Annotated in this window: 89 protein-coding genes and 2 tRNA genes (2 of these 91 cut by a window edge); 39 read left to right on the top strand and 52 right to left on the bottom strand. The window is 71.4% G+C overall.

The features are described from left to right. On the bottom strand, positions 1-323 hold the start of the coding sequence (locus CcI49_RS23900; protein WP_054565214.1) for a nucleoside monophosphate kinase. The gene continues 424 nt to the left of window position 1, outside the view; only the first 323 of its 747 coding nucleotides appear in the window; it begins with the start codon at positions 321-323; its stop codon lies off the left edge, out of view. A gap of 456 nt (positions 324-779) precedes the next feature. On the opposite strand from CcI49_RS23900, the gene CcI49_RS23905 reads away from it, so the two are divergent. Continuing rightward, positions 780-2,231, top strand: coding sequence for a hypothetical protein (locus CcI49_RS23905; RefSeq protein ID WP_054565215.1), 1,452 nt, complete (start codon positions 780-782; stop codon positions 2,229-2,231). A 12-nt stretch (positions 2,232-2,243) separates the two neighbouring features. Here the strand turns inward: CcI49_RS23905 and CcI49_RS23910 are convergent, their stop codons facing one another. Together CcI49_RS23910 and CcI49_RS23915 are read right to left on the bottom strand one after the other, a co-directional pair. Continuing rightward, entirely contained in the window at positions 2,244-2,984 is a 741-nt protein-coding gene (locus CcI49_RS23910; RefSeq protein ID WP_054565216.1) for a maleylpyruvate isomerase N-terminal domain-containing protein, read from the bottom strand. Positions 2,985-3,026: 42 nt separating this feature from the next. After that, on the bottom strand, positions 3,027-3,641 hold the full coding sequence (locus CcI49_RS23915) for a hypothetical protein (RefSeq protein WP_054565217.1): 615 nt from the start codon (positions 3,639-3,641) through the stop codon (positions 3,027-3,029). A gap of 198 nt (positions 3,642-3,839) precedes the next feature. On the opposite strand from CcI49_RS23915, the gene radC reads away from it, so the two are divergent. Together radC and CcI49_RS23925 are read left to right on the top strand one after the other, a co-directional pair. Then, positions 3,840-4,511, top strand: a complete 672-nt coding sequence (gene radC, locus CcI49_RS23920) for a DNA repair protein RadC (RefSeq protein ID WP_054565497.1) — start codon at positions 3,840-3,842, stop codon at positions 4,509-4,511. 48 nt (positions 4,512-4,559) lie between these two features. Next, positions 4,560-5,006 (top strand): HIT family protein, encoded by a 447-nt coding sequence (locus CcI49_RS23925; RefSeq protein ID WP_076829487.1) that lies wholly within the window; start codon positions 4,560-4,562, stop codon positions 5,004-5,006. Between the two features lie 158 nt (positions 5,007-5,164). On the opposite strand, the gene CcI49_RS23930 is transcribed toward CcI49_RS23925, so the two are convergent. The 4 genes from CcI49_RS23930 to CcI49_RS23945 form a co-directional block, all read right to left on the bottom strand. Then, on the bottom strand, positions 5,165-5,539 hold the full coding sequence (locus CcI49_RS23930; protein ID WP_241840208.1) for a hypothetical protein: 375 nt from the start codon (positions 5,537-5,539) through the stop codon (positions 5,165-5,167). 187 nt (positions 5,540-5,726) lie between these two features. After that, positions 5,727-6,416, bottom strand: coding sequence for a peptide-methionine (S)-S-oxide reductase MsrA (gene msrA, locus CcI49_RS23935; protein ID WP_076829491.1), 690 nt, complete (start codon positions 6,414-6,416; stop codon positions 5,727-5,729). Positions 6,417-6,599: 183 nt separating this feature from the next. Continuing rightward, positions 6,600-7,892, bottom strand: a complete 1,293-nt coding sequence (locus tag CcI49_RS23940) for a PhoH family protein (protein WP_006539887.1) — start codon at positions 7,890-7,892, stop codon at positions 6,600-6,602. Between the two features lie 815 nt (positions 7,893-8,707). Then, positions 8,708-10,531, bottom strand: a complete 1,824-nt coding sequence (locus tag CcI49_RS23945) for a phosphoenolpyruvate carboxykinase (GTP) (RefSeq protein ID WP_054565221.1) — start codon at positions 10,529-10,531, stop codon at positions 8,708-8,710. Positions 10,532-10,906: 375 nt separating this feature from the next. Here CcI49_RS23945 and CcI49_RS23950 point away from each other — a divergent pair, with 375 nt between their 5' ends. Beyond that, the gene (locus CcI49_RS23950; protein ID WP_054565498.1) at positions 10,907-11,524 is read left to right on the top strand and encodes a hemolysin III family protein; all 618 of its coding nucleotides are present in this window, start codon (positions 10,907-10,909) and stop codon (positions 11,522-11,524) included. 508 nt (positions 11,525-12,032) lie between these two features. On the opposite strand, the gene CcI49_RS23955 is transcribed toward CcI49_RS23950, so the two are convergent. Both CcI49_RS23955 and CcI49_RS23960 read right to left on the bottom strand, forming a co-directional pair. Beyond that, entirely contained in the window at positions 12,033-12,644 is a 612-nt protein-coding gene (locus CcI49_RS23955) for a hypothetical protein (protein ID WP_054565222.1), read from the bottom strand. Positions 12,645-12,915: 271 nt separating this feature from the next. Then, positions 12,916-14,925: a thioredoxin domain-containing protein gene (locus tag CcI49_RS23960; RefSeq protein WP_076829495.1), complete on the bottom strand. Its 2,010-nt coding sequence runs from the start codon at positions 14,923-14,925 to the stop codon at positions 12,916-12,918. Positions 14,926-15,215: 290 nt separating this feature from the next. On the opposite strand from CcI49_RS23960, the gene CcI49_RS23965 reads away from it, so the two are divergent. Beyond that, a complete protein-coding gene (locus tag CcI49_RS23965) occupies positions 15,216-18,269 on the top strand; it encodes a class I tRNA ligase family protein (RefSeq protein WP_054565227.1) in 3,054 nt (1,017 codons plus the stop codon). Between the two features lie 170 nt (positions 18,270-18,439). Further along, positions 18,440-18,862 carry an alternative ribosome rescue aminoacyl-tRNA hydrolase ArfB gene (arfB, locus tag CcI49_RS23970; protein WP_054565500.1) on the top strand — a complete coding sequence of 141 codons (423 nt, stop codon included), beginning with the start codon at positions 18,440-18,442 and terminating at the stop codon, positions 18,860-18,862. A 104-nt stretch (positions 18,863-18,966) separates the two neighbouring features. Here the strand turns inward: arfB and CcI49_RS23975 are convergent, their stop codons facing one another. Together CcI49_RS23975 and mca are read right to left on the bottom strand one after the other, a co-directional pair. After that, positions 18,967-19,344, bottom strand: a complete 378-nt coding sequence (locus CcI49_RS23975; RefSeq protein WP_054565228.1) for a hypothetical protein — start codon at positions 19,342-19,344, stop codon at positions 18,967-18,969. An 89-nt stretch (positions 19,345-19,433) separates the two neighbouring features. After that, positions 19,434-20,339: a mycothiol conjugate amidase Mca gene (gene mca / locus CcI49_RS23980; RefSeq protein WP_054565229.1), complete on the bottom strand. Its 906-nt coding sequence runs from the start codon at positions 20,337-20,339 to the stop codon at positions 19,434-19,436. 584 nt (positions 20,340-20,923) lie between these two features. On the opposite strand from mca, the gene greA reads away from it, so the two are divergent. The 5 genes from greA (at position 20,924) to CcI49_RS24005 (ending at position 27,176) form a co-directional block, all read left to right on the top strand. Further along, on the top strand, positions 20,924-21,409 hold the full coding sequence (gene greA / locus CcI49_RS23985) for a transcription elongation factor GreA (RefSeq protein WP_054565230.1): 486 nt from the start codon (positions 20,924-20,926) through the stop codon (positions 21,407-21,409). Between the two features lie 184 nt (positions 21,410-21,593). After that, a complete protein-coding gene (locus tag CcI49_RS23990) occupies positions 21,594-23,105 on the top strand; it encodes a hypothetical protein (RefSeq protein WP_054565501.1) in 1,512 nt (503 codons plus the stop codon). A 114-nt stretch (positions 23,106-23,219) separates the two neighbouring features. After that, positions 23,220-25,223 carry a VWA domain-containing protein gene (locus CcI49_RS23995; RefSeq protein WP_054565231.1) on the top strand — a complete coding sequence of 668 codons (2,004 nt, stop codon included), beginning with the start codon at positions 23,220-23,222 and terminating at the stop codon, positions 25,221-25,223. Positions 25,224-25,514: 291 nt separating this feature from the next. After that, complete coding sequence (locus CcI49_RS24000) at positions 25,515-26,576, top strand: hypothetical protein (protein ID WP_235497716.1); 1,062 nt, start codon at positions 25,515-25,517, stop codon at positions 26,574-26,576. Positions 26,577-26,714: 138 nt separating this feature from the next. Continuing rightward, on the top strand, positions 26,715-27,176 hold the full coding sequence (locus CcI49_RS24005; RefSeq protein WP_054565502.1) for a hypothetical protein: 462 nt from the start codon (positions 26,715-26,717) through the stop codon (positions 27,174-27,176). 63 nt (positions 27,177-27,239) lie between these two features. On the opposite strand, the gene CcI49_RS24010 is transcribed toward CcI49_RS24005, so the two are convergent. Further along, positions 27,240-28,130, bottom strand: a complete 891-nt coding sequence (locus CcI49_RS24010; RefSeq protein ID WP_054565233.1) for an alpha/beta fold hydrolase — start codon at positions 28,128-28,130, stop codon at positions 27,240-27,242. A gap of 282 nt (positions 28,131-28,412) precedes the next feature. Here CcI49_RS24010 and CcI49_RS24015 point away from each other — a divergent pair, with 282 nt between their 5' ends. After that, entirely contained in the window at positions 28,413-30,125 is a 1,713-nt protein-coding gene (locus CcI49_RS24015; RefSeq protein ID WP_076829503.1) for an MBOAT family O-acyltransferase, read from the top strand. 68 nt (positions 30,126-30,193) lie between these two features. On the opposite strand, the gene CcI49_RS24020 is transcribed toward CcI49_RS24015, so the two are convergent. After that, a complete protein-coding gene (locus CcI49_RS24020; RefSeq protein WP_076829507.1) occupies positions 30,194-32,209 on the bottom strand; it encodes a phospholipase C, phosphocholine-specific in 2,016 nt (671 codons plus the stop codon). A 284-nt stretch (positions 32,210-32,493) separates the two neighbouring features. On the opposite strand from CcI49_RS24020, the gene CcI49_RS24025 reads away from it, so the two are divergent. Both CcI49_RS24025 and CcI49_RS24030 read left to right on the top strand, forming a co-directional pair. Continuing rightward, positions 32,494-32,928: a hypothetical protein gene (locus CcI49_RS24025; RefSeq protein WP_076829511.1), complete on the top strand. Its 435-nt coding sequence runs from the start codon at positions 32,494-32,496 to the stop codon at positions 32,926-32,928. Positions 32,929-32,974: 46 nt separating this feature from the next. Beyond that, the gene (locus CcI49_RS24030) at positions 32,975-33,961 is read left to right on the top strand and encodes a DUF459 domain-containing protein (RefSeq protein WP_076829516.1); all 987 of its coding nucleotides are present in this window, start codon (positions 32,975-32,977) and stop codon (positions 33,959-33,961) included. Positions 33,962-34,024: 63 nt separating this feature from the next. Here the strand turns inward: CcI49_RS24030 and CcI49_RS24035 are convergent, their stop codons facing one another. Then, entirely contained in the window at positions 34,025-34,423 is a 399-nt protein-coding gene (locus tag CcI49_RS24035; protein ID WP_054565238.1) for a hypothetical protein, read from the bottom strand. A gap of 109 nt (positions 34,424-34,532) precedes the next feature. On the opposite strand from CcI49_RS24035, the gene CcI49_RS24040 reads away from it, so the two are divergent. Together CcI49_RS24040 and CcI49_RS24045 are read left to right on the top strand one after the other, a co-directional pair. Continuing rightward, positions 34,533-34,775, top strand: coding sequence for a DUF4287 domain-containing protein (locus CcI49_RS24040; RefSeq protein WP_054565239.1), 243 nt, complete (start codon positions 34,533-34,535; stop codon positions 34,773-34,775). A 15-nt stretch (positions 34,776-34,790) separates the two neighbouring features. Then, positions 34,791-35,201, top strand: coding sequence for a PPOX class F420-dependent oxidoreductase (locus CcI49_RS24045; protein ID WP_054565240.1), 411 nt, complete (start codon positions 34,791-34,793; stop codon positions 35,199-35,201). A 110-nt stretch (positions 35,202-35,311) separates the two neighbouring features. Here the strand turns inward: CcI49_RS24045 and CcI49_RS24050 are convergent, their stop codons facing one another. From CcI49_RS24050 to mfd, 11 genes are all read right to left on the bottom strand, one after another. Then, positions 35,312-36,118, bottom strand: a complete 807-nt coding sequence (locus CcI49_RS24050) for a Bax inhibitor-1/YccA family protein (RefSeq protein WP_054565241.1) — start codon at positions 36,116-36,118, stop codon at positions 35,312-35,314. 347 nt (positions 36,119-36,465) lie between these two features. Then, positions 36,466-36,540 (bottom strand) — tRNA-Leu (locus CcI49_RS24055). A 1,468-nt stretch (positions 36,541-38,008) separates the two neighbouring features. Further along, complete coding sequence (locus tag CcI49_RS24060; protein WP_054565242.1) at positions 38,009-38,854, bottom strand: uracil-DNA glycosylase; 846 nt, start codon at positions 38,852-38,854, stop codon at positions 38,009-38,011. A 26-nt stretch (positions 38,855-38,880) separates the two neighbouring features. Further along, positions 38,881-39,837 (bottom strand): Ppx/GppA phosphatase family protein, encoded by a 957-nt coding sequence (locus tag CcI49_RS24065; protein WP_076829519.1) that lies wholly within the window; start codon positions 39,835-39,837, stop codon positions 38,881-38,883. Further along, a complete protein-coding gene (locus tag CcI49_RS24070) occupies positions 39,834-40,373 on the bottom strand; it encodes a DUF501 domain-containing protein (protein ID WP_198955625.1) in 540 nt (179 codons plus the stop codon). The genes CcI49_RS24065 and CcI49_RS24070 overlap by 4 nt, the downstream gene beginning before the upstream one ends. Positions 40,374-40,486: 113 nt before the next feature. Continuing rightward, positions 40,487-40,888 carry a septum formation initiator family protein gene (locus CcI49_RS24075; protein ID WP_076829522.1) on the bottom strand — a complete coding sequence of 134 codons (402 nt, stop codon included), beginning with the start codon at positions 40,886-40,888 and terminating at the stop codon, positions 40,487-40,489. A gap of 5 nt (positions 40,889-40,893) precedes the next feature. Next, positions 40,894-42,180: a phosphopyruvate hydratase gene (gene eno, locus CcI49_RS24080; RefSeq protein WP_054565504.1), complete on the bottom strand. Its 1,287-nt coding sequence runs from the start codon at positions 42,178-42,180 to the stop codon at positions 40,894-40,896. Positions 42,181-43,095: 915 nt separating this feature from the next. Further along, positions 43,096-45,222: a signal peptide peptidase SppA gene (gene sppA, locus CcI49_RS24085; protein WP_076829525.1), complete on the bottom strand. Its 2,127-nt coding sequence runs from the start codon at positions 45,220-45,222 to the stop codon at positions 43,096-43,098. Positions 45,223-45,302: 80 nt separating this feature from the next. Then, entirely contained in the window at positions 45,303-46,649 is a 1,347-nt protein-coding gene (locus tag CcI49_RS24090) for a MazG family protein (protein ID WP_076829528.1), read from the bottom strand. A gap of 16 nt (positions 46,650-46,665) precedes the next feature. After that, positions 46,666-47,409, bottom strand: a complete 744-nt coding sequence (locus tag CcI49_RS24095) for a hypothetical protein (protein ID WP_054565247.1) — start codon at positions 47,407-47,409, stop codon at positions 46,666-46,668. A gap of 89 nt (positions 47,410-47,498) precedes the next feature. Then, a complete protein-coding gene (mfd, locus tag CcI49_RS24100) occupies positions 47,499-51,122 on the bottom strand; it encodes a transcription-repair coupling factor (protein WP_076829531.1) in 3,624 nt (1,207 codons plus the stop codon). Positions 51,123-51,647: 525 nt separating this feature from the next. On the opposite strand from mfd, the gene CcI49_RS24105 reads away from it, so the two are divergent. Then, entirely contained in the window at positions 51,648-52,064 is a 417-nt protein-coding gene (locus CcI49_RS24105; protein ID WP_054565249.1) for a MerR family transcriptional regulator, read from the top strand. Positions 52,065-52,142: 78 nt separating this feature from the next. Here CcI49_RS24105 and CcI49_RS43515 read toward each other — a convergent pair whose 3' ends face one another. Further along, on the bottom strand, positions 52,143-54,320 hold the full coding sequence (locus tag CcI49_RS43515; RefSeq protein WP_054565250.1) for a glycosyl hydrolase: 2,178 nt from the start codon (positions 54,318-54,320) through the stop codon (positions 52,143-52,145). An 852-nt stretch (positions 54,321-55,172) separates the two neighbouring features. Between CcI49_RS43515 and CcI49_RS24115 the strand changes: the two genes are divergently transcribed. The 5 genes from CcI49_RS24115 to CcI49_RS24135 all read left to right on the top strand — a co-directional run bounded on the left by CcI49_RS24115 (position 55,173) and on the right by CcI49_RS24135 (position 60,032). After that, positions 55,173-56,018, top strand: coding sequence for a sugar phosphate nucleotidyltransferase (locus tag CcI49_RS24115; RefSeq protein ID WP_054565251.1), 846 nt, complete (start codon positions 55,173-55,175; stop codon positions 56,016-56,018). 94 nt (positions 56,019-56,112) lie between these two features. Then, positions 56,113-57,495, top strand: a complete 1,383-nt coding sequence (locus CcI49_RS24120) for a DUF4910 domain-containing protein (protein WP_076829535.1) — start codon at positions 56,113-56,115, stop codon at positions 57,493-57,495. Positions 57,496-57,497: 2 nt separating this feature from the next. Next, positions 57,498-58,265, top strand: a complete 768-nt coding sequence (locus CcI49_RS24125; RefSeq protein WP_054565253.1) for a 2-C-methyl-D-erythritol 4-phosphate cytidylyltransferase — start codon at positions 57,498-57,500, stop codon at positions 58,263-58,265. Further along, complete coding sequence (locus tag CcI49_RS24130; protein WP_054565254.1) at positions 58,231-59,157, top strand: hypothetical protein; 927 nt, start codon at positions 58,231-58,233, stop codon at positions 59,155-59,157. The genes CcI49_RS24125 and CcI49_RS24130 overlap by 35 nt, the downstream gene beginning before the upstream one ends. 98 nt (positions 59,158-59,255) lie before the next feature. Continuing rightward, entirely contained in the window at positions 59,256-60,032 is a 777-nt protein-coding gene (locus tag CcI49_RS24135; RefSeq protein ID WP_076829800.1) for an SDR family NAD(P)-dependent oxidoreductase, read from the top strand. A gap of 42 nt (positions 60,033-60,074) precedes the next feature. On the opposite strand, the gene CcI49_RS24140 is transcribed toward CcI49_RS24135, so the two are convergent. Beyond that, positions 60,075-61,202 carry a glycosyl hydrolase gene (locus tag CcI49_RS24140; protein WP_076829538.1) on the bottom strand — a complete coding sequence of 376 codons (1,128 nt, stop codon included), beginning with the start codon at positions 61,200-61,202 and terminating at the stop codon, positions 60,075-60,077. Positions 61,203-61,669: 467 nt separating this feature from the next. On the opposite strand from CcI49_RS24140, the gene CcI49_RS24145 reads away from it, so the two are divergent. Continuing rightward, on the top strand, positions 61,670-63,025 hold the full coding sequence (locus CcI49_RS24145) for a hypothetical protein (protein ID WP_241840209.1): 1,356 nt from the start codon (positions 61,670-61,672) through the stop codon (positions 63,023-63,025). A 796-nt stretch (positions 63,026-63,821) separates the two neighbouring features. Here CcI49_RS24145 and CcI49_RS24150 read toward each other — a convergent pair. From CcI49_RS24150 to CcI49_RS24175, 5 genes are all read right to left on the bottom strand, one after another. After that, positions 63,822-65,375, bottom strand: coding sequence for a hypothetical protein (locus tag CcI49_RS24150; RefSeq protein ID WP_054565257.1), 1,554 nt, complete (start codon positions 65,373-65,375; stop codon positions 63,822-63,824). A gap of 221 nt (positions 65,376-65,596) precedes the next feature. Then, positions 65,597-67,870 (bottom strand): teichoic acid transporter, encoded by a 2,274-nt coding sequence (locus tag CcI49_RS24155; protein ID WP_241840210.1) that lies wholly within the window; start codon positions 67,868-67,870, stop codon positions 65,597-65,599. A gap of 1,200 nt (positions 67,871-69,070) precedes the next feature. Then, entirely contained in the window at positions 69,071-70,354 is a 1,284-nt protein-coding gene (locus CcI49_RS24165) for a class I SAM-dependent methyltransferase (protein ID WP_054565259.1), read from the bottom strand. A 508-nt stretch (positions 70,355-70,862) separates the two neighbouring features. Further along, positions 70,863-71,420 carry a dTDP-4-dehydrorhamnose 3,5-epimerase family protein gene (locus CcI49_RS24170; protein WP_054565260.1) on the bottom strand — a complete coding sequence of 186 codons (558 nt, stop codon included), beginning with the start codon at positions 71,418-71,420 and terminating at the stop codon, positions 70,863-70,865. Further along, on the bottom strand, positions 71,420-72,445 hold the full coding sequence (locus CcI49_RS24175) for an SDR family oxidoreductase (protein ID WP_076829543.1): 1,026 nt from the start codon (positions 72,443-72,445) through the stop codon (positions 71,420-71,422). Before CcI49_RS24175 ends, CcI49_RS24170 begins: the two co-directional genes overlap by 1 nt. A gap of 492 nt (positions 72,446-72,937) precedes the next feature. Between CcI49_RS24175 and CcI49_RS24180 the strand changes: the two genes are divergently transcribed. Beyond that, complete coding sequence (locus tag CcI49_RS24180) at positions 72,938-74,503, top strand: S8 family serine peptidase (protein WP_241840211.1); 1,566 nt, start codon at positions 72,938-72,940, stop codon at positions 74,501-74,503. Positions 74,504-74,575: 72 nt separating this feature from the next. Here the strand turns inward: CcI49_RS24180 and CcI49_RS24185 are convergent, their stop codons facing one another. Both CcI49_RS24185 and CcI49_RS24190 read right to left on the bottom strand, forming a co-directional pair. Beyond that, positions 74,576-75,517 carry a glycosyltransferase family 2 protein gene (locus CcI49_RS24185; protein ID WP_076829803.1) on the bottom strand — a complete coding sequence of 314 codons (942 nt, stop codon included), beginning with the start codon at positions 75,515-75,517 and terminating at the stop codon, positions 74,576-74,578. A 104-nt stretch (positions 75,518-75,621) separates the two neighbouring features. Next, a complete protein-coding gene (locus CcI49_RS24190) occupies positions 75,622-76,842 on the bottom strand; it encodes a glycosyltransferase family 2 protein (RefSeq protein ID WP_054565262.1) in 1,221 nt (406 codons plus the stop codon). A 489-nt stretch (positions 76,843-77,331) separates the two neighbouring features. On the opposite strand from CcI49_RS24190, the gene CcI49_RS24195 reads away from it, so the two are divergent. Further along, positions 77,332-78,582 (top strand): glycosyltransferase, encoded by a 1,251-nt coding sequence (locus CcI49_RS24195; RefSeq protein WP_054565263.1) that lies wholly within the window; start codon positions 77,332-77,334, stop codon positions 78,580-78,582. Between the two features lie 277 nt (positions 78,583-78,859). Here CcI49_RS24195 and CcI49_RS24200 read toward each other — a convergent pair whose 3' ends face one another. From CcI49_RS24200 to CcI49_RS24245, 10 genes are all read right to left on the bottom strand, one after another. Then, positions 78,860-79,513, bottom strand: a complete 654-nt coding sequence (locus CcI49_RS24200; protein ID WP_054565264.1) for a PIG-L deacetylase family protein — start codon at positions 79,511-79,513, stop codon at positions 78,860-78,862. 100 nt (positions 79,514-79,613) lie between these two features. Further along, positions 79,614-80,201, bottom strand: coding sequence for an aminoacyl-tRNA hydrolase (gene pth, locus CcI49_RS24205; RefSeq protein WP_054565265.1), 588 nt, complete (start codon positions 80,199-80,201; stop codon positions 79,614-79,616). Positions 80,202-80,224: 23 nt separating this feature from the next. Beyond that, positions 80,225-80,854 carry a 50S ribosomal protein L25/general stress protein Ctc gene (locus CcI49_RS24210; RefSeq protein WP_054565266.1) on the bottom strand — a complete coding sequence of 210 codons (630 nt, stop codon included), beginning with the start codon at positions 80,852-80,854 and terminating at the stop codon, positions 80,225-80,227. A gap of 286 nt (positions 80,855-81,140) precedes the next feature. Further along, on the bottom strand, positions 81,141-81,806 hold the full coding sequence (locus tag CcI49_RS24215; protein WP_241840212.1) for an alkaline shock response membrane anchor protein AmaP: 666 nt from the start codon (positions 81,804-81,806) through the stop codon (positions 81,141-81,143). After that, on the bottom strand, positions 81,803-82,639 hold the full coding sequence (locus CcI49_RS42180; RefSeq protein ID WP_076829548.1) for a DUF6286 domain-containing protein: 837 nt from the start codon (positions 82,637-82,639) through the stop codon (positions 81,803-81,805). The genes CcI49_RS24215 and CcI49_RS42180 overlap by 4 nt, the downstream gene beginning before the upstream one ends. A 178-nt stretch (positions 82,640-82,817) precedes the next feature. Further along, positions 82,818-83,183 (bottom strand): Asp23/Gls24 family envelope stress response protein, encoded by a 366-nt coding sequence (locus tag CcI49_RS24225; RefSeq protein ID WP_076829551.1) that lies wholly within the window; start codon positions 83,181-83,183, stop codon positions 82,818-82,820. Further along, on the bottom strand, positions 83,180-83,428 hold the full coding sequence (locus tag CcI49_RS24230) for a DUF2273 domain-containing protein (RefSeq protein ID WP_054565270.1): 249 nt from the start codon (positions 83,426-83,428) through the stop codon (positions 83,180-83,182). Before CcI49_RS24230 ends, CcI49_RS24225 begins: the two co-directional genes overlap by 4 nt. 230 nt (positions 83,429-83,658) lie before the next feature. Beyond that, entirely contained in the window at positions 83,659-83,925 is a 267-nt protein-coding gene (locus CcI49_RS24235) for a hypothetical protein (RefSeq protein WP_076829554.1), read from the bottom strand. Continuing rightward, positions 83,906-84,412: a hypothetical protein gene (locus CcI49_RS24240; protein WP_076829557.1), complete on the bottom strand. Its 507-nt coding sequence runs from the start codon at positions 84,410-84,412 to the stop codon at positions 83,906-83,908. Before CcI49_RS24240 ends, CcI49_RS24235 begins: the two co-directional genes overlap by 20 nt. Beyond that, complete coding sequence (locus CcI49_RS24245) at positions 84,409-85,002, bottom strand: Asp23/Gls24 family envelope stress response protein (RefSeq protein ID WP_054565273.1); 594 nt, start codon at positions 85,000-85,002, stop codon at positions 84,409-84,411. The genes CcI49_RS24240 and CcI49_RS24245 overlap by 4 nt, the downstream gene beginning before the upstream one ends. A gap of 324 nt (positions 85,003-85,326) precedes the next feature. Between CcI49_RS24245 and CcI49_RS24250 the strand changes: the two genes are divergently transcribed. Together CcI49_RS24250 and CcI49_RS24255 are read left to right on the top strand one after the other, a co-directional pair. Then, entirely contained in the window at positions 85,327-86,430 is a 1,104-nt protein-coding gene (locus CcI49_RS24250; protein ID WP_076829560.1) for a 4-(cytidine 5'-diphospho)-2-C-methyl-D-erythritol kinase, read from the top strand. Positions 86,431-86,524: 94 nt separating this feature from the next. After that, positions 86,525-88,408: an ABC-F family ATP-binding cassette domain-containing protein gene (locus CcI49_RS24255; RefSeq protein WP_076829563.1), complete on the top strand. Its 1,884-nt coding sequence runs from the start codon at positions 86,525-86,527 to the stop codon at positions 88,406-88,408. 51 nt (positions 88,409-88,459) lie between these two features. Here CcI49_RS24255 and CcI49_RS24260 read toward each other — a convergent pair whose 3' ends face one another. Further along, positions 88,460-89,482 (bottom strand): fatty acid desaturase, encoded by a 1,023-nt coding sequence (locus CcI49_RS24260; RefSeq protein WP_054565507.1) that lies wholly within the window; start codon positions 89,480-89,482, stop codon positions 88,460-88,462. A gap of 516 nt (positions 89,483-89,998) precedes the next feature. Here CcI49_RS24260 and CcI49_RS24265 point away from each other — a divergent pair. The 4 genes from CcI49_RS24265 (at position 89,999) to CcI49_RS24280 (ending at position 94,437) form a co-directional block, all read left to right on the top strand. After that, a tRNA-Gln gene (locus tag CcI49_RS24265) sits at positions 89,999-90,070 on the top strand. Between the two features lie 425 nt (positions 90,071-90,495). Beyond that, a complete protein-coding gene (glmU, locus tag CcI49_RS24270) occupies positions 90,496-91,956 on the top strand; it encodes a bifunctional UDP-N-acetylglucosamine diphosphorylase/glucosamine-1-phosphate N-acetyltransferase GlmU (RefSeq protein WP_076829806.1) in 1,461 nt (486 codons plus the stop codon). A 385-nt stretch (positions 91,957-92,341) separates the two neighbouring features. Further along, positions 92,342-93,316, top strand: a complete 975-nt coding sequence (locus CcI49_RS24275) for a ribose-phosphate diphosphokinase (protein WP_006543152.1) — start codon at positions 92,342-92,344, stop codon at positions 93,314-93,316. 98 nt (positions 93,317-93,414) lie between these two features. Then, the gene (locus CcI49_RS24280; RefSeq protein ID WP_054565276.1) at positions 93,415-94,437 is read left to right on the top strand and encodes a tryptophan--tRNA ligase; all 1,023 of its coding nucleotides are present in this window, start codon (positions 93,415-93,417) and stop codon (positions 94,435-94,437) included. Here the strand turns inward: CcI49_RS24280 and rsmA are convergent. Next, complete coding sequence (gene rsmA, locus CcI49_RS24285; RefSeq protein ID WP_304438426.1) at positions 94,434-95,261, bottom strand: 16S rRNA (adenine(1518)-N(6)/adenine(1519)-N(6))-dimethyltransferase RsmA; 828 nt, start codon at positions 95,259-95,261, stop codon at positions 94,434-94,436. The two genes, CcI49_RS24280 and rsmA, sit on opposite strands and share 4 nt — an antisense overlap. Before the next feature lie 56 nt (positions 95,262-95,317). Continuing rightward, on the bottom strand, positions 95,318-96,142 hold the full coding sequence (locus CcI49_RS24290; RefSeq protein WP_054565277.1) for a TatD family hydrolase: 825 nt from the start codon (positions 96,140-96,142) through the stop codon (positions 95,318-95,320). A gap of 241 nt (positions 96,143-96,383) precedes the next feature. Between CcI49_RS24290 and CcI49_RS24295 the strand changes: the two genes are divergently transcribed. Both CcI49_RS24295 and CcI49_RS24300 read left to right on the top strand, forming a co-directional pair. Beyond that, positions 96,384-97,679 carry an ABC transporter substrate-binding protein gene (locus CcI49_RS24295; RefSeq protein WP_076829566.1) on the top strand — a complete coding sequence of 432 codons (1,296 nt, stop codon included), beginning with the start codon at positions 96,384-96,386 and terminating at the stop codon, positions 97,677-97,679. A gap of 13 nt (positions 97,680-97,692) precedes the next feature. Further along, the gene (locus CcI49_RS24300; protein WP_076829569.1) at positions 97,693-98,367 is read left to right on the top strand and encodes a YdcF family protein; all 675 of its coding nucleotides are present in this window, start codon (positions 97,693-97,695) and stop codon (positions 98,365-98,367) included. A gap of 38 nt (positions 98,368-98,405) precedes the next feature. On the opposite strand, the gene CcI49_RS24305 is transcribed toward CcI49_RS24300, so the two are convergent. From CcI49_RS24305 to CcI49_RS24315, 3 genes are all read right to left on the bottom strand, one after another. Beyond that, positions 98,406-98,978 (bottom strand): YdcF family protein, encoded by a 573-nt coding sequence (locus CcI49_RS24305; RefSeq protein ID WP_241840213.1) that lies wholly within the window; start codon positions 98,976-98,978, stop codon positions 98,406-98,408. Between the two features lie 170 nt (positions 98,979-99,148). Next, on the bottom strand, positions 99,149-100,327 hold the full coding sequence (locus tag CcI49_RS24310) for a hypothetical protein (RefSeq protein ID WP_131831175.1): 1,179 nt from the start codon (positions 100,325-100,327) through the stop codon (positions 99,149-99,151). 15 nt (positions 100,328-100,342) lie between these two features. Then, positions 100,343-101,737: an MFS transporter gene (locus tag CcI49_RS24315; protein WP_198955618.1), complete on the bottom strand. Its 1,395-nt coding sequence runs from the start codon at positions 101,735-101,737 to the stop codon at positions 100,343-100,345. A 503-nt stretch (positions 101,738-102,240) separates the two neighbouring features. On the opposite strand from CcI49_RS24315, the gene CcI49_RS24320 reads away from it, so the two are divergent. From CcI49_RS24320 to CcI49_RS24345, 6 genes are all read left to right on the top strand, one after another. Then, on the top strand, positions 102,241-103,290 hold the full coding sequence (locus CcI49_RS24320; protein WP_054565281.1) for a Gfo/Idh/MocA family oxidoreductase: 1,050 nt from the start codon (positions 102,241-102,243) through the stop codon (positions 103,288-103,290). A 5-nt stretch (positions 103,291-103,295) separates the two neighbouring features. Continuing rightward, positions 103,296-104,309 carry an NAD-dependent epimerase/dehydratase family protein gene (locus tag CcI49_RS24325; protein ID WP_347280140.1) on the top strand — a complete coding sequence of 338 codons (1,014 nt, stop codon included), beginning with the start codon at positions 103,296-103,298 and terminating at the stop codon, positions 104,307-104,309. Beyond that, positions 104,306-105,520: a DegT/DnrJ/EryC1/StrS family aminotransferase gene (locus CcI49_RS24330; RefSeq protein ID WP_076829820.1), complete on the top strand. Its 1,215-nt coding sequence runs from the start codon at positions 104,306-104,308 to the stop codon at positions 105,518-105,520. The genes CcI49_RS24325 and CcI49_RS24330 overlap by 4 nt, the downstream gene beginning before the upstream one ends. Positions 105,521-105,592: 72 nt before the next feature. After that, positions 105,593-106,732: a DegT/DnrJ/EryC1/StrS family aminotransferase gene (locus CcI49_RS24335; RefSeq protein ID WP_076829575.1), complete on the top strand. Its 1,140-nt coding sequence runs from the start codon at positions 105,593-105,595 to the stop codon at positions 106,730-106,732. After that, positions 106,722-107,375, top strand: a complete 654-nt coding sequence (locus tag CcI49_RS44215) for an acyltransferase (protein ID WP_083749681.1) — start codon at positions 106,722-106,724, stop codon at positions 107,373-107,375. Before CcI49_RS24335 ends, CcI49_RS44215 begins: the two co-directional genes overlap by 11 nt. After that, positions 107,368-109,359: a lipopolysaccharide biosynthesis protein gene (locus CcI49_RS24345; protein WP_054565285.1), complete on the top strand. Its 1,992-nt coding sequence runs from the start codon at positions 107,368-107,370 to the stop codon at positions 109,357-109,359. The genes CcI49_RS44215 and CcI49_RS24345 overlap by 8 nt, the downstream gene beginning before the upstream one ends. Before the next feature lie 28 nt (positions 109,360-109,387). Here CcI49_RS24345 and CcI49_RS24350 read toward each other — a convergent pair whose 3' ends face one another. Further along, complete coding sequence (locus CcI49_RS24350) at positions 109,388-110,704, bottom strand: glycosyltransferase family 4 protein (RefSeq protein ID WP_054565286.1); 1,317 nt, start codon at positions 110,702-110,704, stop codon at positions 109,388-109,390. Positions 110,705-110,738: 34 nt separating this feature from the next. Continuing rightward, a protein-coding gene (locus CcI49_RS24355) for a DUF4082 domain-containing protein (RefSeq protein ID WP_083473048.1) crosses the window boundary here: on the bottom strand, positions 110,739-115,343 show its 3' portion. 333 nt of this gene lie beyond the right edge of the window; the window shows 4,605 of its 4,938 coding nt (coding positions 334-4,938); the start codon falls outside the window, past its right edge; it ends in the stop codon at positions 110,739-110,741.

Here is a 115,343-nt window from a genome sequence, read left to right on the forward strand (position 1 = left end):
TAGATGACCCCGTCTATGTCGTAGCTCTCCAGGAAGAACTCGGCCTGCCGGGCGTTGCGCGGAAAGCCGTCGATGATGAACCCGTAGTTCCAGTCATGCTCGGTCAGTCGCGCCCGGACCACCGACTCGACGAGGTCGTCGCCCACCAGGTGCCCGCTGGCCACGATCCGCCTGACCTGCGCACCGATCTTCGTATGGTGCTGCACGTTCCAGCGGAAGACATCGCCGACGCTGATGTGCACCAGGTCGAGCTCGTCCGCCATCAGCTTCGCCTGGGTGCCCTTGCCGCTTCCCTGGACACCCATGATCACAAACTTGCGCACGGTGCCTCCCAGCGTGCTCGACGGCGCTGTCCCCAGGCACGCACCCCTGGAGGAATGATGCCGGACGCGCTTGCGCGACCGCGTGATCGGCGGGCACGTTCGGTTGGGTATCCGGCCGCCCGGCGACGCGACGTCCGCCACCCTCCCAGCGGCTGCCGCCGGCCGCCATCGGCGCACGCCATCACCGGGGGCCGGGGGTACCCGGATGGCCGCCCCCACCCAGGTGCCCCCGGGGGTGACAGGCCGATGACATCGGCCTGACTACTGGGAGTGCGCGGGACCGTACCGCGTAACGGTGCCTACCAGGACGACAGCTCCCATCGTGGGGAGCCGGCTGCGACCGAGGGCAACGTACCCGTCAGGATGGAGGCGCGCGGGATTGCGCGACGATTCGGGACGAGTGGGACATGGCCGCGGCCGCGGTGGGGACTCCCGGATCACACGGAGGGGAATCGGGTGTCTGGGCAACTTCGCCGGCTGTTCGGTGGCGGCCTGGCCGTCGCCATGCTTGCCGTCACATTCGCGGCCTGCGGTTCCGACGACAAGGACGCCGCCCCGCCGGCCGAGGTCGTGCTTGAACGCGCAGCCGAGACGACCGTCCCGTTCAGCGTCGCGACCGCCGGCGAGGTCGTGCTGGATATCACCACCGAGGCGCCCGGGGTCTCCTGGGGAACCGTCGGCTCCGAGTCCGCGGTCGTCTCCATGTTCGTGGACGGCAACTACACGACGGACCTGGTGATCCCCGCATCGTTCGCGATCAGGCGCAGTCTGGCGCTGGGCAGTCTCACCGCCGGTGAGCACGCACTGCGCCTGCAGTTCGCCGCGGACCGCTCGCCCCAGGGCTCCACCCAGGCCAAGCTGTCCAAGTTCGCCTTCCGGACGATCACCCCCGGTGACTCCCACTACGCCGCGGCCCGCAACGCCCCGGTGCTGTACGGGCGCACGACACCGAACCCGGCGCTGCTCGCGGGCACACCCGCGACCGGCCCCTACCAGAACGCGCTGACCGACTCGCCGCTCGTCGCCTTCTACTCGGCGGCGGAGACAGCGATCTCCGGGCACCGGCTGCTGACCTACTCCATGATCTGGAGCAATGAGGACGGCGGGACGTCGACGCCCGCGCTGATGGCCCAGTGGGGACGCACCACGGACATCGAGTGGACCTACCGGGTCGAGGTCGACGCCGCGGGCAACGCCGTGCCCGGCAGTGCGACCGTGCAGGGCCCCGACCACGTGGACACGCCGTTCACGGGCAAGGTCGAGGGCACCCATCCGGTGCTGCAGACCTGCACGCTGAACAACAACATCTGCAACCAGACGGACGGGCAGATGCGGTTCTCCCTCGCCGTCGGCGACCCGCTCGACCCGGTCAACCAGGCCCGCGAACACGTCATGGACGAGAACCCGTGGACGTACTGGGTGATGGCCCAGGAGGTCAACCGCGAGGGCAAGGTCACCGAGGCGCCCGAGGCGTCGTCCACCGAGCAGATCGCCGACCCGCGCACCTACCTGTACCTGGTTCTCCGTAAGACCACCAGCAAGCCGAACACCGACAACGCCTGGATCGGGGTCTCGGTCGGGGTGCGGCTGTCCGGCAACCCGACCACCTTCCGGTCGAACCAGGTGTACCCCGCGTGGTCCCTTGAGCAGGACTCTCCCGCCCAGACCGCGATCGCGCTCCCGCCGGGAACGGTCGCCGAGGACATCGCCTCCATCCAGGCGACCCGGGTCGTCGGCAAGGGCTACGACACCGGTGCCAGCGTCCAGATCGACTCCATCGAGCAGGCGTTCTTCCTCGACCCGGACGGGCTGCCGCAGGAGTCCTTCCTGTTCACTCCGGCGAAGGCGACCCTGACCGCGGGATCCCCGACCGCCACGCTGTTCCGCCGTACGGGCGGCGCCTCCTGACGCCGGGCGTCCCTATCGCCCGCACTGCAGCGCACGCAGCAGGTCGGCCTCGCCGAAGGCGGTGAGGCCGCCGCCGCGTGGACCGGGATCGGCCGGATCGAGCCGGCCCCACAGCGCGAGCAGGACGGGCCCGGCAGGTCCGCGCAGCGCCGCGTCACCCTTCGCATGCTCGGTCGTCACCGCCGCGGCCGGGCCGGCGAACCGCACCAGCCACTCACCGGGGATGTCGGTGAGGTGGACGTGGGCCGTGCCCTCGCCAGGGGGCGAGATCCCGACCACCCGGGCCGCCGGCAACAGCAACGTCAGCACCTCGTCGACCGCGTCCGCGGCCTGCTCGGGCACGAACTCGGGAGGCTCACCGAAGGCGCTGGCCGCGTCCCAGGCGTGCACGAGGGTCTCGTTGGCCAGCCGGCGCGGCCAGAAGGAGGCGAGACCGGGGGTGATGTGGGCGGTGAACGTCCAGGCCGGCGTGGCCGGATCGACGTCCCGCATGGCGGCCAGGACGTCCGCGACGGCCTTGCGGTAGTAGGCCGTGAGCTCGGTGTCGTCTCGTGGCGGCGCCGGCACCCGCTCGGGTTCCGCGGTCGTGCCCCGTGGGAGGTGCCTCGCGGTGACGGTGTACAGCCTGCTGACATGGGAAACCAGCCGGCGGCAGTCCCAGCCGGGGCAGCCGGGGACGGCGGCGTTCAGATCACGCAGCGCCGAGTCGAGCAGGGCGTCCGCATGGGATTCCAGCCTCGCCAGGTAATCCATTGCACGGAGTCTCGCAGCATCCGCCGCCGCAGTCGCGGACTGTCACCCGCCCGAGGCCGGCTGGACAGTCTGCGCGGGCTGCCCCAGGTCGGCCGCGAGCCTGGTCCAGGTGCCGTCCGCGGTGTCGAGCGCCGCGGTCGTCCGCCCCAGCAGGGAGGTGACCGACTCCTTCGTGCCGTCGAACAGGTTGCCGCAGACCGCCGCCGCGCTGGTGTAGGCGGCGGCGCCATCCGACCAGGCCTGGTGCGCGGCCTGGGCGGGCGCGGCCGTCACCGCCGCCGCCCGCTGTGCCGCCTCCCCGAGGGTGACGCACGCCGGCTGCAACGAAAGCCCGTCGTTGGCAGTGATGAAGGCCCGGACGTCCGTGGCCGCCCTGGCGATGGCGGCACGTTCGGTGGCCGTCGACTCGTACCAGGCATCGAGCTCGGCACTGACGTCGACGGTCGGCGGTGCCGCCGCGCCGGTTTCGGCACCGACGCTGGTCTCATCGCCGACCAGGAGCCAGACCGCGACGACGGCGACGACGCCGATCGCGGCGAGCACCGTCAGGCCGGTTCTCCGCTCCTGGCGGCTGAGCTGGTCCCACGTCCGGAAATCGCTACCGCGTGTGCGGTAGCCGATACCACTTGCATGGAGGTCGTAACTACGGCGAGCCAACTTTTTCTCCCACGCGCCGAGGTGTGCAGGCACAAGACAGACGCGCAGGCAGCCGCGGACGTTGCGGACCCCTCGAAGCGCCCGACCGCGAAGCCTGTCGTACCCAACCCCTACCGTAGTCGCACACAGGAACAACGCGGGCACCAGTACACACACGGAACACCGGGCGAGAACACACCGGAAACGGGGGAAGTGAACATGCGGTTGAAGGACCTCCCCGTCCATGAAAGGCCACGTGAACGGGTGCTTGCGCGCGGCGTCGAGGCGTTGGCCGATCGTGAGCTGCTCGCGATCCTCCTGGGCTCCGGCACTCCCGGAAGCGATGCCGTGGAGCTCGCCGCCCGGCTCATCGCCCGGCACGGCGGCCTCCACGACCTGTCCCGGGCCGACCCGCAGGAGCTGACCTGCCAGCCGGGGGTCGGGCCGGCCAAAGCGGCGCGGATCTGCGCCGCCTTCCACCTCGGCCAGCGGGCCCGCGCACCGGGCGGGGCGGTGGCGGCGGTAGGCAGCACCGCCGCCCTGGCCGCCGCGGCGGCACCGCTGCTGCGCGGTCTGCGCGGCGAGCGCGTCGTCGTGGTCGTGTGCGACGGCAACGGCGCGGTGCTGCGGGCCAGCCCGCTCAGCCAGGGGACGTCCACGGCCAGTGCGCTGAGTGTCCGTGAGCTGCTCACGCAGGTGCTGCGCTGCGGCGGCTCCGCCTTCGGCCTGGCCCACAACCACCCGGGCGGCAACCCGGAGCCGAGCCTCGCCGACCGCCAGGTGACCCACCGGATCCAGGAGGCAGCCGAGGTGCTCGGCCTGCGATTCCTCGACCATGTGATCATCACGGACGAGACCTGGCGCCGGGTCGAGCCCACCGCCGGGTCATGAGGCGCATCCGGCCGCGCGCCGGAAGATCACCAGTTGGGAGGTCCGCGCGTGGCTCACGACCACTGCGTGTTCTGCGCGATCACGCGGGGCGAGGTTGAGGCAAGCCTGGTTTACGAGGACGACGACATCGTGGCCTTCACCGACCACGCGCCCGTGACTCCAGGCCACCTTCTGGTCGTACCACGCAGGCACGCCACCGGGCTGGAGGACCTGACCGATGAGGACGGCGCCCGGGTGTGGAGGGTCGCACACCTCCTAGGACGGGCATTGCGCCGTTCCCCACTGCGCTGCGAAGGCGTCAACTTCTTCCTCGCCGACGGCGAGGCCGCCTTTCAGGAGGTGTTCCACGTGCACCTCCATGTCTTTCCGCGCTTCGCCGGCGACACCTTCCGGATAAGTGCCGACTGGCGGATCCGCCCACGGGCGGAGCTCGACGACTCCGCGGCCGCCGTCCGCGCCGGCCTGGCCGCACTGGCACCCAAGCGGTACCCCTGAGTAACTGAGCGTAGGCCGGGCCGGCGCCCGGGCAGGGCCAGCCCCGGCCGGCCAGCACCTGAGGTGAGCCTGGCCTGCCCGGCCGGCAGGCTCGATGCGGGTTACCGAACCGCCGTATCCGACCACGCGGATACGGCGGCCCCCGCGACTGCCTCGGGTCAGGACAGCTTGATCCAGTAGCTGCCACACACCCGCAGATAAGGAACGCTCTTGACGACCTGGCGGACCTTTCCGAGCCAGATCTCGGTTGTGGTCACCGTCTTGTACAGCGCCGAGATCGGCGCCGTTCCCGTGACCAGGAGCCCGTTCGCACGGAACTGACCGCGGTAGACGCCGTCGAACCAGAAGTTCACGTTGGTCACACCACCGACGATCACTCCGCGGAACTGTGCGGAGTGCCGACGGTCGACCCCCAGGTAGCTGGCGGTCGAAGATACGGGCAACTGGCGATCCGTGCAGGTGGTGGTGGCCGCCGCCGCGGTCCCCTGCCCGAAGCCAAGGGTCGCCACGACCGCCGCGACGACAAGCGCCATTGCCGCCACCCGCGTGGGCAGCTGTCGAACAACAAACATTGAGTTTCCCCCTGCGCACGCCGCTTTCGAGACCCATCCCCCGATGGGTCCATTCGGCCTGCTCGCGCAGAGAGTACCAATACGGACAGTCAGCCCCTCGGCGCACCAGCATGTCGACGCCGACGAAGACCGTCGGCGCCGGACGCAGTCAGCGCTGGTCGGCCAGTGATTCCGTCGGGCCGGTGGACGCGACGCCTACCGGGCAGGACAGGCCGGTGCCGCCGAGGCCGCAGTAGCCGTGCGGGTTCTTGCTGCCCGAGAGGTACTGCTGGTGGTACTCCTCGGCGTAGTAGAACGGCCCGGCCGGGGCGATCTCGGTGGTGATCTGCGGGTAGCCGGCGGCGTCGAGCACACGCTGGAAGGCGTCCCTGCTGGCGAGCGCGGCGGCGGCCTGCTCGTCGCTGGTCGTGTAGATCGCCGAACGGTACTGGGTGCCCACGTCGTTGCCCTGGCGCATGCCCTGCGTCGGGTCGTGGCTCTCCCAGAACACACGCAGCAACTCGTCGTAGCCGACCTTCGCCGGGTCGTAGACGACGAGCACCGCCTCCGTGTGACCGGTGAGCCCGGAGCAGGTCTCCTCGTAGGTCGGGTTCGGCGTGTGGCCGCCCGCGTAGCCGACCGCGGTCGTGTGCACACCGGGGACCTGCCAGAACTTCCGCTCGGCACCCCAGAAACAGCCGAGCCCGAACACCGCCGTCTGCAGGCCCGCGGGGAAGGGGCCGAGCAGGGACGTCCCGAGAACGGTGTGGCGGCCAGGGTTGGTGAGGATCGGTGCGGCGCGGCCGGGCAGCGCCTGCTCGGCCGTCGGGATGGTCGTCTTGTGGCGACCGAAGAACATCACGAACCACCTCCGTGCTTCCACCCACACAACCACGGCGACGCGTCAGTAGTTCCCGCCGGAGCGCTCCCGGTGGGTGCCGAGGTCCGGCCTCGTCGCCTGCCACTACCAGCGACGAGGCCATCGCGGTGCGCCGTTCGCGCGGTTAGGCCAAACTGGGCAAGTTCGGCCGTTCTGGTCGACTCAGAGGACGAGGTCCTCAAGCATGGTCGTCACCAGCGCGGCGATCGGCGAGCGCTCGGAACGGGTGAGGGTGACGTGCGCGAACAGGGGGTGGCCCTTGAGCGTCTCGATCACCGAGGCGACTCCGTCGTGCCGACCCACCCGCAGGTTGTCACGTTGCGCGACGTCGTGGGTGAGCACGACCCGCGAGCCCTGGCCGAGCCGGGACAGCACGGTCAGCAGCACGCCGCGCTCCAGCGACTGGGCCTCGTCCACGATGACGAAGGCGTCGTGCAGCGAGCGGCCGCGGATGTGCGTGAGCGGGAGGACCTCCAGCATGCCCCGGTCGACGATCTCCTCGATGACCTCGGGCGACACGAGCGCGCCGAGAGTGTCGAAGACGGCCTGCGCCCAGGGCGCCATCTTCTCGTTCTCGCTGCCGGGCAGGTAGCCGAGATCCTGGCCGCCGACGGCGTAGAGCGGGCGGAAGACGACGACCCGGCGGTGCAGGCGGCGTTCCATGACCGCCTCCAGGCCGGCGCAAAGCGCCAGCGCGGACTTGCCCGTTCCGGCCCGGCCCCCCAGGGAGACGATGCCGACCTCGTTGTCGAGCAGGAGGTCGAGGGCGACCCGCTGCTCGGCGGAACGGCCGTGCAGGCCGAAGGCGTCCCGATCACCGCGCACGATCTGGATGGACTTGTCGGCGGTGACCCGGCCGAGCGCGGAGGCGCTCCCGCCCGTCGTGGTCAGCACCAGCCCGGTGTGGCAGGGCAGGTCGGCCGCCTCGGGGATCTCCACCAGCTCCTTGGCGTAGAGCCGGTCCAGATCGTCCTGGCTGACCATGAGCTCCGCCATCCCGCTCCAGCCACTGTCCACCGGCGACAGCGCCTGGTACTCCTCGGCGGCGAGCCCGACAACGGACGCCTTCACCCGCAGCGGGAGATCCTTCGTGACCAGCACGACGTCGGCGCCTTCGCCGGCGAGGTTGAGGGCCACGGAGAGGATCCGGGAGTCGTTGTCGTCCACGCGGAACCCCGGTGGAAGCACGGACGAGTCGGTGTGGTTAAGTTCGACCCGTAGTGTTCCCCCGGATTCCAACGGCAGCGGCTGATCCAGCCGGCCGTGCCGGATCCGGAGGTCGTCCAGGATGCGCAGAGCCTCCCGGGCGAACCAACCCAGCTCCGGGTGGTTCCGCTTGGCTTCCAGCTCCCCTATGACGACAAGGGGGAGCACGACATTGTGCTCCGCGAACCGCAGCAGCGCGCCAGGATCAGAGAGCAGCACGCTTGTGTCGACGACATGCGTTCGTGGCACACGCCCACCCGCCTACTCGGAGGTATCCGGGACCGGGCCCCCTGGCAGAGGCCGGGTACCGGCCTCCTGGCGTTGTCGCATTTGCGGCACCGAGGGGCCTCCCGAGTGGCCGACCCGATGCCGGCCACGACTTGAGACGCTAGGGCTCTCACGTTAGCCGTCACCCCGCAAGATGGCGACCAACTTCTTACAACACGCTTCGCTTGTCTTTGTGTGCCCTTCGTGGTCTATGCTCGGCGATGGCCGGGTACTAGTCACCTTCTGCGGCTAATCTCACGGTACGAAACCGACTGGTTCTTCTCAGATGCGGTAGTCGCGAGGATCCGGGCGTCACTCTCCGGTGAGATTCCTGCCACCCCGCAACCGGGAACCTCCGCGGGCACGCCTGGGCGGCCCGGGAACGAGTCGACTGGTTCGAGGGCTCCGTCGCATTCCACGGGCGCCACGGGCCAGGTCCGGCCTTGGTCCCGGCCCCTCCGACGGCACGGCGACACCATGTTCAGACCGCGGGGTCGCGGCCCGGCCGCGGACGGCCCAGGCCGGGACCGCGCCCGGACCGGCTCTCGGCGGCCGGTCATCCGCATGCGACCGGCCGGCCGCCTGGAAGCCGAGGCCACCGGCACGCACAAAGACGGACCGGCGCCCACGAAATGATCGTGGGCGCCGGTCCGTCGAATGTTTCGGTGTGATCTCCGTGTGGTGACGCGGGCGCCGGTCCGCGAGCCGGCGTCTCAGAGCCGCGTCAGCCGGCCTCGGCCCGGGCCGGCCGGCCAGCCGGGGAGCCCGGCCAGCCAGCTACCCGGCCCGCGCGGCCGTCAGCCGTTGAGACGCTTGATCAGCGCCTCGTGCTCGGCCCACAGCTCCTCCGGCAGTCGGTCACCGAAGGTGTTGTAGTGCTCGGGGATCAGCTCGGCCTCCTGCCGCCACACTTCGGTGTCGACCGTCAGCAGCGTCTCCAGGTCCTCCGCGGAGACGTCGAGGCCGTCGGTCGGCAGCTCGCCCGGCGCGGGCAGGATGCCCAGCGGCGTCTCCACACCCTTCGCGGCGCCGTCGAGACGGCTCGCGATCCAGGCCAGCACGCGGCTGTTCTCGCCGAACCCTGGCCACAGGTAGCGCCCCTCGGGGCTCTTCCGGAACCAGTTGACGTAGTAGATCCGCGGCAGCTTGTCCGCGTCGGAGCTCTTGCCGATCTTCAGCCAGTGCGCGAAGTAGTCGGCCATGTTGTAGCCGCAGAAGGGCAGCATGGCGAACGGGTCACGCCGCAGCTTCCCGATCGCGCCCGCCTGGGCCGCCGTGGTCTCCGACGCGACGATCGAGCCGAAGAAGACTCCGCGCTGCCAGTCCGGCGCCTCGGTCACCAGCGGAACCGCCGTCGCGCGGCGCCCGCCGAACAGGATCGCCGAGATCGGGACACCGGACGGGTCCTCCCACTCCGGCGCCATCGTCGGGCACTGGCTGGCCGGCACGGTGAACCGGGCGTTCGGGTGCGCCGCCGGCTCGGCCGACTCGGGGGTCCAGTCCCGGCCCTTCCAGTCGATCAGGTGCGCGGGCTTGTCCGGGGTGAGGCCCTCCCACCAGACGTCGCCGTCGTCGGTGCGGGCGACGTTCGTGAAGACCGCGTTGCCCCACAGCGTCTTGACGGCGTTGGGGTTGGTCTCCTCACCAGTACCCGGTGCGACGCCGAACAGGCCTGCCTCCGGGTTCACGGCGTAGAGGCGGCCGTCCTCGCCGAAGCGCATCCAGGCGATGTCGTCACCGACGGTCTCGGCCTTCCAGCCGGGCAGCGTCGGGATCAGCATGGCGAGGTTGGTCTTGCCGCACGCCGACGGGAAGGCGGCGGCCACGAAGTGGACCTTCCCCTCGGGCGAGGTCAGCTTGAGGATCAGCATGTGYTCGGCGAGCCACCCCTGGTCACGAGCCATGACCGAGGCGATACGCAGTGCGTAGCACTTCTTGCCGAGCAGGGCGTTGCCGCCGTACCCCGACCCGTAGGACCAGATCTCGCGGCTCTCCGGGAAGTGGGTGATGTACTTGGTCGAATTACACGGCCACGGGACGTCGGCCTGACCCGGCTCCAGCGGTGCGCCCAGTGAATGCACCGCAGGGACGAAGAAACCATCCTCGCCGAGCTGCTCCAGAGCCGGCGCACCCATACGGGTCATCGTGCGCATGGAGATGACCACATACGGCGAGTCGGTGATTTCGACACCAAGAGCGGAAATATGGGATCCGAGTGGGCCCATGCAGAAGGGGACGACATACATCGTCCGCCCGCGCATGCACCCGGCGAAAAGCTCACCCAGCTTCGTGCGCATTTCCGCCGGGTCCAACCAGTTATTGGTCGGGCCGGCGTCCTCGGCCTTTTCTGAACAGATGTAGGTCCGGTCTTCCACCCGCGCGACGTCGCTCGGATCCGACGCAGCGTAGAAGCTGTTCGGGCGTTTGTCGTCGGCAAGCCGGACCAGGGTGCCCTTCTCGATGAGGAGCGTTGTCAGTCGATCGAACTCGGACTCCGAGCCGTCGCACCATTCAATACGGTCCGGCTGGGTGAGTTCGGCGATCTCACGCACCCAGGCGATCAACCTGGCGTGCTTGGTGGGGGCGGCATCCAGCCCGGGAATCTGTGCCGCAGTCGTCACAGCTCACACCTCCGGTCGAGTTGACCTGTCGCGTTCTCGTCCCGTGTGCGAGTGCCCTCAGTCAGGTGCCTCGTTCGCACCCGAACACCACCAGACACCCAGGTACAAACATGCGGGAAACGGGGCAGTTCGAGGCCGCGTTCAGGATCATTAGACTGTACCGCGCTTTCGGTGCAGAGTCGCGCGGTAGGCAGTACGCGGAAACGTAGGATCCATCACGATCCGGAGCGAACCGACCGACGCCGAGCCACTCCGCTTCGTGACCTGGATGCGGACCGGATATCGTGCTGTGCCGTGGCCTCCCTCGCTCGGCAGACCCTGAGCATCGACGACACAGCCCGGAACGCACATCCACGTGACCTGGTGCGACCACGCATGCGGGGCTGGCTACACGCCGGAGCATTCCCCGTGAGCCTCGCACTAGGCGTCATTGCGGTGGCACTCGCGACCACGCTGAGGGCCCGCCTGGGGATGACCGTTTACGCGCTGAGCATTGCAGCGCTGTTCGGAACCAGTGCCCTCTATCACCGAAAAATGTGGTCGACCTCACGCGCTCGCGAGCTCATGAAGCGCCTCGACCACTCCATGATCTTTGTCTTCATCGCCGGCACCTACACGCCATTCGCACTCATCGCCATGCCCCCGCACACAGCCCGCATCGTGCTGGGCGTGGTGTGGGGCGGCGCGGCGCTGGGTGTCGCGCTGCGCATGCTCTGGCTGCACTCTCCGCGCTTCCTGATCGTGCCGCTCTACATCGCGCTCGGCTGGGTGGCCGTCTTCGTCATCCCCGAGCTGATGCATCAGGCCGGGGTGGCCGCGACGGTGCTGCTCCTGGTGGGCGGCGCCTGCTACAGCCTCGGCGCCCTGGTGTACGCATCGCGACGACCCAACCCCGCACCGAGCACGTTCGGCTACCACGAGGTGTTCCATGCGTTCACGCTCGTCGCCGCCTGTTGCCACTACATCGCGCTGATGATCGCAATGCTCGGCTAGCAGGGACCGGGAAGCGACGGTCACCGGCTCCGGAGTCACCCGTTCCGGAGCCGCCCGAGGCCACCGAGGCCACCCGCTTCAGGTGCCCCGCACGGCGCTGCGCCCCACGGCGGGTGACGCGAGCGTGCCGTTGCGCGACCGGGCCCGCGTCGATCCGGTTACCGGCTCGCGGCGTTCCGGTTACCGGGCCACGGCGATCCAGTGACAACACCGGGGCGATCCGATGACAGATCCGGGGCATTCCGGTGACAGCGGGGGCACATCGCCGCGCCTTTGACAAGACGTCGAAACGCACAGATCACAAGGCTCTCGCCGACCTGCCCACATCCACACGATGCCACTCTCGGTGACGACGAGCCGGTCCGGGGCGAGGCGCCAGAAGCAGGCCGGGAAACCCATTCACCGGACTTCACCCGACACCGGGTAGAGCACCCGGCGGACAGCCGGTTTCGCCTTGCCGACCGGCTCCCTGCCGGCGGGAAGAATCGGCCGCATCCGCGGGGAGCGACTAAATTCCCGGACCTTCGGCCCGGATCTGCTCGACCTTTTCCATCGCTTCTCGCAGGCGGGCCAGCCACGCATCCGCGTTCTCCCCCACCAGCCGGACGCACCAGGCAAGGGCCTCACTACGGCTGCGCGCAACACCTGAATCCACCAGCGTGTCCAGGACCTGCCGTTCCGGCTGGCGAAGCCGGGTCATCACCGGGACGGACAGGGCTGTGAACAGCTCGGTCGCGCCGCCGAACGAGACACCCCAGGCCACCTTGCGCCCGAACCGCTGCTCAGCCTCCCGTGCCAGCACGATCCGGCCGTCCCTCGTCTCCTCGCGGAAGCGCCGGATCCAGCCGGCCGCCTCGGCCGCGGCGGCGGGCCCGCTCGTGGCCGCATCAGACCCCGCGGCAGACTCCGCGGCCGACCCACCCGGGGCTGAACCGGCCGGGTCAGGCTGCACCAGCGCGCCGACAACCGTGATCTCGTCCCGGTCGATCGTCACCCGGGGCGGCCCGGTGAACCAGCCCGCGGGAACCCTGGCTGCGAACCACGCGGCGATCTCGTCCGCGGGAACGGGTTCGTCCCGTTCGGCTCCCCGCCCAGGCCCTCGCCCTCGAAGACCGGCCATGACAGTCCCCTCCACTGAGCCTTTGAGTGAGCCTTTGAGCCTTCTCCATCGTCGACCCGGGCCGGCGGCATCCCTGACCGTGCGAAGTTGAGATGGCGAAGGCTCACTGCTCCGACGACCTCACTGCTCCGACGACGCACCGGCCGGGCTGGAACGCGACCCGATCCATGATTACACGCTTACAGCATTATGCGCACGCGTGGAGTCGTCGGAAACCAGCCGGCCTCGGTGCGGCGTCCAAGCTGATCGACGAGCGGCCGGCAGGCCGGGGTCAGGTGGGGAGCCGGACGCCGAGCTTGGCCCGGACCTCCTCGGCGGTGGTCACCGGCAGCTCGCAGACGAAGTCACGGCACACGTACACAGCCGGATCGGCGCGCCCGGCGGTGAGCGGACCAGCGGTGACGACGACAGCGCCGGGTGCGGTGCCGAGCCGTGCCAGCCGCTCCAGGTCCGGACGACCGACCACCGCGACCTCGGCCGGGCCGGCCAGGACCGCCTCGGCCACCGCGCCAGCCCAGCCCGCGTACCGGGCGTCCTTGGCAAGCAGTGGCATCGCCAGCCCGACCGTCGCGACCGCCGCGTCGCGGTGCTCGGCCGAGCCGGTCAGCGCGGCGAAGGTCAGCAACGCGCCGGCCACGGCGGCCTGCCCGGACGGTGTCGCCGAGTCGGACGACTCCCGCGGCCGCCGCAGCAGTGCCTCGGCGTCGTCCGCGGTGTCGAAGAAACCGCCGTCCGGGGCCGCGAACCGCGCGCGCACCACATCCAGCAGCTCACCGGCGAGCGTGAGCCACCGCGGGTCGGCGGTGACCTGGTGCAGCGCGAGGTACCCGTCGGCGACGCACCCGTAGTCCTCCAGCACGCCGGCGTTCGGCCCCCGGCGGCCGTCGCGGCTGGTCCGCCACAGCCGGCCGTCGTGCAGGTGGACGTCCCGCAGCAGCTCGGCGGCCCGGGTGGCGGCGGCGATCCAGGCCGGCTCGGCCAGCAGCGCGCCCGCCTCGGCGAGCGCCGCGATCGCCAGCCCGTTCCAGGCGGCCACGATCTTGTCGTCGCGGGCGGGCTGCGGCCGGCGCGACCGCGCCGCGGCGAGCGCCGCCCGGACCCGGGCGAACCGGGCCGGGTCGTCCGGGTCCGCGGGCAGCATCAGCACGGAGGTGCCGTGCTCGAAGGTCCCGGCCTCGGTGACACCGAGAACCCCGGCCGCCCAGGCACCGTCCTGGGGACCGAGGACGTCGGCGAGCTGGGCGGGCGTCCAGGAATAGCTGGCGCCCTCCTCCGGGTGCGCGTTCGGCTGCCCGGCGGGCACCGCGTCAGCGTCCAGCGCGGACGCGAAGCCGCCCTCGGGCGTCCGCAGGTCGGTGAGCAGGAACTCGGCTGTCTCCCGCACCACCCGCTCGGCCAGCGCGGAGCCGGTGGCCCGCCACAGGTGCAGGTAGACGCGCAGCAGCTGGGCGTTGTCGTAGAGCATCTTCTCGAAGTGCGGGACGGTCCAGGTGGCGTCGACGCTGTACCGGGCGAAGCCGCCCGCGAGCTGGTCGTAGATACCGCCGCGGGCCATCCGCTCGCAGGTCACACGCACCATCTCGAGCGCCTTGTCGTCGCCGGTGCGGGCCCAGTGCCGGAGCAGGAGCTCGGCGACCATGGACGGCGGGAACTTCGGCTTCGGGCCGAACCCGCCGTGGCGCGCGTCGAAGCGGCCGGCGAGCCCGGCGACCGCGCCGTCGAGCAGCTCGGCGCTGAGCTGGGGACCGCCGTCCCCACCGGCGGTGCCGCCGGGCAGCGCGACGACCTCCGCCAGCCGGCGGGCGATGTCCGCCCCGGCTTCCTCGATCTCCTCCCGGCGCTGGGTCCAGGCGTCCGCGACCGCCGTCATCACCTGCGGGAAGGACGTCTGGCCCTGGCGCGGGCGGGGTGGGAAGTAGGTGCCGGCGAAGAAGGGCTCGGCCGCCGGGGTGAGGAACACCGTCATCGGCCAGCCGCCGTGACCGGTGAGGGCGACCGTCACATCCATGTAGACCGAGTCGACGTCGGGACGCTCCTCCCGGTCGACCTTGATATTGACGAAGTGCTCGTTCATGTACGCGGCGATCTGCGCGTCCTCGAACGACTCGTGGGCCATGACATGGCACCAGTGGCAGGATGCATAGCCGACCGAGAGCAGCACCGGCACGCCACGGGCCTTGGCCTCGGCGAACGCCTCGGGCCCCCACGGCCACCAGTCGACCGGGTTGTCCGCGTGCTGCAGAAGGTAGGGGGAAGTCTGCTCCGCGAGCTTGTTGGGCACCGCACCACCATGCCATCGCGGCGGCCCGATCCCCGCGATCGCCGGCGCCGGCCGCCCGCATCCCGCCCGCCCACGGGCCGCCGCGATCGCAGACAGCGGCCGCCACCGGCGATCGCGGCGGCCCGGATAGGCTGGACGCCAGGAGTGATCCACGCCGTTCCCGCGCCCCGGTCCACGACCACCATCGCCACCGCCACCATCCCGGCGGGCCATCGGCCATCCGTCGTCGGCCGGGGGAGCGCGAGCGGACACGGGTCAACAGTGATCGATGTCTTGGGATGCGACCTGCGATGAACGAGCCCACCGAGAGCGACACCACCGCGGACGCCGCAGTCACCGCGGGCGGCGACGCCGACCTGCCCCACCGCTACGACTCGCGGCTCGCCGCGGAGATCGAACAGCGCTGGCAGCAGCGGTGGCTCAAGGACGGCACGTTCGAGTCGCCGAACCCGACCGGGCCGCTTTCCACCGGCTTCGAGGCCGTCCAGGGCCGCGATCCGTTCTACGTGCTGGACATGTTCCCCTACCCGAGCGGGACGGGCCTGCATGTGGGCCACCCGCTCGGCTACATCGGTTCGGACGTCTTCGCCCGCTTCCTGCGGATGACCGGACGACACGTGCTGCACACCTTCGGCTATGACGCCTTCGGGCTGCCCGCCGAGCAGTACGCCATCAACACCGGCCAGCATCCGCGGGTGACGACCGAGGCGAACATCGCGAACATGCGGCGCCAGCTCTCCCGGCTGGGCCTGGGTCATGACACGCGCCGCGAGATCGCGACCACCGACACCACGTACTACCGCTGGACCCAGTGGGTCTTCCTCCAGATCTTCAACAGCTGGTACGACGACGAGGCCGGCCGGGCCCGGCCGATCAGCGAGCTGGTCGAGGAGTTCGAGAGCGGGCGCCGGTCGGCCGCCGGGGCGAGCTCCGGCGAGGCCAACCCCCGCCAGGCCGAGTGGTCCGAGCTGACGGCGAGCGAACGGCGTCGCGTCGTCGACGCCCACCGCCTCACCTACATCTCCGAGGAGCTGGTGAACTGGTGCCCGGGCCTGGGCACGGTGCTGGCCAACGAGGAGGTCACGCCCGAGGGGCGCAGCGACATCGGCAACTATCCGGTCTACCGGCGCCCGCTGCGCCAGTGGATGATGCGGATCACCGCCTATGCCGACCGGCTGATGTCGGATCTCGACCTGGTCGACTGGCCCGACTCCATCAAGCAGATGCAGCGCAACTGGATCGGGCCGAGTGACGGCGCCGCCGTCCGGTTCACCACGACGACCGGTGCCAGCGCCGGAACCGACGCCGGTGACGATGCCGGCGCGCCGGTCGACATCGAGGTCTACACGACCCGTCCCGACACGCTGCCCGGCGCGAGCTTCCTGGTGCTGGCTCCGGAACACCCGCTCGTCGACGCGCTGATCGCCACCGACTGGCCGGCCGACACCCCGGCCAGCTGGCGGTTCGCGCAGGGTCGGCCCGCCGGCCCGCTCGAGGAGGACTGGACCCCACAGGCCGCCGTCGACGCCTATCGGGCCTTCGCCGCCCGGCGCAGCGACCGCCAGCGCGGTGGCGCGGAGATCGACCGCACCGGCGTGTTCACCGGGACGTACGTGACCAACCCGGTCGGCGGCGGTGTGATCCCCGTCTTCCTGGCCGACTACGTCCTGCTCGGCTACGGCACCGGGGCGATCATGGCGGTGCCGGCGCACGACGACCGGGACTTCTCCTTCGCCCGCGAGTTCGACCTGCCGGTACAGGCCGTGCTGGAGCCGGATGAGGCCTGGCACTCCGAGCACGGCGTACCCGCGGGGGCGCCCGCGTCCGCCTGGCCCGCGCCGTTCGCCGGTGAGGGCACGTATCTGCCCGGCCCGCCGAACCGCCCGGGCCTCGTCGGCCTGTCGAAGGCCGAGGCCATCAAGACCACGGTCGGCTGGCTGGAGGGTGCCGGTCGCGGCCGGGCCACCCGCTCCTACCGGCTGCGCGACTGGCTGTTCTCCCGCCAGCGGTACTGGGGCGAGCCGTTCCCGATCGTCTTCGACGACGAGGGGCTGCCGATCGCGGTGCCCGAGGACCAGCTGCCGGTCGAGCTGCCCGAGATGACCGACTTCCGGCCGCGCGCGATGGCCGACGACGACGAGAGCGAGCCCGTCCCGCCGCTGGCAAGGGCCACGGAGTGGGCCACGGTCACCCTCGACCTCGGCGACGGCCCGCGCGAGTACCGGCGCGAGCTGAACACCATGCCGCAGTGGGCCGGCTCCTGCTGGTACTACCTGCGCTACCTCGACCCGACGAACTCCGAGCGGTTCGTGGATCCGACCGTCGAGCGCTACTGGATGCACTCCGAGCGCGGGCCCGCCGGCGACGGCGGCGTCGACCTGTACGTGGGTGGCGTCGAGCACGCCGTCCTGCACCTGCTCTACGCCCGCTTCTGGCACAAGGTGCTCTACGACCTGGGCCTGGTCTCGACCCGGGAGCCGTTCAAGCGCCTCTACAACCAGGGCTACATCCAGGCCGACGCGTTCACCGACGAGCGCGGGATGTACGTCGCCGCCGCCGAGGTCGTCCGCGGCGCGGACGGGACGTTCACCCACGACGGGGCCCCGGTGAACCGGCGCTCCGGCAAGATGGGCAAGAGCCTCAAGAACAGCGTCAGCCCCGACGAGATGTACGACAGCTACGGGGCTGACACGCTGCGCGTCTACGAGATGGCGATGGGGCCGCTGGACGCGCACCGCCCATGGCGCACCGACGACATCGTCGGCTCGTACCGGTTCCTGCAGCGGCTCTGGCGCAACATCATCGACGAGGAGTCCGGTGAGCCGCGGGTGCGTGACGCCGCGCTCGGCGACATCGAGTCGAGCGAAGAGGTCACCCGGGCGCTGCACCGGACGATCCTGGCCGTCCGGACGGACTACGCCGAGCTGCGTTTCAACACCGCGGTCGCCCGGCTGATCGAGCTGACCAACCTGGCCAGCAAGCACTTCGGCGCCGGGCTCGCCGGGCCGCCGCGGGAGCTGGCCGAGGCCATGGTGCTGATGGTGGCGCCGCTGGCACCGCACCTCGCCGAGGAGCTGTGGACGCGACTGGGGCACGCCGGCTCGGTCTCGACCGTCCCGTTCCCCGAGGGGGACGAGTCGCTGGCCGCGGCCTCGACGGTCCGCCTGCCGGTGCAGGTCAACGGCAAGGTGCGGTTCACGATCGATGTCGCGCCCGACGCGGACGAGGCCGCGGTGCGGCAGGCGCTGGAGGCACACGAGGACTACCCCCGCTACACCGCCGGCAAGACCGTCAAGCGCCTCATCGTGGTCCCCGGCCGGATCGTCAACATCGCCCTGGGCTGACGACACAGCCAGCCTGACGGCACAGCCTGCCTGGTGGCACAGCCAGCCTGACGGCACAGCCAGGCTGGCTGCACAACAGACAAAGGCGTCGCGGGCGGATCAGGCCCGAAATGCCCGCGACGACCGAGCCGTCGCCCTGGGACGATGGCGGGGTGCTGCCGAGCGTTCTGATGATCCGGCCGGGATTCGCGATCCCGGCCGGCGAGCTCACGTGGCGCTACTCGCGATCCGCGGGGCCGGGTGGGCAGTCGGTGAACACCTCGGACAGCCGCGTGGAGCTTTCGTTCGATCTCGCCCGCGCACCGTCCGTGCCCGAGCGGATGCGAGCCAGGGCGCTGGCGCGGCTGGAGGGTCGCCTGGTCGGCGGGGTCCTGACCCTGGCCGCGTCCGAGCATCGCTCGCAGCTACGGAACCGTGAGGCCGCGGCGGCACGGCTGGCCGACGTCCTGCGGGAGGCCACGGCACCTCCACCGCGGCCACGGCGGCCGACCAGCCCCACCCGTGGTTCGGTCGAGCGGCGGCTGGCCGGCAAGAAGCGCCGCAGCGAGATCAAAAAGGATCGAGGCGGGGGCCGGCGCGGGCCGGACGAATGATCGGCCAGATTCCGAGCTCCGGGCTGTGGGCGTGCCTGCTACCGGGCAGCAGTTGATCCTCAACTCCTGCGGGTGGCCAAGCGACCCTGCGCAGGGCGCTCGGCTCAGGCCGAGCCGGATCCGGTGTCCTCCGCTGCCCCCTGCCTGCCTCGCTGGCGGGGAAGCTTCTCCTTGGCTCCCTTCGCCCCCTTGGCCGGCGCAGCCGCGCTCACACTCGCGGCCGCGGCCTCCTCGGCGCCGCGCTCGGCGGTGGCCAGAGTGCCCGCCGCCGGGTCACCGGCCGCCTCGCCGCGGTTCGTCAGATCCCCGCGCGGCCGGCCGAACTCGCCGTTCTCCACGTTCGCCCGCATCCTGCGCAGGCTCTTCGAGAGGAGCACGAAGAGCCCTGCTGACGCGAGGATCAGCACGAAGACCACGAGGGCGCCGCTGGTGCCCGTGCCTATCTCGGCGGCGAGCCGCACCCCGCCGGATGTGTCATCCACTGACCAGCACCTCCTGTAGTCAAGAGTCTTTCAGCTGACGGTCCGCGGCCAGCGATGCCGCGGTGCCGAGACAACGGCGGAAAAGGCTCTCAGCGGATTCCGTTGAACAGATCGTCTTCGGGTAGTACGCCCACCTCGATCAGGGACCGGGCGAGCTGGTAGTCCTCGGTGGGCCAGGCGTCGCGCTGCAGGGTGAGCGGCACCCGGAACCACGGCCCGTCCGGGTCGACCTGGGTCGCATGCGCGAGCAGGGCGCGGTCCCGGACCTCGAACCAGTCCTCGCAGCGAACCCGGGTGGTCAACCGGCCGGTGTCCTCCGCCCGGTCGATCCACTCGTCCAGCCGCTTCCCGTAGGGCGACTCCAGGCCCGCGGCGCGCATCCCCTCGTGCAGGGCGAGGATGCGGTCCTTGTGGAAGGTCAGGTGGTAGTAGAGCTTCAGCGGCTGCCACGGCGCAAGGCCGAGCTCGACGCCCACCTCGGGATAGCGGGAGGGGTCACCGGCGGCCTCGAACGCCTCCACGCTGATCTGGTGGGTCATGATGTGATCCGGATGCGGGTAGCCGCCGTTCTCGTCGTAGGTCGTGACGACCTGCGGGCGGAACTGGCGGATCAGGCGCACCAGCGGGCGGGCGGCGTCCGCGAGGGGCTGCGTGGCGAAGGTCCCCTCGGGCAGTGGCGGCAGCGGGTCACCTTCGGGCAGGCCCGAGTCGATGAACCCCAGCCACTCCTGCTGCACTCCGAGTATCTTCCGTGCCCGTTCCATCTCCTCGCGCCGGACCTCTGGCATCCGCGCGAGGACCTCGGGTGAATCCATTGCCGGATTGAGGATGCTGCCCGCCTCACCGCCGGTACACGTGACCACCAGCACCTCGACGCCCTCGTGGGCATAGCGGGCCATCGTCGCCGCGCCCTTGCTGGACTCGTCATCGGGATGCGCGTGGACGGCCATGAGCCGCAGACCACGCTCCTGTTCGGCCGGGAGCATGCAGCCCATTGTGGCTGACGTCCGGAGCGGGCCGGGCCGGCCGGCGCCCGCGCGGCGGCCACCTGGGCCGCCGCAGCGCAGCCCTCGGGGGCCCTCAACCGCCTGGCTCCGCACCAACCGGGGCGGTCGACCGCCCCGGGAACGAGGGACAGGCCGGCACAAACGAGACCCAGCTCACTCTTGATCTGGAAAAGTCACCGAGCGGCGTGGCACAATACACCGTCCGCACACGCTCCAAAGACGCCGGTTCACCGGTCTGCGGGCGGACGGTCTCTGGCAGGTGGCGTCGTCTGCAAACCGACATCGTCGTCGGGCCCACCTTTGAGGGATCATCGGCCCGTGACCACGGCGGGAAGTCGTCATGACGACCTCGCACTGTGGGAACCGACGTCGAGGGCGGCCCGGACCACCCGCTCGCACTGAAGCGGCAACAGCGAAGCAGCAACAGCACTGAAGCAGCGACCAGCACTGAACTGAACCAGCAACAGCCCCGTGGCGCCTGCCGTGAGCGGGCCCCACCCGGGCGCGCCGCCGGGAGCCTCGGCTCCCTCCGATAGACTCAGAACTTTGGTATTCCTCGAGGAGCGTGACGCGTGACGCAGCAGACCTGGCTCACCCAGGAGGCCTACGACCGACTTCGCTCCGAGCTCGAGTACCTCACGGGCACCTGGCGTACGGAGATCGCCACGAAGATCGAGGCCGCCCGTGAGGAAGGCGACCTGAAGGAGAACGGTGGCTATCACGCGGCCAAGGAGGAGCAGGGCAAGCAGGAGGCCCGGATCCGCCAGTTGATGGACCTGCTCCGCGACGCACGGGTCGGCGACACCTCGCGCGGCGTGTCCGGTGAGGCCGGGCCCGGGATGATCGTCGAGATCCGGTTCCCCGGTGAGAAGGAGACCGAGAAGTTCCTCATCGGCTCACGCGAGGATCACAGCACGAGCATCGAGGTGTTCTCTCCCGCGTCTCCCCTCGGCGGCGCCGTCACCGGCCACAAGGCCGGCGAGACGGTGAACTACACGTTGCCGAACGGCCGTTCGGCCGCGGTGGAGATCGTCGCGGTGTCGCCGTACGCGGGCTGAGCAGCCCAGCGGGGCCGCACCCGCGGCGCCCTGCCTGCGGTGACGCACCTGCCATGGGGTGACGCACCTGCCATGGGGTGCGGTCGACCGACGGGAACGGACCGGCGGGGCGGCGCGACTACGCCATAAGCGGACGACATCCCATGCCGCTGCGCGCGGGCCGGTGTGGACGTACCGTCAGCTGGTGGCAGATCCGCCGGCTCCGCACAGTCCGTCCACACCTCCCACGAAGCACATCGCCGCCCCCGCGGCGGCACCGACGGCGAGCGCCCCCTCGGCATCCGGGCCTCCGCCAGCCGCTATCACCCTTGCTGACCTGCGCCTTTCCGGCCATCGTCACCGGTCGGTGCGGGCCGAGCTGCGGGAGAACCTGCTTGCGCGGATGCGGTCGGACGAGCCCCGGTTCCCGGGCATCGTCGGCTTCGACGACACCGTTCTCCCGCAGGTCGAGCGGGCCCTGCTCGCCGGGCACGACATCGTGTTCCTGGGCGAGCGCGGCCAGGGCAAGACCCGTCTGATCCGGACGCTCGTCGGCCTGCTCGACGAGTGGTCGCCCGCCGTCGCCGGCTGCGAGATCAACGATCACCCCTACGCTCCGGTCTGCGGCCGGTGCCGCCTGCTGCTCGCCGAGGTCGGCGAGCAGCTGCCCGTGACCTGGCGGCACCGCTCCGAGCGGTTCGGGGAGAAGCTGGCGACCCCCGACACCAGCGTCGGTGACCTGATCGGCGACGTCGACCCGGTCAAGGTCGCCGAGGGCCGCACCCTCGGCGACCCCGAAACCGTGCACTACGGGCTGGTGCCGCGTACCAACCGCGGCATCTTCAGCGTGAACGAGCTGCCCGACCTCGCCGAGCGCATCCAGGTGGCGCTGCTCAACGTGCTGGAGGAGCGCGACATCCAGGTCCGCGGCTACATGCTGCGGCTACCGCTGGACCTGCTGCTGGTCGCCTCCGCGAACCCGGAGGACTACACCAACCGCGGCCGCATCATCACCCCGCTCAAGGACCGTTTCGGTGCCGAGGTCCGCACCCACTACCCGCTGCGGCTGGACGACGAGCTGAGCCTCATCCGCCAGGAGGCCGTGATCTCCTGGGCCGACGCGCCGCTGGGCACCCCCGAGCTTCCCGACCATCTCATCGAGGTGGTGGCCCGCTTCACCCGGCTTGTCCGCGACGCGCCGCAGGTCGACCAGCGCTCCGGTGTCTCGGCCCGGCTCGCGGTCGCGGCGGCCGAGACGGTGGCCGCCTCCGCCGTTCGGCGGGCGGCGCTGACCGGCGAGGACAGCGCGACCGCGCGGGTCGTCGACCTCGCCGCGATCGTGCCGGCGGTCCGCGGCAAGGTCGAGTTCGATCAGCTGGAGGAGGGCCGGGAGGACGAGGTCCTGGCGCTGATGTTGCGCCGGGCCATCGCGGAGACCTTCCGCGCGAAGCTCGCCGGGACCGACCTCTCCGGCCTGCAGGACCGCTTCGAGCGCGACGGTGCCGTGGAGACCGGCGATCTCGTCCCGGCCGCCGAGCTGCTGCGCCGGATCGGGCCGGTACCAGGCCTGTCAGCGATCCTCACCCGCCTGGACGTCGACGGAGCGGAGTCGCCGGGCCTGGCCGCCGCGGCGCTGGAGCTCGCGATGGAGGGCCTGCACCTCAACCGGCGCCTCGCCAAGGAGGAACTGCCCGGGCGGACGGTGTACGGCGGCTGACCGTCGGCACGGTTCGTCCGGTCGGGCGGTTCGTCCCGTCGGGCGGTTCGCCCGGCCACGCGCGACTCGCCCGACCACAAACAGAATCACGCGGCAGGCCACCAGGAGGCACCGGTGAGCTCCGGACAGTTCCGATACGGCCCCTGGGACGGCGGGCCCGACCCGCTGGCGTCCCCCTTCTCCGCAACCGACGCCGTCGACGAGATGTCCCACCAGATCCTGGAGGGACGTACGCCGCGGGAGGCCCTGGACACCCTGTTGCGCCGGGGCATGCCGGGCCGCCGCGGCCTGGACGACCTGCGCCGCGCGATCGAGCGCCGCCGCCGCGAGGCCCGTTCCCGCGGCCGGCTCGACGGCACCCTCGACGAGGTCCGCCGTCTGCTCGACACGGCCATCGGCCAGGAGCGGGCCGCGTTGTTCCCCGACCCCGGCGACGAGGCGCGGCTGCGGGAGGCGGAGCTGGACGCGCTGCCGTCCGATCCCGCCCGCGCGGTGCGGGAGCTCGCCGACTACGACTGGCGCTCGCAGCAGGCCCGCGAGACCTACGACCAGATCTCCGACCTGTTGCGCCGCGAGGTGCTCGACGCGCAGTTCCGCGGGATGAAGCAGGCGTTGCAGGGCGCCACCCCGGATGACCTGGCCCGCGTGCGCGAGATGGTCCGCGATCTCAACGACCTGTTGGAGGCGGACGCCCGGGGCGAGGAGACCGGGGCCCGCTTCGAGGAGTTCATGCGCAGGCACGGCGAGTTCTTCCCGGAGAACCCCCGCGACCTCGAGGAGCTTGTCGACTCGCTGGCCCGGCGGGCCGCCGCGGCCCAGCGGCTGCTGGCCGGCCTCACCCCGGCGCAACGCCAGGAGCTGGCCGATCTGATGGCGACCGCGATGGAGGACCTGGGCCTGTCCGGCGAGATGTCCCGGCTGTCGCGGGCGCTGCAGTCAGCCCGCCCGGACCTGGACTGGGGTGGGCGGGGACGCGGCCGCGGGCGGGCTCGTGGGCGCTTCCCGGAGGCGATGACCGGGGACGAGCCGCTCGGCTTCGGGGACGCCACGAGCGCGCTGGAGGAGCTCGCCGAACTCGACGAGCTCGCGGCGGCGCTCAGCCAGGACTACCCGGGTGCCTCCCTAGAGGACGTCGACCCGGAAGCCGTCGAGCGGGCGCTGGGCCGCACCGCCGTCGATGACCTGCGCCAGCTCCAGCAGATCGAGCGTGAGCTGGAGCGACAGGGCTTCATCACCCGCCGCGCGGGCACGCTGGAGCTCACGCCGCGGGCGGTGCGGCGCATCGGCGACGCGGCGCTGGCCCGCATCTTCCGCGACGTCGCCGCGCGCGGGCGCGGTGATCACACGAACACCGACGCCGGTTCCGCCGGTGATCTGCTCGGTACCTCCCGGCGCTGGCAGTTCGGCGACACCCAGCCGATCGACGTGGTCCGCACCGTCCGCAACGCGGTGCTGCGGGCGGGGCCGCCCGGCCCGGGCCGCCGGGTGCGGCTTTCCGTCGACGACTTCGAGGTCGCCGAGACCGAGCGGCGCACCAGCGCGGCGGTCTGCCTGCTGGTGGACCTGTCGTACTCGATGGCCCTGCGCGGCACCTGGGGGGTGGCGAAGTCGACGGCACTCGCGCTGCACTCGCTTGTCACCACCCGTTTCCCCCAGGACAAGGTGCACATCATCGGCTTCTCCGACTACGCGCGGGAGCTTCGCCCCGTAGAGCTGGCGGGGCTGGACTCGGAGATGGTGCAGGGCACCAACCTGCAGCACGCGCTGCTGATCGCGGGCCGGCTGCTGCGCCGGTATCCGGAGGCCGAGCCGGTGATCATGGTGGTCACGGACGGCGAGCCCACCGCCCACCTGCAGCGGGACGGTTCGTCCTCGTTCTCCTGGCCACCCATGCCCGAGACCCTGGAGCTGACGCTCGCCGAGGTCGAGCGGCTGACCCGCCGCGGCGTGACGATCAACGTCTTCATGCTGGACGACGAGCCCCGGCTGGTCCGGTTCGTCGAGGAGATGGCCCAGCGCAACGGCGGTCGGGTGCTCTCACCGGACCCGGCCACCCTCGGCAGTTACGTCATCCGGGACTACCTGCGTGCCCGGGGGGCCCGCCGGGTGGCTCGCTGAGAGACCGACCGCCAACTGCAGGCACTGTCAGTTAACTAGCTGCTACCGTGCGCCGTCGTGGTGACAGAGTGCGAGCGCGACGAGGACCACGACGGAGGCCACGAACAAGGCCGCGAACAGGGCCACGGAGCCGATCGGCACCGACCGTCGACGGACCGGCCACGGCGGACGAACCGGTTGCGGTGGACGAGCCGGCTGCGGCGGACGAACCAGCCACGGTCGGCAGATCCAGCCCGGGCGACAGGCCGACCGGCGTCGCGGTGGCGTGGACGACGGCACCTCGCCGGAGCCGTGGCCGCGGCCGCCGCGCTCTGCGCCCTCATACCGGGCACTCTCCTGCCGGCGCTTCCGACGCTGGCCTCCGCGGCGACGGGTGGCGACCACAGCCCGGTGCAGTCACTGCGGTCCGCCCTCAGCCGGGAGCTGCCTGGGCCGTTCGCGGGCCCCTACTCCGAACCGCTGAGCCGCCCGTACGCGAAGCCGATGTCTGCTCCCGTCGCCCGGACCGATCTCGAGCAGGCGCGGATCTCCGCGTACTGGTCGGCGCAGCGGCGCAGCCGCGCCCAGGTCGCGGACGCGGCCGGTCGGGACGGCCGACCAGTGCCGAAGCGGCTCGACGGGCCCACCGGGACCGATCAGACCCTCGAGGCCACCAGCCCACCGCCGCCGAGCACCGGGTCTCCGTACGCCTACGGCGGACTGGTGACGAAGACCGTCGGCCGCCTGTTCACCACGATCAACGACGTCGACTACGCCTGCTCGGCCACGGTCGTGACGAGCACGGGACGCGACCTCGCGGTGACCGCCGGGCACTGCCTGCACGAGGGCAGCGGCGGTGCCTTCGCGACCAACGTGGCCTTCATGCCCGGCTACTCCGACGGCTCCCTGCCCTTCGGGCTCTGGGCCGCCCGGCTGATCACCGTGACGCCGGGCTGGGGCCTGCGGGGCGACTTCGACTACGACACCGGCTTCATCCTGTTCAACACGCGCGCCGGGCAGCACATCGAGGATGTCGTCGGCGGCGAGAAGATCGCCTTCAACCAGCCCCGGACGCTCGCCCAGTACGCCTTCGGCTACCCCCGGCTCGGGAAGTACACCGGCGAGGAGCTGATCTACTGTGCCGGGCCGTCCAGCGACGACCCCTATGGCACCACCTCGATGGGCCTGGCCTGTGACATGACCGGCGGGGCCAGCGGTGGCCCGCTGTTCACCGGGCTCGGCCGGGCCGGGCCCGGCGCCGGCTGGGTCGACAGCGTCGTCAGCTACGCCTACGCCTCGGACCCGGAGACCATCTACGGCACCTACTTCGGCCGCGCGATCGAGCTGCTCTACTACCAGTCGAACGACCTTTGACACCGGCCTTTGACACCGACCTCCGCCACCGACTGCTGTCACCAGCCGAACGGCCGGTCGGGACTACCAGTCGAGCCACCGCCGGCGCGGCGCCGCCCGGTGGACCGGCCGGCCGCGGCCGCCCGATACGGTCTGGCCATGCCGCATTCAGGCAGCTACGGACTCTTCCTGACCCTGCACGTACTCTCCGCGTTCCTCCTGGTCGGCCCGCTCTGCATGACGACCGCGACGGCGCCCTGGCTGGTCCACGCCGGCCCGGCCGGCCTGTCCAGGCTGCGGGCGGCCGCCCGCACCACCTGGTACCTCCCGCCCGCGACCATTCTGGTCGCCCTGTTCGGGCTGGTGATCATTCACCGGGGACCGTTCGGCAGCCTTCGCCGGATCAGTGATCCGTGGCTGCTGACATCCGGCCTGCTGTGGATCACAGCCGTCGTGATCAGCATGGCCGTGATCTCCAGGGGCCTGCGGCGGGCCGTCCACGACATCGAGCGTGGCGGCGACGCGCGCCGCCAGCTCCCGGCGATCACGATCGGCGCCGCCGCCACGGTCACCTGCTGGGTCGTGATCATCTGCCTCATGGTGATGAAGCCGGGTTACTGAGCCCTTTCCGCCGCTGACTCGGCGCACGGCATACCTGACCGTGGGCGGTGAGCGGGAAAGGGCTCACTGCACCGCCGCACGCAGGGACTCGCCGTGGTGGGTGACGTCGTCGACCCGGTCGAGAAGCCGCGCCCAGATCTCGCGGGGCAGATCATGTGCCATCCCGTCGATCTCCAGGAGCTCCGCGGACGGAACGGTGGCCGCCGTGAGCCGCCCGCCGCGCACCGGGATCAGCGGATCGTGCGTTCCGTGCACCACGAGCGTCGGCACCCGCAGGCCGCGCAGCGCCGCGGAGCGGTCCGCCGCGACCAGGATCGCGGCCAGCTGACGCGCCACCCCGGCGGGGTTCTGCCGACGTTCCCAGAGCTGCTTCGACCGGCTGTGCAGCCACGGGACGTCGACCGCGAACTCCGGCGAGCCGATCACCCGCGCGGACTCCTCCGCCCTGGCGATGAACTCGTCCAGGCTGGTCGGGCTTGGCCGTAGCAGCAGCTCGACGGCCTCGTCCGACGGCTTGACACTGTGATCGCCGGGGTGGGACATCACGGAGGTGAGGCTGCGCACCCGGTCCGGGCTGTTCAGCGCCAGCAGCTGCGCGACCATCCCGCCGAGCGAGACGCCGAACACGTGGGCGGACTCGACGCCGAGGGCGTCCAGCAGCCCGATGGTGTCGGCGGCCATGTCCTCGAGGCCGTAGGGCGCGAGCGCGGCCTGGCCGGACACGATCCCCAGCAGGTCGGGCGGGCCGTGCCAGTCCAGATGGGTGGAATGCCCGACATCGCGGTTGTCGAAGGTGATCACGTGGTAACCACGCCGGACCATGCTCGCCACGAGGTCGGGATGCCAGCCGACGAGATGCTGCCCGAGCCCGCCCACCAGCAGCAGCGGGAGGCCGTCCGGATCACCGTGCGTCTCGACGGCCAGCTCGATGCCGTTGGCCGGAACGATTCTCATGACCCGGGACGGTAGCGACAGTCCCACCCGTTCGTCAGTACACGGCTACGCATTCGGTTCCAGCTCACCGTCGCACCGGCGGCGGTGTGTACAGGCGGCGGTGTGTACAGGCGGCGGTGTACGTCCGCCGGTGCGGGGCCTGACCGGGTTCGTCCCGGCCATCTTGTGCGGTACCAGCCCACCCGCGTGTGTCCAGGCCCGTCGAGCGGCGCATCCGCCGCACTTCAACTACGTTCTGTAGTGAATCTTTTCCTTTCCGTAGCAGACGCCGGACGGTTACGCGTGGTATTTCCTACGATCGAGTTCGCCGCGTTCCTGGTGATCGTCATGGCCGTCTCCTGGCTGCTCATGCCGGTTCCGGCGCTGTGGAAACCGTTCATCCTGGCCGCCTCGTACTTCTTCTATTCCTATGCGGACGCCCGCTTCGTCCTGTTGATCGTTTCCTCGACGCTGATCAACCAGCTCGCCGCCGTGGCGATCGGGCGCTGGCGCGACCGACGGATCCTGATCGCCGCGATCGTCTGCGATCTCGGACTGCTGGGCTGGTTCAAGTACTACGGCTTCTTCGCGCTGTCCGTGGACCGGGCCCTGCAGGACGTCGGCCTGCCCGCGCCGCTGCCGCTGCTACAGGTGGCGCTGCCCATCGGCATCTCCTTCTTCACGTTCCAGGCCCTCTCCTACGTGATCGACGTCTGGCGCGGCGACATCCGGCCCGTCTCGCTGATCGACTTCGCCGTGTACGAGGCCTTCTTCCCCCACCTGGTCGCCGGGCCGATCGTGCGCGCGAGCGAGTTCACCCCCCAGCTCGCCACCCCACGCGACCCGAGCCAGGTCCAGGTGACCCGGGCGATCTTCCTCATCGGCGGCGGCCTGGTGAAGAAGGTCGTCCTGGCCGACCTGCTGGCCACCCGGATCGTGGACCCGGTCTTCGACGCCCCGGGCCAGCATTCGTCCGGCGAGATCGCGGTGGCCGTCTACGGGTACGCCGTGCAGATCTACTGCGACTTCTCCGCGTACTCCGACATCGCGATCGGCGTCGCCCTGCTGCTGGGCTTCCGGTTCCCCGACAACTTCGACCGCCCCTACGCTGCCGTCAGCCTGCAGGACTTCTGGCGCCGCTGGCACATGACCCTGTCCCGCTGGCTGCGCGACTACGTCTACCTGCCACTCGGCGGCAACCGCCGCGGGCGCCGCCGGACCTACCTCAACCTGATGATCACCATGGTTCTCGGCGGTCTGTGGCACGGCGCGGCGTGGACGTTCGTCATCTGGGGCGCGCTGCACGGCGGCGTCCTCGCCGGCGAGCGCGCCTGGCGCGCGCACCGCGGAGGGCCGGGCGGACGTCCCGGGCGCGGGCCCACCGGGACCACCGGGCCCAGGCACCGCGCTGGCGGAACGGGCGGTGCCGGCGGAACGGTGGTGCTGCCGCGGCCCAAGCAGCCCGAGCTGGCAGACCCCGGCTTTGCGCCGTCACACAACCCCGGCTTTGCGCCGTCACACCCCCTGCCCGCGCCGACGCCGTCGCGGGAGGAGCTACCGGGAACAGGCATGGCCCCGACCGGACCCCGCGAACCCGGGCTGGCCGCAGGGGCGGCCGTGCTCGCGACGGCGGCCCCGCCGATCGCGGCGACGACCCCGATGCGCGGCCCGACGAACCTCCCCCGGGTCTGGCTCGGACGGATCGTCGTCTTTCACTTCGTCTGCGCGGCCTGGGTCCTGTTCCGGTCCCCCGACCTCGGCACCGCGGCCGAGATCTTCGGCCGGCTGTTCACCGCCGGCGGGCCCTCTCCCCTGGTGACGACGACCGTGCTGGTCGCGATCGCGGCGGGGCTGGGCGCCGCCGCGGTGCCCGGCTGGTGGTGGGTGCGCGCCCAGGGCCTGTTCGCCGCCCGACGCCTCGGCACCCAGATCATCCTGGTGGTCACCTTCCTGCTGGTGATCTACGCCTTCGTCGGCCAGCAGGACGTCGCCCCGTTCATCTACTTCCGGTTCTGAGCAGCTCGGCGAGTGGACGGGCGAACCGGGCCATCGGCGAGGATGGCCCGGTTGCCGGCTGGCCTGGGTCAGTGGCCCAGCTGCGGGTCGCTGATCGAGGACGAGCCGTCCTCCAGGTGCCCCGCGAACCCGCGCACCCAGGTGGTGCCCGGCACGGTGACGGTCAGGTCGTACCAGCCGCCACTGCCACGGGTGTCGATCGTGATCTTCTTGTTGCCCTTCGCCTGGGAAACCCGGCCCTGGTAGGCGCTCTCCACCTCGACGTTGACGCCCTTCGGCGCGTCGATGGACAGCTGCAGCGTCTTCGAGCGTCCCGAGCGTGCCACGGTGACGGTGACGGTGTCCGACCCGGCCGTGCCGGCGTACCGCCGGAAGAATCCGTTCGGGCCATGCAGGTGGATGTCGTAGTCGCCGCTGACCGGCCACTCCGCGCGCAGACGGTCCCCGGCGCCGACGGTGTAGCTGTGCGGCGCACCGACGGGGGCGAGCAGCCGGGCCTGGAAGTGCGCACCGAGCGACCCACGGTTGTCGAGCTCGACGGAGATCACCGGCTTCTTCGCCGTGCTCTTCTCCGTGGCGTCGAGGTAGTACGGCGTCGGGCGGGCCGGCCGGGTGCCGGACTCCTGCTTCGGCATCTGGCCCACCGCCGGCACGGTCGGGCGGTAGGTGGGGTGGCGCAGCCGGTCGGCCGGCGCCCACGCGGTGGTGTCGGGCAGCCGAGGGTTACCGGCATCACGGGAGAAGTCGAATGCCGAGGTGAGGTCGCCGCACACCGCCCGCCGCCACGGCGTGATGTTGGGCTCCTTGATCCGGAAGCGCTTCTCCAGGAACTGGATGATCGAGGTGTGGTCGAACGTCTCCGAGGAGACCCAGCCACCGACGCTCCACGGCGAGACCGCGAAGAACGGCACCCGGGGCCCGAGCCCGTAATGGCCGTCACCGAGCGGTCCGGTGTAGAACTCGTTGTCCGTCCGGACTGTGCTCGCACCCGGGATCAGCGGGTTGTTGACGTGCGGCGGGACAAGGTGGTCGAAGAAGCCGTCGTTCTCGTCGTAGGTGATGAGCAGGACGGTCTTGCTCCACACCTCCGGGTTGGCGGTCAGCGCGTCGAGAACCTTGGCGATGTACCAGGCGCCGTAGTTCGTCGGCCAGTTCGAGTGCTCGCTGAACGTCTCGGGTGCGACGACCCAGCTGACACTCGGCAGCTGGTTCTTCGCGACGTCGGCGCGAAGCAGCTCGAAGTAGTCCTGGCCATCCCGGTTCTTCGTGCCCCGGCGAGCCTTCTCGTACAGCGCGTCGCCCGGCACCGCGTTGCGGTAGCTGTTGAAGTAGAGCAGCGAGTTGTCGCCGTAGTTGCCGATGTACGGGTCGCTGGTCCAGCCCCAGGAACCGGCGTCGTCAAGCCCGGTTCCCTCGTCCTGGTAGATCTTCCAGCTGACGCCCGCGGCCTCGAGCCGCTCCGGATACGTCTTCCAGTCGTAGCCGAGCTCGTCGTTGTAGAGGACGGGCCCGCCGCCCTTGCCGTCGTTGCCTGTCCAGCCCGACCACATGTAGTAGCGGTTGGGGTCGGTGTTGCCGATGAACGAGCAGTAGTAGGCGTCGCAGACCGTGAAGGCATCCGCCAGGGCGTAGTGGAAGGACGCGTCCTGCCGCTGGAGGTAGGCCATGGTGGCGGTGCCCTTGGCCGGCACCCACTGGTCGTAGACGCCCTTGTTGAGCGCCTTCTGGCCGTCGGTCCAGCTGTGCGGAAGCCCGGTGAGGAAGGCCGCGCCGAGGTCGGCGGCGTCAGGGTGGAAGGGCAGGAGCTCGCCGGTGCCGTTCGGCTGGCTCCAGACATCCTTGCCGCTGGGAAGGATGGCCGGATGCGGGTCACCGAAGCCCCGGACGCCGCGCAGCGCGCCGAAGTAGTGGTCGAAGGAGCGGTTCTCCTGCATGAGGACGACGACATGCTCGACGTCCCGGATGGTCCCGGTCCGGCGATTCGCGGGGATCGCGGCGGCGCGCGCGATGCTCTGGTCGAGCGCGGTCAGTGCGGCGGCGCCGCCGGCCAGGGTCACAAACCGGCGACGATCGAGGTCGACCATGGGGCTCCTTGCCCGAGAAAGTGTGATCCGAGGAGTGCGGGTCGGCCAAGATTTGCGCACCGTCACAACCGGCGGGCGTCTCGCATGTGACCAGCGAGCGAAGCCTTTTCGCCCACCGGATACCAGAAGGTCAGCTGGCGGACCTCCCACCCGTTTCCGCGCGCCCGAGTTCAGACCGGGGCTACCGCCAGGCCTTCGACAGCTCCTTTCCAAGCCCCCCGGACGGAGCGTGGGCCAAACGGCAGAACCAGCGATCATCACTTAAGGTAAGCATCCGAATACATATGCCGTTGATCGCGGGGAGTGCTCATGACGCAGCGCGACGAGCCGACGGCCTCGACGCCATCCGCGCCTGCCCCACGCCGCAACCCGGATCGGACGGCACCCACCCCACCCGGCCCGGGAGCGACCGCCCCTCGCGCCAACAGCGCACCGGCCACCGCGACACCTGCGGCCTCGGCTACCCAGGCGGCTTCGGCTACCCAGGCGGCTTCGGCAAACCCGGAAGCGCCAGCAAACCCGGCGGCGTCAGCAAACCCAGCGGCGTCAGCAAACCCAGCGGCACCCGCAGCCCCGGCACCGGCACCGGCAGCCCCGGCACCCGCAGCCCCAGCGGCGTCGGCAACCCCGGCGGCACTCGGAGCCCCGGCGACCGCCAGCCGGCTTCCGGCCAGTCCGGCCACCGCGGGCCCGGCGGCGCCACGACCGCCGGCCACTGAACCGCCGGCGGCCGGGCCCGAGCCGTCGGCGCCATCGGTGCCCACCATGTCCGCGCGCCGGGCGCTGCTGCTGGTGGCAGCGTGCCTCGGGCTGCTTGCCGTGCTGCGGTCCGCGGCGATGGTGCACGCCGGCGAGGGGATGCCCCCGGGCACCACCCGAGAGCTCGTCCTCGGAGTCGCCCGCCCGCTGGACCGGATCACCGCCACGCTCAGGCTCAACCAGCCCGACCGGCTCCTGACGACCGCGTTCGGGCACCCCGACCCGACCGGCGCGAAGGCGGACAGTTCCGAGCTCGCCTCAGCCGCCGCGCTGGCCGAGCCGGGGGCGACCGGCGGCCAGGACCGGGCTCCCCGGCGCCGGGAGAACGTCGTCGCGGCGGCGCCCCTGCGGACGCCGACCGCGACCAACCCGCTGCGGGTCCTGGTCACGGGCGATTCGCTGACCGAGTCGCTGGGCCCGACCATCACCAACACCGAGCCGGCGACGATCCACGCCGAGACCGACACCCGCTTCGGCACCGGGCTGGTACGACCGGACTTCTTCGACTGGGCGACCCACGCCCGGCTCCAGATCACCGGGCGCAACCCGGAGGCGATCGTCGTGATCATGGGTGGCAACGACGGCCAGGGCATCACCCAGCCCGACGGCACGATCCTGCCCGCGGGCTCGGACGAGTGGGCGGCCGAGTACCGCCGCCGGGCGATCGTCCTGATGCGGATCTGGTCGGACGGCGGCAGCAGGCGCGTCTTCTGGCTGAGCCTGCCGCCGGCCCGGTCCGGCACCCTCAACGGATATTTCGCCCGCATGAACGAGGCGACCCAGGCCGCCGCCGAACGGGTTCCCGGTGCACGCTTCCTGGACCTTCGCCCGATGCTTTCCAACGCCGGCCAGTACACCGACTACCTGACCGACAGCAGCGGGCGTTCCGTGCTCATCCGCACCAGAGACGGGGTGCACCTGACGCTCGACGGAGCCCGCCTGGCCGCCGCTCCGGTGCTTCAGACCCTGACCCAGGAGTGGCACCTGCACTGACTCTGCCGGCTGGTCGGATGGTCGGCCGGCAGAGTCAGCCGGTCGGCACTGCCGGTGAACCGGTCAGCTCGGGCGGAACCCGAAGCCGGGCCCGTCGAGATCGCCCCTGGCCGCGGTCACCACCGCGAGCGCCCGTGCGGTCAGCTCCAGAACACCCTGTCCGGGCCCGGCCGGGCCCGGAACCGCCGTCGGCGCCGCCGCGGCGGCCAGGAAGTCGTCCACCAGCACAATCAGCTGGTCGGGCAGCGCATGGTCAGCGACGCGGGGTGGGCGGGCCCCGGGAGGCGCACCGCTGCCCGCCTGCCGGCCGAGCAGCGCGAGCTCGTCGATCAGGGAACGGAGCCGGTCGGCTCTCGTCTCACCGCTGGTGATCCGCACATCCCAGGCGGAACCCGTCCAGCCCCGCGCCCTGGAGACCAGGAGGCTGGCCTGCCGGTTGACCTCGCGGAGCGAATCCGACATCCGAGCAGGATACCTGCCGAGGCACTCGCCACGTCTTGCCCGAGCGAACGGCGAGGCGCACGCTCGGCACATGTACCGCTGACACACCGCAAGTCCTCTGGAGGCGCGCATGTCGCTGTATCGCTCCCCGCTGTACCGCTCCCCGCAGACACACCGGGGTCTCATCGACCGCATGCCCAAGGCCACCGGCCATGATCTCCGGCACTGGCTGGCCTGCCTCAACGAAGGGCCGGGTCTGCTGCGCTTCTCGGAACGCGTGGGCTGGTTGAGGGACATCCACGGCGTGCCGCACCGGTACGCGGCCGCCGTGGTGCACGAGGCAGATCTGCGTAGGCACGCGATCCAGGTCTGAAGCGAGAATGATCCGGTGGACCTTGACGCCGCCCGCGCCTTCATCCGCGATCATCACCGTGCCGTACTGGCCACGACCCGCCGCGACGGCACTCCCCAGCTGTCCCCGGTCCTCGTCGGTGTCGACACCGACGGGGCCCTGGTGATCAGCACCCGGACAACGGCGCTGAAGACGGCGAACATCGAACGCGATCCCCGGGTGTACCTCTGCGTCCTGGCCGATGGTTTCTTCGGGCCATGGGTGCAGATCGGCGGCACCGCGCAGATCATCCGGCTGCCCGAGGCCCACGACGCTCTGGTCTCCTACTACCGACAGATCTCCGGTGAGCACCCGGACTGGGCGGACTACCGCGCCGCGATGGAGCGGGAGCAGCGCTGCGTGATCAAGGTGACGCCCGCCGCGGCCGGCCCGCAACGCTCCGGGTGACAGCCGAGACGCCCGCGGCCCGCCCTGCCGTCAGCCGCGGACGTCTCCCCGCCGGTCCGTCCCGCACCTGCACGCTGCTCCCCCGCCGGTGTCGACCCGCGTCGGTGTCGCTACTGGCGGAGCTTGGAGAGCAGCCGCAGCAGCTCCAGGTACACCCACACGAAGCCGACGAGCAGGCCGAAGGCTGCACGCCAGGCCTCCTCGCGCGGCGCACCGCTGGCGACAGCCCGCTCGATGTAGTCGAAGTCCAGGATGAACTGCAGGCTGGCCACCGCCAGCACCACGATGCTGAACAGGATGCCCAGCGGCGACGGGTCGTTGATCACGGGAAGGTGGCTGCCGGTGAAGAGCCGGATGCCGAGGTCGACAAGCCCCAGCAGCACGACGGCGAGCAGCGTGCCCGTGACGATCCTGGCCATCCTCGGGGTGGCCCGCAGACGGCGGCTGCGGTAGGCGACCAGCATGACGACGAACACCAACGCCGTGCCGAGCAGAGCCTGCAGGACGATTCCGGAGAAGGCCGTCTCGTAGTACCGCGAGACGATGCCGACGGCCAGACCCTCCAGCCCGGCGAACACGACCACCAGCGGCGGGCTGATCCGCTCCCGCATGGAGATCACGAAGCTCAGGGCGAGGGCGGCGACGAAGGCACCGATCGCGAGGCCCGGCGAGTCGGGTGCGACGTACCAGCCGAGGCCCGCGAGGACCAACATGACCGCGAACACGCCGAGCGTGTGCATGATCACGTCGTCGTAGGTCAGCCTCTCCCGCACGGGAGCCGGCGGTGGGTAGCCGGGCTGGCCGGGGGCCGGTGGCCACCCGCCAGGCTGCCAGGAGCCCTCCGGAGGCGCCGGTGGGCGGCCCTGCCCGAACCCTGTTCGGGTGAACGCCGGGTTGGACGAACGTAGCTCTGCCATCGGCTTGGACCTCCCCAGCCTGCCCGCGCGGACAGGTCGCCACACGACGATCACACAGTACAACGCCCACGGGGGCCGGCCGGGTTCCGCGCTTGCGGCAATGAGTGACATCCGTGCTGCGGCGAGCAATCCAGGAGAGGTGCCGCCGGGCAGCGGGGCCGGACTAGACATTTGGGGCAGAAGAGGACGCGGCCAAGCCGGCCGAGAGATCAGCTCGGCGAGATCAGCTCGACCGCAATCCAGATCCAGAGCTTCGCTGTTCAGACAAAGGTCTCTCGGGCACTGCCCGTACCCGTTCGACCGCCGACCTCAGGGGCAATACGAGGCGGCCGGTCGACATTGAAAGGTGCCGGTGGTCGGAGTCGAACCGACACTCGAGCTGTTTTTAGGACAGCCTCCTCTACCTGTTGGGATACACCGGCTCGTGCACATCGCTGATGTTTCTACCACGCTACGTAGGGTCTGGGAATAACGCATCGCAGGAAAAGTCGCCCGGACCGGCCGACCCGGACGAATTCGTGACTCCTGGTGACGACCAAGGCACGCGTACCGCCATCCCACGGCAAGGGGTCACATCCCGGTTCGGATCCGGAATGATCCGCTACCAGGACGCGTCAGGAGGACCGGCCTTGATCACCTATAGCCGATCACCAGCGAAGACAAGATCAAGAATACCGAAGAGTCCGAAGCGCCCGACGTCCGCCTCGCGCAATGTCGCCAGCGCAACATCACGGGTGCCGCGGCCTGCCTGCCGGCCCGGATCCGTCGACGCCGCACCGGCGGCGGCCGCCCACGGGCAGCACCCGTCGGCCCTGGGCCGCCCTCGGCAGCAGCCCCGGCAACCGTCGGGCCAGCCAGGCGGTCGACCTGCCGAAGCGGGGCGGCGGTGCCGCGCAGCAGCGGCGGCCCGGCCGGAGGCGGCGGCGCCTCGCTGACCGGGCAGCGGCGGCGGCAGACACGGAACGTCACGAGCCATGCCGCGGCAGCCATGCGGCCTGACGGGTCGCAACGGCGCAGTGTCCGCCACTGCGTCCCGGCGATCGCGCGGAAAGCGCACCCGACCCCGACCAGAAATCGGCAGGCTGCCCACCATGGCCGTCCAACACCCGCCGCAACCCACATTGCGCACGTTCTCGGCCAGCGATCCGCAGCACACTGAAACCCCGATTTCCACGGCGGCGGCGCGGCCAGAACGAAGACGGCGGTCAGCTCACATTGCATTTGTTCCGCCAGGCCTTCCGGCACCGACCGGAACTCCTGACGGACGCCTCCGGCGGGACTGCGGAATCGGGCTGGAAATTCGGCCCGAAAGCCCCACGCCGACACGCCGCACCGTTCCCCGCGGGCGCGGCCCCGAAGAACCGCCGCGACACCGCGACCCGCCTGCCGCCCGCTCGACGCCGTCCGCTCGGCGGCATGGCCCCCCGCCACAACCGACTGAAACCCGCCGGCTGTGAACGAACGAGCAACGGAGCAGCAACGCCTTCCGCCCGGACTGCCGGCCGGAAGGCCGCACGGCCCGGCGCCCGAGAGCATCCGGCCGCACGGGCGACCCCCGCGAGTTCACCTGCTGTTATCTGTCACAACAATCGGATCGATCGTGGCTCGATCTCCCCACGGAGAGAATTCCGCTCTGCGGTAGGAGAAGCGTCGTTGCGAAACTGCAGCCGTGACCGCGGGCACCCCGGGGCCCCGCGAGGCGAGGTCGCCGTCGTTTCGCGCCGCGCGACACCGCGAAAAGTGATCTGCCCCACTGTTTCGCATGGCAGGAAGGTACCGGCAACCGACAAATGATCGGACGATTCCCGTGACACCGGGAAGCCCACAGCGAGGTCCCCGATGGCCGGACACAGCACAGCGCGGCACGAAACCATACCCGCCGCTGTGATTTCAGGGGGCGTCGCGAACACCGGCGATGTGCTCCACCGCCTGCGAGAAGACCACGTCGAGCATCGGAGCCGTCACTCTGCCGGTGAAGGTGTTCTGCTGGCTGGGGTGGTAGCACCCGAAGATCCGCAACTCGGCCAGGTTCACGGTCACACCGTGGCCGAAGGGCGTCCGGCGAGGTGGAAGGGGGTAGCCGGCCGCGCGCAGCGCCGGCCACAGCGCGGTCCAGGCGAATCCGCCGAGCACCACGATCGACCGCAGCGTCGGTCGCAGGAGTTGCAGGTCCCGGACCAGCCAGGGGCGACAGGTGTTCCGTTCGTCCGGGGTCGGCTTGTTCGCCGGCGGCGCGCAGCGGACCGCGGCCACCACCCTGCTGTCGATCATCTCCTGGCCGTCTCCCACCGCGACCGAGGTCGGCTGCCGAGCCAGGCCCGCCCGGTGCAGCGCGGCGAACAGCCAGTCCCCGCTGCGGTCACCGGTGAAGATCCGACCGGTGCGGTTCCCGCCGTGCGCGGCCGGCGCCAGCCCCACGATCAGCAGCCGCGCGTCGGGCGGACCGAACGAGGGCACCGGCCGGCCCCAGTACTGCTGGTCGGCGAACGCCGCCCGCCTGACGGTCGCGACCTCCTCCCGCCACTGCACCAGTCGGGGACAGGCGCGGCAGACCGAGACCCGGGCGTCAAGCTCGGCGCAGTCCGCCGCCGTCGTCGCGAGCTCGACGACGCCGGTCGCCGTGGCGGCCACCGGTGTGGCCGCCGTGGCGGGGTCATTCGGCCACCCCGCCCCCGGGGCGGCCGGTTCGGCACCCGTACCAGCCGCCCGGTCGTCCGGTCCGGCGTCGACGGCCATGGTCCCAGCCTGCCGGCTGGGACCGGTCACCGTGCGCCCGACTCGACCACGCCACCGAGAGAAAGCGCGATGCCGTCCAGAATGTCCCGCTCGCTCGCGATCACGGCGGAGGTACCGGACCGCTCGAGGAGCGTCCGCAGCACCAGCGCACCTGCCGCGATGACGTCGACCCGACCCGGGTGCATCACGGGCAGCACCGCCCGTTCGGCATGGGTCATCGCGACCAGGCGTTCCGTCACGGCCGCCACGTCGGCCGCCGAGGTGACCATCAGGTGGATGCGATCGGCGTCGTAGRCCGGCAGGTCGGCCGCGAGCGCCGCGACCGTGGTCACCGTGCCCGCCACACCGACGAGGGTCGCCGCGCTGGTGATCGGCACCACCCGCTCGGCGACGTCGAAAGCCGCGTTCACGTCCGCGACGATCGCGGCGACCTGTGCGGGGGTCGGTGGGTCGTCGTGCAGGTGGCGCTCGGCCATCCGGACGCAGCCCACGTTCACCGAGATGGACTCGCGTGCCCCGCTCGCGTCACCCAGCACCAGCTCGGTGGAACCACCGCCGATGTCGGCGAGCAGGATCGGTGTGTCGACAGCGTCGAGGTCCCCGATCGCGCCGGTGAAGGAAAGCGCCGCCTCCTCGCCACCGGTGATCACCTCCGGATCGACCCCGAGGATCGAACGGACGCCGGTTACCAGCTCAGCACGGTTGCGGGCATCCCGGGTGGCACTGGTCGCGACCATGCGGACCCGCGTCGCGCCCAGCCGGTCGATCTCGTCCGCGTAGTCGCGCAGCGCGGCGAAGGTCCTGGCCAGCGCGTCCGGTGCCAGTTCACCGGTGCGGTCGACGCCGGCTCCGAGACGGACGATCTCCATCCTGCGGGTGAGCTCACGCAGCCGCGCTCCGGAACCCCCGGACTGTTCGTCGACCTCCGCCACCAGCAGGCGGATGGAGTTGGTGCCACAGTCGATCGCTGCGACGCGACTCATCCGGCGGTCCCCTTTCGTCCCTGGCCACCGCCCGCCGCACCACCGGGCGAGCTCGCAGGTTCCTCCGCACAGGATGCGCGCTCGAGGTCCACACAGGGCCCGCGGGCCCCCCAGTCAGCCAGTGCGGCGAGAGCCTCGTCACCGAACGGATTGACGCCGGGACCGACGGCCAGGCTGTGCGCGACCAGCACATGCAGGCATTTGACCCGGTCCGGCATCCCACCGGCGCTCGGGTTCCCCACGAGCACGCCGTGGGYATCGCGGCGGGCCAGGTAGTCGCGGTGCGCGGCACTGTAGGCGCGCGCGAGGTCCGGGTCGGTGGCCAGCCGGGCGGTCATCTCCCGCATGACACCGGAGCCTTCCAGGCGGGAGATCGCCGCCGCGGCCCGCGGACAGGTCAGGTAGAACAGGGTCGGGAAGGGCGTTCCATCCTCGAGGCGCGGCGCCGTCTCGAGGACGTCTGGCAGCCCGCACGTGCAGCGGTGGGCCACACCGAGCACCGCACGTGGCACCCGCCCGAGCTGACGGTGCACGATCTCGGTCTCGGCCCCGAGCCCCGCGGCCGGAGYGGACCCCGACGCCGCCCCGTTCCCCGACGCGCCGCTTCCCGCCGTGTCACTTCCCGCCGTGTCACTTCCCACTGAGCCGCTCACCGCTGCGCCGCCGGGGTCGGCGTAGCCGGCTCGGCAAGCTGCGACCAGAGCTGGTTGTACCAGGACTGGCCGCCCCTGCCGCCATCGGCGCCCGCGTCGGGCTCCGGTGTCGGCTGGGGGCTCGTCTGCATCAGGTACGTCTTCTCTCCGGGCAGGACGTAGTGCAACCGGCGGCGCGCCTCGTCCTTCACCCATTCCGGATCGTTGTAGCGCGCGACCTCCTCACGCAGGTCGTCGACCCTCGTCTGGCGCTGTGCGTTCGTGCGCGTCAGCTCGGAGATCTTCGCCTGCTGCTGCAGGTACAGCCGCAGTGGGTAGGCCAGGGTCAGGACCAGGACGCAGATGACGATGGCCAGCAGGGTGGCCCTTGTCGTCAGCGCCCTCCGCCGGAAGGGCATTCGGCTCAGCGGGCGGTCGTCGCCCGCCGCGGGAACGCGCCGGCGCCCGCGTACCGTGCCGCGTCGTCGAGCTCCTCCTCGATCCGCAGCAGCTGGTTGTATTTCGCCACCCGCTCGCTGCGTGCGGGGGCACCCGTCTTGATCTGGCCGCAGTCGACCGCGACCGCGAGGTCGGCGATCGTGGTGTCCTCGGTCTCGCCGGAGCGGTGCGACATCATGCAGCGGTAGCCGTTGCGGTGGGCCAGGCTGACGGCGTCCAACGTCTCCGTCAGGGTGCCGATCTGGTTCACCTTCACCAGCAGCGCGTTGGCCGCGCCCTCGGCGATGCCGCGGGCAAGCCGCTCCGGGTTGGTGACGAACAGGTCGTCGCCGACGAGCTGCACCCGCGAGCCCAGCCGGGTGGTGATGCTCGCCCAGCCGGCCCAGTCGTCCTCGGCGAGCGGGTCCTCGATGGACACGATCGGGTACGAGTCGACCAGATCCGCGTAGTAGTCGATCATCTGGTCGGCCGACCGGCCGGTGCCTTCGAAGGTGTAGGAGCCCTTCTCGAAGAACTCCGTCGACGCGACGTCGAGCGCCAGCGCGATGTCGTCACCCAGGCTGAAGCCCGCCTTGTCGACGGCCTCGGCGATCAGGTCGAGCGCCTCCCGGTTCGTCGGCAGGCTCGGCGCGAAACCGCCCTCGTCGCCGACGCCGGTCGCCAGGCCCCGGACCTTCAGCACGCTCTTCAGCGCCTGGTAGATCTCCGCGCCCCAGCGCAGCGACTCCGCGAAGGTGCCGGCGCCGATCGGCGCGATCATGAACTCCTGGATGTCGACGTTGGTGTCGGCATGCGCGCCACCATTGAGGATGTTCATCATCGGCACAGGCAGCAGATGGGCGTTGGGCCCGCCGATGTAGCGGAAGAGCGGCAGCCCGCTCGCGGCCGCGGCGGCCCTGGCGACGGCCAGGCTCACACCGAGGATCGCGTTCGCGCCCAGCTGCGACTTGTCGGGCGTCCCGTCCAGCTCGATGAGGCGCGCGTCGAGCAGCCGCTGCTCGGTGGCCTCCATCTCGATGATCGCCGGACCGATCCGGGAGATGACGGCGTCGACCGCCTTCGTGACGCCCTTGCCGCCGTACCGGTCGCCCCCGTCGCGCAGCTCGACGGCCTCGAAGGCGCCGGTGCTGGCTCCGCTGGGGACAGCGGCCCGGCCGGGCGTGCCGTCTTCCAGAACGACCTCGACCTCGACGGTGGGATTGCCTCGCGAGTCGAGAATCTCGCGAGCTCCGACAGCCTCGATGGACGGCACGAGCACACCTTTCGATGGGACGCTACCGGGGCACCGGCGCGGGACGGATCCTGCTTGCGGCACTGAATCTTTACTGAGACTGCTGGTTGCGATCTTTACGGAGACTGCTGGTTGCGAAGACTGCTGGTTGCGGAGCACCCGGGGACGAGCGACGCCGTCCGGACGAACCGGTCGGTGCGAGACTACCGCCGCGGCGCGTCGGCGCGTCGCCTCCCGGTCGCGCCACGCTGACGCGGACGCCGTGTCCGTCGCCGGTCGGCCGCGTCAGGAATCCGCCCGGCGTCGCACACATCACCTCGGTGGGCAGCCCCGATGGGGGGTGGCCCAGGCCTGACCGGAGCTCGACCTGTGCGGAGAATTCGGCGGCGGTCCCGAAGCCGCGGCTTGAGGATCTGCGGATCTTCGTCGTTCCAGAGGCTCTCCCGGATTGGCGCCGGTCGAGATCTCTGGTCGGTGGACGGGACGGTTCGCACTCCACGAACGCGCCCGGACCTCCGCGTGCCCGAGAGGCCAGCGACCCGGCGGCCCGGCGGCCCGGCGGCCCGGTTTGACGAGTCGCAAGAGTGAACGATTCTGGTCGTTCCGACGACCGAAATCCTTCTTTCTTGCGGGCCACCAGGCGACTATGAACCCTTTTTGCCCCGCTTAAGAGCGAATTTGCCGGCGCTGCGCGGGAGGTGCGGGATCCTCGATGAGTGCCGTGCGGGTGGGTGGGGTTCGCCCTCCGCCAGCGCGGCTCCGCCAAGCCCATGCCGGTGCCCCGGATCCGCCGCGTCTCGGGATTCCGCCGCGGTCCCTGGAAGGACCAGAAATCCCCAGGCCTTGCCTGGCAGCAGCGGCAACTCGGAGCCCCGGCCTGGTCACACGCGCCGGGTCGACGAAGATCCCCGGATCTTCCTGCTCGTCCCATCGGAGCTAGCGGACGAGCCCCACGGGAGGCATCAGCAGCGGCCCGTGGACGGGCAGCCCCGCCCGCGCGGCGAGCGGCGCGAGCGCGCCCCAGCCGCCGGCGAACCCGTCGGAGCCCACTGACAGACCACCATGGGCGCCACCGACCGCGCCGAGCCCTGCAAGCGCGCCGAGCCCTCCGAACACGTCGAACGCGGTGAGAACACCGAGAACTCCCCGGATGCCGGGGACCCCGAAGCTCGCCGCGGTGCGGGCGGCCGCCGCGCCCGGCTCCTCGCTGGACTTCGGGGTGCGCAGCCGGTCCAGCACCGACGGTTTCGGGGTGAGCCGCACCCGTGGGGTCTCCTCGGCCGGCAGGCCGGCCCGGGCCCAGGCCAGGTCGATCGCGTGGGCCAGCCCGCCCAGCTCGTCGACGAGGCCGTGGCGATGGGCGTCGGCGCCCGTCCAGACCCGCCCGCGGGCCAGCTCGTGCGCCTCGGCGGGCGACATCCGCCGGGCCTGCGCGACCTTGGCCACAAAGTCGGCGTACACCCGGTCGAGGAACTCCTCCAGCTTCGCCCGCTCGGCCTCGGTGAACGACTGCCGCGGGGACATCATGAGCGCGTTCTCGCCGGCGGCGACCGCACCGAAGCCGATCCCGACCTTGCCGAGCAGGTCGCGGACGACCTGCTTGCCGCCGAAAACTCCGATGGAGCCGGTCAGCGTCCCCGGGTTGGCAACGATCAGATCACCGCCGAGCGCGACGAAGTAGCCACCGGAAGCCGCGACGGCACCCATCGAGACGATCACTGGACGCCCGGTGGCACGAAACCGTTCGATCTCTCGACGGACCACATCCGAGGCCACATACGAACCGCCGGGGCTGTCGACGCGGAAGACCGCGGCGGCCACGGAGGAGTCCCGGGCCGCCGCCCGGAAGGCCGCCGTGACCGCGTCCGCCGCGAGGACCGGCCCCCCGAACGGCAGCGCCGCGGACCCCAGCACCACCGGGCCGGTGCCGTGCACGAGTGCGACCACCGACGTCCGCGGATCGATCTCCGGTGGGACCACATTCGGATCACCGCCGGCCGCCGCCCCCGCTCCGCCGTCCGCCGCCGCGGCGGCTGCTGCCTTTTCCGCCACCGCCACCGCCTCCGGCGTCGCTGCGGCCGGCGTCGCGGCCGGCCCGGTACCCGACCGCCACCGCGGCCGATCGCTACCGGACTGCCCCGGCAGCACCGGCAACGGAAGAGCCGCGGCAAGGCCCCGGGCCCTGCGCACCGGGGAGGCCTCCCGGCGCACCTCGGCACGCCGGTACGCCCAGACGTACATCAACGTCGGTTCCACGCCGCCGTCACCGTCGGCATCGGATCCGACGCCGGACGTCCCGGCGAGCTCACGCGCCCGCGTGCGCACCTGGTCATAGGCCTCGTCCCGGTAGCCGATCCGGTCGACCAGGCCCGCCTCCAAGGCGGCCCGCCCGGACATCGGGGCGTCATCGATCATTCTTCTGACCTGGTCAGGCGACAGCCCTCGACGTGCCGAGACCTCCGCCACCACCTGTTCCGCGCACGAGTCGACGATCCGCCCGAGCGCCTCGCGGTGCGCCGGGGTGAAGTCCCGCTCCACCAGCGTGTTGACCGCGTTCTTGTACTCGTGGCGCTGGCCGATCTCGACACTCACCCCGAGCCGGTCCAGCGCCTCCCGCAGGAAGGGGGTCTCCATCGCGACGCCGGTCAGGCCCAGGTCTCCGGGTGGCGCGAGCCAGATCTCGTCGAAGGCGCACGCCAGGTAGTAGGCCACCGTGCCGCCACCGAACTCGCCGAAGGTGTCGGCGTAGGCGAAGGTGACCCCGCCGGAGGCGCGGAACTCGGCGACCGCGTCGCGGACCTCCTGCACCCGGGCCAGCGGCATCCCGCCAGCTGCGATGTGTGCGACGAGCACCTTCGCCCGGTCGTCCCGCGCGGCGCGACGCAGCCCGTCGACCACCTCGCGCAGGGACGGCCGCCGGTGGGCGACCGCGGCGGTCAGCGGGTCCGCGGGCACGCCTTCCACCAGGTCGGAGGTCAGGTCGAGCTCAAGAATGATCGGGGCGGCGCGCCGCCGCGCGAAGCGCTGGATATCGGCCACTGCCTGCCTGGGCGTTCCAACCATGGTTCGAGGCTAGTGCGATGCCTGCGAACCGGGGATCTCCCGCGGCCGGAGCGTTCAGGATCCCTCGTACGAAAGGCTGTTCAGGATCCGGCGGCGGAAGGCTCCGTGGTCGCCGACGGCGCGGAGGCCGCTGTCGGCGCGGAGGCCGTCGTCGGCGCGGTGGCCGCCGATCGCCACAGCGCACTCCAGCCAGCCGCGTCCAGCCCACGCGGCTCGACACCGCGTTCCAGCGCCGCGTGTTCCGCCCGGGCCAGGTTGTCCCGAAACGACCGGGCACGCCCGCGCAGCGCGGATTCGGCGTCGACGTCGAGAGCGGCCGCCAACGCCACGGCGGCGAACAGGAGGTCGCCGATCGACCGCTCGGCGACGGCAGGTCCCGCGCCCGGATCGGCGTCGAGGCCCCGCGCCAGCTCGGCGACGACCGCGGTGAGCCCCGCCGAACCGGGTGCGGCCACCGGGGCCACCGGAGCAGCCGGAGCAGCCGGAGCTCCCGGAGCTGGCGAAACAGCGGGAAGGGCCAGGTCGAGCGGGAGGCCCAGCTTGCCCGCACGCCGCAGCAGCTTGGCCGTCAGGGACAGCGCGGGCGCGGACAGGGGCACCCCCTCCGTCACCGACTTCCGGTTCTTCTCCGTCGCCTTGATCGCGTCCCAGTTGGTGACGACCTCGTCCGCGCCGGAGACGGCGACGTCGGCGAAGACATGGGGATGGCGCCGGATCAGCTTGGCGGACAGCCCTGCCGCGACATCGTCGACGTCCCAGCCGCCCGGACCGGCCTCGGCCGCCACCCGCGCGTGGAAGAGCACCTGCATCAGGACGTCCCCCAGCTCCTCGCGGAGCTCGGTGAGATCGCCGTCCTCGATGGCCTGGTACGCCTCGTACGCCTCCTCCAGCAGGTAGGGCGCCAGCGAGGTGTGGGTCTGTTCGGCGTCCCAGGGACATCCGCCGGGCGAGCGCAGCCGGTCCATGACGGCGACCGCGTCCAGCAGCGCCGATCCGGGCAGCTCACGGGTCGCGACGAGATCGTCGACCCGGGCGGGCTGGTCAACCCGGGCGCCGCCGACGGCCTCGGTGCCGCCGACGGCCTCGGTGCCGCCGACCGCCGCGAGCAGGGCCCGGTCGACGGCGTTCGGCGACACCGGATCCAGCAGCCACGCGACCCGGCCGGACGTCCCGGCAGCGGCCAGCAGCCCGGCAAGGGGGCCGGCGCCGCCGGCCGGGGCCTCGGCCTGGCCGGCGGCGCAGCTCTCGATCTCGCCCTCCACCAGCACCGACACCTCGACACCGGCCTCGCGCAGCGCCGGAGCCTGCGGGTGGTCGGGGCAGGCCGTCCAGACCGCGGCCGAGCGGAGCAGATCCCAGGCCGCGGCCGTGAGCAGGCCCGGCGCGACCCGGGCGCTGGTCGAGACCAGCGTGATGTGTGCGGTCATGTCGGACGCCTGCGCCCTACAGCGTCAGCTCGGCCGTCGAGGCGACCGGCTCCTCCGTGGTGGCGATGGTGCCCGGCGCCTCGTCCACGACCGATTCCTTGGCGTTCCATTCCCCGAAGCGGGGGTTCACCGAGACGCCCAGCCGGTTCGCGGTGTCGGTCAGCACCGGCTGGATCTTCGCGTTGCGCTCGTCGGAGGCCAGGAACCGCTGCAGGTACGGCCGGGCCGCCTCATAGGTCAGCGGCAGCTTGCCGTACTGCTGGACGAGGCCGTCGTACTGCGCGCGGGCGTAGTCCGGCGAGGCGAGGGTGGTCGGCGCGACCTTGTCGGCGATGGCGAACTCCAGCGCACCGACCCGCATCGCCGTCAGGAGATCCTCCTTGGCGTAGCCGAGCGCGGCGGCGTTGGTCTCGAACTCCTTGACACCGCCGTAGCCCAGCACCGCGCTCGCCTGGTAGAAGGCGTTGAGGTCCTGGTCGCTCACCGTGACCCCGAGGCTCTTCGCCGCCGACTCACGCACCTTGAGGTCCACCAGCATGGTGATCGTGCGGCGCTGGAGCGCCGTACGGGTGAGGGTCTGCGCGGTCTGGGCGGTCTCGGCCGCGGCCAGGCCGCGGTCGACGATGCCGCGCACGGTCGAGGTCTCGATCGTGCTCGACCCGACCTGGGCGGCCGCACCGGCGTGGGACGTGCATGCGGTACCTGCGAGGCCGGTGAGCACGGCGAGCCCGAGCCCGGCCAGAAGACGCGGAAACTTCACAGCAGTGACCGTATCCGCTCCTCGGCCCAGAAGTGTATGTGGCTGCCTTCGGCCGCACCGGACGTCCGCCCGGGACCGCCTCGGACGACCTACCGGCTGGCCGCCGCGGCGATCGAGTCCCCGGCGACGGCGTCGAGCAGCTGGCCGACCCAGGCCAGCAGGGCCCGGTCGCGCAGCGGGCGGGACCCGATCCGGCCGGTCTCGGTCGGTGCCGGGACCAGCACCGTCTTCACCGCCGGCTTGACGACGGAGCCCTTGTAGAGCCGGTTCAGGCGCAGCGTCTGGCTCTCCCGCAGCTCCAGCGGGGCGATCCGGATCTGGCGCCCCGCGACGGTGATCTCGTTGACGCCGTACCGGCGGGCGAGCACCCGCAGGGAGGCGACCGCCAGCAGGTTCTCCACCGGCTCGGGCAGCGGGCCGAACCGGTCCGTCAGCTCGCCGCGGACCTCGTCGATGTCCGCGGCGGTGACAGCCGCGGCGAGCCGGCGGTAGGCGTCGAGCCGCAGCCGCTCACTGGGCACGTAGTCGTGCGGCAGGTTCGCGTCGACGGGCAGCTCGACCTTGACCTCGATCGGCTCCTCGACCTCGCCCTTGTACTCGGCGACGGCCTCCCCGACCATCCGGACGTACAGGTCGAAGCCGACCGAGGCGATGTGCCCCGACTGCTCGCCGCCGAGCAGGTTGCCCGCGCCGCGGATCTCCAGGTCCTTCATCGCCACCGCCATGCCGGCGCCGAGGTCGTTGTGCTGCGCGATGGTCGCGAGCCGGTCGTGCGCGGTCTCCGACAGCGGCCGGTCCGGCGGGTAGAGGAAGTAGGCGTAGGCGCGCTCGCGGCCACGGCCGACCCGGCCGCGCAGCTGGTGCAGCTGGGAGAGCCCGAAGTTGTCGGCCCGCTCGACGATCAGCGTGTTCGCGTTCGAGATGTCCAGGCCCGACTCGACGATCGTGGTGCAGACCAGGACGTCGAACTTCTTCTCCCAGAAGGAGACCATCACGCCTTCGAGGGTGTCCTCGTTCATCTGGCCGTGGGCGGTGGCGATGCGGGCCTCGGGGATCAGCTCACGCAGCCGCGCGGCCGCCCGGTCGATGCTCTCGACCCGGTTGTGGATGTAGAAGACCTGCCCCTCGCGCAGCAGCTCCCGGCGGATCGCCGCCCCCACCTGGCTCGGGTCGTAGGCGGCGACCGAGGTGAGCACCGGATGGCGCTCCTCCGGCGGGGTGTCGATGGTCGAGAGCTCCCGGATGCCGGTGATCGACATCTCCAGGGTTCGCGGGATCGGGGTCGCGCTCATGGTGAGCACGTCGACCGCGGTCCGCATCTTCTTCAGGTGTTCCTTGTGCTCGACCCCGAACCGCTGCTCCTCGTCGACGATCACCAGGCCGAGGTCGGAGAACTTCGTCTCACTGGAGAACAGGCGATGGGTGCCGATGACGACGTCCACCGTGCCGTTCGCGAGGCCGTCGAGCACCGCCCGCTGCTCGGCGGCGGAGTTGAACCGGCTCATCGCCTTGACCACGACCGGGAACGGGGCGTACCGCTCGGCGAAGGTCTGGTAGTGCTGCTGGACGAGCAGCGTGGTCGGGACGAGGACGGCGACCTGCTTGCCGTCCCCCACCGCCTTGAAGGCCGCCCGCACCGCGATCTCGGTCTTGCCGTAGCCGACGTCGCCGCAGATCACCCGGTCCATCGGGACGGGCTTCTCCATGTCGGCCTTGACCTCGTCGATGGCCGAGAGCTGGTCGGGGGTCTCCCGGAACGGGAAGGCGTCCTCCAGCTCACGCTGCCAGGGCGTGTCGGGGCCGAAGGCATGGCCGGGCGCCGCCATCCGCGCGCTGTAGAGACGGATCAGCTCCCCGGCGATCTCCTTGACCGCCTTGCGGGCCCGGGTCTTGCGCTTGGCCCAGTCCGCGCCGCCGATGCGGTCCAGGCTCGGGCCCTCACCGCCGACGTAGCGGCTGACCTGCTCAAGCTGGTCGGTGGGGACGTAGAGYCGGTCGCCGCGGGCGTACTCCAGCAGCAGGTACTCGCGCTTCGCCCCGGCCACCGTGCGGGTGACCATCTCGACGTAGCGGCCGACCCCGTGGGCGTCGTGCACGACCAGGTCGCCGGCGGTCAGCGCGAGCGGGTCGATGCCCTTGCGGCGGCGGCTCGGCATCCGCCGCATGTCCTTGGTGGTGACTCCGCGGGCGCCGGCCAGGTCGGTCTCGGTGAGCACGGCGAGGCGCAGCGTCGGGCTGATGAAGCCCTGGCCGAGCTGGGCCTGCGTCACGATGGCCACACCGGGCACGACCTCGCCGTCGGCGGCGAGGCGGGCACCGAGATCGGCTTCCCGCATCATCTCGACGAGCCGCTGGGCCGGCCCGTGCCCCTCGGTGACGAGCAGCACCCGCCACGAGTCGGCCAGCCAGCCCTTGATGTCCGCGGTGGCCCGGGCGGTGTCCCCGAGGTAGGTCGGCGCGGGACGCAGGCTGGCGACGACCGTGTCGTCGCCGTAGATGTCGTCGTCGCCGGCCGCCTCCGAGGCGAACGGGCTGACCGACCACCAGGGAATGCCCAGCTCGCCCGCGCGCTCGCGGGCCTCGGCGACCGACCGGTAGGTGGCCGCGCCGAGGTCGATCGGCGCCCCGCCGCCCAGCGCCGCGACGCTCCAGGAGGCGTCCAGGAACTCCTGGCTGGTACGCACCAGCTCGGTGGCTCTGCTCCGCACCCGCTCCGGGTCGCAGACGAGGACCCGGGAGCCCTGCGGGAGCTCGTCCAGCAGCAGGGTCATCTCGTCGACCAGGACCGGGGAGAGTGCCTCCATGCCCTCGACCGGGATGCCCTGCGCGATCTTGTCGAGCATGTCGACGAGCTGGGGATGCTCCTGTGCGAGCGCGGCGGCCCGGGCCCGGACGTCGTCGGTGAGGAGCAGCTCCCGGCACGGCGGGGCGAACAGCAGCGGCGCCGGCCTCGGCCCGGCACCGCCCTGCTCGGAGGCACTGCCCTGCCCGGTGGAACTGCCCTGCCCGGGGGAACTGCCCTGCCCGGGGGCACTGCCCTGCTCTGGCAGCGCGCGCTGGTCGGCGACGGAGAAGTGGCGGATGTCCTCCACCTCGTCCCCGAAGAACTCGATTCGCAGCGGATGTTCCTCGGTGGGCGGGAAGACGTCGAGGATGCCACCGCGGACGGCGATCTCACCGCGCCGTTCCACGAGGTCGACCCGGTGGTAGGCGATGCCCACGAGACGGGCGGTCACCTCTTCCAGGTCGGCGCTGTCCCCCTTCGCCAACGCCACCGGTGCGAGGTCACCGAGCCGGGCGACCTGCGGCTGCAGCACTGAGCGGATCGGTGCGACCACAACTGCCAGCGGCTCGGCCCCGTCCACCCCCGGATGCGCGAGCCGCCGCAGCACGGCCAGTCGGCGCCCGACGGTGTCGGCACGGGGGGAGAGCCGCTCGTGTGGCAGCGTCTCCCAGCTCGGATACACGGCCACCCGCCCCGCGCCGAGCAGGCTCCCCAACGCCTCGGTCAGGTCGTCGGCCTCCCGCTCGGTGGCGGTCACCACCAGCACGGTGCGGCCGGCGCCGGCGAGCGCCGCGGCGGCGAACGGCCGCAGCGCGGCGGGACCCGCCAGGTCCAGCACGGGCTCGTCCAGCGAGGCCAGCGCGCGGGTCAGCGCCGGGTCGCCACCTGGGCGGGCTACCAGCGCGTCAAGCAGCGGCGCGAGGGTCATGTGATCCGTCCCGTGCCTCTCGGAGTGAGTCGATTTCCAGTCTCAACGAATCCGGCGCCAGCGGACCGGGTCGCCGAGCGACAATCCGTGCGACCGCGGCTCAGTGCGGCCTGGCACACGCTGACTGCTACAACAGCCCCCCGCCGGGCGATATTGCCGCCGCGGGCGACAACCGCCTCTCCGGGCGGGAGACGGGACATGGGCCACCGTCACGGGGTGCGACCGGCAGCCACCGACAATCCGGCCGGTGTGACAACCCGGCCGGTGTGACCGCGGCCGATGAGACCTGGCCACCCCACGTACCGGGCCCCCGTACTCCGGAACCTGTTACCCAGACACCTGTACCCAGATCTGAGGCGCCCTCCGGACGACACCGACACCGACCTGCATCCCGGGCAGCGGGATCGTTACGACCAGCTTACGGCAGGGTGCTCGGGCGAGTTGCGGGCGCCGAACCACGGATGGACGTACAGTCATCTGACGCCCGGTTTGCCACCGGCGGCAAATACTGACGTAAGGGTCGACTTGTCCACCACGCGGCGTCGCGACGTCCACCAGATCGGGGATGTCGCCGAGCGAGTCGGGCTGTCGCTGCGCACCGTGCGGTACTACGAGGAAGCCGGCCTCCTCCTCCCGGTCGGCCGCACCGTGGGGGGTTTCCGCCTCTACGACAAGGATGCCGTCGACCGCCTCCTCCTGATCAAGAAGATGAAGCCGCTCGGCTTCACCCTGGAGGAGATGCGCTCACTGCTGGTCCTGCGGGACGAGCTCGCGCAGCCGGACCTGCCGGCCCAGCAGCGGGCCGAGCTGCAGGCGAGGCTCGCGACCTGGGTGGCGCTCGCCGAGGAGAAGCTGATCACACTGCGCCAGCAGGTGCAGGTGGCGGAGGCCTTCGTGGGCGGGCTGCACGACGACGCGGAGCGTTCCTCCGGCGCGACCTGAGTCGCCCGGAGCCCCGGCTCCGGCGGCCGGCGAGCTGGACGCCGCCGGCCGCATTGGCATTGCCAGCGGCTGTCGGTGCTACCAGAGGCTGTTGTACATGGACGCCGAGGCCGGATGCATATTGGGGTTGACCAGCGACGAGTGGACATCCCCACTGTCGCCTTCGTTGAAGTAGGCCTCATACGCGAGCGAACCGGCGTACTGCTGGAAAACGGAGTACATCTGCTGGATATAAAGCGGGTTGTCACCACCCGCGGCTCCGCGCCCGCCGGCAACGGTGTTCAGGGCCACGACACCCCACTCGGGCACCGAGAAGAGCTTGCCGTGCTGCTGCGCGAAGCGGATGACGTCGCACAGGCCCTGGGGAGCGTTGCACTGGTCGGTGAAGTCCTTGACCGTGTGGCTGGGAGGGTACTGGTCGTAGCTGTCGATGCCGATCACGTCGACGTAGCTGTTACCCGGGTAGACGCTGTAGGCGTCGTAGTCCGGGCCGTGCGCGTTGAGGTTCCAGTCGATGCGCGCCGCCGGGGCCGCCGATTTGATCGACGACGAGGCGTTCTGGAAGCACTTCACGTAGGCCGTGGGATTCGCGCCGGCGTACCAGCCGAACCATTTGCCGTTGAACTCCCACCCGAGCCGGACGAACGAGTCACCTCGGCCCTGGTTGACCAGCCACCGGCCGAACTGGCGCCATTTGGCGTTGTAGTCGCCGGCGGCGCAGGAGGTCATGTTGCCCACATCCGGAAAGAGCGGAACGCTAACCACGAGTGTGCCGGGATATGAGGCGAACACGCGCCCCATCCAGGGGTTCACAACATCGTCCCAGTCGGCGCGGTCGGTGTAGGTGACAACGACGTCCACCGGGCGATCCCGGAACTGCGCCCAGGCGTTGACCTCGGCCATCGTGTGCGCGGCCAGACCGCTCGGGAAGAGCCCGTCCGTCGCCGCCCGCGCCACCGGCCCGGTGGCGGGCGCCGCGACAGCGGTTCCGGTCGGGGCCGTGCCCGGAGCGGCACCTGGCGCCGAGGCAGCCACCGACCCCGCCGTGGGTGCCGGTGTCTGCGTTTGTGTCTGCGCCGTCAGATTGGTGGCCGAGACGTTTTCCTGCTTGTGCTGGGCGGGGCCCAGAATCCAGGCGACGAGGGCGAGTACCACCGCGACGACGACCAGAACCACGGGAATGTAGGGATGATTTCCCGACCTCGCACCCCAGTGTTCGATGATCCAGTCGGTGATCCGGTTCGGCAGGGCCTGGTCGGCAGCCGGCTCGGCGAACGCTCCGGCGCGAGCCTCCCGGCCCCGGTCACCGCCACGCTCGGCGGAAGAGGCCACGGGAAGGATCCCGTCCAGCGAATCGTCGGCCGTCCTTCCACCCCGGGCCGAATCTGTGCCGCGCCGGCGTCCGGTCGCCTTCGACGTGTCGGCGGCGGGCCTGGCTTCCGGCGTGGGATTCGACCGCACCGGCGGCATGATCATGGTCGCTCGGCCGGACTCCTCGCGGCCCGGATCCGGCTGGGAGACCGAGCCCTGCTCACCGCGGAACGGCCGCGGCAGCTCACCACGAACAAGGCGCTGGGTGCCCGTGTCGGGGCCGACGGCGTGGTCCGCGCCGCGGGCCGGCAGGCGGTCCACCGGCCGTGTCCCGCGGTCCACCGGCCGCGGACGGGCTGCCCGCCCTTCGGCGCCCGCAGACCGCTCGTCCCCGGTCCGCCGGTCGGCACTGAGACGCCGGTCGGAGGCGCCACGTCGCCGGTCGGACCGGTCAGGTCCGTCCGCGGCGACCTCGCCAGACCGGAACCCGTCTGCCTGGCCACGTAGGCCACCGGCACGACGCCTGTCATTCCCGTTCCGGCGATCGCCTGCCCGCCGGCGGTCGTCGGAGTCCTGTCGATCCGCTTCGGTGCCAGCCCGGCCCGCGGTGCCGTCGCCGCCGGGGGCATCGGGGTAGGGGGCGACCGGCGACGTCCGTGGCCGTCGCCGTGCCGAACCACCCCGGGCGGCCAGCAGATCCGGGTCGAACCCGGCATCCGAGCGCTTGTTCTCACGGGCCGAGGCCCGGCGCGGCGACTCGTTGCCGCGACGCGACCCGTTGGATGACCGGTCCACCGAGGGCCGCCCAGCGGCGGAACCACCGCCGCGTGGCACCCGACCCGCGGACGCACTGTCGTCGGCGGCAACGGGCAGGTCCCGGGCCGACGCGGGACGCGGGCCACCGACCGGTCGCGCCCCGTGGTCGTACCGCTCGTCAGACGGCACGGAATCCACCCCCACGAGCAGCAGCGCACCGGACCCGCAGCCACAGCAGGTCAGTCCGTTTACCGAACGTAAATAGTTCGACCGGAAGCACGGATCTTACCTCCCGGCCGACGTAAGAAGATGAAGGTATAGCCCCGGGCACTCTCCGCAGCAGGGTGCCCGCAACACGACGGCAGGGGGCGCGGTGCGGCCTTCCTCCCGGGACATCCGACAAACCGTAACAAGTCCTCAGGCGCCCCGGGGCAAAGGGATCCTGGAACCGGCCTTACAACAAGGTCCACAACAACGCTGACGTGAAGGTCGACAACGCCGGCGTCACCCGGCCGACGCACCGGCCGGCACCCGCTGGCCGCGCTTCGCCGTTCTTGTCCAGGGTCCACGGACCCGCGGACCAGTACTGAAGGCCCGTGGACCAGCACTGAAGGGGCGGTACGGTACCGTTGCCGCGTCGCGCCCGCATGTTGACGATCGAGGACCGCTCCCAACCAGGCGACGACACGATCACACGCGCGACCGAACACGCGAACTGAACACGTGAAAGACAGTGGGCCAGGAAACACCGCGGACCAAATGGAAGCCGCCGCATCCCGACCCACCGAGTGACGGGCCACCGAGTGACGGGCCACCGCCATCCGCGCTCCTCACACCTCCGGTGGGCTACGTGAGCGCGACGACCTTCCCAGCGGCACAGGACAGTCCTTCCCTGCACCGGGTGGGGCTGGTCGGGGGCAGCGGACCTCCTCGCGCAGGGACGTCACGCCAGGCGCAGGGGGCTCGCCGGGCCCGGCCGCGGACTGGTGAGCCATCCATCCCCGTGCCCGCCGGGGCACTGACACGGGAGACGCGACAGCCTTGACGACCGACACGACCCGACCCGCCGCCGCGGCCGACTCCGCGGGCCTCGACCCACGTGACATTCCTGTCGTCATCCTCTGTGGCGGCATGGGCACCCGGCTGCGCGAAGCCAGCGAGAAGCTTCCCAAGCCCCTCGTCGACATCGGCGGGAAGCCCGTGCTGTGGCACATCATGAAGACGTACGAACACTACGGATTCCGCAAGTTCGTTCTGTGCCTCGGCTACAAGAGCGACCTGATCAAGAACTACTTCCTGGCCTATCGCCAGCAGGTCGCGGACTTCACGCTGAAGCTCTCCGACGATCACACACCGCAGTTCCACAACACCGCCGGCGACGAGGACTGGGAGGTCACCTTCGCCGAGACCGGGCTGCTGACCGGGACGGGTGCCCGGCTGCGGCGGGTGGCCCAGTACCTGACCGCCCCCCGCTTCATGATCACCTATGGTGACGGGGTCGGCGCCATCAACGTGGCCGACGTCCTCGCCGACCACGTCCGCTCCGGCCGGATCGGCACCGTGACCGGCGTGCGGCCCTCCAGCCGTTACGGCGAGCTCGTCACCGAGGGCAACGCGGTGACCCAGTTCGCCGAGAAGCCCCCGGCGACCGGGTGGGTCAGCGGCGGCTACTTCGTCTTCGAGCGCGAGTTCGTCGACAAGTACCTCGACGACGATCCGTCCACCATGCTCGAGCGCCACCCGCTGCAGCAGCTCGCCCGCGACAACCAGCTCACCCTGCACACCCACGAGGGGTTCTGGATGGGCATGGACACCTTCCGCGACTGGACCGAGCTCAACCAGCTGTGGGACGCGGGTGCCGCGCCGTGGCGGGTCTGGGCCGACTGAGCAGGCCGAGCCGACTGGGCCGGCCGAGCCCACCGATCGATCAGAAGCCGGACGCCGAAGGAACCGGACACCGAAGGAAGCGGGCAGCGAAGCCATGAGCACCACCGAGAGCGACGTGGTGGGCCACCGCCTGTACGACCTCGTCGCAGCCCTGATGCCACCGATGCGCTCGATCACCGGCAACGGGGTCCGGGCGACGCTGGACCTGGTGCGGGCGGCGCTGCCGGCCCAGGTCCCGCTCACCGTGCACGAGGTACCGACAGGCACGCCCGTCCTCGACTGGACGATCCCGCGGGAGTGGAACGTCGCGGGTGCCCGGCTCATCGGGCCGGACGGCCGGGTCGTCCTGGACGCCGCCGACAACCCCCTGCACCTGCTCGGCTACAGCATCCCGATGCGGGCCAGGATGCCCCTGGACGAGCTGCGCCACCACCTCTACTCGATGCCGGACCGGCCGGACTGGGTCCCCTACCGGACCTCGTACTACAACGACGCCTGGGGGTTCTGCCTCACCGACCGCCAGCTCGCGTCGCTGCCCGACGGCGAGTACCAGGTGGAGATCGACACCTCGCTCACCGAGGGCTCGCTGACCTACGGCGAGATCGTCCTGCCGGGCACCAGTGACGAGGAGTTCCTCGTCACCACGCACCTGTGCCACCCCGCGATGGCCAACGACAACTCGTCCGGCATCGCGGTGGCGATCGAGCTGGCCGCCGCGCTGGCCGCCCGGACACGCCGGTACACCTACCGGCTGCTGTTCATCCCCGGGACGATCGGTTCCATCACCTGGCTGGCCCGCAACCCGGGCGTGATCGGGCGGATCCGGCACGGCCTGGTGCTCACCGGCCTGGGCGACCGCGGTGCTCCGACCTACAAGCGCAGCCGGCGCGGCAACGCGATCATCGACCGGGCCACGGCACGCGCGCTCGCCGAGACGGGACGTCCGCACCGGGTCGTGGACTTCTCGCCGTACGGGTACGACGAGCGCCAGTTCTGCTCGCCGGGCTTCGACCTGCCGGTCGGCCGGTTCGGTCGCAGCCAGCACGGCGAGTACCCGGAGTACCACACCTCGGCCGACAACCTCGAGTTCGTGACGCCGGAGTCGCTGGCCGACTCGTTCTCGATCCTGCGGCGCACGATCGAGATCTGCGAGGCCGACCGGGTCTGGCGCAACACCTCCCCCTACGGCGAGCCGCAGCTCGGCCGGCGTGGGCTCTACCGCTCGATCGGCGCGACGATGAACCGCGCGTCGATCGASATGGGGTTGCTGTGGGTGCTCAACCTGGCCGACGGCACCCGCGGCCTGCTCGACATCGCCGAGCGCGCCGACCTTCCCTTCGACGCGGTCGCGAACGCGGCGGACGCACTGGCCGGCGTGGGCCTGCTGGTCGAGGAGCCGTCGGTGGCAGGGGCGTCCGCGTCCCTGGCAGCGGCATCCCTGGCGGGCGCGTCCGCGGCCTCGGTCGTGATCGGTTGAGCATGGACGTCGTCAGCCCGACCACGGGACGGGCCGGGTCAGCGGATCCGTCCGGGTCAGCCTGGGCGATCGTGCTGGCGGCCGGCGGCGGCACCCGGTTCGGTGGCCCGAAGCAGTTCGCCGACCTCGGTGGCCGGCCACTCGTCGCCCACCCGGTGCGCGCCGCCGGCCTCGCCTGTGACGGAGTCGTCGTCGTGCTTCCCCAGCATCTGCTGGAGCGGTGGACACCGCCGGCCGGTGTCCTGGCGGTGCCCGGCGGCGCGATGCGCGCCGACTCGGTGCGGGCGGGGCTGGCGGCCGTCCCCGCCGACGCCGAGGTCATCGTGGTGACGGACGCCGCGCACCCGCTCGCCACCCCGGCGCTGTACCGCGCGGTGGTCGCGGCGGTGCGCGCCGGCGCCGACGGCGCCGTCCCCGGGCTGCCGCTGACGGAGGTCGTCAAGGAGGTCGTCCCGCAGGCCCGGGCGGACGGCGGGACCGATCTGGTCACGGGTGCCTCGCTGCCGCGGGAGACCCACCGGCTGGTGCAGACGCCGCACGCGTTCCGGGCGTCGGCGCTGCGGGCGGTGCACGCCGACGCGGCCGAGGCCGTCGAGGACTCGGCGATGGTCGCCGACGCCGGCGGCCGGATCGTCGTCCTCGACGGCGAGCCGGCCAACATCCACGTCACCACGCCGGAAGAGCTCGACCTCGCCCGGCTCCTTCTCAAACACGTCCAGGACGAGGGAGAACCAGATGAGCACAGTGCTGCTCGACTCAGCGCTGTCTGACGACGACCGGCGGGCCAAGCTCTACGAGGGCGAGCTCTTCGTCTACTCGCCGCGGCCCAGCACCACCGCGTTCGTCGAGTTCACCAGGGAGCTCATCCGGGACGCGTTCGGCGACCTGGATCCCGAGACCGCGCAGTACCACATGCCGGTCGAGGACTACGCGGCCCTGCTCGCCGAGCTGAAGCCGCGGTTCATCCACCACCCGACCTGCAAGGAGCTCATCCCGGCGATGCTCGCCGAGCTGGGCTGCGACATCTCCAAGACCTACTTCGACGTCCCGCGGCTGCGGACGTCGACGAGCGACGACTACCTCACCTCGGGTATCGCCTACGCGTTCCACCCGCACCGCGACACCTGGTACTCGGCGCCGTTCTGCCAGCTCAACTGGTGGATGCCGATCTTCGACATCGTGCCCGAGAACGGACTTGCCTTCCACCCCCGCTACTTCGGCCAGGGCGTGAAGAACGGCTCGCGCACCTACAACTACTACGAGTGGAACAAGACGAACCGCGCGTCGGCCGCCAAGCACATCAAGTCCGACACCCGGGTGCAGCCCAAGCCCGAGGAGGAGGTCGAGATCTTCCCGCAGACGCGGGTGATCGCGCCCCCCGGCGGCATGCTCGTCTTCTCCGGCAACCAGCTGCACTCCTCGGTGCCGAACAACTCCGGCCGCACCCGCTTCAGCATCGATTTCCGCACGGTCCATTTCGACGATGTGGTGAACCACGTGGGCGCGCCCAACGTCGACTCGGAATGCACCGGCACGACGATGCGTGACTACCTGCGCGGCACCGACCTGAGCCGCATCCCCGAGGACCTCTGCCTCAGCTACGACGAGGCTCCCCCGCTGCCGGACGCCATCCTCGTCTACGACCACCAGACGGCCTCGTGAGCGGCGACGCAGCACCGAACCCGTCGCCGGGCCCGTCGCCGTCGCCGTCACCGGAGTCCGGGCCGGCCGCGACGCTCACGACCGTCGCCACCGGCCCGCTGGCCGGCCGGGTGGCGGTGGTCACCGGTGCGTCGAGCGGCATCGGCCGCGCGGTCGCCGCCCGGCTGGCCGGTGACGGCGCGACCGTGCTGGCGCTGGGCCGGGACCAGGCCCGCCTGGACGCCCTCAGCAAGGAGGCCGCGGCGCTTCCCTCCAGCGGATCGCTGGTGCCCATCCGGCTCGACCTGACCGACACCGCCGCGGTGGAGCGGTTCGCCGCGGACACCGTCGTCCGGTACGGCCACGTTCACCTGCTCGTCCACAGCGCCGGCGGCTACCTCAACTCCCGGGTCGAGGACGCCTCCGTCGACGACTTCGACGCGCAGTACGCCGCGAACGTCCGCGGGCCGTTCGTCCTGACGCAGCGGCTGCTTCCCGCGCTGCGCGCCGCGGCCACCATCGACGGCGACGGCACCGTCGACAGCGACGGTGCCGCACCCGCTGGTGCGGACGTGGTGGTCATGAACTCGTCGCAGGGTGTCCGCGCGGGTGCCGGGACCAGCCAGTTCGCGGCGACGCAGCACGCGATGCGCGCCGTCGCGGACAGCCTGCGCCAGGAGATCAACTCCGACGGCATCCGGGTCGTGACCATCCACCTGGGCCGGACGGCGACCCCCCGCCAGGAGGCGATCTTCGAGCGGGAGGGGCGCAGCTACCGCCCCGAGCTGCTGATCCAGGCGGAGGACGTCGCCGACCTCGTCACCTACCTGGTGCAGCTCCCCCGCACCGCCGAGGTCACCGAGCTGCATCTGCGGCCCGCGCTGAAGAGCTACTAGGGCCGGCGCCCGGCGCTGCTGGCAGCACCCACCGGTACCGGCTCACGATCCGGTACCGGTGGCAGCCACCTTCGGGCCACCGAAGAGCTCGAGATAGCGCTTTGCGCTGTTCGGGTTCGTCGCCGGGTTGTGCAGGGACGAGGCGACGTTCTCCTCCTCGGCCGGTGAGGCACTGTAGTAGGCCTCATAGGCGAGGATGTCCTTGTTGGCGACGAAGAACTCGTACATCTTCTCGATGTAGAACGGGTTGTCGGCGCCACCGCCGGCACTGGCGCGGCGGTCCAGGCCCCACTCCGGAACGGCGAGGCGCTTGCCGTGCTCGCGCGCGAACTTCGCCACGGTGCACACGCCCGACGCCCGGTTGCACTGCTCGTTGAAGATCTTCTGGCTGAGCGAGGCCGGCGAGCTGTCGTAGGCGTCGATGCCGATGATGTCGACGACATCGTCTCCTGGGTAGGCCTCCCACACGTTGTCGCCGTTCTCCATCGTGTCGCGATGCGCGGTCATATCCCATTCGATCTGCACCTGCGGGGCGATCGACCGGATCGCGGCGGCGGCGCGGGTGAAGCAGACCTTCCAGGTGCCGGTGTCCTTGGGAAGCCAGGGGTCGAACCAGTCGCCGTTGAACTCCCAGCCGAGCCGGACGATCGCGTCCGGCCGGCCGTTGCGGACCAGGGTGGTGCCGAAGTCGCGCCAGTGGCTGTCGTAGGCGCCCGCCGCGCAGGCCGCCTCACTGCTCCCCTTCGCCAGCAGCGGCTGGGCGATCGAGAGCTGCCCCGGATAGGTCTCGGGGCGGAAGTCGGACATCGGCCAGTCCGCCTGGGTGATCGTCTGCCAGTTCGTCCGAGCGGTGAAGACGACGGCGACGTCGGTGGCCCGACCGATCCAGGCCTCCCAGGACGCGAGGTCGTTCGGCGGGTTGGCGTTGGCGCCCGATACCCAGCTCACGCCGGTGGTGGTGGGGTGGGTCGCGGGAACATCCTCGTCGCCACCGGTGAAGACGATGACAGCCACGGCCAGCAGGACCACGGCAAGGGCCGCGCTGGCCGCGCCGAGCAGGAGCAGCCTGCGTTGCCGGCGTTGCCGCTGCGGGGCCGCACCGGTGTCCGGCGGCACGACCGACCACGCGGACCGCTCCGCGCCAGGCCGTCTGGAACCCCCGCCTTCCATGCCCCCACCTCCATCGCCGGCGCACGATGACGCCCGAAGATCATTTGATGTGCACGCCGGCACCAACGCGACCGCCTAAACGGAGCACCGGGGACGGACGGTTCCCGCGAGCGGCGGCAGTCAGCTGCGCGACACATCTGGGGACAAGATCCCCCGCCTTCTCACCTCTCCCGATCATCACGACACGTACTACTGGTATTACCTGTCGCAACAATGACGCCACGTGAGGTTTGCTAACCATACCTGGTCGCGCGGGGACCGCGGCGGCCGCCACGAGGCCGCATTTCGCCCACCGCTAGACTGTCGCTCCGGGCCGACGCCGGTCACCCGCAGCGGCGATGCGGCCGTCAACCCACTGCCCCGACGGGTCGATCGGGCGGGTCGCCAGCCAGCCGAAGCGATGCGAGCGATACGCGGCACGGCGCAGGCCAGACATGCCGACGCGGCAGAAACGGGGGCGGAAACAGGTGGTCACCACCACCCTCACCACGAGGATTCCACGCTCCTGGGTGATCCCCACCGCCGAGGTGACCGCCGAGGACCCACGCAACGCACGGATCCTCAAGACACTGACGATCCTGCTCTGCGCGAATATCTTCCTGCAGCGGTTCGCCATCCCGGTCGCCGGCGCCCAGCTGCAGCTCATCCTGCCGATCACCATCGTCGGCGTCATCGTGATGATGAGCCACGGCGACATCCAGGTGAATGTCGGCCGGGTGCGCGCCTATCTGCTGGCGATGACCGCCTGCTGCGCGGCCGCGCTGGTCTCGTTCCTGCGCGAGCTGGACGACAGCGCGATCACCTCGCTCATCCTCCTGTTCGCCACGTATGTGCCACTGTGCTTCGGCCTCGCTCCGAGCGACGCCAAGTCGATCTTTCCCCGGGTGCTCGACCGGTTCGTGACGCTGACGACGATCCTGGCCGGGATCGCGATCTTCCAGTTCGCCATCCAGCTCGTCGGCTGGCAGTACACGGACGTCCTCAAGCAGGTCGTGCCCGACAACTTCCGGATGCACGGGTTCAACACCAGCTACCCGGTGCAGTACGGATCGAGCCTCTACAAGTCGAACGCCTTCATCTGCCTGGAGCCGTCGTTCTGCTCGCAGTTCCTGGCGTTCGGCCTGGTCGTCTGCGTGCTCCGCTCCGGCAGCTGGTGGCGCTACGTCCTTTACGTGCTCGCCCTGCTCTCAACGGTCTCCGGAACCGGCGTCGTGCTGCTGGCCGTCGCCCTGGTGCTGCTCTCGGTGCACAAGGGTGCCCGGTTCGCGACCACGGCCTTCGTCGGCGTCGCCATCGTTGTGACGATCCTCAGCTTCACCCCGGCGGCGAGCATCTTCGCCGAGCGAGCGACCGAGACCTCCTCGAACAACTCCAGCGGAAGCCTGCGGTTCGTCCAGCCCTACACCAGGACCTGGGATGCGCTGGACAAGGATCCCGTCACTGTCCTCTTCGGTTCCGGCCCCGGATTCGCCGACCGCGACGCGATCGAGTTCTTCCTCCGGACCAGCCTGCCGCTGAACTACGCGCTGCTGCCCAAGCTCGTCCTGGAGTACGGCGTGATCGGGACCGTCGCCTTCCTGGCCTTCGTCCTGTCCATGTTCGTGCGTGGCTCGCCGTCGTTCGTCCTCTCCGGATCGGTCATCGTCTTCTACAGCGTGCTGTCGGGTGGTCTCCTCAGCCCCGTTGTGACCACGCTGGGCATGCTCCTCGTGTCCTGGTTCACCACGACGCCCGAGGACGAACGCTGGAACCGTCCACGAGTCACGGCCCAGATCGATCCCGCCTTCGCCGCCCCACTCGCTCCGGCCCAGCACAGCGTCTAGAGACGGGCGCCAGGCCGCCACGCGGGGCTGGGGGTCGCCCTGCTGTCCGCCGGCAGAGCCCCTGTTCTTCACAGCCGCCCCTGGGCGTGACTGTGGCTCCTGCTGGGCGTGACTATGGCTCCCGCCGGTCCGCGTCCGTCTGCCGCCCGGGTCCCTGCCGCCCGCCAGGGATCCGCACCGCCAACCGGCACCAGCAATCCACATCAAAAGGCGCAAAAGGGGTGCCGAGCGCCCTGACAATCCGCAAGAGTGCAGGATTCTGGTCGTCGGAACGACCAGAATCCTGCACTCTTGTCCGCTAGCAGGCCGCGTTTAGCAGGCCACGTTCCGGAGCCGCGGCTCGAACTCGAAGCGGAATCACTCTGTCGCAGGCGCCACAGCCAGCGGGCCTGCGGCCAGCTGCAAGATCAGCCAACAGCACAGAACTGACCAGTCCAGGGCTACACCTATGCGACAGGCGCGCCCGCCTGCCACCGCTCGCCCTTACCCGGACGGCCCAGGAGCACGGCTCCCCATTCCGTTCACGTGGCGGCCAGGGGGCTTTCCGCGCCCCCCGCCAGGCCCCACCGCCCCCACCACCCCGGCCTTGCGTCCGACAAACAGCGAGGGGCGGGTCGGTTCGGGGCTCTGCCATGCCCCGAGCGACCCGCCCCTCATTCGGTGCGGCCCTGCTCCCCTCCCCCGCCGGCCCGGTGATCCCGCTACCGGCGGAGGTACTGCCTTGCCTCTTCCGTGCCGTGCCTGTCGTGCTGCGGCGGCCTCACTCGGCCGCCTGTACTCAGGCCCTTGCGCCCGCTCAGCGATTCGGCCGCGCGTAGCGGTCGGTCGCCTCGGTGTCGCGTGAGCCCCGGCCATGTGGCTCGGCACCCACCGGCGAAGCGGACGTGATCGACTCTACCGAAGCCGACGTCGAAGAACGACCACCACCGGCGTTGCGCCGCACCGCGGTACGGCCGTCGTGCACCACACCCACGACCCGCTCGGCCAGCGCCGGCCAGTCGCGCGGCACCTGCTCAAGCTCCTTGAGGTTGGTGTCGGACGAGGTGATGACGACGACGGCGTCCGCCTGGATCGCCGAGGCGGCGGTCATCGGCAGGTCCGCGAGCGCGGCGGTGACCAGGATGACGAGGTCCACGACGGGCGCGCGGTCGGCCAGGATCGGCGCGAGGCCGCCGGGACGCGCCGCCCGGGCCGGCGAGACCCGGTTGTACAGGATGTGGCCGCGACCGGTGCCGGAGGAGCGAGCCAGGCAGGTCGGCTCGTGCGCCCAGTGGGGCAGCTCGGCCGAGGTGGGCCGGGGCAGCCCTTCCAGCGAGGCCCGCACCTCGGACTGGGCCGAGGTGTCGAGGATCAGGACCACGCCCTGGTCGTCCGACCAGGCCGCGGCGACCGCGGCGACCAGCTCGGAGCTGAGGTCCGTCCGCGAGGCGGGGGTGAAGGCCACCACCTTGCTGGTCGGCGACATCACCGCCGACATCGCGGAGACCAGGGTCTCCGCCGCGTTGGCGCTGGTGCGGTTCGGCGGCAGGTCCGCGATCAGCGGCACACCCAGCAGGTCGGCCGAGTTGTGCGGGTCGAGGATGGTCGGGCGCCGCTGGTACATGATCCACAGCCCGGCGATGGAGCCGAACAGGCCGAGCAGCGCGGCCACCAGAACGTTGCGGAACAGGTTGGGTGCGACCTGCCCGTTCGACTGGGGCGCCTCAGCGAGGCGGACCGAGGCGTTCGCGGCGTAACCCGCCACGCCCGCTTCCTTGAGCTTGGTCTCGATCTCCGTCAGCTCGCCGCTGAGAACGCGCCCCCTGCTCAGGCTGAGTGCATCGTTCGCCTGGCCGAGCCCTGCCAACTCCTGGAGCTTTGCCTGCCGCGCCGCATTGAGCGCCTCGACGCTCGACGTGTCGCCGTTGCCGGACTTGCCGAGCTGGGCGATGTAGGCGTTCTTCGCCTTGTTCACGAAGTCGATCGCGGCCTGCTGCGTCGGACCCTTGCCGATGATCGTGAAGAAGTAGCCCTCGTCCGACGGCGTGGTCTTCAGCCGGTCGGTGACGTCATCACGGGAGATCTTCAGATCCGAAGCGATCGTGTCCAGCGTCGCTGTCGACGTCGCGAGCTGGGCCTGGGTCTGGGTGTAGCGGCCAGGGTCGACCGAATCCGGGATGCCGTCCGTGCTCAGGAAGATCCGCGAACTGGCCTCGTAGGTGGCCGCCTGCTGCTTGGAAACGATCATCGCGAGCGCGGCCAGAATGACCGTGGCGATGACGATGACCATCCAGCGCGGCTTGATGATGCGGATCAGCGACGGCGCGGAGGGAGCACGGCCGCCCTCGGCCGGCTGCCCGGAGCGGCTCATCGCGCGCCCGCCTCAGCGCCGCGCGGACGCCGCGAGGCGCCAGCCCGCCGCGTGCAGAGCAGCGCTGGCGCGGGCCCTCCCGGTCGCGAATGAAGCGGAGTCAATTGGGCCCCCCACAGGAGCGTCAAGCCGGTCATTTAGACCACGGCCAAGATCTGACGGAACCGATTTGTGAGCATAGCCGATAGCGCAAAGTAAGCGGTCTACGCCATCGACRCAACCTACCGTTCCGTTAAATTTCCACCGTCGGACAGGCCACCACGGCTACCGTGCGGTCCCTGCCCGGCCACCGACGACGATCCGGACGCGGACGGCGATGACGTAGCGTGCCTGCCCGTCGACGCCCTGCCCGTCGACGCACTGCCCGTCGCCGCGTCGGGCAGATCGAGGGCTCCGCTTTCACCGACGCCCGGCAGGGCGATGCCCCGGCCGGGCGTGCCACCGCCCGCCTCGGCCGCGGCACTCTGCCGCGCCGCCACCGCCGCGAGGCGCTCCGCCTCGTGATCGCGGATCACTCGGCGCAGCTGGATCCACCAGACCGGCGCGATACCCCAGAACACGACGTTGAAGCCGATGACAGCGCCCCGCGCGTCTCCCAGCAACAGGCCGATGATCGGAAACGCGAACAACATCGGCGCCATCACCAGATTGATCCGGAACGTCTTTCTGGTGTGACCGAGCGCGTACATGATGCAGGCCGGCCCGGTCGGCACGGCGGTCCCGGCGTAATGCAGCGCGGAAATCAACAGGATGGCGTGCGCCCCCGGCCAGCTCGCCCTGAACAGAAACTCCCCGAGCGCCGGGAACAGGATGAAGATGAGGCTCCAGAGGAATCCGAGCCCGACAACCACCGAGGTGAGGACCACCGCGGCCTGTTGGCGGGCCCGGGCTGACATGTCCATCCGGCGGGACAGCTCCGGGACCGCGAAGCTGACGATTCCGACACCGATCACGGTCGTCGGGCCGAGGACGGTACGCACGGCGCTCAGGTCACCGACGATCTCCGCGGAACGCAGCGCGCCCATGAGCAGGATCGACGCCTGCAACGCGCCCTGGACGGTGATGAACTCCGCCGTCAGGTTGGACGCGTTGGCCCGGTTCTCCCTGACCCAGGCCAACGCACGGGACGGCGCCGGCCACAGGCCCGCCTGGGCCACTCCGAGCAGCGCCGCGACCAGTGCGGCGACGCCCCAGGCCAGCAGCATCGGCGGGGATTCCGCCACCCCGCGCCGGATGAGCACCGCCAGCCCGACAACCTGGACCAGGGCCCAGGCGACGTCGTTGACGAAGGCCTTGACCGGCACGCCCTGCGCGAAGAACACATAGCGCCAGGCATCCTGCAGCAGCAGCCCCGGCAGGACGAAGCCCATGATGACCAGCCCGCTGCCTACCCGCCCACCGATGAGCAGTCCCACCAGGATGGAGGGAAGGCTCAGCACCGCGCCGAACGCCAGGCAGGCCCCGGTGGTCGAGGCGGCCGCGTGCCGGAACGCGGCGGCCGACCGCCCGGCATATGCGATTCCCAGCGGCACACAGCAGCTCGACCGCGAAATGCCGATGATGACCGAGAAGATCAGATACGGGACGGCGAACCCGGCGGCGTACTCCGTCTTGCCCACGTAGTGGGCGACCAGGATCGAGACGGCGGCGTTGGTGGCGCTGGAGACGCCCTGGTCGGCGAGCGTCCAGATCGCCTTCGTCTTCGTCGAACCGCCGCCGGTCCGCTTCTCCTCCGCCGCCCGCGCGCCGGGCCGCTCGGCACCGGACGGTGTGGCGGCGGCTCCGACCAGGTCCGGATCATCGGCTCCGTCGAACCGGCCGCGCCGGGAGTCGGACAGCCGGTCCGGATCCGAGGTCCCCGCGGGCGCGCCGGCACCGGCCCGGGAACGGGGCACCGGCGTGTTCCCGGGCACGCCGGATCGACGGACCACCTGGGTGCTGGCGGCATCGCCGTCGCCCCGGTTGCGCCCGTACAGGCGCGGGATGTACTCCGTCTGGTCCGGTACGCGCGCGTCTTCCAGCTCCAGCCGCCGCCGTAGCGCCGACAGGTCGATGGTGTCGGTGAACGCGCTGATGAAGTGCAGGTCCGGGCCGCGCGTCTCGGGCGGCGGGTCATGGCGTTCCCCGCGACCTCCCCGTCCACGGCCGGCGGCCTGGGAGCGTCGGGTGGCCGGGTCGGATCCCCCGCCGGGGCTCGGAGCAGCCGGCTTCCCCGCATCTGATCGTGACTGACCCCGACGCCCGGTCGCGGACCAGCCGCGTCCCGCCCTTACTCCGTGCTCGGCGCTACCCCCGGGCTCGGCGCTACCCCCGGGCTCGGCGCTGCCTCCGGGCTCGGCGCTGCCTCCAGGCCCGGCGCCGCCGGGGCGGCCGGTGCCGGTGGGTGGCGCGGCGTCCTGGGCCGCCGGCCGGGGAGTTCCCCCCCGTGACCGCTCCTGCGCCTGCCAGTTCCGCGCGGGAGGGGGCGTCGGCGAGTCCACCCGGATGCCGGGCACAGGATCCGGTGCCCTCGGCGGCCGTTCCCCGGGCACCGGTGTCGGCTGCCGGGCTGGCGGCGGTGTCGGTTGGCGGACCGCCGGTGGTGTCGGCTGCCGGGCTGGCAGCGGTGTCGGTTGGCGGCCGGCGCCTCGCTCCGGCGGTACACCGGGCCCTCCGACCATCCGCACCGTCGTCTCGGGCAGGACCCAGGCATCGGAAGGAGTGGCCGGTGACGGCGCCGCCGGTGCGGAACCCCGGGCCGGCTCCCCTGGAACCGGCGTCACTCCCGGCGGCGTCACAGCGCCGGCCGGTGATGCGCCGTCAGCCGGTGGTACGACGCCGGCCGGTGGTACGACGCCGGGTTGGGAGACCGATCCTGGCGGTGGCGTGTTCCCGACCGGGCTGCGCGGCATCGCGGTCCAGCCCGGAGGCGGTGTCAGCGCGCGCGACGCACTCCGCCTGCCGGGAACCTCGCCATCGGACGCCGGCCCCGCTCCGGGAGGTCCGGAGGGCGGCGGGGTGCTGAACCATCCGGGCTGCTGGCGGTTGTCCCCGGTCTGGCGGTGCCTCCCCGGCTGCCGTCGCTGGCCGGGCTGCCGCTGCCCGTCAGGCTGCGCCTGATGCTGGCCGGGCTGCTGGTGCTGGTCGTGCTGGCCGGCGGTCGGGTACCCGCCTCCCGGCGGAGGCGTCGCCTGCCGGGCGGACAGACCCTCCACCTGAATCGGGCCGGACGTCGGCCGGCCCGGGCCGGGACCTCCTCGTGGATCGGGCGGCTCCGGGGAGCTGTTCCTGGGCACCGGAGGACCACCCACCTGGACACCCGGAGACACCTGCACCGGCCCGACCGGCGAGCCCGAACCCGAACCCGGCAGATGAGACGAGCCCGGTGGCGAGTCCGCGGGCGGAGGCGATGACCCCGCGCCGGTCAGGTTCGGCCCATTACCCGAATCGCGGCCCGAATCACGGCCCGAATCGCGCCGGCCCCAGCGGGTTCGCCGGGCGCGGGGCACGTACTGGGTGCTTCCGGCATCGCCGGACGGCAACTCGGGCGGGAGGTCGGCGTCCTCCCCGCCCGCGGCCCTCGGTTCCGTGCCGAGATCGGTCATGCCGGACGCCCCGCTCCGCCGGGCAGGCTCAGGGCGCCCGGAGCACGGGGTGCACGGCACAGCCGGACGGCTGCCGACACAGGTGTCATTGCTTCGGTGGGTACCGCTTCCCTAGAGAACGACCGGACGGGGAACGGGGACGATGAAGCGCCCGCCCCGGGCGGCGTACTCCTCCTGCTGCGCCATGATCTCCTTCTTCACGTTCCAGGCCAGGAGCAGCAGGTAGTCGGGCTGACGCTCCAGCAGGACGGCCGGGTCGAGGATCGGGATCCGCGCACCGGGGATGTACTTGCCCTGCTTGTGGACGTTGCGGTCGACGACGAAGTCGATCAGCGAGTGGTCGATGCCGGTCGAGTTCAGCAGGGTGGCACCCTTCGCGGCGGCACCGTAGGCGGCGACGGACTTCCCGTCCGCCCGCAACGAGCGCAGCAGCTCGGTCAGCTCGGTCTGCAGCACACGGACGTCGTCACCGAAGCTCGCGTAGCGCTCGAACGAGCCCAGCCCGGCGGCCCGCTCGGCGTCCAGCACCTCGGCCACCGAGGCCGTCGGCGCGGCCGCCGCCTGCTGCTGCATCCGCCAGCGCAGCGTGCCGCCGTGCAGCTCGGTGAACTCCTCGACCCCGACCAGCGCCAGGCCGTGGCGGCGCATGAGGGCGTCCACGGCGATGGTGGAGAAGTAGCAGAAGTGCTCGTGGTAGACGGTGTCGAACTCGTTGTGCGCCAGCAGCGCGCCGACCCCGGGGTTCTCGACGTCGATGATGCCGTCGTCCTTCAGCAGGATCGAGAAGCCCTCGACGAAGCTGTTCAGGTCCGGGACGTGGGCCATCACGTTGTTCGCGATGATGACGTCCGCCTTGAGGCCCTCGGCGACGAGCGCGCGGGCGAGGTCGGCGCCGAAGAACTCCTCACGGGTGGGCACACCCGCCTTACGCGCCGCGGCCGCCGGCCCCGGCGTCGGCTCGATGCCGAGCACCGGGATGCCCCGCTCGACGAACGCCTTGAGCAGGTAGCCGTCGTTGCTGGCGACCTCGACGACCAGGCTGTCCGGCCCGAGGTCGCGGCTCGCGATCAGGTCGATCACATGCTTCTCGGAATGCCGCACGAGCATGTCGGAGAACGAGGAGAAGTACGGGTAGTCGGCGTCGAAGATCTCGTCTGCGGGCAGCGCGTGGGTGAGCTGGACGAGCGCGCACTGCTCGCAGAATCCGACCTCCAGCGGGAAGACCGGGTCGACCGCACCAAGCGCGTCCGCCTTCACCAGCCGGTTCGCGACCGGAGTGGAGCCCAGCGACAGGAAGAGCCGCGGAGCGGGCCCGTCGCATGATCTGCAGGCGGTGACCGGGGCGGCGACGCCCCCCGCGGCCGTGCTTCCTTCTGCTGCGCTACCGGATGACATTCGTTCCCCTGTTCGAGGTCACTGCGGCGCGGTGACCAGTGAGCGGCCTGCGTTGGGCTGCGGCCGGTCCGTAGCCGGCCTCGTTCGAGATGATGACGACCGCAATCCTGACGGCAATCGTGGTGCTGGCCCGACGCCCGCTGGCCGCCTTCGGTCAGCGGCCACGAGCTGGACCACCAGCAGTCGCATCCGACCAGATCACCATGACAGGCATGCAAACAACCTGATCACTGGTCCTCCCGCGTTCCCGGTCCGAGCCGCCACCGGGCACTTCCACGCTACTGAAGTGCCCTGTGCAGCCAGCCCGGGGCCGACTTCGCCCGCTTCGTCCGACCTCCTGCTCGTGCTCGGCCACGGCAGGCCGACCATCCCGTGACGTGAGTGTCACACACGTACGGAGTTGACCTGACGCAAGCACGCCGGGCATCTCGACGAGCGCCACAGAAGCAGCCACGGGCACGGGCACGGGCACGGGCACGGGCACGGGCACGGGCACGGGCACGGCGGTCTATCGGGTGGCGGCCCCGCTCGGCACGGCGGCGGGCAGCAACGTCCAGGCGCGGTCCTTGTCCGAGATCACGGAGACAGGCAGCGGCCAGGCGATGCCGAGGCGCGGGTCGTCGAAGCGGAGCCCGCGATCGTGCCCCGGGGTGAACGGCACGTTCATCTGGTAGGTGGCCTCTGTGTCGTCCACCAGGGTCTGGTAGCCGTGGGCCAGGCCGGCCGAGATGAACAGTGCCCGGTGGTTGTCCGCGGTCAGCTCCACCGCCACGTGCTCCAGGTAGGTCGGCGAACCCGGCCTGGTGTCGACGACGACGTCCAGCAGCGCCCCGCGGGTGCACCGGACCAGCTTGGTCTCGCGCACCGGCTCACCGGCCCAGTGCATGCCGCGGACCGTCCCGGCGAGCCGGTTGTAGGCCACGCTGCACTGGGCGACGGAGACCTCCAGCCCGGCGGCGGCGAACTCCTCGGCGCAGAAGGTGCGCGCGAACAGCCCGCGGGCGTCGGTGAAGGCCTCGACGTCGACGACCGTGACGCCGTCGACGGCGGTGGGCGTGAGGATCATCAGGCGGTCCAGAACAGCTCGGCGTCGACCTGCCCGGTGCCGATCAGGTACTGGAGCTGCTTGAGCCGGGTGTGCCCGCGGCCGGTGAACGTCTCGGCGTCGAGCTGGATGCGGTTGAAGACCTCGTGCAGCTGCTTGGCGCCGCTGTGGGCGTCCCAGTCGCAGGCGAAGCCGGGGAGCTGGGTGGCGATCTTCTCGAAGGACACCCGGTAGCTGCGGTTGTCCCCGCCGTTGTCGCCGAAGCTCAGCCGGCAGCCGGTGAAGACGGTGGCGACCGCGTCCGCGATCTCCTTCACCTGGTAGTTCTGCGCGCTGTCACCCACGTTGAAGATCTGGTTGTGGACGGCGTCGCGCGGCGCGGCGAGCACGCAGCGGATCGCCTTGGCGATGTCCAGGCCGTGCACCAGCGGGCGCCAGGGCGTGCCGTCCGAGGTCATCGCGATCTCACCGGTGGTCCAGGCGACCCCGGCCAGGTTGTTCAGCACGATGTCGAAACGCATCCGCGGCGAGGCACCGTAGGCCGTCGCGTTGCGCATGAAGGTCGGCGAGAAGGTGTCGTCGGCCAGCGGCGCGACGTCCCGCTCGACGAGCACCTTGCACTCCGCGTACGGGGTCTGCGGGTTGACCGGGGACGTCTCCGTGACGTCCGAGCCGGTCGCGACCCCGTAGACGCTGCAGGACGACATGTAGACGAAGCGCTCGACGCCCGCCTGCTTGGCGAGCTTCGCCAGCTGCACCGACCCCTGGTGGTTCACCTTGTAGGTGACGTCCGGCGCGAGCGCGCCGAGGGGGTCGTTGGACAGCTCAGCCATGTGCACGACGGCGTCGACGCCTTCGAAGTCCTCGACGGTGAGGTTCCGGAGGTCCTTGTCGATCGTGTACGGAACGCGATCCATGCCGCGGTAGAGCCAGCCGAACTTGTAGTAGCCGGTGTCGACACCGACCACGTCGTGACCATCGCGCAGCAGCTCCGGGGCCAGCAGGCACCCCAGGTAGCCTTCCGTGCCGGTGACGAGCACCTTCATTCGCGAGTCCTCCCGATCTCGACAACGGCACGCCAGATCCACACGCGACCCAACGTTCCGACCCCAGAAGGTACCGAGGTGGTCGGAGGGGTCGTTGTCGACGCCCCGCCAGATTCCTGTCCGTCTGGCGACGACCACTCTGCGCATACCCTGCGGGGCCCGGTCACCGGCACAAAAATGTGATTCCCGCCACCTCGAGTCCCCGACATGCGTCGGGCCCAGACGTGGGGTCTGTCGACTCAAAGACAAACGCCCACACAACGCCCGGGATGTGTCAGGCTCGGCGACGGACATCAAGTGAGCCTTTTCCGTCTCACGGCCCGTGGTCAGGATGCCGGTGGGTCCACGTCGGCGACGGAAAAGCTCACGTCCCATGTGAAGGCGTGATGCGCCACCCCTGGTCCCGCGTTGGCGGAACGTCCGAAGGCAGGTCGGTTGGTGATGGGTGGCCGACGCGGAAGCCGCACGGCGTTGTCGGCCGTGGTCCTCACCTTGTCGTTCGCTGTGCCCGCAACGGCGGCCGTCGCGGCCGGGCCCACCTCCGCGGCGGGGCCCACCTCAACCCCCGGCCTCTTCTCGTCCAGGGAGGAGCAGTGGTACCAGCAGAGCCTCCGGCTGGCTGACGCGCACCAGGTGAGCCTCGGCGCCGGAGTCGTCGTGGCCGTCATCGACGGCGGCGTGGACGCCACCCATCCCAAGCTGCGCGGCCAGCTGCTGCCCGGCGCCGGCATCGGTACGGACGCCGCGGCCGACGGGCTGCGGGACGACGACCCCGACGGCCACGGCACCGCGATGGCCGGGATCATCGCCGGCCGTGCCGACGTCGGGGATCCGGCCGTCTGGGGGGTGGCACCGGCGGCGAAGGTCCTGCCGATCTCCACGGGCGTGCGGGCGGACTCCGACGAGGTCGCCCGCGGGATCCGGATCGCCGTGGACCGCGGCGCCGACGTGATCAGCATGTCGCTGGGCTCGGTGGGGCATGCCACCGACGCCGAGGAGCGTGCCGTCCGGTACGCGCTGGAGCATGACGTGGTCGTGGTGGCCTCGGCCGGCAACACCGAGCCCGGCGACACCGCCGTGAACTCGCCGGCGAACATCCCCGGGGTCATCGCCGTCACCGGCACGGACTACCGCGGGCGCTTCTGGGGTGGCTCGGTGCAGGGGCCACAGTCCGTCCTGGCCGCGCCGGGGCCGGCGATCCGGGTTCCGGTACCGACGCGGGTCTCCGAGGACGGGCTCGACACCGGCGGCGGCACCAGCAACTCCGCCGCGATCGTCGCGGGTGTCGCGGCGCTCGTCCGGGCCGAGCTGCCCACCCTCGACGCGGCCAACGTCGTCAACCGGCTGATTCGCACCGCAACCGACATGGGCCCGCTGGGACGTGACGACCAGTACGGCTTCGGGCTCGTGGACCCGGTCGCGGCACTGACGACCGAGATCCCACTCGTCACCACGAACCCGTTGCTCGCCGCGCGCAGCCCCGGTGCCGCCGCGGCGGGCGATGCCACGGCGGACAGTTCAGCGGGCGGCAGCGCGGCGGCGGGCAGCCTCACGGCGGCCCCGGACGACTCCGCCGGCCTCGTCCCCTCGAAGCGCTCGGCCGGGCCCTCCGCGGCGCTGTGGATTCTCATGCTGGGCCTGGCCACGGTCGAGGGTGCGCTGCTCGGAGCACTCGCGCACCTTCTGTTCGGCGCCCGGTACGCGGCGATGCGCGAACGCCGCAGGCAGCGAAGGGCCACACCGGTGGATCCGAGCTGGCCGCCGCCAGGGCACGCACCCGCGCCAACGCCGGCCTGGCCCGCGGCGACACCGGCGTGGTCCGCACCTGCGGCAGCCCGACCCGCGCCGACAGCGGTTCGGCCGGCACCGGCGACCGCCCCGCCCGAGCCCGCCGCGCACATCGTCCGGCCACAGGCACCGCCGGGACGGCCCACGATGCCGGTACGTCCGGTGCGTCAGTACCCGCCGGCCAGCCGGCCTCGGGCCGCCGCGCCACCACCACCGTCGACATCGACCGGCCGACCGGTCGACACCCGGGCCTGGACGACCCCCCGCTGACCAGCCGAGGCGTTCCGGGGGCCTCCATCAAGTAGCTCCGCGCCGCTGGCGGCGGCCGTCAGCGGTCGGCCGTCAGCGCGGCGGCGGGCCGACCAGCAGGCCCTTGATGTACGCCGCGTGCTCGTCCGCCGTGGCCTTGTGGCCGCGGGCCCGGGAAAGCGCGGTACGCCCGGCATAACCCGCGACGAGCATGGAGCGCATGACGTTCACCCGTGCCGGCGCGTTGTGCTTGCGCAGATAGCGGACCATCGAGGCGCCGCGCATCTGGAGCATCCAGGTCTTGCCGGCGCCGGAGCCGCCCGCGCCGTGCGGAACGAACAGGTCGGTGCGCAGCTGCTGACGCAGCCCCGCCTCCCGAATCGCCCGGCCGAGCGCCATGTCCTCGTTGTAGACGTAGAACGTCTCGTCGAAGCCGCCCAGCTCCAGGAAGGCCTTGCGGCGCACGGCCATGCAGGCCCCCGTCAGCCACTCGGGGCTCATCGGGCGGTTGGGCTTCGGGCGGGCGAACAGCGCCGACGACGGCGCGATCTTGTGTGCRCCGAGCACATGCATGAGGACCCGGCGCGGAGTCGGCTCCCAGCCGCCGTTCCCGAGCTCGGGCCGGCCGTCGGTGCCCTGCATCGTGGCCGCGCTGACGACCAGCTCGGGGTCACGCTCAAGGTCGTCCACGAGCGCCTGCATGATCTCGACGGTCGGCCGGCTGTCGGGGTTGCCCAGCACCACGTACTCGTAGGCGGACGAGCGCATGCCCATGTTCGAGGCCTTCGCGAAGCCCTTGCCGCCGCCCGAGTCGATGTACCGGCCGTTCGGCCGCTGCGCGACGAGCTCGTCGACCTTGTCCACGCCCTTGGCGTTGTCGGTGACCACCACCGGCAGGTCGGGCGGCAGCGTCTCGAACATCTGCTCAAGCTGACCACGGCTGTGGAAACTCACCAGGGACAGCTCGAACGACCAGCCGGGCGCGACGGGCCGGGCGCTCGGTGCGGCCGCGGATGTGGCTGAGTCCGCCGCCATGTCCGTCGCGGCCGGCGCGTCCGCGGACGTGCTGGGCGCTGTCGGCTCCACGGGCTCGGTTTCGGCAGCCGGGACGGCATCGTTGTCCGACACGTGAACTCCTCTCAGCTCGCCCTGGAGGCCGGCGTGCCCGCGGGGCCGGAGGCGGCCTCGGGAGCGGACGGAAGCTGGGTCGGGGACTGCGCGGCGACCGGGGCCTGCCGTTCCGGCTTCGGCCAGACCGCGGGACGGTCGTGGGCGAGGAAGCGGCGTACCCCACCGAGCGCCACGGCCTGCAGGAAGAACACCTGGGCCACCAGCCGGCTCGGGCCGGGCGGCGTGCCGCCCCTCATCAGCACGCCGGCGCTGGCCGCACCGGCCGCGTTGCCGACCAGGAAGACCCTGGCCCCCCAGCTGTGCCGCGCCGCCGGCACAGCCAGCGCCACCAACGCCACATGTGCCATCGGCCCGAACGAGGATCGGACGAGCCGGTGCCCCCAGAGCTGGGCGGTCACGGGCAGCGCGCCGGGGACGAGCGCCTCACGGCGCCGCCAGAGCATGTCCAGGTTCCCGGCGACGATTCGGGTACGACGTTCCCATTCGGCGTCATAGTCCGGTGCGGACGTCTCTATCGAATACGCCTCGGGCTCGTAGACCACCCGCAGACCACTTTCGAGAATGTCCAACGCGAGCCAGGCATCATCGACCGCGGTGTCGCCCGGCAACGGGCGGAACGCCTTACGCCGGAAAGCGAGCATCTCGCCGACCACGCCGATGGTGGCACCCGTCGCCGACTCACACTGCTTGAGCCAGGACTCGAACTTCCAGTAGAAGCCCTGGGCACCCGCCGGGTCGTCGACCTGTTTCTCACCGGCCACCGCTCCGACGGTCTCGTCGGTGAAGTGGCGGGCCGCCGCGCGCAGCGCGTGCGGCGCCAGCACCGCGTTGGCATCGGTGAGCACAACCACGTCATGGCTCGCCGCCGCGACCCCGCGGTTGACCGCGCGGGCCTTGCCCAGCCGCTCCCCGGAGGAGAGGACGCGGACGCCGGGGCGGCGGGCGGCCGCGGCCGTCTCCGCGTCGTCCGCGACGACCACGATCTCCATCTGCCCGGGGTAGTCCGTACCGGTCAGCTCGTCGAGCTTCGTACCGATGACGGCGGCCTCACGGTAGGCGGAGACCACCACGCTCAGCCCCGGCCAGACCTCCGGGTCCTCCGGCTGTGACGGTGTGAGCCCACGACTCCGGTACCCGATATAGGCGGGATACAGAACGTGACCGTACACGGCGGTCGCACCGAGTGCCGCGATCGCGACGCCCTTACCGAACGCACGAGCTCCTGTCATGGCATTACCGTAGCGGTGGCCTTGCGCGTCCGCAGAGAGGCCCCCGGGCATCGTTCCCGTCAGATCGGCGACGCCCGCCGAGCCGCGATCACCAGCCGCTCAACGGATCGGCTTCGCCGTGGTCTGATCGGTGATCTGGTTCGCGCAGACAGACGGGCATGTCACCTCGCAGCCGGTCCGTGTTTATTGCGCTCGCAATGAAGCCGAAACAGCCGTGTTCCCCCGCCGCATTCCGCCACGGGCCGCACCGGACTTGTCCCACGGGCCCTGGCGCGCGGGACTTTCGGCGCGGGCATCTGCCAATCCGGCCGGGGTCCGGTGGTACCAAAGTGCCAGTCGGCCGCGAGCCGGTCCCGCCAGCAGGTCCCACCAGCCGGCCCCGCACGGGCCGGTCCCCCACGACGGCGCGGGCGCGGGCGGCGACGCCCCGGCCCGCCGTTCGTGGACCGGTCGGCGGCGGCGCGGGACCAACGGGCTACAGTTGCTGGGATGAGCGACTCCGAACGCTGGATCGTCGTGGTCGAGGAGCCCTTCCTGCCCGCGGATGCCGGTGGGCGTGTGGAGACATTCAGCTTCCTCACCGCGGCCTCGGCGGCCGGTATCCGGATGCAGGTCCTGGTGCCGTCCCGTACCGACCTCGATATCGCCGCCTATGAGGAGGCCGTCCCCGGCGCGGCCGTCATCCGGCTTCCCCGGGACGACAGTCCCCTCGCGCACCTGTCCCCGCGGCCCTTCATCCACGCGTCGCGCCCCGTCGGGCCGTTGCGCAAGGCCCTGCAGCAGACGCCGCCCCGAGCGGACTTCGTCATCAGCTACAGCTGCCGGACGTCGCATCTGGGCGAGGAGATCGCACGCATCTGGCGTCTTCCGCACCTGGTGCGCGCGCACAACATCGACTCGGAGTTCTTCCACGTCCTCGCCCGGAGCTCCAGCGGGCCCCGCGCGGTCGCCTACGAGCTGGAGTACCACCGCCTCCGGCTGGCCGAGCAGGAGATGCACCACTCGCCGCTCATCAACGCCATCGCCGACATCTCGGTCGAGGACCACGAATGGCGCCGGCCACGGGCGAGCGTCCCGACGTACCATCTGCCACCGTTCCTGCCGGCCAGCACGGTCGCGGGTGTGCGGGCGGCGGGCGGGCTCGCGGGCATCGAGCGGGCGGGGACCACCGCGGTGTTCGTCGGCTCGCTGGACACGCCCACGAACATCGAGGCGCTGCGGTGGTTCCTCGGGGGCTGCTGGCCGACGATCCGCCAGCGCCACCCCGAGGCGATCCTGCAGGTCGTCGGGCGGCGCCCCGAAGAGGGCCTGGCACAGTGGCTCGGCGGTTTCGACGGTGTCGAGCTGCACACCGACGTGCCGAGCGTCCTCGGCTATGTCGCCGGCGCCACGGTGTCGGTGAACCCGATGCAGTCCGGGTCCGGTGTCAACATCAAGGCGATCGAGGCGATGTCGGTCGGCACACCGGTCGTGAGCACGCCGACGGGCAGCCGTGGCCTCGGCTGGCGCGCGGGTGAGCACCTGCTCGTCGCGGACGACCCGGCCGCGTTCGCCGACGCGGTCTGCGGCCTGTTGGAGAACCCGTGGCTGGCCGCCGAGGTCGGCACCGCGGGCCGCGACTTCGTCCTGCGAGAGCTTGATCATGCGACGCTCATCGGCCGCCTCCGGAGCATGCTGGCCGATCAGCATCACGCGGCCTCGGCCACGGCGCCGGGCCAGCCGGCCGCGACACCCCGGTAGCCCCGCGACACCCCGGTAGCCCCAGCGGATCCCGAGCTCCGGGCGACCGTTGCCACTTTTTCCACAGTTGCCAGCAGCGAGATCTGAGGATTCTGGTCGGTGGGACGACGCAGATCCTCAGATCTTCGAACCGTGACCTCGGGCCGCCGTTGCCACCTGGCAGGACTCGAGGATTCTGGTCGTTGGAACGACCGAAATCCCCCACACCTCGCAGGTGCCGGGTGGCCAGCTTTCGTGCTTGCCGGGTGGCTAGCCGCCGGTCATCACCGGCCGGTCATCACCACAGGAGCGTCAGCTTGCGCGCGTCGAAGGCCTCGGCGTAGCGGCTGCCGCACTCCACGCCCCGCAGCCGCATGGTGGCGCGAAAGGTCTCCTCGTCGAACCAGACCCGGTCGTGCTGGCTGCGGAAATGCCGCTGCAGGTGCTCGACCTTGGCCGCGACCACCGACTCGGACACCGGCACGTAGAGAGTGGGCGTGCCCCGGTCGCCCTCCCACTTCGGGATCTCATAGCCGAGGATCAGCGCGCCCCGGAAAGCCTGCCAGGCCAGTTCGGCCAGCATGCGATGGTCCTGATGGGCATCGCTCAGTGAGGGCGCGAAAACGACGTCCGGCGTGATCTGGCGGGCGATCTGGAGCAGCATCTCCTTCACCCCGCTCCACTCGCGGGGCAGGAACCCGTCTCGAACCTCGTGCAGGTGCAGCGAGCCCAGCGACGAGCCGAGCAGCTCACGGGCACTGGCCTCGGCCTCGGAGCCCCGCTCGCCGCCGCCGGAGAAGACCACCCAGTGGACCATGGTCCCCGGGCGAGAGGCGATCATCTGGGCGATCGTGCCACCGGCGCCGATCTCCACGTCATCGGCGTGCGCGCCGAGCGCGACGACGGTGTAGGAGTCGCCCGAGAGCGGGCGCCCGGGCGTCAGTGCGAGCATCGAGGGCTCTGGTCACGCAGCACCCCGCCAACTTACCCGGATGCCCAGCGGGCGAACATGGTTGGCGCACGGCGCATTCGCCCTGCCTGCGCCGTACCGGTCAGCTGGCGTGGAAACGGTTCTGGACCGCGGAGAGCTCCTCGGAGAGCAGTGACTCGACAGCATCCGCCGCGCTGTCGACGAGCAGCGGAAGTTCCTTGCGCTCGACCGTGCTGAAGTCACGGAGCACGAAGTCCGCCGGGTCCATCCGGCCAGGCGGACGGCCGATACCGACCCGCACCCGGAGATAGTCACGCGAGCCCAGCGCCGAGGTGATCGACCGGAGACCGTTGTGGCCGTTGTCCCCGCCTCCGCGCTTGAGTCGGATGGCGCCGAACGGGATGTCCAGCTCGTCGTGCACGACGATCACGTGCGCGACGTCCACCTTGTAGAAGGCCCGCAGGGCAGCCGCCGGAGGCCCCGAGACGTTCATGAACGTCCGGGGCCTGGCGAGCACCGCCGGACGACCGGCGAGGCGCACCTGGTCCACATCGGCGCGGGAGCGGTGGGATCGCAGCCGAGCACCGGTGCGCTCGGCCAGCAGGTCCACCACCATGAACCCGACGTTGTGCCGGTTCCCGGCATAACCGGGCCCAGGATTGCCGAGGCCGACGACGAGCCAGGGCCCGTCGTCGGCGGAAACGTCCACGTGGTTCGCCGAACGGCTCAGGCTCAGGCCGACGCGGCGGCTTCGGCGGTCTCGGCACCCTCGGCGGTCTCGGCGGTCTCACCGAGGTCGGCCTCGACCTGGGCCGCCGTCTTCTTGGCCAGCCCCTGAACGATGACCAGCTCGGCGTCAGCTTCGAGCTCGACGCCGCGCGGCAGCTCGAGCTGGGAGGCGGCGATGCCGTGCCCCGGCTCGAGACCGGTGATGTCGACCTCGATCGGGCCGGGCAGCGCAGTCGCGTCCGCCTTGACGGCGAGCGCGGTGACCTGCTGGTCGACCAGGGTGTCGGGGTGGGCGTCACCGACGAGGGTGACCGCGACCTCGACCGTGACCCGCTCACCGCGGTTCACCAGGACGAGATCGACGTGCTCGTAGCTGCCGCGGATCGGGTGGCGCTGCACCTCCTTGGGGAGGGCGAGCTCGGTGCTACCCGAGATCTCCAGCGTCAGCAGGACGTTGGTACCGGCGTCGGTCTTGAACGCGTGCAGCAGATCGTGGGCGGGCAGCGCGATGTGGCGCGGCGGCTGGCCGTGACCGTAGAGAACAGCCGGGACCTTGCCGGCCCGGCGGGTGCGACGAGCCCCGCCCTTCCCGAACTCGGTGCGCGGCTCCGCGGCGATGCGGACCTCGGACATGGGGGCGCTCATCCTTTCAACAACTGATAACTCGGCGCCGTCGGGACAATCCCGCACAGTGCCAGCTCACACTGTGCTCTTCACACAGCGCCAGCTCGCACAGTGATGGATCAGTGCCGGACGGCGAGACCGCGAAGGACGCGGTTCTCAACAGTACCGGACGCACTGCCGTCAACTCCTGACGGGTGTCGTGTCGCCCAGGACAGTCTCACCTATTGAACGGTCCACCCGACGGACAGTGTGACCGACCCGCCGCAGTGTGACCGACCCGCCCGAGAAGCAGGCATCAGAGCACCCGGGCCGGCGGTGCAGCGTACACCCCGAGCTCGACCTCGGCCGCCAGGTCCGGACGCCCCAGCGCGCGCTGTGCGTGCGGCAGGACGCGACCCTCGACGTCGGAACGCACCGCACGGGCGTCCGCGCCGGCCTCCGCCTCGACGGCCATCTGCAGCACCGGCCGCCGCGGACCCCCCCGAAGGTCCACCCGGGCAGCTCGCACCACCGGGTTCTGCAGCAGATCGTCCGCGACGGCGTCGGTCAGCGCGGCGCTGCCCACATGGACACCACCGACCACGTCATCGGTGATCTGGAGCCCACGCGGCCGGCCGGTTCTGAGCTGAACGCACAGCCAGCCGAGCGCGCCCAGTGCGAGAAGCCCGGCCGCCGTGCCCACAGCTGGCCAGAACCAGCCATGCCGGGCCGCGAAGGATCTGGTGTCAGGGCTGAGCACCGCCTGGTCGGCGAAGGCCGTGCCGAACACACCGAATCCGGCCAGGAGGACGACCACACCGGCACCGAGCAGAAGCAGGCCGAGCAGCCCCAGCAGGACACTGTTCCAGCGCTCCACCGCCGGCCGGTACCGGCGTCGCCGCAGCCCGGCGACGCCTGCGTGGCGCCCAGCGCCGACGCCTCCGCCGCCACTGGCGCCAGCTCCACGCCCACCGGGCCTCACCGCTGTCGCTCCCGCGCCCCCAGGGCGTCCTGTGCGGCGGCCGCACCACCCACGCCCTCGCCACCCGCAGCCCCGTCACCCGCCACGTGGACGTCCTGTGCGTGGACGTCCTGTGCGTGGACGCCGCCGGCGACCCGGCGCCTGGCCGCGGACGTCCCCCAGCCGGTCGGGGCCCCCGCGGCACCGTCGGGCAGGATCCCCCGGCCGCCCCGCCGAAGTCGTCGCGGCCGCCCGCCGACGGCCGGCTCCACCACGAGCCGCGGCGGACGTCGCAGCTCGAAGGACTCGATCGTGCGCGCGAGCCGTGCCCGGACCTCCGTCACCGCGCCGACGGACGTCCGCCCCCGCAGCCGTGGACGGACCACCGCGCGGCGGCGCCTCACCCGCACCGACACGGAGGTGATCCCGTCGGTCGCCAGTGCCGTGGCGCGAAGTGCTCGGGCGAGGGCACTGCGAGGCACGTACACGGCCACCTCCGCCGCCGCACCGGACGCGCACGCACCGGACACGGACGCACCGGGGGACGACGCGCGAGACGACGACGCGCCGGACGCACCGGAGGTGGTCGGACGGGCCTGGAACCGGGGCCTCCCGCCAGCCCGGGAGCCGAGCAGGAGCAGGCCGAGGCCGACGAGCGCGAGCAGCACGCCCCAGAAGCGGGCCGCACCGGACGACCACGCCCAGGCGGTGAGGTGGGCCGACCAGGCGGGCCAGTCGACGATCACCGGCCCGCGCCCGCCGGACGCGGCGACGATCTCCACGACCGCGATCACACCGGCGGCCGCGAGCAGCGCCGCGACGAGCGCGGCAAGAACCCGGTTACCGGGCCGCATGGCGCCTCCCTCAGCCGCTGGGATCCCCGTCCAGCTGCTGGGCCTCCGCCGACGCCGGCTCCGCGATCACGAAACCGAGGTCCGAGCGAACGACCAGCACACTTCGATCTGCCCGGCGGTAGCCGTCCCGACACGTCGCCACCGCGGGCGGGCGGACGACCCGGGCGGGCGGAGGCACTCAGTGCGCCCGCACCCCGGCGCCGACCGGCCCGCACAGCATCGGCACCTCGATGTCGATGTGCGCGACGGGGAGACCAGCCAGTGCGGCGACCCGCTCACGTACCCGGTTGCGTACCGCCTCGGCCGTCGCCGCGACCGGAGCCGGGTACACGACCGACAAGGTCAGCGACACCCGGACCGCTCCGTTGACGACCTTCACCGACGCCGCGGGCCAGCGCCTGAGACGGCCCCTCCTCCCCAGGCGGGGCGGCGGGGCCGCGACGTCCTCGACCTCGGCCGCGGCGATCGCGGCGATCTTCGCCACCACCCGTTCCGCCACCCGCACCGAGCCTGGGCGGGCCCCGGCCGGGGTCCTGATGTTCACGACCGCCCCCGACGGCGCTCGCCGCGGACGAACCCGTCGCGTGGCGAGCGGGCCGAGCGTTCCGAACCCGACCGGGCGCGGACCCACTCAAGGCGACTCAGATCGATGTCACCATCAACGATCTTCCCGACGAACAGGCCGATCGCACCGAAGAGCAGAACGATGAGGAACTCACCGAAGCCCCCGAACGCCAGCGCGAGACCAGCGACGAGCCCGGCGACAAGCCCGAGCGCACCCGATCGCATCCAGGCACCTCCCCATAGACGTCACCGACCGTCACCGACTCGACCCTCGGCTCTCGGCCCTGGCAGGACTTCACGGCCACGGCTCGCCGCTCACTTTCACGGCTACGGCTCGCCGCTCACTGGCCACCGTTCCCCGAGGCCGCTCACCTCAGCGAGACCGCTCGCCGAGTGCCGGACTCGGCACGTTGGGTCGGCACCAAGTCTCACCCGGGCGCTCATGACCTTCCAGTTCACGAGCGGCCACCCGTCCGCGCCAGCACGCGGGCGAGCGCCGCGAGGCTGCGGCGGAGCACGCCCCGCCGGCGGTAGAAGGTGATGGTCTGCGACGGCCGAGCGTCGTCGAACGCACGCAGCCCCTGGGCGAACGCCACCGGGTCACCGCCGCGGTCCGGGTGGTTCGCGAGAACGAAGCGCCGCCGAGCGGCCTGTAGCCGCGCCCGCTCCGCCGCCGCGTCAGACGCCCCGGGCCCGCGACGGTCAACTGCCCGAACCGGCATGGGCGAAACCCTCAGCTCTCCGAACTCCGGGTCTGCGGCCTACAGGTCTCCGAGCTCCGGGCCGCGATCCCCGACCGGCGGGCTCCGAGCACGCCGGCGCACCAGGGGCCGGGGACGGCCACCCCGGCAGGTCGACGTCGAGATCGGTGATCATCACGTCCACCCGTGGGGTTTCCGGAGCCGCGATGAGAACCGCCGACCGGACCTGGTTCGCGAGCTCGGTCATGGTGGGGCCGTAGCGGCAGACCACCGCGACGACGACCGCGTCCGGTAGCACCCGCACCGCCTCGGCCGGGCTGCCGGCCAGCCGGATCACGTCCGGACACGCCCGCACCTGTCGCTCGACCGCGCGCGGGTCGGTGCTCCATCCGCGACCCGCACCCGTGGTGGGCCGGGCCCGCGCGCCCGCGGCCGCACCGGGGGCGGCGATGGCGCTGGTGGCGCTGGCGCTGGCGGCGCTGGTGATGGCGGTGGCGGTGGCGGTCACTGCACTCGGGGGCCCTGTTCCGGCTCCTCATCGCCGATATAGACGTCATCGACGGCGATGTTGACCTCGGTGACCTCCAGGCCGGTCATCTGCTCGATCGAGTCGACGACGTTGCGCCGGACGGCCTGGGAGAGATCGACGATCGAGACCCCGTACTCGCAGACCACATCGAGGTCGACGGCCGCCTGCCGCTCACCGACCTCGACCGCGACCCCCTGCGACACGCTGGGAGTGGTGCCCGGCAGCCGGGATCTGAACGTGCCCATCGCACGGGTTCCGCCGGTTCCGAGGTCGTGCACGCCCGAGACCTCCCGGGTCGCCACCCCGGCGATCTTGCGGACGACCGAGTCCGAGATCGACGTCCGGCCCTGGGCCGTCACCAGTTCGGTGGACGTGCGCCTGGCCATCGCTCCCGAGCGCTCGGAGGTGCCGTTACCGCGGCCTTCGTAGCGGTCCCCGCTACCGGCCGGGGCCCCCTGGGACGCCGACTGCCCGGAATGCCCCGACCAGGTCTGCCCGGGTCCCCCACGCGCCGCCGCTGCGTCCTGGCCCGAGTCCGCTGTGGCCTCGGTCCGAGTGGTGGTCGTCATCGCTGCCCCTCCCGCGTCACGGTTCCTCTCGTCCGGCCGACCGGAACACCCGGGCCGACCGCACCTCGCCGGGAACCAGGCCGGGCCATCGGGCCGGACCATCGGGTGCACACCCGTCGTGGTCCGCGATCACCGGCCATGGCCTGCCATGTCCCGCGTGCTGTGCACCCGACGGGTACCCGCCCGGACCGGACTAATACGTCCGCCCGGCGCGCGGAGCCGATCGGACGCCGCGACCGATAGGTTGAGCGCAAGCCCTGGTGACCACCACCGGCCACGCCGAGCGCGCTCGCCGCGAGCGACGCCTGAGCCAAGGAGCGTCCGCTGCCTCGATCGAATCCGGGTCGACGCACCGCCGAACCCGGTCACGCCCAACCCACCGTCACCGTTCGCGCTCCCGCCAAGGTCAACCTGCACCTCGGAGTGGGCCCACTGCGCGCCGACGGCTACCACGAAGTAACGACGATCCTGCAGGCCGTCTCGCTCTACGACGAGCTCACCGCGACGTCGATCCCGCCGGAGTCGCTGGCCGGGCCGGATGGCTCCGGCCCCGCCTTCACCGACGAGGACCCGATCATCGTCACGGTCGGTGTCGCGGGCGAGGGCGCCCGGCCGTCGAGCCCGGCGGGCGCCGACGGCGACGACACGCCGACGGGCGGCGACACGCCAGCCGAGTCCTCGATCTCGGTGGTGCCCACCGGCCGGGACAACCTGGCCGTCCGCGCCGCGTACCTCGTCGCCGAGGCGGCCGGCATCCACGGGGAAGCGGCCCATCTGACCCTGTCGAAGGGCATCCCCGTGGCGGCCGGCATGGCCGGCGGCAGCGCGGACGCGGCCGCGGCCCTGGTCGCCTTCGACGCCCTGTGGGGAGCCGGCCTGGACCGTGCGACCCTGGTGGAGCTGGCCTCCCGGCTGGGCAGCGACGTCCCGTTCCCGCTCGCCGGCGGGACCGCGCTCGGCACCGGCCGCGGTGAGCAGCTGACCGACGTCCTCGGGCGTGGCGAGTACCACTGGGTGTTCGCCCTCGCCGACGGCGGGCTGTCCACCCCCGCTGTCTACGCCGAGTTCGACCGGCTGGCCGAGGGCCGGCTGCAGACCGGCCCGACGCCCGCCGACGCGGTGCTCAGCGCCCTGCGCAGCGGTTCTCCCGAGGAGCTCGGCGCCGCGCTCGTCAACGACCTGCAGCCGGCCGCGCTGCGGCTGCGTCCGTCACTGCGGCGGGTCCTGGAGAGCGGCCTCGAGCTCGGGGCGATCGGCGCGATCGTGAGTGGCTCCGGGCCGACCTGCGCCTTCCTCGCGCGGGACGCCGCCGCCAGCGTGTCGCTCGCGGCGAGCCTCGCCGGCATGGGGGTCGCCCGGGCGGTCCGGCGGGCGCAGGGGCCGGTGGCGGGCGCCCAGCTGCTTCCCCCGTCGTCCGCCTCGGCGTGACGGTGACCCGCGTGCCGGTGACAGGTGTGCCAGTGACCGGCGTGACTGTGACAGGCGTGACTGTGACAGGCGTGGCGATGGCGCGGAGGCCGGCGTGAGCGCTGTCGTCGTCTCGCTGGAGACGGTTTCCGCCGCGCACGGCACGCGGGTCCTGCTCGACGGGGTGAGCCTCGGGCTCGGTACCGGGGAGCGGATCGGTGTGGTCGGCCGCAACGGGGCCGGGAAGTCCACCCTGCTGCGCATCCTCTCCGGCGAGGCACAGCCGGACTCCGGCCGGGTCGTGCACGCCGGTGGCACCCGGATCGGCGCACTGTCCCAGACCGACGCGCTGCCCGCCGGCACCGTCCGTTCGGCGGTCGTCGGCGACGTGGCCGACCACGTGTGGGCGGCCGACCCCCGGCAGCGGGCGGTGCTCACCGGCCTCGGGCTGCTCGACCGGCTCGATGAGGGCACCGCCACGATGTCCGGCGGTGAACGGCGGCGGGTCGCGCTGGCCCGCCTGCTCGTCCAGGAGCTCGACCTGCTCATCCTGGACGAGCCGACCAACCATCTCGACGTCGAGGGCGTCGCCTGGCTCGCGCGTCACCTCGCCTCCCGGCGGTGCGCCCTGCTCGTCGCCACCCACGACCGCTGGTTCCTCGACGAGGTCTGCGACCGCGTCTGGGAGGTCGTGGACGGGCGGGTCGACGCCTACGAAGGCGGCTACTCGGCCTACGTGCTGGCCCGGGCGGAACGCGCCCGGCGGGCCGACGCGACCGAGGCCCGGCGGCAGAACCTGCTCCGCAAGGAGCTGGCCTGGCTGCGCCGTGGCCCGCCGGCCCGGACCAGCAAGCCGCGGTTCCGCATCGAGGCCGCCAACGCGCTGATCGCCGACGAGCCACCAGCCCGCGACAGCCTCGCGCTGCGCACGTTCGCCGCTGCACGCCTGGGCAAGGACGTCTTCGACGTCGAGGACGCCACGTTGTCCGTCGGTGGCCGTGAGCTGCTGCACGACGTGACCTGGCGGCTGGGGCCCGGCGACCGGATCGGGCTGGTCGGTGTCAACGGTGCCGGCAAGACCTCGCTGCTGCGCCTGCTCACCGGCGCGTTGCGGCCGGACTCCGGGCAGGTCCGGCAGGGTGCCAGTGCGCGCGTCGCGACCCTGTCCCAGGAGGTGGCCGAGCTGCCGGGCGAGCTGCGGGCGCTGGAGGCCGTCGAGCAGGTCGCTCGGGTCCTCACGTTGGAACGCGGCCGGGAGCGGACGGCCGGGCAGATGCTCGAGCAGTTCGGCCTTCCGTCGGGCCGGCAGTGGACCCGGGTGCGTGATCTCTCCGGTGGCGAGCGGCGCCGCCTCCAGCTGCTGCGGCTGCTGATGGAGCGGCCGAACGTGCTGCTCCTGGACGAGCCCACGAACGATCTCGACACCGACACGCTGACCGCGCTCGAGGACCTGCTGGACTCCTGGTCCGGGACCCTCGTGGTCGTCAGCCACGACCGGTACTTCCTGGAGCGCACCTGCGACGTCGTGATGGCGCTGCTGGGCGACAGGCGGATCACCATGCTGCCGGGCGGGATCGAGGAGTACCTGGCCAGGCGCGCGGCGGCCGAGGCCTCGGCCGGATCCCCGGGCCAGCCGCCGAGCGCGGCCGGGGCTGGCGGCGGGAGCGCCACCGGACGGTCCACCGCCACCGACCGGTCCGCCGGGAACGGCTCCGGGGCCGCGACCGGCGCGCGGACCGGGCCCGCGGCGAGCACGCCGGCGGCTCCGGCCATGACCTCCGGCGAGCTGCGGGCGGCCCGCAAGGAGCTGTCCCGGTTGGAGCGGGCCCTGGAGAAGCTCGAGCGCCAGGAGTCGGAGCTGCACACCGCGCTGGCCGAGGCCGCCACCGATCACCGGCGCATCCTCGCCCTGAACACCGAGCTGCAGGCCGTCACAGCGCAGAAGGACTCCACCGAGGAGCAGTGGCTGACCCTGGCCTCGCGGATCGAGGGCTCCTGACCCGGCTCCTGACCCGCGAGGCGGCTGCGCCGCGCCGCCCGGCCGGCGCGGTCAGACCCGCTTGCCGGCCAGGCGCTCCGGATCAGGCCAGCGGACGTCCCAGACCAGCCGCAGGGTCTCGAGCAGCTTGATGCCGTAGAAGCTGGTGTCGACCTGCCAGGGCCGGACGCCGTGCCGGGCCGAGGTCGGCTCGGCGTGGTGCAGGTTGTGCCAGGACTCCCCCATGGACAGCAGCGCCAGCGGCCACACATTGCCGGAACGGTCCCGCGAGCGGTAGGGCCGCGAGCCCAGGACATGGCAGATGCTGTTCACCGACCAGGTGACGTGGTGCAGCAATGCCACCCGGACGAGCGAGGCCCAGAAGAAGGCCTGCACGGCCGCCTCGAACGAACCACCCCACAACCCGCCGACAAGCGGGGGCACCGCGAGGCTGACAAAGGCGCAGAGGGCGAAGGAGTGACTGATCCGAACAATCATCGGGTCGTCCAGAAGGTCTGGAGCATAGCGGCGCTGATCGGTCTGCTCAACGTCGAAAAGCCAGCCGATGTGGGAGTGCCAGAGCCCGCGGGCGAGCGCGACCGGCCCGGTGCCGTAGCGCCACGGCGAGTGCGGGTCGCCCTCGGCATCGCTGAAGGCATGATGGCGGCGGTGGTCCGCGACCCAGCGGATCACCGGGCCCTCAATAGCCATGTTGCCGGCGATCGCCAGCGCTGCCCGCACCGGCCGGGAGGTCTTGAATCCGCGGTGGGTGAAATACCGGTGGAATCCAATCGTGACACCGTGGCCGGTGATCGCGTACATCACTGCCGCCAGCACCACGTCACGCCAGGAGATCCAGCGCCCCCACAACAACGGAACGGCCGCGACAAGCGCGGCGAACGGAACCAGGATCGTGGCCAGCAGCACAACCTGTTCACCGCGTGCCCGGGCGGCCGAGCCCGGCATGGCGGTGTGGCGCTCCCCCGGCTGCTCCGGCGCAGGTAGGCCGGCACTCGCGGAGCGCTGGTCACCGTCGGCGACAGACACACCCCGAGGCCTGTTTTCAGTAGTTTTCACCGTGTCGGCAGCGGTCATCGGCTTCATCCCGTCCGTCGCGGTGGGCCGCTCACTGCCGACCCTGTAGTCGCCACGTTAGCCCGCTTGGATGACGGCCGGCCCCATTCACGGCGTCCGCCACGCAAACGGGCCGTGCAACCGGGTACGTGCCGGACCGCGGCGCGGCAGATCGCGTTCTTTACGCGAGCACTGATTCCCCGACCAGTCGGTCCTGACACCCCCCGCAATGTGATCATCACCTTGCGTCCTTAGGATGCCGCCGGGCGAGGTGTAGCCGGCCGGGCACCGGGTGAAGGCGAAGGGCGGCGGGCCACGAGGGCAATAACGGGCCGTGGCCGACCGGAGTGGCCGCGGCGACTCCGGTCGGCCACCGGGAGACACTCGAACCGCGCTGCCGCAGCCGCGGCGGCGCGTGGCCGGCGAGACCACATGCACGCACGCCCAGACCCGCGAATATTTCTTCCCATCGCCGCGGCGATGGTAGACTAGCGCCGGAACTGGCCGGCCTTTTCCCAACGGCCCCTTTCCTCACGGTCCGCCGTAGTGTAATCGGCAGCACAGGAGATTTTGGTTCTCTTAGTCCACGTTCGAGTCGTGGCGGCGGAGCACGAGGGAAGCAGGATGTTTCGGGCCCGTGGGCCACAATATCCCGCCAGGTGTATCCCTGTATTTGAATGCCTGATTTCTATATCGCATTCACACGATCCCGGTTCCGGAGATGGACCCACTCAACCCCGAGCCTTTCCATCTCACGGTCGGCGGTCAGCGGTACCGCGGGTACCAGCCGACGATGGAAAAGGTGCATTGAACCTTTTCCGCCTCACGGTCACGGTCAGCGACGCCGCAGGTCCCCTGCCGACTACGGAAAAGGTTCACTGGGTAGAGTGCTGCCCCGGTAGGCTGCCAGTCGATGCCTCACGTTCCGCGAGTGAGCCGGTGCAGGTCGACCGGTGCGGTTCGGCCGGTGCGCTTCGGCCATCGGCGAGGCAGGCCAGGCGCAGCCCGGTTCCGTCGAGATTGCGGGAGCTTCTGTGACTCAGCCACGTMCGGCCGCTGTCATCGTCCTCGCGGCGGGCGAAGGCCGGCGAATGCGTTCGAAGCTGCCCAAGGTCCTGCACCGGCTCGCCGGGCGCACCCTGCTCGAGCACGTGCTCCACGCGGCCACGCCGGTCCAGGCCGAACGCACCGTGGTCGTCGTCGGCCACGGGCGGGAGCAGGTCACGGCGATGCTCGCCGACCGCGCGCCACACGTGATCACCGCGGTGCAGGAGCACCAGGGCGGCACCGGGCACGCCGTGCGAGCCGCCCTCGGCGCACTCGGCGATCTCCCGCCGGACGCACCGGTGATCGTGCTGCCGGGTGACGTGCCGCTCCTGACCCGCGAGGCGGTCACCGGCCTCGTCGAACACCACCACGAGACGGCCGCCGCGGCGACGGTCCTGACCGCCGCGGTCGCGGACCCCACCGGGTACGGCCGGATCGTGCGCGGCCCCGGCGGCCGGGTGCGGGAGATCGTCGAGCAGCGCGACGCGGATGCGGCCACCGCGGCGATCAACGAGATCAACACCGGCGTGTACGTCTTCGACGTCGAACTGCTGCGCGGCGCGCTCAAGCGGCTCACCACCGACAACGCGCAGGGCGAGGAGTACCTCACCGACGTGGTCGGCCTGCTCGTGGCGGACAGCCAGCCCGTGGCGGCACATGTGCTCGCGGACGCGGCCGAGGCGGCCGGTGTCAACGACCGCCGGCAGCTCGGCGAGGCCGGCCTCGCCCTGCGCGATCGCATCGTCAACGCGGCGATGCTCGCCGGGACCACCGTCGTCGACCCCGCCTCCACCTGGATCGACGCCGACGTCCGGCTGGAGCCCGACACGACGCTCTGGCCGAACACCCGTCTGCGCGGGGCCACCAGGGTCGCCACCGGTGCCGAGATCGGCCCGGACTGCACCCTCATCGACACGGTGGTCGGCGCGGGCGCCCGGGTGACCAGTTCGGTGACGGAACGCGCCGAGGTGGGCCCAGACGCCGTCGTGGGCCCGTTCGCGCACCTGCGCCCCGGCACCCGGCTCGGCCGGAACGGCAAGATCGGCGCCTTCGTCGAGACCAAGGCCGCCGAGATCGGCGCCGACAGCAAGGTTCCGCACCTCGCCTACGTCGGGGACGCGGTGATCGGCGAGCGGAGCAACATCGGCTGCACCACCGTGTTCGTGAACTACGACGGCGTCGCCAAGCATCGGACGGTGATCGGCTCGGACGTCCGCATCGGCAGCGACACGATGCTGGTAGCCCCCGTCACCGTCGGCGACGGCGCCTACACCGGTGCCGGCTCCGTCATCCGGGAGGATGTCCCGCCCGGTGCGCTGGCGGTCCGGGAAGGGCGCCAGCGCACGATCGTCGACTGGGTGCTGCGCCGACGTCCCGACAGCCCCGCGGCACGCGCCGCCGAAGCCGCGAGGAGCGCCGTCCAGCGGCAACCCGGAAACGTGAGTTGAAGCACAGCGCAATCCTCACCCCCTCCATTCACTGGCATTTGCCCCGTTACGGGTCGAACGTGGGAGAGGTTTGGTCAAAGTTGTGCCGGACCAGGGTTTACGGTCGACCTCTGGGGCGCGAAGGGACCGCCTGATCCCGACGCAGCCCCCTCCAGCCCTGCGCGATGCCTGGTCGGAGGGGGTAGATCTGCCCTGACCGTGCGGCGGCGTCGCCCAGGTCCCGGCTCGCGACGAGCGCCACCCGGCCACGGGTGTGTCGCCCAGCGGCCACCGGACGGTCCCCTGAGGGCGGCCCGGCCGACATTGCTTCCCCGTCCGCCAGCGCCCCTGCCAGGCCGCCTGCCAGAGGTACGAGCCACCAGCCATGCGCCTTGAGGAGATACCGGTGGGATACCAGACCGAGAACCGTCGGAACCTGATGCTCTTCGCGGGACGTTCCCACCCCGAGCTCGCGGCGGAGGTCGCCCGAGCTCTCGATGTGGAGCCCGTGCCGACGAACGCCTACGAGTTCGCCAGCGGTGAGATCTTCGTCCGCTTCGAGGAGTCCGTCCGCGGCTGCGACGCCTTCGTGCTCCAGTGTCATGGCGCACCGGTGAACACCTGGCTGATGGAGCAGCTGATCATGGTGGACGCGCTCAAGCGCGCGAGCGCCAAACGCATCACCGTCGTCGCCCCGTTCTACCCGTACGCCCGCCAGGACAAGAAGCACCGCGGGCGCGAGCCGATCTCCGCCCGGCTGGTCGCCGACCTGTTCAAGGCCGCCGGCGCGCACCGGCTGATGTCCGTCGACCTGCACACCGCGCAGATCCAGGGCTTCTTCGACGGGCCGGTGGACCACCTCTTCGCGCTGCCGCTGCTGGCGGACTACATCGAGAACAAGCTGGACACCTCGGAGGTCACGGTCGTGGCTCCGGACTCGGGCCGGGTCCGGGTCGCCGAGCGGTGGACCGACCGGCTCGGCTGCCCGCTGGCGATCATCCACAAGCGCCGCGACCCGGACGTCCCGAACCAGGTCAAGATGTTCGACGTCGTGGGTGAGGTCGACGGGCGCACCTGCGTGATCGTCGACGACATGATCGACACCGCCGGCACGATCACAAAGGCGGCCGAGTCGCTCAAGGAGCACGGCGCGACCAACGTCATCGCGGCGGCGACCCACGGGGTGCTGTCCGGCCCCGCCGCCGACCGGCTGAAGAACTCCGAGATCAGCGAGGTCGTGCTCACCAACACCCTGCCGCTGCCGAGCGAGGCGCGCATCGACAAGATCACCGAGCTGTCGATCGCGCCGCTGATCGCCGCCGCGATCAAGGCCGTGTTCGAGGACGGATCAGTCACCGGCCTGTTCGGCGGAGACGCCTGATCTGGCGGCTTTCCCGTCGTCCCCACCTTCCGCCGCCCCGGTGCCGATCAGATGTCGGCTGCCGGGGCGGTCGGCCGCTGTCCGTAGAATCAGGCAGCATGACGCAGGATCGCCGCCGGGTGTCGCTGACCGGGATCAAACCGACCGGTGAACCCCACCTCGGCAACTACATCGGGGCGATCCGGCCCGCGCTGGAGCTCACGGCGACCTACGAGTCGATCTACTTCATCGCCGACTACCACGCCCTGACCTCGATAAAGGACAGGGCGGAGTTCGCCGCCTACACCCGGTCGGTCGCGGCCACCTGGATCACGCTCGGCCTCGACCCCGAACAGACGATCTTCTACAAGCAGTCCGACGTCCCGGAGATCTTCGAGCTCACCTGGATCCTGTCCTGCGTCACGGGCAAGGGCCTGATGAACCGGGCTCACGCCTACAAGGCCGCACGCGACCGCAACGCCGAGAGCGGCGCCGCCGACCTGGACGCCGGCGTCAACATGGGGCTGTTCAACTACCCCATCCTGATGGCCGTCGACATCCTCATCATGGGCTCCGACGTGGTCCCCGTGGGGCAGGACCAGGTCCAGCACGTCGAGTACGCGGCGGACATCGCCGGCTCGTTCAACCACCTCTTCGGCAGCGAGTACAGCCTGAAGATCCCCACGGCGCTGATCCCGGCCGGCACCGGTGCCCGGACGATGCCCGGCACCGACGGCCGCAAGATGAGCAAGTCGTACGGGAACACGATTCCGCTGTTCGCACCGCCGTCACGGCTGCGCAAGCTGGTCCGCGGGATCGTCAGCGACAGCACCCCCGTCGAGGAGCCGAAGGACCCGGACAGCTCCGCGGCCTTCCAGATCTACGAGAACTTCGCGACGCCGGACGACGTCAAGGACATGCGGGTCCGCCTCGAGCAGGGCGGCACCGGCTGGGGCGAGCTGAAGAACGCCCTGTACGAGACGCTGGAGGCCTGGCTGACCCCGCTGCGGGCCCGGTACGACGAGCTGGTCGCCCCCGGCAGCGAGCTGGACGCGATCCTCGCCGCCGGCGCGGAGAAGGCCCGCGACCGGGCCCGCCCGGTCCTGGCCGGCGCCCGCCGCGCCATCGGCGTCGACAGCTAGCGTTTCTGGTCGTCGTCGCCGCGGGCCTGCTGGGCGAGGCGGGCGAAAGCCTCGACGTCGAGCGTCTCGCCACGGGCCCCCGGGTCGACACCGGCTGCCCGGGCCAGCTGCTCGGCTCGTTGCGCGGAGCCCGCCCACGGCACCAGTGCGGTCCGCAGTGTCTTGCGCCGCTGCGCGAAGGCCGCATCCACCGCGGCGAACACCTCGGCGCGCAGGTCGGCGTCGGCGGGCGGTGCGGATCGGCGGGTGAAGGCCACCAGGCCCGAGTCGACGTTCGGCTGCGGCCAGAAGACCGGCCGGGGCACCGCGCCGGCCGGGCGCGCGTGGGCGTACCAGGCGAGTTTCACGCTCGGCACCCCGTAGATCCGCCCACCCGGTGACGCGGTGAGCCGGTCCGCGACCTCCGCCTGCACCATGACCAGGCCCCGTTGGATCGTCGGGAACCGTTCGAGCAGGCCGAGCAGCAGCGGCACCGCGACGTTGTAGGGCAGGTTCGCCGCCAGCACCGTCGGTGCGGCGAGCTCCGCGGGCAGGTCCGCGGGCCGCACCCGCAGACCGTCGGCCTCGACGACGTGCAGCCGCTGCGCGAGCGCGGCCGGCAGCCGGGCCGCAGCCGTCTCGGGCAGGGCCGCGGCGAGCAGCGGGTCCACCTCGACCGCGACCACCGCGCCGGCCTGCGCGACCAGGCCGAGCGTGAGCGAGCCGAGCCCGGGCCCGACCTCCAGTGCCACGTCATCCGGGCCGATCTCGGCCAGGCGGACAAGCCTGCGGACGGTGTTCGGGTCGACCAGGAAGTTCTGGCCGCGCTTCTTCGTCGGCCGCAGGTCCAGTGACTGCGCGAGCTCCCGGATGTCGGCCGGCGTGAGCAGCGCCTCGATCTCTACCAGGGTCCGAAGGTCCGTTCCGCGTTGGCCGCGATCGCGGCGGCGAACTCGTCCACCGCCGTGCCGCGCGTCTGCGCGAGCAGCCGCAGGGTCAGCGGGACGAGGTACGGCCCGCCCGGCCGGCCCCGCCACGGGACCGGGGTGAGGTAGGGCGCGTCCGTCTCCACCAGCAGCAGATCCTGCGGGGCGACCGTGGCGGCCTCGCGCAGCGCCTCGGCGTTCTTGAACGTGACGTTGCCCGCGAAGGACATCACATAGCCGGCGTCGGCGCAGACCTTGGCCATCTCCGCGTCGCCGGAGAAGGCGTGGAACACGACCCGCTCCGGCGCGCCTTCCTCCGCCAGGATGCGCAGTGTGTCCTCATGCGCCTCGCGATCGTGGATCATCAGTGCCCGGCCGGTGTCCTTGGCGATCGCGATGTGCCGCCGGAAGCTCTCCTGCTGGGCCGCGTGCTGCTCCGGCGGGGTGCGGTAGTAGTCCAGGCCGGTCTCCCCGACCGCGACGACGCCGTCCGCGCGGGCAAGCGCGGTGAGTGCCTCGAACGTGGCCTCGTCGACCCCGGCCGCGGCCTCGTTCGGATGGATCGCGACGGCCGCGCGCACCTCGGGATGAGCGGCCGCGATCTCAGCCTGCCACCGGCTGGTCGGCAGGTCGATGCCGACGGTGACCATCCGGGTGATGCCGACCGCGAGTGCCGCGGCGATGGCCTCGTCGACCGAYGCGTCCATCAGATCGAGATGGCAGTGCGCGTCGACCGCGGGCACGGCCAGCGGCTCAGGCGGCGGCGGAGGGTCGCCGACCCGGCCGGAGTTCCTCGCCACCAGGCCGCTCCTCACCGGTCGATTCACCCGTCGAATCAGTCGTCGAATCAGTCGTCGACGCCAGGGCGGACGTCACCACCCCCGGACCAGATCTTAGAGCCTTCTCCACCGTCGACTCGGACTCGCGGCGTCCGGAGACGGTGGCCCGTGAGATGGAGAAGGCTATGCGGGCACCGCCGGCCCGGCGGTGCCCGCGGCCGTGCGATTCTGAAGGAGTGCTTGACCTCACGGGCTTTTTCCAATGACGACAACACTTCCCGTAGCGCTGGTCACGCCGCTGACCGGCCCTGACGCGGCCGGTGGCCTGGCAACGCTGCGGGGAATGACGCTCTGGGCACGTGACGAACGGCTACCACCGCCCTGGGATGAGATCGCCGTCACGGCCTACGACGCCTACCCTGACCCGGTCCGCGCGATGCGCTCGGCGGCAGCCGCCGAGCCGGCGGCGATCTTCGGCCCGGTCGGCTCCCGGGCGGCGGCGGCGGCGTTCGGCGCCACCGGCCGGCTCGTGTTCAACGCCGGCGCCGCGTCCACCCGCTTCGTCCGCCAGTCGTTCCCCCACGTGGTGAACGTGGCGGCACCGGCCTCAACCTGGCCACGCGGAGTGCTGGCGGCGATCCGCTCGGTCGACCGGCAGGCCCGCCGGGTCGCGCTGCTGGCCTCCGGCGAGATGGCCGTCGAGCTGACCTCGGTGTGCAAGGCCGCGGCACGCGCCCAGCGCTTCGAGGTCACCTCCAACGTCTTCCCCGTCGGGCGGGGCGCCACCGCCGCCCGGCCGCTGCCACCGGCGGACGTCCTCATCGTCCACGCGGGCGCCGAGGACGAGCTGGAGATCGCCAACGTCCTGCTGCGTCGCTCGTGGCGAGCCGCGGCGTTCTCCACCGCGGTGAGCGCCGAGGCGACCGCGACGCTGGGCGCGCTGCGGGAGGGCCTGCTGGCCCCGGCGAGCTGGGCCCCGGACGACATCGCCGAGGCCGGAACCGGGCCGACCGCGCGCCAGTTCTCCGCGGACTTCACCGCGCTGCATCACGTGGCTCCGACGGAGACCGCGGCCTGGGCGTACGTCGCCGGGCTCATTCTCGGCCGCTGCATCCGCCGCTGCGGCGGCGTCGGCGACACCGCGCTGCTCGCCGCCGCGCGAGGGCTGGACACGACGACCCTGCTGGGCCGTTTCCGGCTCGACGAGGCGACCGGGCTGCAGGTCGGTCACCAGGTGCCGATCGTCCAGTGGCAGTCCGGTGCGTCCTGGACGGTCTGGCCCCGGGACGCGGCCCGTGCGCCGTTCCATCATCCGCGCTGGAACGCACCACCCCCGGGTGGCCTCCCCGGCGGGCACGACACCCTGGGCGCACGGGGGGCGTCCGGCCCCACGGGCGGCACGGGCGGCGCGCCGGGGGCGGATGCGCCGGCCGGCGGGGTTCCTGAGCGGACACTGCCCCTGCCCACGCAGGGCACGCAGACCCGGCCGTTCGGCCTCGGCCGGCCGCGTCCCGGCCTGGGCACCGGTGGCTTCGACACCACGCAGCGGCCGAGCTGAGAGAGGGGCCCGGATGTCGGTACCGCCCTCCCCGTCGGCACCGCCCGGCCCGCAGGTTCCGCCCGGCCCGCAGGTTCCGCCCCAGGGCCAGGCCGCCGAGGGCTCGGTTGCTCCCGGCCGGTCCGCCTCGGACCAGTCCGCCCCGGGCCGCTCCGCTCCGGGCYGGGCTCGCGGGCGGCGTCGCGCCGCCACGATCGTCACGCTCGGGGTCGTCAGTCTGCTGTTCCTCGGCTCGACGGTCCGGCTGTTCGTCCTCCCCCGTCGCGACGATCCAGCCTCGGTCGATGCCATCGTCATGTTCGCCGGCAGCCCTGGCCGGTTCGAGCACGCGGTCAGCCTGGCCCGGGCCGGGTACGCGCCCACCCTCGCCGTCTCGGTGCCCACCGCGGAGGACCCCTGCCCGCCGCCGATCCCGAACGTCGAGGTCATCTGCTTCGCGCCGGATCCGCTCACCACCCAGGGCGAATCCCGCTGGACGGCCGACGCGGCCGCCCGGTACGGCTGGCGGTCGATCATCGTGGTCACCTCGACGACCCAGGTGACCCGGGCACGGCTGCGGCTCGAGCGCTGCTATTCCGGGCAGATCCTCATGAGCCCGGTGCCGCCGCCCCGCCTCATGTGGCCGTACATGATCGCCTACGAGTGGGCCGCGATGGTCAAGGCGCTGGTTCTGCAGCGCGACTGCTGACGCCGGGCGCGCCGGCCCGCCCGCGCTGCCGGATGCCCTCAGCAGTCGCGCTGCCAGACGACGGCCTTGACAGTCGCCGCCACCTGGTAGGCGAACAGGTACGGCCAGTCACGCAGCGGGGTCTCGACGACGTCCACGAGCACCTCGCCGTCGTAGCAGCGGCCGATGCGCAGCCGGGCCCGGCTGTCCTGGGAACGGTCGGTGACGAACAGGATCGAGTTCCAGCCGCGCTCCCGCGCCAGCCGGCCGGCTTCCTGGGCCTCACCCTGGGTCGTCCTGGGGTCGGGCCAGAAGCAGATGATCTCCAGCTCGCGCCCGATCCGAGCCGTGTCCGGGCACCGATTGGTACCCGGCAGGGAGATGACGACAACCGGAGCGATTCCCGAACGCGCGAGTTCGATCGTCTTGTCCAGGCGCTTCCCGGGGCCCCCGAGCATGAAGATCGCGTCCACCGGGCGGGGGTCGTCGATCTTCGGGAACACGATCATCCGCACCGTCGTCAGGACGAACAGGAGCGCGACACCGAGAACCCCGTAGCGAATCGCCAGCCGCCGCCGCGATCTTCGCTGCTGCTGTGCGTCCACGATCACCACCGTGACGTTAGACGCCACCCGGGGCGCCCGAGCCAGGGCGCGGAGTGCTCTCTTTCACGTCCGCCGACTGTTGCCACGCGCCGCTGCCGAACCCCCACGATCCGGGACGACGCCAGCGGCGCCGCTGCCCGCGCCACCGTCGGCCCAAGCCACGCCGCCGCCCGCGCCGTCAGCGCTCGGCCGCGCCGTCAGCCGCGGAAGGCCGGGGACCACGCCTTGGCCACCAGGATGCGGGGCTTGCCGGAGCCGTCGGCCGGCTCGACCCAGGTGTCGGTGATCGCGGCGTCGGCACCGTCCCGCGGAAGGCCATAGGCGATGGTCTCGTTGTCGTACCAGGCGATCTGGTCGTCCACCGACCGGGTGTCGCTCAGGTGCGTCCGGAGCATCGTCCGCAGATCCAGCACGGTCGCGACCCAGCGGACCGGCCCGTCACCGGCGACCCGTTCCTTGAAGGCCACCCGGGTGCCATCGGGCGACAGGGAGGGGCACTCCACGTTGGTGGTCAGGGTGTGCACCTCGCGGGCCCGCAACGACCCCCGCACCAGGTAGGTCGTCCCCTCCGTGGACAGCGTGGCGTAGAACGTGTCGTCGTCCGCGGCGAAGGTCACTCCCCAGAAGTTCTGGTCCACCGGGTTGATGCGCCTGTCATCCCGGTAGATCGCGAACTGCTCGAGGTTGCCCAGTTCCTTGCGGTTCACCACGTCGTACAGCGTTGTGGCGGTGGAGAAGGCGGGGCCCGCGTACGAGTGGCCGGTCTCGAACACGGTGACCGCGGCCAGTCGCGCGTCCGCCGACAGCCGGGCCCGGCTGGGCACGCCGGTCAGCCGGAAGGAGTGGAGCACGTGGAAGTCGGCGTCGAACAGGAACGCCTGGTAGGTCGTGACGAAGCCCCGGTCCGAGCTCAGGCACAGGCCGATCTCATCGCGGACGTCGACGCGRTCGCAGGACAGCCGGGTCACGGCCGGCACCCCGCCGGGATCGTCCAGCGGAACCATCGACACCAGGCCGTAGGTACTGTCGCGCGCGGTGGACCGGAAGATCACGCGGGGATCACCGCGCAGGGTGGACGGATCAAGCTCCGCGGCCGGGTTGCGCACCGCCTCCRCTCGGTCCGCCTTGAGATCGGCGTCCCGGCGCAGCACATGGACGATGTAGCCGGTGCCCACCAGCAGGCAGCCGATCAGGATGATCAGGAACGCCGCGACGGCCCCACGCGACCGCGACGACGGTGCGTCCGGCGCGTCAGACCCGTCGGACGCATCAGACACGTCCGATGCGTCCAGCTGGTCCGACGGGCCCGGTGCGTCCGACGGGTCGGCGCCGACCACCCCTGCGGCCTCCTTCTCACCCACGGCTTTCTCACCCACGGTGACCTCGCTCCTTCACCCGGTTCTTACTCTCGCAGGCCCGGCCGTGCGCCGGCCCCCACCCGCACCACGCAACGCCACGACGRCCAGCACGATCGCGATCAGGCCCGCCAGCACCGCCCAGCGAAAGGCCACGTCCGGCCCACGCCACGTCCACAACGCACCGAAGGCGACGGAGCCCGCGAGCTGGGCGAGCGCGACCCCGGTCTGGACGAGCGCGAGCCCGCCGGTGCGAAGCTCTGCGGGGACCAGCGCACTCGCCGCCGCGGCGAGGACACCGTCGGTCGCCGCGTAGTAGGCGCCCATCATGACCAGCACCGCGATCAGCCCGAGCATCCCCGGCTGGGCGAAACAGAGCACAAGATAGACACCGCTGAGCGCGAGGTAGCCACCGACGAAGACCCTTCCGCGGCCCACGGCGTCGGCCAGCAGTCCCAGGGGAAGCGCCAGGACCAGGTAGACGCAGTAGACCCCGGCGGCCAGCAGCGGGAAGTAGGCCATGGCGAAATCGAGCCGCTGCTCCAGCCGAAGGTAGACGAACCCGTCGCCGATCGTGCACAGCGCCAGCCCGACTCCGACGCAGGCCAGCCGCCGGTAGCCCGGGGCCCGCAGCAGCCCGAACGTCGCACCGGCCGACGGCGGCCGGCCGGCACCCGGCCCGGCGCTGCCCGGTCCGGCGCTGCCCGGCCGGGCCGGGTGGGCGGACGGCGGGCGGACGAGCAGCACGATCACGGCGACGCCGACCAGCCCGATGCACGCGCTCAGCACGAACACCAGGTCATAGGAACCCGGAGACACCGCGAGCAACGCGAACGCGACGAACGGCCCGAGCATCGCACCGACGGTGTCCATCGCGCGGTGCAGGCCGAAGGCGAACCCCAGTCTGGAGGCGGGGGCCGACAGCGACAGCATCGCGTCGCGGGGAGCGGTGCGCAGGCCCTTGCCGATCTGGTCCGCGGCCAACGCGCCGGACAGCGTCCCCGGGCTCACCCCGCCCGCCGCCAGGACGACCTTCGCGGCGGCCGACATCGCGTAGCCGGTCGCGGCGACGTCGCGGTGCCGGTGGAACCGGTCGGAGACGAAACCGCTGACCAGCCGGCTGACCGCACTGGCTCCCTGGTAAAGACCGTTGGCGAGGCCGTACTGAAACGGAGTGAAGCCCAGTCGCTCGACAAGGTAGAGCGGAAGAACGGCGGTGACCATCTCCGTGGACAGGTCGGTGAGAAGGCTGGTCAGCCCCAGGAGCACGACCGTCGGGCCGACTCCGCGCAGCCGGCCACGCCGCGCGGCGGGGGGTTCGCCATCCGTAGCCGGGTTGCGGACCGCAGGGGCGCCGCCGGGCTCCTCGTCGGCATCGGCGGCGGCATCGTCGGCGTCCTTGCCTACCGGCGACGGCGAAACCGTGTACACAATGCTGCCCCCCTGCCCGGTACACAGCTCGCTCCGACGAGCGCCCGGGCCACCCATTGCCACGCCGCCGGACACCCGCGCCAAGCCGGGCCGCCGCGCCACCATGGGGAGAATCGGATTGACCGGGTCAGGATTCCGTCCCCATCACGATCTTCGTGGACGAATGCTACAGTACCCCGGGATGGGGGGATGCCACATGGGGGGATGTGCAACGAGGCGCGGTGCYCTTCTGCGCCGCCGGCCGGTCGCGCATGGAAATGATTTTGCGCGGCGCGGCGAGACCTGACGGGAGACCGTGGCCCACAACAGACCATTGGTCACCCTTTTTTAGATAGTTTCCATGCGAAACCGCATGTTTTCCACTCCCGTCCGTGAATGCTGTGGTGCCCACATGAGCGGTGAGCCTTTTCGCCGCCGGCTTCGGACCTGCGCCGTGGCTGGCGGTGCACCCGTGAGACGGAAAAGGCTCAGTGACACCTGAATCCACGTGAAGGAGATTTTCTGTGCAACCGTTAGGGGTTGCCGTGATCGGCGCCGGCTACTGGGGCCCGAATCTGGTTCGCAACTTCGCGAGCTCGGGATCATGGCGTCTGCGCTGGGTCTGTGACTTCGACACCGATCGGGCCCGGGCGGTGGCCGGGCACCTCGGCGACGTGCGGGTGACCGCGGATCTCGGCGAGGTGCTGTCCGATCCGGAGGTCGCCGCGGTCGCCATCGCGACGCCGGCGGCCAGCCACACGGAGCTGACTCTCGCCGCCATTGACGCCGGGCGCCATGTCCTGGTCGAAAAGCCATTGGCGGCGACCGCCGCGGACGGCGCGAAACTCGTCGCGGCCGCACAGGCCGCCGGGGTCGTGCTGATGTGCGACCACACGTACTGCTACACGCCGTCGGTCATGAGGATTAGAGAGCTCACCCACAGCGGCGAGATCGGCGACATCCAGTACATCGACTCGGTGCGCATCAATCTCGGGCTCATTCAGCCGGACGTCGACGTGTTCTGGGATCTCGCCCCGCACGACCTGTCCATCCTCGACTTCGTACTGCCGGCGGAATTCGCGCCGCTGTCCGTGACGGCCCTCGGCGCGGATCCCGTGAACGCCGGCCGCAGCTGCGTCGGGTATCTCACGATGCCTCTGCGAGGGGGCGGGATCGCGCACATCCACGTCAACTGGCTGAGCCCCACTAAGATCCGGAAAACCGTGGTCGGCGGCTCCCGCAAGATGATCGTGTGGGATGACCTGGAGCCGTCCCAGCGGCTCAGCATCTACGACAAGGGCGTCGAGATCAGCGAACGCCCGCTGGATGACCGGGCCCGCCGGCTCGTCTCCTACCGGGTCGGCGACATGGTGGCCCCCGCCCTCGCCGAGACGGAGGCGCTGCGCGGTGTGGTCACCGAGTTCGCCGACGCGATCCGCGAGGGGCGCCCGGCGCGAACCGACGGCTCCTCGGGGCTCCGGGTCCTGAGAATGCTCGAAGCCGCCGCCGAAAGTGCCGCAAAGGGCGGCCAGACGGTCCCGCTGCCAACCGAAGGGAAAGGTCTCCCCGCATGACCGAGATCGCCGGTCGTCGTGTTCTCATCACCGGCGGCGCCGGTCTCATCGGGTCACACATCACCGACCAGCTGATTCCGCACGAGCCCGCCGAGATTGTCCTCCTCGACAACTTCACCCGCGGCCGGCACGAGAACATCGCCGCCGCGCTGGAATCGGGCCTGGTCACCGTCATCGAAGGTGATGTGCGCGACGCCGACACCGTCGCCAAGGCCATGTCGGGGGTTGACCTCCTCTTTCACCAGGCCGCGATTCGCATCACCCAGTGCGCCCAGGAACCGCGGCTGGCCTACGACGTCCTCGCCACCGGAACCTTCAACGTCCTGGAGGCCGCGGTCGAGGCGGGTGTGAGCCGGGTGGTGGCTGCTTCCTCGGCGTCCATCTACGGGCTGGCCGAGCAGTTCCCCACCGCGGAGAACCACCACCCGTACGACAACCGCACCATCTACGGGGCGGCGAAGCTGTTCAACGAGTCCCTGCTGCGCAGCTTCAACGACATGTTCGGCCTCGACTACGTGGTCCTGCGCTATTTCAACGTCTACGGGCAGCGCATGGACGCCCACGGCGCCTACACCGAGGTCCTGATCCGCTGGATGGAGCGCATCGAGCGCGGTGAACGGCCACTGATCTTCGGCGACGGCAGCCAGACGATGGACTTCGTCCACGCGGTCGACATCGCCCGGGCCAACGTCGCCGCCGCCCGCTCCGACGTGTCGGACCAGGTGTACAACATCGCGAGCGGGCAGGAGACGAGCCTGCTGGAGCTCGCGCGCGCGCTCTGCGAGGCGATGGGCAGGAGCGATCTCGAGCCCGAGTTCGGGCCGGAGCGCAAGACCAACCCGGTGCCCCGTCGCCTCGCCGACATCTCCCGGGCCCGGGACGACCTCGGCTTCGTCGCCTCCATCGGTCTGCAGGACGGCCTGCGTGAGCTGGTGAGCTGGTGGCGCGGGCTCGGCACCACCACCAGCGCCACCGCAGCGTCGGCAGACAGCACCGCCGCCGCGGGCTCCGCCCGATGAGCCCGGATTCGGCGGCAGCGACCGCCGCCGCGCCCGCGGCGCCCGCCATGCTCCCGGTCATGCGGCCGTGGCTGGGTGAGGAGGAGGCCGAGGCCGCCGCGGCCGCGGTCCGGTCGGGCTGGGTGGCCCAGGGCCCGCGCGTCGCCGAGTTCGAGCGGGCGCTGGCGGCGCGTCTCGGCGCCGCCGAGGCCGTCGTCGTCTCCAGCTGCACCACCGCCCTTCACCTGGCGATGGTGCTCACGGGTGTCGGGCCCGGCGACGACGTCGTCGTGCCGTCGCTGTCGTTCATCGCCACGGCCAACGCGGTCCGCTACGTGGGAGCCCGTCCGGTCTTCGCCGACGTGGATCCCGTCACGCAGAACGTCACGGCGGCGACGGTCGAGGCGGCGCTGACCCCCGCGACCCGCGCGGTGATCGCCGTCGACCAGGGCGGCATGCCCCTGGACGTCGAACCGATCCGCGACCTGTGCCTGCGCCGTGGTCTCGAGCTCGTGCAGGACTCGGCGTGTGCGATCGGCTCGACATACCGGGGCCGGCCCGTCGGCGGCGACGCCGCGCTCGCCGCCTACTCCTTCCACCCCCGCAAGCTGCTCACGACCGGGGAGGGCGGCGCGCTGGTCACCGACCGTCCGGAATGGGCGGCACGGGCACGGCGGCTGCGCGAGCACGGCATGACCGTGAGCGCCGCGGACCGGCACAGCAGCAGCCGCATCGTGATCGAGGACTACGCCGAGACCGGCTACAACTACCGGATGACCGACGTCCAGGCCGCGATCGGGCTCGTGCAGCTGCGCCGCCTGGACGAGCTGATCGCACGGCGCCGCGAGCTGGCCGCCGACTACCAGCAGGCCCTCGCCGACGTGCCCGGCCTTCGGGTGTGCGCGGACCCGGCCTACGGGACGGCCAACTACCAGTCCTTCTGGGTCGAGCTGGCCGACGGCTTCCCCGGCACCCGCAACGGGCTGCTCGAGCATCTGCTGCGGGACGGAATCTCGGCCCGGCGGGGCATCATGGCCGCGCACCGGGAGCCGGCCTACGCCCAGCAGGGTGAGGTCGACCTTCCCGTGACGGATCGGCTCACCGACCGGACGGTCATCCTGCCGCTCTTCCACGAGATGACCCAGGACGACGTGGCGAGGGTGGTGGCGTCCCTGCGCGCGGCGGCACACGGCTCCGCCGCCAGCCCGAGCAACGGCCAGGGCGATGACTGAAGCGACTGCGGCAACCGTCAGGGCGGCCATGACCGCCCGGACGACCCGGACGGTTGGAAGGACGGCAGCCAGATGACCACGGTCGACAGAATTCCCTTCGTGGACCTCGCGGCCGCGCACCACGCGGTCGCGGACGAGGTCGCGGCGGGCTTCGCCCAGGTGCTCGCCACCACCTCCTTCATCGGCGGCGCCCCGGTCACCGAGTTCGAGCGGGAGTTCGCCGCCTTCAGCGGTCGCCAGCACTGTGTAGGGGTCGGCAACGGCACCGACGCGATCGAGCTCGCGCTGCGCGCCCTCGGCGTCGGCACGCGGCCCGACGACGAGGTGATCCTGCCCGCGAACTCCTTCATCGCCACCGCTGAGGCGGTCTCGCGCGCCGGTGCCCGGCCGGTTCTGGTCGACGCCGACGAGACCTACCAGCTGGTGGACCCGGCCCGGGTCGCCGAGGCCATCACCGCCCGCACCCGCGCCGTGATCCCCGTCCACCTGTTCGGGCAGCTGGCCGCGCTGGAGCAGGTCCAGGAGGTCATCGGCGGGCGGGAGATCGCGATCGTCGAGGACGCGGCCCAGGCCCAGGGCGCGACCCGCGACGGCGCCGGCATCGGCTCCGCCGGGCCGGCCGCGACCAGCTTCTACCCGGGCAAGAACCTCGGTGCCTACGGTGACGCCGGCGCGGCTCTCACCGACGACGCCGACCTCGCCACGACCATGCGGGCGATCTCCTGCCACGGCAGCCTGACCAAGTACGAGCACACCCACCTGGGCTTCAACTCGCGCCTGGACACCCTGCAGGCCGTGGTCCTGCGGGCCAAGCTCCGCCGGCTCGCGGCGGCGAACGAGGCACGCCGCACCGCGGCGGCCCGCTACGACCTGCTGCTCTCGGACGCGGAGAAGTCCCTCGGCATCGACCTCGGCCGGCCGCAGGTCGCGCCGGGAAACGTGCACGTCTGGCACCTGTACGTCATCCGGGTGCCGGAACGCGACCGCGTACTGGGCCGGCTGCAGGCCGCCGGGATCGGCGCCGGCGTCCACTACCCGCAGCCGATCCACCGCACCGTGCCCTTCGCCGACCATGCTCCCCGGCCGTGCCCGGTCACGGATCTGCTTGCGGGGCAGATCCTCTCCCTGCCGATCTATCCTGAGATCACTGACGCCCAGCAGCAGCGCGTCGTGGAAACCCTGATGAAGGCGTTGGTCGACAATGACAGCTGACGTGGCGGTTCACGGCGCGGTTGACGGTGTGGTTGACAGCGCGGTTGACGGCGCGGCAACCACCGCCGGCGGGGTGCGGGCACCGTTCGTCCACCCGGCGGCGCTGTGCGAGAGCGACCAGGTCGGACCCGGCACCCGGGTGTGGGCGTTCGCGCACGTCCTGCCGGGGGCGGTGATCGGCGCCGACTGCAACATCTGCGACCACGCGTTCGTCGAGTCCGAGGTGCGCCTCGGGGACCGGGTGACGGTCAAGAACAACGTGGCGCTGTTCAACGGCCTGACCGTCGAGAACGWCGTCTTCCTCGGCCCGAACGCGGTCTTCACCAACGACTACAACCCGCGTGCCACCGTCAAGAAGACCAGCGACGACCTGCTCCCCACCGTCATCCGATCCGGGGCCACGATCGGGGCGAACGCCACCATCGTCTGCGGCGTCACCATCGGCGAGAACGCCTTCGTCGGCGCCGGCACCGTGGTGATCCGGGACGTCCCTCCGGGTGCCATGGTCGTCGGCAACCCGGCCCGGCACATCGGCTGGATGTGTGCCTGCGGCGAGCGCCTGGGCGACGACCTGGCCTGCTCCTGCGGCACCCGCCACCGCATGGACTCCGCCAGCGGCGGCGTCGTCACGGATCATGCCTGATCCGTCCGACGAGAACAGCACGTCGGGTCCGCCGTCACCCCGCGGCCGTCGGCCTTCCGCGGAAGATCAGGAAAGAACAGTCACCCTCGCCTGGGATCCGGCCCAGCTCGACACCGCGGCGGGCCGGGATCCGGCGGAGGAGGACATCGAACGCACCGTCCTGGTGACCCGACCGGGACTCCCTCCCAACCGGGAGCCACCGCAGGAGGACATCGAACGCACCGTCCTGGTGACCCGACCGGCGCTGCCTGCCGACCGGGAGCCACCGGAAGAGGACATCGAACGCACCGTCCTGGTGATCCGCCAGCCAGCGACGTCCGGGCCGAGCACCGGCCCGGACGCACTGCTGCCGGTGGGTCCCGGGGAACCCGCGGCGCATGGGCGCGGGAGGGACGCGTTGGTCCGGCAGGACGCCGAACCAACGATGATGATCAATAATTTCGCTTCCCACCAGCGGTCGAGCACGGGCGCACTCGCCCTGCGGCCGGCGGATCTCGGCCCCGTCGTCAACCGGCGCCGGGCCGCCGAGACCCCGGACGACGAGCTGAGCAGCAAGGTCCGCAAGGGCCTGGGCTGGAGCTTCCTCAACAACGTCATCTCCCGGGCCGGCGTGCTGATCATCGGGATCGCGCTGGCCCGGATGCTGGTACCCGAGCAGTTCGGCATCTTCACGATCGCGCTGACCTCGATGCAGCTGCTGATGAGCCTCAACGACGCCGGGATGACCACCGCCCTGATCCGCTGGGAAGGTGACATCCGCGAGGTCGAGCGCACCGGCGTCACCCTGATCATGGCTTTCAGTACCGGCCTCTACACGGTCTTCTTCGTGAGCGCGCCCCTGGTCGCCAAGCTGGCGAACATTCCCGACGCGTCCTGGGTGCTGCGCGCCCTCGCGCTGACGATCCTCATCGACGCCACCGCGGCGGTGCCGACCGCCCTGCTGACCCGCTCGTACTCCCAGGGGCGGCGCACCATCGCCGACACCGCGAACCTGCTCGCCTGGGCCGGGCTGTCCATCGGGCTCGTCGCGAGCGGGATGGGCGTCTGGGCGCTGGTGATCGGGCGGCTGAGCGGCAACCTGCTCGGCGCCGCCATGATCTTCGCGCTCGCGCCACGCCGGCCGCTCCCGGGCTTCCGCCGTGACATGGCCAGGCGGCTGGCGGCCGACGGCGTACCGCTGAGCGGCTCGGCCATCCTGACCGTCTGCATGCTGAACGTCGACTTCACGATCACCGCCCGGATCCTGGGCCCGGTGGCGCTCGGCTTCTACTCGCAGGCCTTCAACCTCTCGAGCTGGCCGGTCAACATGTTCTCGTTCGCCGTCCGGCGGGTCAGCCTGGTCGGGTTCTCCCAGCTCGTCGCCGAGCCCTCGCGGCTGCGGTACGTCTATGCCAGGTCGCTGGCGCTGCTGGTCGCCGCCACCGTTCCGGTGTGCGTCCTCCTCGTCGTGCTGGGAAAGGCGGCCATCGAGGCCGTCTACGGCGAGAAGTGGCTGCCGGCCGCGGAAGCACTGCGCCTGCTGGCACTGCTGTCCATCATCCGGGTCGCCGTCGAGATCACCGACGACCTGCTGGTCGCCGTCGGCAAGGCCCGGACGATGGTGCGGCTCCAGGTGATCTGGCTGGTCGCCCTGGTACCCGCGCTGTCGGTCGGTGCCCATCTGGACGGCGTGCGCGGGGTCGCCATCGGGCACCTCGGGGTCGCCGTGGTGATCGTGGTGCCGGTTTTCGCCCTGGCGCTGCGCGGGCTCGGCTTCCGCCTGTCGAAGGTCGCCGGGCTCCTGGTCAGACCGGTGCTCGGGGGCATCGCCTTCGCGGTCGTCGCCCAGCTCGGCCCGCTGGTGACGACGGTACCGGCGCTGCAGGTCCTGATCGGCGGGACCGCGGGGGCCTTGGCCTACCTGGCCATCGTCGCCCCGATGCGCGGGATGATCCGGCAGGCCTCCGGCGGCTCCGCCGCGGGCGACTCCCACAAGTCCTGGTGAGCCGTCCGCGGACCGGCCGGTGCTCCGCTTAGCGCGGGCCGCCGGCCGAGGCGCCGCCAGCCGGGGTGGAGCCAGCCGGGGTGGAGCGGTCCTGGGTGCCCCGGGCCACCGCCACGTCCGCCCAGTTCGACGGCGCGGGGCCGCCACGGAGCCGGCTGCGTACCGAGGGCGGTATCACCCGGCTGGCGGTGGCCCGCGGCGCGATCGCGGCCAGATCCCGCAGGATGTCCAGCCGGGCCGGGGGCCGGCTCACCGCCTCGCGCAGGAATCCGTCCAGATTGCGCCCGCCGACCTCCAGCGAGTAGCGACGCAGGACGAGATCGCGGGCCCAGCCGCCGAGGCGCGCGCGCAGCTCGGCGTCGACCAGCAGGGTCTCCAGCTGCCCGGCGAGGTCGGACGGGGTGCCGTCGCCGACGCCGTAGTAGCCCCGCCAGAACAGCGGAGTCACGGTGTCCTCGCTGACCACGGTGGAGAATCCGCGCTCCCCCGTGAGCAGGACCGGCTTGCCGAAGGCCAGGCCTCGCAGCGCGGAGCCGCCCATGCCGAGCACGATGTCGGCGGCGGCGTAGGCACCACGCGGATCGAGCATCGGGCCCGGCACGGTGACGACCTCACGGCCCGCCGCCTCGTTCACGACGGCCGCACGGCGCCGCAGGTCATCCTCGGCGGTGCCCGAGCCAACGACGAGGAAGCGCACCGGGTACCGGGCCGCCAGCTCGCCGACGGCCTCGATGCCCCGGATCAGCCCTTCCAGCTTCAGCCAGCCGACCAGCCGGGAAACGGCGACAACGAGCAGTTCGTCGGCTCCGACACCGTGCTCCTTGCGGACGACGGTGCCGTCCACCGCGTCCGGGTCGTCCCGGCCGGTGTCCACCGGTGGCTCCAGCAGCAGCAGCCGGCGGTGCCCCAGGGAGCGGGCCACGTCGACCGTCTCCTCGGTCCCGAACGTCATCGGCACCGACTTCGGCAGGTGCGCGGACACCGAGAGGTTGTTCATGTCGCTGCCGGCGAAGGGCACCCCCAGCGGCCCCAGCGCCCCCATCGAACCCAGCGCCAGCAGCGCGTTGACGCACTGCGGCCAGTCCCACGCGTGGACGACGTCGGGCCGCTGCTCCCGGACCACCCGGGCCAGCGCCGCGATCATCCGGGCCGATGGGGCCCCGAAGGCCGCGGGGGCCGGCAGCAGGCGGATCTTCCGTTCGTGCAGCAGTGCCGCCGCCGGCCCAGGAGTTCCGAAGAAGACCACCTCGTGGCCATGGGCGTCACGCAGCTGGGTGGCCAGGTCGATGGCGTTGGTCTGACTTCCGCCGATCTCCAGGTGGTGAGGGTAGACCAGGATCTTCACAGTGCTCTCCGCTCGGGTCAGGTCAGGAGCGGCACTAGGACAGGCTGGTGGTGAACACGACGTCAACCCAGTAGTTGCTCTTGCCCCCGTTACCGGTCGGGAAGCTCGAAGCGCCGTACTTGTACACGCCGTTGGGTCCGTCGACGCCGTTACCGAGCGCGCGTACGGGCGCCCTGGTCGTCGTCGAGTCGAGGTAGTTCGACGTGTAGGAGTACCGGCCCGCCGAGGAGTTGTACGACGCGACGTAGGTGGTGCCCGCCGTCACCTGTATCGGGGTGCTGAGCGATACCTGCTGCCAGCCCGAGGCCGACTCGTTCGAGAAGGTCGCGGTCGCAAGAAGGTTACCGCTTGCATCCCACAGGTGACCGATGTGGGTACCTGTGTTGGCCGCGCCCTTGTAGAAGCGCAAACCAGTGATGTAGCCGTTCTGGTCCGCGCGGAACTTGACACCCACCTCGACGGCGGCGGTGTCAGAGGCGGCCGCGACCGCCGGGGTTGCCGTCGCGGGGAAGATCGAGCAGGGGCAGGTCACAACCGGGGTGAACTGCCACGAGTTCGCCGCCATCGTGTTGCCGGCCAGGTCCTTGGCCGAGACCGTCACCGTGTGCAGTTGCCCCGAGTACACCGCCCCGCTGGGCACCAGCGTCGCGGTCGAGGTCTCCCAGTTGTAGCTGACGTTCCCGGCCACCGTGTTGTTCGCCGCGTCCTTCAACGTCAGGCCGATCGTCGACGGGTTGACGGGCTCGTTGAAGGTGACGGTGATCGGAGCCGACGCGTCGCTCGTCGCGCCGGGCGCCGGGTTGCGGTTCGTGATCTGCGGCGCGGTGGTGTCCGGTGACCCGCTCAGGACGAAGACCGCGTCCACCCAGTAGTTGGCGCTCAGGTAGGTGTTGGTCGGGAACGCCGTGCCGCCGTAGGCGTAGACACCGTTGGGGCCGTCGGCCCCGTTGGCCATCACCACCATCGGCGAGGCGCTCACCGGCGGGTTGGTGAAGTAGTTGGCCGTGGCCGCGTAGTAGCCGGTGTTGGAGTGGTACGAGACGACGTACGTCGTGCCCGGCGTGACCGCCACCGGGGAGGCGAAGGTGACGGTCTGCCAGCCGGACGCGGTCTCGCCCGTGAAGACCGCGGTAGCCAGCCGGGTGCCCGTCGCCGACCAGAGGCTGCCCAGGTGGGTGCCGGTGTTGCCGGTGGACTTGTAGAACCGGACGCCGCTGATGTAGCCGGGCTGGTCGACCCGGAACTTCATGCCGACCTCGATGGCCTGCGAGTCACCCGCGATCTGGGCCGGAGTGGTGGAACCGAACATGGTGCAGGGGCAGGACGGCGGAGCCATCGTGAAGCTCCACGTCTGCGGCCCGTCCAGCGGGTTGTCGAACAGGTCCTTCGCGCCCGAGACCGTCGCCGTGTAGCTGGCACTGGTGACGAGCGACGCGGTCGGGGTGAACTTCGCGGTCTGGGTCGGCGCGTCGTAGCTGACGGTGCCCGCGACGGTGTTGTTGGCGGCATCCTTCACCACCATCGAGATGGTGCTCGGCTGCACGGCCTCGCTGAACGTCGCGGTGATCGGCGTGCCCGCTGCGACGTTCGTCGCACCGGGCGCCGGGGTCACACCGGCCACCACGGGCGGCACCGAGTCGCTCGGGGCGGTGGTGTCGAAGACGACGTCCACCCAGTAGTTCGCCGCCTGGGCGGTGTTCGTGGGCAGGCCGCTCGCACCGTACTTGTAGACACCGTTACCGCCGGCGTCGGTGTTCGACAGCGCCCGGATCGGGGCGGTGCCGGCACCGGCCGTCGCGAAGGCGCCGGTGGTGTACGCGTAGTGCCCGACCGGTGCGTAGTAGGAGGCCGTGTAGGTCGTTCCGCTCGTCACGGCGATCGGCGGCCAGATCGAGGCCTGCTGCCAGCCGGTCGCCGACTCGCCGGTGAAGGTCACCGAGGCCAGCTTGTTGCCGGCCGCGTCCCACAGCGACCCGACGTGGGTGCCCGTGTTGCCGGCTCCCTTGAAGAAGCGCAGCCCGTAGATCCAGCCGTCGCTCGTCGCCTGGAACTTCACCCCGAGCTCGATCGCGGACTGCTCAGGGCTCGCCTGCACCGCCGGTGTGGCGGAGGCGTCCCAGATGGTGCAGGGGCAGGTGCGTGGGCCGGCCGTGGTGAACGACCACGACACCGGGTTCATGACGTTGCCCGCGGCATCGGCGGCACCGGACAGCACCGCGGTATAGGTGCTGCCGCTGGCCAGGGTCGCGTTCGGGGTGAGGGTGAGCTTGCGCTCCTGCGCGTTGAAGGCGACCGTCGACGGGACCACGACGTTGGCCGCGTCCCGGAGCACGAACGAGGCGCTCCCGCTGGTGATGTCCTCCGAGATCGTGGCGGTCACGGTGGTGGCCGGGTCCACGTTCGTGGCGGCGGACGCCGGAGTGCGCGCCGTCACCGACGGTGGCGTGACATCCGCCGCCGAGGCGTCGGAGAAGATCGCGTCGACCCAGTAGTTCCAGGCGGAGTTGATCTGGCCGGACACCGCGGCGACCGACTGGTTCGGGAACTGCCCCGCCGCTCCGTAGCGGTACACCCCGTTCGACGCGGTGGGACCGCCGGGCAGGGCCTTCAGCGGAACGCCCGTGGTGCCCGCGTTCGTGAAGACACCGGCATCGGCCGCGTAGTGGCCGGACGGAGCGTGATACGCGATCACATAGGTGAGGTCCTTCGACACGCCCACGGCCTGCGGGAAGAGGACCGTCTGCCAGCCGCTCGCGGTCTCGTCGGCGAAGGTGCCGCTCGCCAGCAGGGTGCCGTCGGCCGTCCACAGGGTCGCCGTGTGGGTGCCGGTGTTGCCGGCGCCCTTGTAGAAACGGGCACCGGTGATCGAGCCGTCCATGGTCGACGTGAACTTCACGCCCAGGGTGATGGCCGAGCCGTCGCTCGTCGCCGGGTTCACCGGGACGGCGTCGGTCGGGAAGATCGTGCAGGGGCAGGACACCGTGGTCGCGACCTGGGCGACCGCGCCGATGTTGCCACTGTCGTCCGAGGCGCGGACCTGGATGGCCACCGCCCCGACGCCGACGACCGTGCCGGTGTACGACCAGGACTCACGCCCCTTGGCGGGGTGCCACGTGGCACCGCCGTCCATGGACACCTCGACACCGCCGACGACACCGCCACCGGAGTCGGCCGCCGTCCCGGAGACGGTCACCGTGGCTCCGTTCGCGTGCGCGACACCGCTGGTGGGTGAGGTGATGGTGACGGTCGGCCCGGTGTGGTCCGTCGACTTGGTCGCCGCCGTCAGCCCGCTGATCAGCGTGTCGGGCTGGGCGTCCATGTCGGCGAGCACATTGACCGTGGCCTGCTGCATCCGCTGGTCGGGCGCGGTGTTGTTCGGGTTGGCCTGGTCCAGGCCCCAGGACCACTGGATGGTGCCGGCGCCGAAGACCAGCGCGCCGCTCGCGGCGCGGTACATCGTCATCGCGTGCGACGCCGACCCCGGCGAGACGACGTTGCCGTAGGCGTCCTTCACCACCGACGTCGCGTTCGCCACGTCCGAGTGGGCGACCTGGAACAGGCCGGCGGGCCGGAACCCGTTGTCGATGTCGGTGTCCCACTCGTAGGCGAGGGTGCTCGGCGCGAGAGTGGCCACCTGGCCGTCGCCGAGCTCGTCGACACCGGTGTTGCGCCAGAACCGCATCTTGCCGTCGTCCGCCGGCACCTGGATGTCGTGGTAGTCGCTCTGGACGACCCAGTACGTGCCGGTCAGCGCGTTCTCGGGCTTCCCGCCGTCCGACGTCGCGGAGAAGCGGGTGTCACGCCAGGTGCCGGTCCACTCGCTGGACGGGTCGATCTTCGCGTTGTCCCGGGATTCCTTGTAGCAGACCATCGTCCGGTACGCCTGGCCCGAACCGTCGATGCTCTGTTCCCAGCGGACCTTCCAGTAGACCTCGTTACCGGAGAAGAAGGCGAGGTTCACTCCCGCGTCGCGAGCCGCCTCGACGTTGTCCCGCTGTGCGCCCGACCAGTACTCGTCGTGCCCGGAGGAGATGAACGTCCTGTGGTTCTGCAGCAGCGCACCGGACTTGTCGGCGTCGATGCCACTCGTGTAGCTCAGGTCGTACCCGTTCGCCTCCAGGAACCGGATCATCGGGTATTCCGCGCTGAGCACCCAGTCCTGGAACTTGTTCTGCGGCGTGGCGAACGGCCGGTTGTAGCTGACCTTCTTCGCCTGGTGGCAGTCGTCGCCGAGCTCGTAGAGGCTGTACCCGCCGTAGCAGTTGTACGCCTGCCAGGTCGTGTCCGAGGCCTGCACCAGGACGTCGCTGTGGCTGGAGTCGTCCCGKACGACCCAGGTGATCTGGCCCTCGCCGCCGGTGTCCTCCCGGTGGAGGATCGCGAAGTAGATGCCGGAGACAGCGGTGGAGGGCACCGCCCAGGACGCCGACTCGGCCCAGTTGCCGCAGTCCACCAGATGGGTGGTGTTGTCGGTGTAGCAGGCCGGTTGAGCCTGCGGCAGGGCGGCGCTCGGCGTGATCGTGTCGAGCTTGCGCGCACCGTTGCCCTGGTAATAACCCATCCGGTAGATGTCGATGCGGTACGCGGAGGCGTCGGTCTTCACCTTGAAGTGAATCGTCTCGCCCTTGTTGACGCTGAT

It is taken from the genome of Frankia sp. CcI49 (assembly GCF_001983215.1).
In the GTDB taxonomy this organism is placed as follows: Bacteria; Actinomycetota; Actinomycetes; order Frankiales; family Frankiaceae; genus Parafrankia; species Parafrankia irregularis.

Bases quoted from the DNA above. Each gene is read 5' to 3' on its own strand.
- CcI49_RS24200 (WP_054565264.1), bottom strand. From the start codon at position 79,513: ATGCTCGCACTGACGCCCGGGCGCCCGCTCTCGGGCGACTCCTACACC.
- CcI49_RS24235 (WP_076829554.1), bottom strand. From the start codon at position 83,925: ATGCCGGTTCGGGCAGTTGACCGTCGCGGGCCCGGGGCGTCTGACGCG.
- CcI49_RS24040 (WP_054565239.1), top strand. From the start codon at position 34,533: ATGTCGCTGTATCGCTCCCCGCTGTACCGCTCCCCGCAGACACACCGG.
- CcI49_RS42180 (WP_076829548.1), bottom strand. From the start codon at position 82,639: ATGCGGCCCGGTAACCGGGTTCTTGCCGCGCTCGTCGCGGCGCTGCTC.
- CcI49_RS24005 (WP_054565502.1), top strand. From the start codon at position 26,715: ATGCCGCATTCAGGCAGCTACGGACTCTTCCTGACCCTGCACGTACTC.
- msrA (WP_076829491.1), bottom strand. From the start codon at position 6,416: ATGTTCTTCGGTCGCCACAAGACGACCATCCCGACGGCCGAGCAGGCG.
- CcI49_RS24125 (WP_054565253.1), top strand. From the start codon at position 57,498: ATGGACGTCGTCAGCCCGACCACGGGACGGGCCGGGTCAGCGGATCCG.
- CcI49_RS24170 (WP_054565260.1), bottom strand. From the start codon at position 71,420: ATGATCCTCACGCCCACCGCCGTCGACGGCGTCACGGTCGTCGACGTC.
- CcI49_RS23930 (WP_241840208.1), bottom strand. From the start codon at position 5,539: ATGGCGCTTGTCGTCGCGGCGGTCGTGGCGACCCTTGGCTTCGGGCAG.
- CcI49_RS24345 (WP_054565285.1), top strand. From the start codon at position 107,368: ATGCCTGATCCGTCCGACGAGAACAGCACGTCGGGTCCGCCGTCACCC.
- CcI49_RS24025 (WP_076829511.1), top strand. From the start codon at position 32,494: ATGCCGTTGATCGCGGGGAGTGCTCATGACGCAGCGCGACGAGCCGAC.
- CcI49_RS24090 (WP_076829528.1), bottom strand. From the start codon at position 46,649: ATGACCGCACACATCACGCTGGTCTCGACCAGCGCCCGGGTCGCGCCG.
- CcI49_RS23910 (WP_054565216.1), bottom strand. From the start codon at position 2,984: ATGGATTACCTGGCGAGGCTGGAATCCCATGCGGACGCCCTGCTCGAC.
- CcI49_RS24050 (WP_054565241.1), bottom strand. From the start codon at position 36,118: ATGGCAGAGCTACGTTCGTCCAACCCGGCGTTCACCCGAACAGGGTTC.
- sppA (WP_076829525.1), bottom strand. From the start codon at position 45,222: ATGGTTGGAACGCCCAGGCAGGCAGTGGCCGATATCCAGCGCTTCGCG.
- radC (WP_054565497.1), top strand. From the start codon at position 3,840: ATGCGGTTGAAGGACCTCCCCGTCCATGAAAGGCCACGTGAACGGGTG.
- CcI49_RS24130 (WP_054565254.1), top strand. From the start codon at position 58,231: ATGAGCACAGTGCTGCTCGACTCAGCGCTGTCTGACGACGACCGGCGG.
- CcI49_RS24165 (WP_054565259.1), bottom strand. From the start codon at position 70,354: ATGTCATCCGGTAGCGCAGCAGAAGGAAGCACGGCCGCGGGGGGCGTC.
- CcI49_RS24010 (WP_054565233.1), bottom strand. From the start codon at position 28,130: ATGAGAATCGTTCCGGCCAACGGCATCGAGCTGGCCGTCGAGACGCAC.
- CcI49_RS24030 (WP_076829516.1), top strand. From the start codon at position 32,975: ATGTCCGCGCGCCGGGCGCTGCTGCTGGTGGCAGCGTGCCTCGGGCTG.
- CcI49_RS24150 (WP_054565257.1), bottom strand. From the start codon at position 65,375: ATGAGCCGCTCCGGGCAGCCGGCCGAGGGCGGCCGTGCTCCCTCCGCG.
- CcI49_RS23965 (WP_054565227.1), top strand. From the start codon at position 15,216: ATGAACGAGCCCACCGAGAGCGACACCACCGCGGACGCCGCAGTCACC.
- CcI49_RS24260 (WP_054565507.1), bottom strand. From the start codon at position 89,482: ATGACCGCTGCCGACACGGTGAAAACTACTGAAAACAGGCCTCGGGGT.
- CcI49_RS24195 (WP_054565263.1), top strand. From the start codon at position 77,332: ATGAGCGACTCCGAACGCTGGATCGTCGTGGTCGAGGAGCCCTTCCTG.
- CcI49_RS24210 (WP_054565266.1), bottom strand. From the start codon at position 80,854: ATGTCCGAGGTCCGCATCGCCGCGGAGCCGCGCACCGAGTTCGGGAAG.
- CcI49_RS24035 (WP_054565238.1), bottom strand. From the start codon at position 34,423: ATGTCGGATTCGCTCCGCGAGGTCAACCGGCAGGCCAGCCTCCTGGTC.
- arfB (WP_054565500.1), top strand. From the start codon at position 18,440: ATGATCCGGCCGGGATTCGCGATCCCGGCCGGCGAGCTCACGTGGCGC.
- CcI49_RS23955 (WP_054565222.1), bottom strand. From the start codon at position 12,644: ATGGCCGGTCTTCGAGGGCGAGGGCCTGGGCGGGGAGCCGAACGGGAC.
- CcI49_RS24075 (WP_076829522.1), bottom strand. From the start codon at position 40,888: ATGCCCTTCCGGCGGAGGGCGCTGACGACAAGGGCCACCCTGCTGGCC.
- CcI49_RS24140 (WP_076829538.1), bottom strand. From the start codon at position 61,202: ATGGAAGGCGGGGGTTCCAGACGGCCTGGCGCGGAGCGGTCCGCGTGG.
- CcI49_RS24175 (WP_076829543.1), bottom strand. From the start codon at position 72,445: ATGAAGGTGCTCGTCACCGGCACGGAAGGCTACCTGGGGTGCCTGCTG.
- CcI49_RS24245 (WP_054565273.1), bottom strand. From the start codon at position 85,002: ATGACGACCACCACTCGGACCGAGGCCACAGCGGACTCGGGCCAGGAC.
- CcI49_RS23950 (WP_054565498.1), top strand. From the start codon at position 10,907: ATGCGGGGCTGGCTACACGCCGGAGCATTCCCCGTGAGCCTCGCACTA.
- CcI49_RS24230 (WP_054565270.1), bottom strand. From the start codon at position 83,428: ATGCGATCGGGTGCGCTCGGGCTTGTCGCCGGGCTCGTCGCTGGTCTC.
- CcI49_RS24280 (WP_054565276.1), top strand. From the start codon at position 93,415: ATGACGCAGGATCGCCGCCGGGTGTCGCTGACCGGGATCAAACCGACC.
- CcI49_RS24190 (WP_054565262.1), bottom strand. From the start codon at position 76,842: ATGACAGGAGCTCGTGCGTTCGGTAAGGGCGTCGCGATCGCGGCACTC.
- CcI49_RS24330 (WP_076829820.1), top strand. From the start codon at position 104,306: ATGAGCCCGGATTCGGCGGCAGCGACCGCCGCCGCGCCCGCGGCGCCC.
- CcI49_RS24335 (WP_076829575.1), top strand. From the start codon at position 105,593: ATGACCACGGTCGACAGAATTCCCTTCGTGGACCTCGCGGCCGCGCAC.
- mca (WP_054565229.1), bottom strand. From the start codon at position 20,339: ATGGGCTGCATGCTCCCGGCCGAACAGGAGCGTGGTCTGCGGCTCATG.
- CcI49_RS24060 (WP_054565242.1), bottom strand. From the start codon at position 38,854: ATGGCCGTCGACGCCGGACCGGACGACCGGGCGGCTGGTACGGGTGCC.
- CcI49_RS24295 (WP_076829566.1), top strand. From the start codon at position 96,384: ATGACGACAACACTTCCCGTAGCGCTGGTCACGCCGCTGACCGGCCCT.
- CcI49_RS24020 (WP_076829507.1), bottom strand. From the start codon at position 32,209: ATGGTCGACCTCGATCGTCGCCGGTTTGTGACCCTGGCCGGCGGCGCC.